General features: G+C 73.6%; 71 protein-coding genes, 1 tRNA gene and 1 pseudogene. 23 read left to right on the top strand and 50 right to left on the bottom strand.

Features of this window, described 5'->3' with window-relative positions:
• Together AC1DQC_RS11875 and AC1DQC_RS11880 are read left to right on the top strand one after the other, a co-directional pair.
• A partial coding sequence (locus AC1DQC_RS11875; RefSeq protein WP_477051441.1) for a sigma-70 family RNA polymerase sigma factor family protein occupies nucleotides 1-405 on the top strand: 405 nt, incomplete at its 5' end.
• Nucleotides 406-448: 43 nt separating this feature from the next.
• On the top strand, nucleotides 449-1,765 hold the full coding sequence (locus tag AC1DQC_RS11880) for an NAD(P)/FAD-dependent oxidoreductase (protein ID WP_477051442.1): 1,317 nt from the start codon (nucleotides 449-451) through the stop codon (nucleotides 1,763-1,765).
• Here AC1DQC_RS11880 and AC1DQC_RS11885 read toward each other — a convergent pair.
• Genes AC1DQC_RS11885 through AC1DQC_RS11910 form a run of 6 tightly spaced genes read right to left on the bottom strand, consistent with a single transcriptional unit; the run spans nucleotide 1,762 to nucleotide 6,999 of the window.
• Entirely contained in the window at nucleotides 1,762-2,514 is a 753-nt protein-coding gene (locus tag AC1DQC_RS11885; protein WP_477051443.1) for an SDR family NAD(P)-dependent oxidoreductase, read from the bottom strand. The genes AC1DQC_RS11880 and AC1DQC_RS11885 overlap by 4 nt on opposite strands.
• Nucleotides 2,511-3,509: a zinc-dependent alcohol dehydrogenase gene (locus tag AC1DQC_RS11890; RefSeq protein ID WP_477051444.1), complete on the bottom strand. Its 999-nt coding sequence runs from the start codon at nucleotides 3,507-3,509 to the stop codon at nucleotides 2,511-2,513. Before AC1DQC_RS11890 ends, AC1DQC_RS11885 begins: the two co-directional genes overlap by 4 nt.
• Before the next feature lie 3 nt (nucleotides 3,510-3,512).
• Nucleotides 3,513-4,517, bottom strand: a complete 1,005-nt coding sequence (locus AC1DQC_RS11895) for a zinc-dependent alcohol dehydrogenase (RefSeq protein ID WP_477051445.1) — start codon at nucleotides 4,515-4,517, stop codon at nucleotides 3,513-3,515.
• Complete coding sequence (locus tag AC1DQC_RS11900; protein ID WP_477051446.1) at nucleotides 4,517-5,374, bottom strand: fumarylacetoacetate hydrolase family protein; 858 nt, start codon at nucleotides 5,372-5,374, stop codon at nucleotides 4,517-4,519. Before AC1DQC_RS11900 ends, AC1DQC_RS11895 begins: the two co-directional genes overlap by 1 nt.
• 12 nt (nucleotides 5,375-5,386) lie before the next feature.
• The gene (locus tag AC1DQC_RS11905; RefSeq protein ID WP_477051447.1) at nucleotides 5,387-6,241 is read right to left on the bottom strand and encodes an SMP-30/gluconolactonase/LRE family protein; all 855 of its coding nucleotides are present in this window, start codon (nucleotides 6,239-6,241) and stop codon (nucleotides 5,387-5,389) included.
• Nucleotides 6,238-6,999 carry an IclR family transcriptional regulator gene (locus AC1DQC_RS11910; protein ID WP_477051448.1) on the bottom strand — a complete coding sequence of 254 codons (762 nt, stop codon included), beginning with the start codon at nucleotides 6,997-6,999 and terminating at the stop codon, nucleotides 6,238-6,240. The genes AC1DQC_RS11905 and AC1DQC_RS11910 overlap by 4 nt, the downstream gene beginning before the upstream one ends.
• 58 nt (nucleotides 7,000-7,057) lie before the next feature.
• Between AC1DQC_RS11910 and AC1DQC_RS11915 the strand changes: the two genes are divergently transcribed.
• The gene (locus AC1DQC_RS11915; RefSeq protein ID WP_477051449.1) at nucleotides 7,058-8,764 is read left to right on the top strand and encodes an IlvD/Edd family dehydratase; all 1,707 of its coding nucleotides are present in this window, start codon (nucleotides 7,058-7,060) and stop codon (nucleotides 8,762-8,764) included.
• A 31-nt stretch (nucleotides 8,765-8,795) separates the two neighbouring features.
• Nucleotides 8,796-9,473, top strand: a complete 678-nt coding sequence (locus tag AC1DQC_RS11920; protein ID WP_477051450.1) for a hypothetical protein — start codon at nucleotides 8,796-8,798, stop codon at nucleotides 9,471-9,473.
• Between the two features lie 40 nt (nucleotides 9,474-9,513).
• On the opposite strand, the gene AC1DQC_RS11925 is transcribed toward AC1DQC_RS11920, so the two are convergent.
• A complete protein-coding gene (locus AC1DQC_RS11925) occupies nucleotides 9,514-9,810 on the bottom strand; it encodes a helix-turn-helix domain-containing protein (RefSeq protein ID WP_477051451.1) in 297 nt (98 codons plus the stop codon).
• Between the two features lie 63 nt (nucleotides 9,811-9,873).
• Between AC1DQC_RS11925 and map the strand changes: the two genes are divergently transcribed.
• Entirely contained in the window at nucleotides 9,874-10,644 is a 771-nt protein-coding gene (map, locus tag AC1DQC_RS11930) for a type I methionyl aminopeptidase (RefSeq protein WP_477051452.1), read from the top strand.
• Here map and AC1DQC_RS11935 read toward each other — a convergent pair.
• On the bottom strand, nucleotides 10,639-11,211 hold the full coding sequence (locus AC1DQC_RS11935) for a DinB family protein (protein WP_477051453.1): 573 nt from the start codon (nucleotides 11,209-11,211) through the stop codon (nucleotides 10,639-10,641). The two genes, map and AC1DQC_RS11935, sit on opposite strands and share 6 nt — an antisense overlap.
• Nucleotides 11,212-11,259: 48 nt before the next feature.
• Between AC1DQC_RS11935 and AC1DQC_RS11940 the strand changes: the two genes are divergently transcribed.
• Nucleotides 11,260-12,006: an alpha/beta fold hydrolase gene (locus AC1DQC_RS11940; RefSeq protein WP_477051454.1), complete on the top strand. Its 747-nt coding sequence runs from the start codon at nucleotides 11,260-11,262 to the stop codon at nucleotides 12,004-12,006.
• A gap of 46 nt (nucleotides 12,007-12,052) precedes the next feature.
• On the opposite strand, the gene AC1DQC_RS11945 is transcribed toward AC1DQC_RS11940, so the two are convergent.
• The gene (locus AC1DQC_RS11945; RefSeq protein WP_477051455.1) at nucleotides 12,053-15,421 is read right to left on the bottom strand and encodes a S8 family serine peptidase; all 3,369 of its coding nucleotides are present in this window, start codon (nucleotides 15,419-15,421) and stop codon (nucleotides 12,053-12,055) included.
• A gap of 236 nt (nucleotides 15,422-15,657) precedes the next feature.
• On the opposite strand from AC1DQC_RS11945, the gene AC1DQC_RS11950 reads away from it, so the two are divergent.
• Nucleotides 15,658-16,779, top strand: a complete 1,122-nt coding sequence (locus AC1DQC_RS11950) for a class I SAM-dependent methyltransferase (RefSeq protein ID WP_477051456.1) — start codon at nucleotides 15,658-15,660, stop codon at nucleotides 16,777-16,779.
• Here AC1DQC_RS11950 and AC1DQC_RS11955 read toward each other — a convergent pair.
• Nucleotides 16,776-18,392: an MFS transporter gene (locus tag AC1DQC_RS11955; RefSeq protein ID WP_477051457.1), complete on the bottom strand. Its 1,617-nt coding sequence runs from the start codon at nucleotides 18,390-18,392 to the stop codon at nucleotides 16,776-16,778. The genes AC1DQC_RS11950 and AC1DQC_RS11955 overlap by 4 nt on opposite strands.
• 138 nt (nucleotides 18,393-18,530) lie before the next feature.
• Between AC1DQC_RS11955 and AC1DQC_RS11960 the strand changes: the two genes are divergently transcribed.
• Complete coding sequence (locus tag AC1DQC_RS11960) at nucleotides 18,531-19,202, top strand: AIM24 family protein (protein WP_477051458.1); 672 nt, start codon at nucleotides 18,531-18,533, stop codon at nucleotides 19,200-19,202.
• Between the two features lie 61 nt (nucleotides 19,203-19,263).
• On the opposite strand, the gene pyk is transcribed toward AC1DQC_RS11960, so the two are convergent.
• The 15 genes from pyk to AC1DQC_RS12035 all read right to left on the bottom strand — a co-directional run bounded on the left by pyk (nucleotide 19,264) and on the right by AC1DQC_RS12035 (nucleotide 38,650).
• Nucleotides 19,264-20,700: a pyruvate kinase gene (gene pyk / locus AC1DQC_RS11965; RefSeq protein WP_477051459.1), complete on the bottom strand. Its 1,437-nt coding sequence runs from the start codon at nucleotides 20,698-20,700 to the stop codon at nucleotides 19,264-19,266.
• Between the two features lie 95 nt (nucleotides 20,701-20,795).
• Entirely contained in the window at nucleotides 20,796-22,262 is a 1,467-nt protein-coding gene (locus AC1DQC_RS11970; protein ID WP_477051460.1) for a glutamate synthase subunit beta, read from the bottom strand.
• Nucleotides 22,255-26,820 (bottom strand): glutamate synthase large subunit, encoded by a 4,566-nt coding sequence (gene gltB, locus AC1DQC_RS11975; protein WP_477051461.1) that lies wholly within the window; start codon nucleotides 26,818-26,820, stop codon nucleotides 22,255-22,257. Before gltB ends, AC1DQC_RS11970 begins: the two co-directional genes overlap by 8 nt.
• 152 nt (nucleotides 26,821-26,972) lie before the next feature.
• The gene (gene lgt / locus AC1DQC_RS11980) at nucleotides 26,973-27,854 is read right to left on the bottom strand and encodes a prolipoprotein diacylglyceryl transferase (protein ID WP_477051462.1); all 882 of its coding nucleotides are present in this window, start codon (nucleotides 27,852-27,854) and stop codon (nucleotides 26,973-26,975) included.
• The gene (gene trpA, locus AC1DQC_RS11985) at nucleotides 27,851-28,672 is read right to left on the bottom strand and encodes a tryptophan synthase subunit alpha (protein WP_477051463.1); all 822 of its coding nucleotides are present in this window, start codon (nucleotides 28,670-28,672) and stop codon (nucleotides 27,851-27,853) included. Before trpA ends, lgt begins: the two co-directional genes overlap by 4 nt.
• Nucleotides 28,669-29,985, bottom strand: a complete 1,317-nt coding sequence (gene trpB / locus AC1DQC_RS11990) for a tryptophan synthase subunit beta (RefSeq protein WP_477051464.1) — start codon at nucleotides 29,983-29,985, stop codon at nucleotides 28,669-28,671. Before trpB ends, trpA begins: the two co-directional genes overlap by 4 nt.
• On the bottom strand, nucleotides 29,982-30,794 hold the full coding sequence (gene trpC, locus AC1DQC_RS11995; RefSeq protein WP_477051465.1) for an indole-3-glycerol phosphate synthase TrpC: 813 nt from the start codon (nucleotides 30,792-30,794) through the stop codon (nucleotides 29,982-29,984). Before trpC ends, trpB begins: the two co-directional genes overlap by 4 nt.
• A gap of 130 nt (nucleotides 30,795-30,924) precedes the next feature.
• Nucleotides 30,925-31,350, bottom strand: coding sequence for a DUF2752 domain-containing protein (locus AC1DQC_RS12000; protein ID WP_477051466.1), 426 nt, complete (start codon nucleotides 31,348-31,350; stop codon nucleotides 30,925-30,927).
• A 19-nt stretch (nucleotides 31,351-31,369) separates the two neighbouring features.
• Nucleotides 31,370-31,930 (bottom strand): DUF4190 domain-containing protein, encoded by a 561-nt coding sequence (locus AC1DQC_RS12005; RefSeq protein ID WP_477051467.1) that lies wholly within the window; start codon nucleotides 31,928-31,930, stop codon nucleotides 31,370-31,372.
• Nucleotides 31,931-31,990: 60 nt separating this feature from the next.
• Entirely contained in the window at nucleotides 31,991-32,329 is a 339-nt protein-coding gene (locus AC1DQC_RS12010; RefSeq protein ID WP_477051468.1) for an HGxxPAAW family protein, read from the bottom strand.
• A gap of 43 nt (nucleotides 32,330-32,372) precedes the next feature.
• Nucleotides 32,373-32,903, bottom strand: a complete 531-nt coding sequence (locus tag AC1DQC_RS12015; RefSeq protein WP_477051469.1) for a Trp biosynthesis-associated membrane protein — start codon at nucleotides 32,901-32,903, stop codon at nucleotides 32,373-32,375.
• Nucleotides 32,904-32,950: 47 nt separating this feature from the next.
• Entirely contained in the window at nucleotides 32,951-34,516 is a 1,566-nt protein-coding gene (locus AC1DQC_RS12020) for an anthranilate synthase component I (protein ID WP_477051470.1), read from the bottom strand.
• Entirely contained in the window at nucleotides 34,513-34,911 is a 399-nt protein-coding gene (gene hisI / locus AC1DQC_RS12025; RefSeq protein WP_477051471.1) for a phosphoribosyl-AMP cyclohydrolase, read from the bottom strand. Before hisI ends, AC1DQC_RS12020 begins: the two co-directional genes overlap by 4 nt.
• Before the next feature lie 53 nt (nucleotides 34,912-34,964).
• Nucleotides 34,965-36,773: an ABC transporter ATP-binding protein gene (locus tag AC1DQC_RS12030; protein ID WP_477051472.1), complete on the bottom strand. Its 1,809-nt coding sequence runs from the start codon at nucleotides 36,771-36,773 to the stop codon at nucleotides 34,965-34,967.
• Complete coding sequence (locus AC1DQC_RS12035; RefSeq protein ID WP_477051473.1) at nucleotides 36,770-38,650, bottom strand: ABC transporter ATP-binding protein; 1,881 nt, start codon at nucleotides 38,648-38,650, stop codon at nucleotides 36,770-36,772. The genes AC1DQC_RS12030 and AC1DQC_RS12035 overlap by 4 nt, the downstream gene beginning before the upstream one ends.
• A gap of 103 nt (nucleotides 38,651-38,753) precedes the next feature.
• Between AC1DQC_RS12035 and AC1DQC_RS12040 the strand changes: the two genes are divergently transcribed.
• Complete coding sequence (locus tag AC1DQC_RS12040; protein ID WP_477051474.1) at nucleotides 38,754-39,404, top strand: TIGR03085 family metal-binding protein; 651 nt, start codon at nucleotides 38,754-38,756, stop codon at nucleotides 39,402-39,404.
• Here the strand turns inward: AC1DQC_RS12040 and AC1DQC_RS12045 are convergent.
• The 9 genes from AC1DQC_RS12045 to AC1DQC_RS12085 all read right to left on the bottom strand — a co-directional run bounded on the left by AC1DQC_RS12045 (nucleotide 39,401) and on the right by AC1DQC_RS12085 (nucleotide 49,279).
• Nucleotides 39,401-40,285 (bottom strand): FKBP-type peptidyl-prolyl cis-trans isomerase, encoded by an 885-nt coding sequence (locus AC1DQC_RS12045; protein ID WP_477051475.1) that lies wholly within the window; start codon nucleotides 40,283-40,285, stop codon nucleotides 39,401-39,403. The genes AC1DQC_RS12040 and AC1DQC_RS12045 overlap by 4 nt on opposite strands.
• A 123-nt stretch (nucleotides 40,286-40,408) precedes the next feature.
• Nucleotides 40,409-41,770 carry a Pup--protein ligase gene (gene pafA, locus AC1DQC_RS12050; protein WP_477051476.1) on the bottom strand — a complete coding sequence of 454 codons (1,362 nt, stop codon included), beginning with the start codon at nucleotides 41,768-41,770 and terminating at the stop codon, nucleotides 40,409-40,411.
• Between the two features lie 30 nt (nucleotides 41,771-41,800).
• On the bottom strand, nucleotides 41,801-42,502 hold the full coding sequence (gene prcA / locus AC1DQC_RS12055) for a proteasome subunit alpha (RefSeq protein WP_477051477.1): 702 nt from the start codon (nucleotides 42,500-42,502) through the stop codon (nucleotides 41,801-41,803).
• Nucleotides 42,499-43,332: a proteasome subunit beta gene (prcB, locus tag AC1DQC_RS12060; protein ID WP_477051478.1), complete on the bottom strand. Its 834-nt coding sequence runs from the start codon at nucleotides 43,330-43,332 to the stop codon at nucleotides 42,499-42,501. The genes prcA and prcB overlap by 4 nt, the downstream gene beginning before the upstream one ends.
• Nucleotides 43,333-43,338: 6 nt before the next feature.
• Complete coding sequence (locus tag AC1DQC_RS12065; RefSeq protein WP_477051479.1) at nucleotides 43,339-43,536, bottom strand: ubiquitin-like protein Pup; 198 nt, start codon at nucleotides 43,534-43,536, stop codon at nucleotides 43,339-43,341.
• Nucleotides 43,537-43,633: 97 nt separating this feature from the next.
• The gene (gene dop, locus AC1DQC_RS12070) at nucleotides 43,634-45,256 is read right to left on the bottom strand and encodes a depupylase/deamidase Dop (RefSeq protein ID WP_477051480.1); all 1,623 of its coding nucleotides are present in this window, start codon (nucleotides 45,254-45,256) and stop codon (nucleotides 43,634-43,636) included.
• A gap of 43 nt (nucleotides 45,257-45,299) precedes the next feature.
• Entirely contained in the window at nucleotides 45,300-46,934 is a 1,635-nt protein-coding gene (gene arc, locus AC1DQC_RS12075) for a proteasome ATPase (protein WP_477051481.1), read from the bottom strand.
• A 162-nt stretch (nucleotides 46,935-47,096) separates the two neighbouring features.
• On the bottom strand, nucleotides 47,097-48,134 hold the full coding sequence (locus AC1DQC_RS12080; RefSeq protein WP_477051482.1) for a tRNA (adenine-N1)-methyltransferase: 1,038 nt from the start codon (nucleotides 48,132-48,134) through the stop codon (nucleotides 47,097-47,099).
• Nucleotides 48,135-48,145: 11 nt separating this feature from the next.
• Entirely contained in the window at nucleotides 48,146-49,279 is a 1,134-nt protein-coding gene (locus AC1DQC_RS12085) for a site-2 protease family protein (RefSeq protein WP_477051483.1), read from the bottom strand.
• Between the two features lie 77 nt (nucleotides 49,280-49,356).
• Between AC1DQC_RS12085 and AC1DQC_RS12090 the strand changes: the two genes are divergently transcribed.
• The gene (locus AC1DQC_RS12090) at nucleotides 49,357-50,292 is read left to right on the top strand and encodes a RecB family exonuclease (protein ID WP_477051508.1); all 936 of its coding nucleotides are present in this window, start codon (nucleotides 49,357-49,359) and stop codon (nucleotides 50,290-50,292) included.
• Nucleotides 50,293-50,380: 88 nt separating this feature from the next.
• On the opposite strand, the gene AC1DQC_RS12095 is transcribed toward AC1DQC_RS12090, so the two are convergent.
• Entirely contained in the window at nucleotides 50,381-51,073 is a 693-nt protein-coding gene (locus AC1DQC_RS12095) for an HAD family hydrolase (protein WP_477051484.1), read from the bottom strand.
• A 94-nt stretch (nucleotides 51,074-51,167) separates the two neighbouring features.
• Between AC1DQC_RS12095 and AC1DQC_RS12100 the strand changes: the two genes are divergently transcribed.
• Nucleotides 51,168-52,025 carry a PAC2 family protein gene (locus tag AC1DQC_RS12100; protein ID WP_477051485.1) on the top strand — a complete coding sequence of 286 codons (858 nt, stop codon included), beginning with the start codon at nucleotides 51,168-51,170 and terminating at the stop codon, nucleotides 52,023-52,025.
• Between the two features lie 192 nt (nucleotides 52,026-52,217).
• Here the strand turns inward: AC1DQC_RS12100 and mshC are convergent, their stop codons facing one another.
• Nucleotides 52,218-53,480: a cysteine--1-D-myo-inosityl 2-amino-2-deoxy-alpha-D-glucopyranoside ligase gene (gene mshC / locus AC1DQC_RS12105; protein WP_477051486.1), complete on the bottom strand. Its 1,263-nt coding sequence runs from the start codon at nucleotides 53,478-53,480 to the stop codon at nucleotides 52,218-52,220.
• A gap of 56 nt (nucleotides 53,481-53,536) precedes the next feature.
• Between mshC and AC1DQC_RS12110 the strand changes: the two genes are divergently transcribed.
• A complete protein-coding gene (locus AC1DQC_RS12110; protein WP_477051487.1) occupies nucleotides 53,537-54,544 on the top strand; it encodes a CorA family divalent cation transporter in 1,008 nt (335 codons plus the stop codon).
• Nucleotides 54,545-54,547: 3 nt separating this feature from the next.
• Here the strand turns inward: AC1DQC_RS12110 and AC1DQC_RS12115 are convergent, their stop codons facing one another.
• On the bottom strand, nucleotides 54,548-55,435 hold the full coding sequence (locus AC1DQC_RS12115; protein ID WP_477051509.1) for an undecaprenyl-diphosphate phosphatase: 888 nt from the start codon (nucleotides 55,433-55,435) through the stop codon (nucleotides 54,548-54,550).
• Between the two features lie 78 nt (nucleotides 55,436-55,513).
• Here AC1DQC_RS12115 and AC1DQC_RS12120 point away from each other — a divergent pair, with 78 nt between their 5' ends.
• Nucleotides 55,514-56,473, top strand: a complete 960-nt coding sequence (locus tag AC1DQC_RS12120) for an aldo/keto reductase (RefSeq protein WP_477051488.1) — start codon at nucleotides 55,514-55,516, stop codon at nucleotides 56,471-56,473.
• On the opposite strand, the gene AC1DQC_RS12125 is transcribed toward AC1DQC_RS12120, so the two are convergent.
• Nucleotides 56,470-56,763, bottom strand: a complete 294-nt coding sequence (locus AC1DQC_RS12125; RefSeq protein WP_477051489.1) for a primosomal protein — start codon at nucleotides 56,761-56,763, stop codon at nucleotides 56,470-56,472. The genes AC1DQC_RS12120 and AC1DQC_RS12125 overlap by 4 nt on opposite strands.
• Before the next feature lie 112 nt (nucleotides 56,764-56,875).
• On the opposite strand from AC1DQC_RS12125, the gene AC1DQC_RS12130 reads away from it, so the two are divergent.
• On the top strand, nucleotides 56,876-57,118 hold the full coding sequence (locus AC1DQC_RS12130) for a DUF5703 family protein (protein WP_370504783.1): 243 nt from the start codon (nucleotides 56,876-56,878) through the stop codon (nucleotides 57,116-57,118).
• A gap of 3 nt (nucleotides 57,119-57,121) precedes the next feature.
• Here the strand turns inward: AC1DQC_RS12130 and AC1DQC_RS12135 are convergent, their stop codons facing one another.
• Genes AC1DQC_RS12135 through ald form a run of 4 tightly spaced genes read right to left on the bottom strand, consistent with a single transcriptional unit; the run spans nucleotide 57,122 to nucleotide 62,769 of the window.
• Nucleotides 57,122-58,474, bottom strand: coding sequence for a M20/M25/M40 family metallo-hydrolase (locus AC1DQC_RS12135; RefSeq protein WP_477051490.1), 1,353 nt, complete (start codon nucleotides 58,472-58,474; stop codon nucleotides 57,122-57,124).
• Between the two features lie 32 nt (nucleotides 58,475-58,506).
• Nucleotides 58,507-60,597 carry a M3 family metallopeptidase gene (locus tag AC1DQC_RS12140; protein ID WP_477051491.1) on the bottom strand — a complete coding sequence of 697 codons (2,091 nt, stop codon included), beginning with the start codon at nucleotides 60,595-60,597 and terminating at the stop codon, nucleotides 58,507-58,509.
• Between the two features lie 37 nt (nucleotides 60,598-60,634).
• Complete coding sequence (locus AC1DQC_RS12145; RefSeq protein WP_477051492.1) at nucleotides 60,635-61,639, bottom strand: NAD-dependent epimerase/dehydratase family protein; 1,005 nt, start codon at nucleotides 61,637-61,639, stop codon at nucleotides 60,635-60,637.
• Between the two features lie 11 nt (nucleotides 61,640-61,650).
• Nucleotides 61,651-62,769 (bottom strand): alanine dehydrogenase, encoded by a 1,119-nt coding sequence (gene ald, locus AC1DQC_RS12150; protein ID WP_477051493.1) that lies wholly within the window; start codon nucleotides 62,767-62,769, stop codon nucleotides 61,651-61,653.
• A gap of 98 nt (nucleotides 62,770-62,867) precedes the next feature.
• On the opposite strand from ald, the gene AC1DQC_RS12155 reads away from it, so the two are divergent.
• The gene (locus tag AC1DQC_RS12155) at nucleotides 62,868-63,389 is read left to right on the top strand and encodes an Lrp/AsnC family transcriptional regulator (RefSeq protein ID WP_477051494.1); all 522 of its coding nucleotides are present in this window, start codon (nucleotides 62,868-62,870) and stop codon (nucleotides 63,387-63,389) included.
• Here the strand turns inward: AC1DQC_RS12155 and AC1DQC_RS12160 are convergent, their stop codons facing one another.
• Nucleotides 63,390-64,292: an aminoglycoside phosphotransferase family protein gene (locus tag AC1DQC_RS12160; RefSeq protein WP_477051495.1), complete on the bottom strand. Its 903-nt coding sequence runs from the start codon at nucleotides 64,290-64,292 to the stop codon at nucleotides 63,390-63,392. It abuts the gene before it with no gap.
• A 15-nt stretch (nucleotides 64,293-64,307) separates the two neighbouring features.
• Here AC1DQC_RS12160 and AC1DQC_RS12165 point away from each other — a divergent pair, with 15 nt between their 5' ends.
• The 5 genes from AC1DQC_RS12165 (at nucleotide 64,308) to AC1DQC_RS12185 (ending at nucleotide 71,199) form a co-directional block, all read left to right on the top strand.
• Nucleotides 64,308-65,060: a fructosamine kinase family protein gene (locus AC1DQC_RS12165; RefSeq protein WP_477051496.1), complete on the top strand. Its 753-nt coding sequence runs from the start codon at nucleotides 64,308-64,310 to the stop codon at nucleotides 65,058-65,060.
• An 81-nt stretch (nucleotides 65,061-65,141) separates the two neighbouring features.
• Nucleotides 65,142-66,047, top strand: coding sequence for a matrixin family metalloprotease (locus AC1DQC_RS12170; RefSeq protein ID WP_477051497.1), 906 nt, complete (start codon nucleotides 65,142-65,144; stop codon nucleotides 66,045-66,047).
• Between the two features lie 98 nt (nucleotides 66,048-66,145).
• On the top strand, nucleotides 66,146-66,811 hold the full coding sequence (locus AC1DQC_RS12175; protein WP_477051510.1) for an alpha/beta fold hydrolase: 666 nt from the start codon (nucleotides 66,146-66,148) through the stop codon (nucleotides 66,809-66,811).
• A 143-nt stretch (nucleotides 66,812-66,954) separates the two neighbouring features.
• Entirely contained in the window at nucleotides 66,955-69,774 is a 2,820-nt protein-coding gene (locus AC1DQC_RS12180; RefSeq protein ID WP_477051498.1) for a galactose-binding domain-containing protein, read from the top strand.
• Between the two features lie 72 nt (nucleotides 69,775-69,846).
• Complete coding sequence (locus AC1DQC_RS12185) at nucleotides 69,847-71,199, top strand: DNA polymerase IV (protein ID WP_477051499.1); 1,353 nt, start codon at nucleotides 69,847-69,849, stop codon at nucleotides 71,197-71,199.
• 6 nt (nucleotides 71,200-71,205) lie between these two features.
• On the opposite strand, the gene AC1DQC_RS12190 is transcribed toward AC1DQC_RS12185, so the two are convergent.
• From AC1DQC_RS12190 to AC1DQC_RS12205, 4 genes are read right to left on the bottom strand one after another with little or no spacing between them, the layout of a single operon-like run.
• Nucleotides 71,206-71,511, bottom strand: a complete 306-nt coding sequence (locus tag AC1DQC_RS12190; protein WP_477051500.1) for a YciI family protein — start codon at nucleotides 71,509-71,511, stop codon at nucleotides 71,206-71,208.
• 25 nt (nucleotides 71,512-71,536) lie between these two features.
• Nucleotides 71,537-72,364, bottom strand: a complete 828-nt coding sequence (locus AC1DQC_RS12195; protein ID WP_477051501.1) for an alpha/beta fold hydrolase — start codon at nucleotides 72,362-72,364, stop codon at nucleotides 71,537-71,539.
• Complete coding sequence (locus tag AC1DQC_RS12200) at nucleotides 72,361-72,783, bottom strand: ChaB family protein (RefSeq protein ID WP_477051502.1); 423 nt, start codon at nucleotides 72,781-72,783, stop codon at nucleotides 72,361-72,363. The genes AC1DQC_RS12195 and AC1DQC_RS12200 overlap by 4 nt, the downstream gene beginning before the upstream one ends.
• 41 nt (nucleotides 72,784-72,824) lie before the next feature.
• Nucleotides 72,825-73,376, bottom strand: a complete 552-nt coding sequence (locus tag AC1DQC_RS12205; protein ID WP_477051503.1) for a DUF1269 domain-containing protein — start codon at nucleotides 73,374-73,376, stop codon at nucleotides 72,825-72,827.
• A gap of 175 nt (nucleotides 73,377-73,551) precedes the next feature.
• On the opposite strand from AC1DQC_RS12205, the gene AC1DQC_RS12210 reads away from it, so the two are divergent.
• Together AC1DQC_RS12210 and AC1DQC_RS12215 are read left to right on the top strand one after the other, a co-directional pair.
• Nucleotides 73,552-74,172: a dihydrofolate reductase family protein gene (locus AC1DQC_RS12210; RefSeq protein WP_477051504.1), complete on the top strand. Its 621-nt coding sequence runs from the start codon at nucleotides 73,552-73,554 to the stop codon at nucleotides 74,170-74,172.
• Nucleotides 74,173-74,176: 4 nt separating this feature from the next.
• Nucleotides 74,177-75,265, top strand: a complete 1,089-nt coding sequence (locus tag AC1DQC_RS12215; RefSeq protein WP_477051505.1) for a winged helix DNA-binding domain-containing protein — start codon at nucleotides 74,177-74,179, stop codon at nucleotides 75,263-75,265.
• Between the two features lie 133 nt (nucleotides 75,266-75,398).
• Here AC1DQC_RS12215 and AC1DQC_RS12220 read toward each other — a convergent pair.
• Nucleotides 75,399-75,481, bottom strand: a tRNA-Leu gene (locus AC1DQC_RS12220).
• Nucleotides 75,482-75,627: 146 nt separating this feature from the next.
• Between AC1DQC_RS12220 and AC1DQC_RS12225 the strand changes: the two genes are divergently transcribed.
• Nucleotides 75,628-76,854, top strand: a complete 1,227-nt coding sequence (locus AC1DQC_RS12225) for an AI-2E family transporter (RefSeq protein ID WP_477051506.1) — start codon at nucleotides 75,628-75,630, stop codon at nucleotides 76,852-76,854.
• Nucleotides 76,855-76,857: 3 nt separating this feature from the next.
• Here the strand turns inward: AC1DQC_RS12225 and AC1DQC_RS12230 are convergent, their stop codons facing one another.
• Nucleotides 76,858-80,439 (bottom strand): error-prone DNA polymerase, encoded by a 3,582-nt coding sequence (locus tag AC1DQC_RS12230; RefSeq protein WP_477051507.1) that lies wholly within the window; start codon nucleotides 80,437-80,439, stop codon nucleotides 76,858-76,860.
• Nucleotides 80,432-81,192: pseudogene (locus AC1DQC_RS12235) on the bottom strand (DNA polymerase Y family protein); the annotation flags it as partial. The gene AC1DQC_RS12230 and the pseudogene AC1DQC_RS12235, both read right to left, overlap by 8 nt.

Genomic DNA, 81,192 nt, shown 5'->3' on the forward strand with positions numbered 1-81,192 from the left:
CGGCTCGAKCAGGACCGCGCCGCGCCCGCGCCGCCCGCCGAGCGGCGGCGGCTGCTCGAGTCGTTCGTCGCGGCCGCCCGCGGCGGCGACCTCGCCGAGCTCGAGCGGTTGCTGGCCGACGACGTCGTCGTCCGTCCCGATGGCGGCGGCGAGGTGCACGCCGCGCGCGTGGAGCTGCACGGCCGCGCCCGGACGGTGACGCTGCTGGACAACATCCTGCGCAAGTACTGGAACGAGTCGACCCTGCGGATCGTGGACGCCAACGGCGGGTCGGCGCTGCTGGTCACGTCCGCGGACGGTCAGGCGGAGGCGCTGCTGGCGGTCGACGCGTCCGACCGCGGCATCGACCGCGTGTTCATCGTGACCAGCCCGACCAAGCTGCGGCAGTTCGCGCCGGCGGCCTGAGGTGTCACGTTCCGGAGCCCGGCCCGGTCGAGAGGGTGTGAGCGTGAAGAGGATCGTTGTCGTCGGCGGTGGCTACTCGGGCTTCTATGCCGCATGGAACCTGGAGAAGACGCTGCGTCCCGACGAGGCGCGGATCACCGTGATCGACCCGCGCCCGTACATGACCTACCAGCCGTTCCTGCCCGAGGTGATGGCCGGCTCGATCGAGGCGCGCCACGCGGCCGTCTCGCTGCGCCGGCACCTCAAGCGCACGCGCGTCATCGCCGGGCAGGTGGTCAGGGTCGAGCACGCGCGCAGGACCGTCGTGATCCGACCGCCCGACGGTGACGACCTCGAGCTCGCCTACGACCTGGTCGTCGTCACCGCGGGCGCCGTCACGCGCACCTTCCCCATCCCGGGCGTCGCCGAGAACGCGATCGGCATGAAGCACGTCGAGGAGGCGGTCGCCATCCGCGACGCGCTGCTGACGGCGTTCGACCGCGCGTCGGTGCTCCCTGCCGGGCCGGAGCGTCGGCGGCTCCTCACGGTGACGTTCGTGGGGGGCGGGTTCTCCGGCGTCGAGGGGTTCGGCGAGCTGCTGTCGCTGGCCACCGTGCTGCTGCGCTCCTACCCGGAGCTGAGTGCCACGGAGCTCGCCTTCCACCTGGTCGAGGCCGCGGGCCGGATCCTGCCCGAGGTGACCGACGGTCCCGGGCGGTGGGTGGTCCGCAACCTCGAGTCCCGCGGCGCCCGGGTGCACCTGAGCACGCAGCTGGTGTCCGCCGTGGACGGGCACGTCGTGCTCTCGACCGGCGAGGAGTTCGACTCCGAGCTGATCGTGTGGGCCGCCGGCAACGCCGCCAACCCGGTGGTCGCCCGCAACACCGACCTCCCGGTCGACGAGCGCGGGTACCTGCTGGTCGGGGCGGACCTGCGGGTCGGCCCGCGCGGCGCGCCGGTGCCGGACGCCTGGGCAGCCGGCGACGACGCCGCCGTCCCGGACCTCGCCGCGGACCTCCCGGGCCGGCGCACCGTGCCGAACGCCCAGCACGCGGTCCGCCAGGGCCGGCACCTCGCCAGGAACATCGCGGCCGTCCTGCGCGGGCAGCAGACGAAGGACTACGTGCACCCGACCCTCGGGGTGGTCGCGACGCTCGGGGTCGGGCACGGCATCTTCCAGTACCACCGCATCGTGGTGAAGGGCTTGCCGGCCTGGCTCATGCACCGGGGCTACCACGTGCTGGCCGTGCCCACCTGGGAGCGCAAGATCCGGGTGCTGGCCGGGTGGTTGTCGATGGGCGTCTTCGGGCGCGACATCGTGTCGCTGGCCAACGTCCAGCACCCCCGCGACGCGTTCGTCCGCGGCGGCGCTCCCGACTAGCTCCGGGGCGGTACCCGCACCCCGACCGCGCCCCCGTCGACGCCCAGCAGCGTGCCCGTGGTGGACCCGGCGAGCGGGCTGGCCAGGTAGGCGATGGCGTACGCGACCTCCTCGGCGGACACCAGGCGCCCGATCGGCTGGCGCGCGCGCAGCGCGGCGGCCGCCGCCGGCGGGTCGTCCGCGGCCGCGAGGAGCCGCTCGACCCAGGGGGTCTGCGTCGTGCTGGGGAGCACCGCGTTGACGCGGATCCCCTCGTGCACGTGGTCGGCGGCCATCGCCAGCGTGAGCGCAGCGATGGCGCCCTTGCTCGCCGAGTAGAGGGCGCGCTGCGGGTAGCCGGCAGCGGCCACCATCGAGCACGTGTGCACGATCGCGGCGCTGCCCGACGCGCGCAGGTGCGGCAGCGCCGCACGGGACACCCGGGCGGTGCCCACCACGTTGACGTCGAGCACGTGCGTCCACTCGGCGTCGTCGTTCGCGGTGACGTCCCCCACCGCGCCGATCCCGGCATTGTTCACCAGCACGTCGAGGCCGCCGAACGCGTCGACCACCCGCGCGACGGCCGCGTCGACCGACGCGCGGTCGGAGATGTCGCAGACCACGCCCAGGTCGCTCGCGGAGTGCGGGCCAGCGGTCGGGTCGAGGCTGGCCACCCGCGCGCCGCGCGCCCGGAGCAGGGCGACGGTCGCGGCGCCGATGCCGCTCTCCCCGCCGGTCACGATGGCGGTCAGTCCGGCGAAGTCGGTCATGGTCTCTCCTGCGGGTGGACCAGCACCTTGCTGGCGGTGAGCTCGCCCCGGGCCAGGGCGCGGAAGGTGTCGGGCGCGTGGTCGAGGTCGACGTGGGCCTCCACCAGCGGCTCGAGCGAGTCAGCGTGGGCGCCCACCCACGCGGCGGTGTCGACGAACGCGGCGTCGTCGTAGGAGAACGTGCCGACGATCGAGCGCTCGCCGGTGCTGACCGCGTACGCCGCCAGCTCCACGGTCGGCGCCGCCATGCCGACCAGGACGATCCGCGCGCCCGGCGCCGACACCTCGAGGGCCGTGCMGAGCGTGCGGCTGGACCCGACGGCGTCGACGACGAGCGTCGGGTGGCGGCCACCGAGGGCGTCGGGGTGGACGGCGGTGAACCCCAGACGCGTCAGCAGGTCGCGGCGGTGCGCGTCGAGCTCGGCGACGACGACGTCCGTGGCGCCGAGCCGCCGCGCGGCCAGCGCGACCGCCTGGCCGATGGGTCCGCCACCGATGACGAGAAGCTCGTCGTCCGCGCCCAAGCCCCCGCGCTGCACCGCGTGGAACCCGACGGCGAGCGGCTCCACGAGCGCGCCGAGGTGGGGCGGGGTGCCGTCGGGCAGCCGGACGACGTTGCGCGTGGGCGCGACCATGCGCTCGGCGAACGCCGCGCTGAGCTCGGGCTGGACGCCGATCACGCGCCGCTGCGGGCAGCGCTGTGCCTGGCCAGCCGTGCACGCCGCGCACCGGCCGCACCCGAGCACCGGGTTGACCGTCACCACCGAGCCGGGCGCGTAGGTGCTGGTCCGGTCCTCGAGCACGCGGCCGACGGTCTCGTGGCCCATGACCTGCCCGGGGTGCCGACGTCCGGTGTCGCCGGTGTATCCGTGCAGGTCGGAGCCGCAGATCCCGGTGGCCAGGATCTCCAKCAGCGTGTCGGCCGGCCCGGGTGACGGCTCCGGCCGGTCCTCGACCGCCAGGTCCCACGGTCCGCGGAAGACGAGTGCGCGCACGGTTCAGCCCCTCGGGTCGACGTGGATCTTCGGTGCCGCGCCCCAGGAGCGCCCGCCCAGGACGTCGGCGACGTCGTCGAGCCCCACGGTCGCGGCGACGAGCGGCCGGGGGTCGACCGCGCCCGAGGCGTAGAGGTCGACGATCCCCGCGAGGCCGCCGGACGCGCTGAGCACGCCGACGGCGGTGACGTCCTTGAGCGCCAGCAGCCGGGTGTCGACCAGGCTCGGCTCGGTGGACAGCCCGATGTAGACGACGCGCCGCGCGGGCTCGACGAGCTCGGCCGCGAGCGCGGGCATCGCCGCACCGTTCGTCGCGTCGAGGACGGCGTCCCAGGGCAGGTCCGGCAGGGTCGCGCGGGTCCACACCTGGTCGAAACCGATCGACCGGGCGAAGTCCATCGAGGTGGCGCTACGACCCAGCAGGTGCACGTCGAGGCCCTGGGCCAGGGCGATCTGCGCCGCGAGCAGGCCGATGGCGCCGGGCCCGAGGACGAGCAGCCGCTCGCCGGCCTCGAGGGCGGCACCGCGGACGGCGCGCAAGGCGTTGCCGCCGGGCTCCACCAGCGCGCCGAGCGTCGCGTCGACCGAGTCGGGGAGCGGCTGCAGCGCGGTGACGGGCACCGGCAGCTGCTCGGCGAGGGCGCCGGGCCAGCCCCCGCTGATCCCGATCTCGAAGCGGTCCGCGCACACGTGCTGGCGACCGGCGCGGCACCGTGCGCACCGCCCGCACCCGAGCATGGTGTCGCCAGTGACCCGCCGTCCCACCCAGGCGGGATCCACGTCCGGTCCGACGGCGGACACGGTCCCGCACCACTCGTGCCCAAGTCGCAGCGGGTACTCGGCGAGGCCGGTGCCCAGGTACTGCATCTCGCCGGTGAAGAACTCGACGTCCGTGCCGCAGACGCCCACCCGCTCGACGTCGACCACCACCTGTCCGGCCGCGGCCACGGGCGCCTCGACCTCCTGCACCTCCCCGGCGCGCGGACCGGTCAGCACGAACGCCCGCATCAGCGCGGCGCCACCACGACCTGGCGCTGGGCGCCGAGGCCGTCGATGCCCAGCTCGACGACGTCACCGGGCTGGAGGTAGACCGGCGGCCGCAGCCCCATGCCGACGCCGGGCGGCGTCCCGGTGTTGATGAGGTCGCCGGGCTCCAGCACCATGAACTGGCTCAGGTACCGGACGATCTCGTACGGGTCGAACACCATGGTCGACGTGCTGCCGTCCTGCCGCCGGACGCCGTTGACGTCGAGCCACATGCGCAGGTCGAGGACGTCCTCGATCTCGTCGGGAGTCGCCGGCCAGGGTCCCGCGGGGTTGAAGGTCTCCGCCGACTTCCCCTTCGACCACTGCCCGCCGCGCTCGATCTGGAACGCCCGCTCGCTCACGTCGTTGCAGACCACGTACCCCGCGATCACGCCGCGCGCCGCGTCCCGGTCCTCGAGGTAGCTCGCGCGCCGCCCGATCACGACGCCGAGCTCGACCTCCCAGTCCAGCTTGGTCGAGCCGCGGGGCTGCCGCAGGTCGTCGTGCGGCCCGACCAGCGTGTTCGGCGACTTGGTGAACAGGATCGGCTCGTCGGGCACGGCCTGCCCCGTCTCGGCGGCGTGGTCGCGGTAGTTGAGGCCGATGCACAGGATCTGGTGGGGCCGGGCGATCGGCGCACCGATCCGCAGCCCCCGCAGCGGCTCGACCCGGCCGGCGGCGACGCGGTCGGCGACGACGTCACGCAGCGGGTCGAGCCCGGTCGCCAGGAGGGCGCCGTCGACGTCGTGCACGACGTCCGACACGTCGACGTAGCTCTCGTCGTCGACGCGGACGGCAGGCMGCTCGGCTCCGTGCGGTCCGAGGCGCATCAGGTGCATGAGGGTCTCCAGTCAGGGGCCGGACCAGGGCGTCACCGGGTGCCCGGCGACGCCGACGTGCGCGAGGAACAGCCGGCCCGAGTCGGGGTGTGCCGCGCGGTCGGCCGGCGAGAGCTCGGCGGTCGCCGACGTGACGAGCAGGCGGTCCAGCCGGTCGCCGACGAACGCGACGCTCGTGGTGTGGGGCGCCGGCACGTCGAGGATCCCGACCAGCTCGCCGGCGGGCGTGTAGCGGCGGACCTGGCTGCCGCCCCACATCGCGATCCAGAGGTGGTCCTCGGCGTCGACGCACAGCCCGTCGGGCGACTCGTCGTCGAACCGGAGCCAGTCCCGCCGGCGGCCGACGGCACCCGTCGACGCGTCGTAGGTGCGGACGTGGATCACCCGGCCGGTGGTGTCGGTGGAGTAGAAGAGACCGCCGTCGACGCTCCACGCGAGCCCGTTGGACAGGCCGAGGTCGTCGTCCAGCACGGTGGTGGACCCGCCGGGCTCGATCCGGACCAGCTGCTGGCCCCGGTCCTCGCCGTCGAGCGCCAGGGTGCCCACCAGGAACCTGCCGGCGGGGTCGCACGCGCCGTCGTTGAGCCGGCGGGGCCCCTCGGTCACGGCACCGCCGGGGAAGGTGCGCTGCGCGCCGGCGACCAGCAGCTGTCCGTCGGCCGAGGCGACGACGGCCCCGACGGTGCGGTCCACGTGGGTGCTGCGCACCGGGACGACGCGGTCGCCGTCGAGCCGGCCCTCGTGCACGGTGCCCGCGTCGATGTCGACCCAGAGGACGCGCCGGCGCGGCCCGTCCCACAGCGGGCCCTCCCCCAGGCCGTAGACCTCGTCGGACGCAACCGCGGCGGTCCAGCGGGCGGGGCTCACCGGTGCGCCTCGAGCGTGGCCCGGATGGCCGGCAGTGCAGCCACGAGGTCGGCGAGCGGCGTGCGGTACTGCGGCGCCGAGAGGCTCACGGCCCCGCTGGGGCGCGTCGGCGACGTGAGGAACGCGGGCACGGCCACGCAGACGATGCCCGGCTCGTTCTCCTGGTCGTCGACCGCATAGCCCTGCGCCCGGATCGCGCGCAGCTCCGCGGTCAGGGCGTCGGCCGTGGTCAGGGTGCGGTCGGTGCGTCGCTCCAGCGTGCGGTCCCCCACCCATCGCGCGACGGCGTCGTCGTCGGGCAGCTCCCAGGCGAGCAGAAGCTTGCCCACGCCCGTGCTGTGGGCCGGGTTGCGGCCGCCGACGGTCGACGTCAGCCGGACAGCCCCGGACGGCGGGTCGACCTTGGAGCGGTAGACCACGGTGTCGCCGTCGAGGACCGCGTAGTGCGCCGTCTCGCCGTAGTGCTCGGCCAGCTCGGCGAGCACCGGGGTGATGCGCACGTGGTCGGGTCGGGCCTCGTGGTGCGCGAACGCCAGGCGCAGGAACTCGTCGCCCAGCACGTACCGCCCTCGGCCGTCGCGCGCCGCGAACCCGAAGCGGCCCAGCGACGCGAGCGCACGGTGCACGGTGGGCTTGGGGCTCGCGGCGGCGCGGGCCATGTCGTCCAGCGTGATGCCGTCGGGGTGCCGCGCCAGCTCGGCGAGGATCCCGAGCACGCGATCCGACCCCACGAGGGTGCCTGCGCCGTCGGCCGCCATGGGGGTACCGTACCCATGTTCCACATGTCCATCCAGCGTTCCGATAGATGGAAGACAGATGCCGGAGCTCCGCAGCGCGCAGTGGTACGAGGGACGCGACCGCAACGCCTACATCCACCGGGCCTGGATGCGGCGCGGCCTGCCCGAGTCGGCGTTCTCCGGCCGGCCGCACATCGCCATCGCGAACACCGCGTCCGACCTCACGCCCTGCAACCGGCACCTGACCGAGGTGTCCGAGCACGTGCAGCGCGGCATCTGGGAGGCAGGCGGGATCCCGCTGGACCTGCCCGTGGTGTCGCTGGGCGAGACGCAGGTCCGGCCGACCGCCATGCTCTGGCGGAACATGGCCGCGATGGCCACCGAGGAGATGCTGCGGGCCAACCCGATCGACGGTGTCGTCCTGCTGGGCGGCTGCGACAAGACCATCCCGTCGCTGCTCATGGCGGCCGCGTCGGTCGACCTCCCCGCGGTCGTCGTCCCGGGTGGGCCGATGCTCACCGGCACCTTCCGCGGCGTGCCGCTCGGCTGCGGCACCGACGTGTGGCGGCTCAGCGAGGAGGTGCGGGCGGGGACCTTGAGCGAGGCGGCGTTCCTCGACTCCGAGTCGTCCATGATCCGCAGCCGCGGGCACTGCAACACCATGGGCACGGCGTCGACGATGGGGCTGCTCGCGGAGGCGCTCGGCACGGTGCTCCCGGGGACCGCGGGCATCCCGGCGCCCGACAGCCGCCTGCTCGGCCGCGCGCACGAGACCGGGCGCCTGGTGGTCGAGATGGTCGCCGCCGATCGCCGCCCGAGCCGGGTCCTGTCGGCGGGCTCGTTCCGCAACGCCATCGTCGCGCTGGCCGCGCTCGGCGGGTCCACCAACGCCGTGGTCCACCTGCTCGCGATCGCCGGGCGGCTCGGCGTGCCGCTCACGCTCGACGACTTCGACCGCATCGGCGCGGACGTGCCGCTGCTGGTCAACCTCCAGCCGTCGGGCACGTACCTGATGGAGGACCTCTACCGTGCGGGCGGCCTGGCGGCGGTGCTGCGCGAGGTGGTCGACCTGCTCGACCCGACGGCCGTCGACGTGACCGGCGCCCCGTTCGTCGACTCCTTGGCCGGAGCGCAGATCTGGGACCCCGACGTGATCCGCGTGCGCGCCGAGCCGCTGCAGCCGCACGCCGGCATCGCGGTCCTGCGCGGCAACCTCGCGCCCGCCGGCGCCATCATCAAGCCCGCCGCCGCGTCACCGCACCTGCTCCAGCACCGGGGGCGCGCCGTCGTCTTCGACTCGGTGGAGGACCTCCACGCCCGCATCGACGACCCCGACCTCGAGGTCGACGCCGACAGCGTGCTCGTGCTGCGCGGCTGCGGGCCACGCGGCTATCCCGGGATGCCGGAGGTGGCCAACCTGCCGCTCCCGACCAGGCTGCTGCAGCAGGGAGTGCGCGACATGGTCCGGGTGTGCGACGGCCGCATGAGCGGGACGGCGTACGGCACGGTCGTGCTGCACGTGGCGCCCGAGGCCGCGGCGGGCGGGCCGCTCGCCCTGGTGCGCACCGGCGACCTCATCACGCTCGACGTCGCCGGCCGCAGCCTCTCCGTCGACGCGGACCTCGAGGCCCGGACGCCCGCCGCGGCCCTGGTGGACGCGCTGGCCCGACCGACGCGCGGCTGGGAGAAGCTCTACGTCGAGACCGTGCAGGGCGCGGAGACCGGCGCGGACCTCGACTTCCTCGTCGGCGGCAGCGGCGACCGGGTCTCGCGCGAGTCCCACTGACCGCAGCACCGGCCCCTGCCAGGATGAGCCCGTGACCACACCCGCCGCCGTCCTCACCGCGCGCCGCTGGCGCAGCCGGCGGTCCGCCGCCGTCGCGGGGATCCTGTTCGGCGTCCTGCTCGTCGCCGCCCTGGTGATGCTCCGGGTCGGGGTGGCGGGCGGGAACCTCGAGCAGGCGGAGCTCAGCCACAGCCGGCAGACGCTGGTCCGCCTCTCCCTCAACCTCGTCCCGTTCGCCGGCATCGCGTTCCTCTGGTTCATCGGCGTGGTGCGTGACCAGCTAGGCGACGTCGAGGACCGGCTCTTCTCCACCGTCTTCCTCGGCAGCGGCCTGCTGTTCCTCGCGATGCTGTTCCAGGGCGCCGTGACCGCGACCACGCTGGTGCGGATGGTCCCCGACGCCCAGCTCGACGCCGGCATCTGGGCGTTCGGCCAGGGCACCACCGAGACGCTGGTGTCGGTCTACGCGATGCGGATGGCGGCCGTGTTCACGCTCTCCGTGAGCACCGTCGCGCTCCGCACGGCCACCGTCCACCGCGTCATCGCGTTCTCCGGCTACGCGGTCGCCCTGGTGCTGCTGCTCGCGGCGGGCACGTACAAGTGGGCGCAGCTCGTGTTCCCCGTGTGGGTGCTGGTGCTCAGCGTCGCGATCCTGGTGACGCCGGCGCGCAGCCGCGCGGCGGTCGATCCCGCCGCACCGGTCGGCTGACGCCCGTCAGCCCGGGGTGAGCACCCCTCCCGTTCGGGAGCTACGACGCGACCGCCGTGCTCGCGTCCAGACCCGACGCCGCCGGACCGTGCTCGGGCCGGCTGATCTCCGCCCAGACCTCGTCGAGCGACAGGCCGAGCACCTCGGCGATCGCCGCGACCGTCGGGAAGGCGGGCGTCGCGACCCGGCCCGACTCGATCTTGCGCAGCGTCTCCGGCGAGACGCGAGCCTCCAGCGCGGTCAGGAGCATCGACCGCTCTCCCCGGGCTCGGCGGAGCAGGGCGCCGAGACGCCGGCCCCGCTCGACCTCGGCTGCGGTGTGCGGAAGACGGACCATGCCGCCGATTCTAGTCCCGGGATAGTATGACCGGGATAGTTATTGGTACGAGAGAGGTTCGCCATGATCGAGATCCTGAGCCCGGCGGAGGTCGACCGCGCACGCGTCACGGGCGCCCTCGTCGCCGACATCCTGCAGACCCTCCGGAGCCGCGCCGCGGTCGGCACGAACCTGCTGGACATCGACCGGTGGGCGCAGGCTCTGATCGGCGACGCCGGCGCGCAGTCGTGCTACGTCGACTACGCGCCCTCCTTCGGCCGCGGACCGTTCGGCCACTACATCTGCACCTCCGTCAACGACGCCGTGCTCCACGGGCTGCCGCACGACCACGCGCTCGCCGACGGCGACCTGCTCACCCTCGACCTCGCCGTCACCCTGGGCGGGGTTGCCGCCGACTCCGCCCTCAGCTTCGTCGTGGGCGGACCGGGCGCCCCGGAGAGCGTCGCGTTGATCGACACGACCGAGCGCGCGCTGCGCGCAGGGATCGCCGCAGCCGGGCCCGGAGCGCGCGTCGGCGACCTCTCCCACGCGATCGGCACCGTCCTGACCGCGGCCGGGTACCCCGTCAACACCGACTTCGGCGGTCACGGCATCGGGTCGACRATGCACCAGGACCCGCACGTGCCCAACACCGGCCGGCCGGGTCGCGGGTACGTGCTGCGCCCGGGGCTGCTGCTCKCCCTGGAGCCGTGGGCCATGGTGGACACCGCCGAGCTGGTCACCGACCCCGACGGGTGGACGCTCCGCAGCGCGACGGGCTGCCGCACGGCCCATCGCGAGCACACCATCGCGATCACCGACGACGGGGCCGAGATCCTGACCCTGCCGTCATGAGCCCCCGCCGGCCTCCCGGGCCGCGGACTCCAGACGCGCGCGGTAGGCCGGCCAGTCGATCGCCGGGATGTTCGGGTCGTCCGGCCGCCGGCCGACCGCGCCGTCGATGAGCTCGCGCACGATGTCGGCGTGGCCGGCGTGCCGGGCGGTCTCCACGCACAGGTGCACGAGGATCTGGTGCAGCGTCACGTGCCGCCGCTCCCCCCACCACGGCACGTCCCCCGGCGCGTCGAGCGGCAGCGCCTCGATGGTCGCGTCGCTGTGCGCGGCGGAGTAACGGTGCAGCTCGACGATCTCCTCGCGGGTCTGGTCGGCGGGCGCCCACATGTCGGCGTTGATCTCGGCGTCGTCGGCGAACCACGGCACCTCGCGGTCGGCGGGCCGGCCGAACACCTCGCCGAGGTAGCCGAGCTCGACGCTGGCAACGTGCTTCACCAGGCCGAGCAGGTTGGTGCCCGTCGAGGTCATGGGCCGCCGGACGTCGTACTCGCCGAGGCCGTCGAGCTTGCTGAGCAGGCTGGCGCGCTGGGCGCGCAGGTAGCGGTGCAGGGTCTCCTTCTCGTCCATCCGGCCACTATGCCGTGCCCGACGCCGGGCCGTCGGTAGTCTCCACCGGTGCAGAGCCTCCGCTACGGGGAGCATCCCGACCAGGTGATCGACCTGTCCTTCCCGACGACATCGGGGCGACCGGCGCTCGTCGTCCTGCTGCACGGCGGCTTCTGGCGGGTCGCCTACGACCGCCAGCACGTGCGCGTCGTCGCCGACGCGCTGACCGCCGAGGGCTACGCCGTGGCCAACGTCGAGTACCGCCGCGTCGGCGGTGGCGGGGGCTGGCCCACCACCTTCTCGGATGTCGCCCGGGCCGTGGACGCCCTCGAGGAGGCCCTGGCCGACCGGGTCGACCTCGACTCGGTCGCGTACGTCGGCCACTCGGCGGGCGGCCACCTTGCCCTGTGGGCCGCGCTGCGCGACCGGCTCCCGTCCGGGGCGCCCGGACGGGCGGAGGCCCCACCGCGCGTGCGCGGCGTCRTCGCGCTCGCGCCCGYGGCGGACCTGGCGGCCGTCGACCGGCTCGGCCTGAGCCGTGGCGCCGCCGCCGAGCTCCTCGGCGGCCACGCAGAGGAGGTCCCCGAACGGTTCGCGGCGGCCGACCCCGCGGTGCTCGGTGCCCCGGCGGCGGCGGCCGTGGTCGTGCACGGCGAGGTCGACGACACCGTGCCCGTCGGCGTGTCCCGCGGCTACTGCGCGGGTACGGGCGTCCGGCTGGTCGAGGTCCCGGCCACCGGCCACTTCGAGCTCATCGACCCCGCCTCGGCCGCCTGGCCGGTGGTCGTGCAGGCGCTCCGCGACGTCCTGCGCTGAGCACGCCGACGGGCCCGGCGCGTACGCCGGGCCCGTCGGTCGTCCGCTATCGGGTGACCGTGACCGCGACGGGCGCGATCGAGGTGGTCCGCAGCAGGGGCGACGTCAGCTGCGCCGCCAGGGTGTAGGTCCCCTTGGTGACGCCGGTGGCCGTGTAGCCGAACGTGACCGAGCCGCCGGGCGTCGGGCCCGCCGTCGTGACGACGAACTGGCCGTTGGCGACGGGCGTCAGGTTCTGCCCGCTGGTGCCGTCCCGGTTCTCGGCTCCCGCGGCGAGCGCGCTGGCGACCGTGCTCAGGGCGCCGTAGGCGTACGAGACGCTCTCCGTCGACCCGGTCTGGATCCACACCTGGAACGAGTTCGGCGCGGTCGTCCCGTACTCGGGCACCGAGTCGTAGTCCACGACGAGCCAGCTGTTCACGCCGTCCGTCAGGCTGCCGACCCGCACTGCGGTGGGACGGCCGGCGGCGGGCGTCGGGTTGAGGTCGGTCCAGAACGGCGCCAGCACGTTGTTCGGCCGCGCCGGGTTGGGGAACGTCTGCACGTCGCAGCAGTTGTTGTCCTCGGAGGTCCCGCCGCCGACGACCACGTACCCGTTGGAGTCGACGCCGATCCGCGTGTAGACCTCGGAACCGTACTTGAACTCGGGGACGGTGAAGTTGGTGATCGTCTCGTCACCGACCCCGGCCACCGGCGCGATGCCGAAGAGCGACAGCGGCAGGTACCCGCCCCCGGGCGTCTCACCCGGGGTGATCGACGTGATCGTGGGGGCCAGCGACGGGCTCAGGGTCCCGTTCCACACGGCACCGAGCGCGGTCTTGCGGGCCGGTGCCGTCACCGAGGTGATCGGCAGACCGGACAGCGAGGAGACGACGACCTTGGCCTTCGCCTCGACCGGGAGCGTGTTCGTCGCCGTGACCGTGCAGCTGGTCTGGGCGCCGCGCGCGATGGTGGTCGGCGCGCACGACTGCGCGAGCGTGATCCCCGCGTCACCCGTGTTCACCGCGACGGGCAGCACCGCCGCGTTGCCGCGCGTGGGCTTGATCGTGATCTGCCCCGTGTGCCAGCCCGCCGTCGTCGCCGTCCCGTCGACGAGGACGGTCAGCTTCTGCTTGGCGTTCTGGCCCAGCGTGAACGTCGACGGAGACACCGTGATCTGCAGACCGTCCGCACCCGTGGCCGTGACCTTGAACGTCTGGGTGGCGCCCGAGACGTTCTTGGCCGTGCGGGTCGTGGTCACCGCGCCGGGCAGCGGGTTGACCGCGATGCTCGGCAGGTTGAGGTCGACCCGGTGCAGCGCGTCGGTCAGCGTGTCGTTGATCGCCTGCTTGCTGTACCCGAAGGTCACCGTCGGCGCGACCGCGCGGTCGGCGCGGATCGATCCGGCGCCGCGGTCGAACACGCCGGCCGGGCTCCCGTCCACGTTGGTGACGGCCTGCAGCGACGACGTCATGAGGGCCGACTTCACCTGGGCCGGGCTCCAGCTCGGGTGCGCCGCGCGGACGAGCACCGAGACGCCGGCTGCGTGCGGGCTCGACATCGAGGTGCCCGCGATGGCCTGGAACAGCTGGCCGGGCGGGCCGGACGCGACGTCGACCGGGGTCGGCGTGTTGCCGGCGAGCACCTGCACGCCCGGCGCGGTGATGTCCGGCTTGACGAAGTCGCCGAGCGGGCCGCGCGAGCTGAACCCGGCCATGACGTCGCCCTGGCTGGCCACGACCTGGCCCGTGGCCCACGTCGCCGTGACGCCCGGGTGCGCCGCGAGGAACGCCAGGAGCTCGTCGTTCGGACCCTCCAGGTGGATGGCGGGCAGGAAGTGGTTGTCCGTCTCCGTGTCGCTCGCCGTGGGGTTGTACAGGATCATCCCGGCGGCGCCGCCCTGGGCCGCGTTGAAGCCCTTCTCGACGCGGCCGTTGACGCCGCGCTGGCAGACGACGACCTGTCCCGTGAGGGATCCCGCCGCGAACGGCGCCTGGCAGAGCGCGCCGCCCGTGTACCCCGGCACGGCCGTGGCCAGGACGACCGGCACCGCGGTGACGCCCGTCGTGATCGTCGAGCCCACCTTGCTGTAGGTCGCGCCGTCCGACGAGGTCAGCGTCAGGGTCGAGGAGAACGCGCGGTCCGACGTCGACGCGCCGACCGTGGTGACCCACGGCCCCGCGTGGTTCGCCGTGCCGGCGCCGGGTCCGTCGTTGCCGGCGGAGGCGTTGACGCTGATGCCCGCTGCGGTGGCGTCGAGGAACGCGAGCTCCACCGGGTCGGAGTAGGCGTTGTTGCCGCCGCTGATCGAGAAGTTGATGACGTCGACGCCGTCGAGGATCGCCTGCTGGATCGCCGCCACCGAGTCGGACTGGTAGCAGCCGGCGCCGGACGAGCACACGCGGTAGGCGATGACCGAGGCCCCCGGTGCGATCCCGCTGACGGGCCCGCGGTCGGTGCCGAGCATCGGCGCGCTGGCGACGTAGCTGCCCGCCGCGGTGGTGGCGGTGTGGGTGCCGTGCCCCTCGGCGTCGCGCGCCGAGCAGCGGGCGGCCGAGACGCAGTACTCGCCGGCGCCGAGGCCTCCGGCCGAGAGGTTCGTGGCGAGGAACGTGTACGCGCCGATCAGCTTGTTGTTGCAGGTGAACGCGGCACCGAGGTCGGCGCTGCCGTCCCCGAACTGGCAGGCCCACGGGCCGCCCGCGGGCTTGGGCAGCCCGACGTCCTTGAGCATGGGGTGCTCGGGCCAGATGCCGGTGTCGATGACGCCGACGATCTGCCCCTGGCCCGCGTGGTCACGCCCGCCCAGCGACGGCCACACCTTCTCCGCGCCGATGAAGCCCGACGTGCCGTTCTGCAGCGCGGGAGCGGCGCTGGTCAGCGAGCCGGCACTKGAGGCGGCCACGTCGACCTGCACGTGCTCGATCGCGTCCACCTGCACCGCCGCGACCTCGGGGATCGCGAGCAGGTCCTTGGCGCTGCTCTCCGGCAGGGTCACCGCCAGCCCGCCGTACGCCACGTTGAACGTGCCGGTCACCTCGGCCGACGGGACGGCGGCGACGATCGCCGCCTCCGCCTCGGCCGCCTGCCCGTCGACGTGGTCGAGGTAGCTCGCCACGGCCGGGTCGCTGGTGTCCAGCTGCTGGCCCGTGACCTCGGGGCTCGTCGCGGCCAACCCGTCGACGCCGCCCTCGTACGCCGCCGCGGAGTCGTAGTCGAGCTTGACCATGATGGTCGTGCGTGCGGGGTCCGTGCTCGTCAGCAGGGCCGGGTCGCTCTGGGCGATCTTCGCGCTGGGCGCCTTCGCGGTCGCGATGGTGGGCCCGTCCGGCGCGAGCGCCGTGGCGGTGTAGCGGGCCGGGTCCGGCGGTGACGCCCCGAACGACGGGGACACGGCGGCGGCGGTCACCAGGACCGTCGTCGCGCAGATGGTCATGACCCGAAGTTGCCCGCGACGGCCCATCGAGATCTCCTCGCTGTGTGCTACCGGTGAGTACGCTCTGCGCACGTGAGGGGCAAACTACCCTTTTCCTCGTCCCTTGGACATACCTTGAAATACCGGTCTGTGACAGACCACGATGGACCTCTCACAGAACCGGCCGGGGTCGACGACGACCCATCGCGCGGTCGCTCCCGCCTCCCCGGGGAAGCGACGAGGGAGCCACAGGAGCCATGAGCACCGTCGGGACGAGCGACCTGTTCGAGACTCCCGCCCCCGACGCCGGCAGCGACGTGTTCGCCCAGCGGGTGGCCGCGGCCACGCTCGGCGCGCTGGACACGTTCGCCCTCCACCTCGGCCGCACGCTCGGCTGGTACCAGGCTCTCGTCGACGACGGCCCGCTGACCTCCGTCGAGCTCGCCCGCCGCACCTCCACGCACGAGCGCTACGCCCGCGAGTGGCTCGAGCAGCAGGCGGCGGGCGGCTGGCTGTTGGCCGACGGCCCCGCGGACGTCGCCGGGACGGAGCGCCTGTTCCGCGTCGCGCCCGGCGCCGTCGAGGTGCTCACCGACCCCGACAGCCTCGCGCACACCGCGCCGCTGGCCGGCTTCGCGGTGGCGATCGGTCGGCGGTTCGACGACTTCGTCGAGGCGTACCGCACGGGCGGCGGCGTCAGCTGGGCGCAGCTCGGCCCCGACGCGCGGGCCGCCCAGTCGGCCGTCAACCGCCCGCTGTTCCTGCACCAGCTCGCCCAGGAGATCGTGCCGACGCTCCCCGAGCTCCACGCGATCCTGACCGGACCCGCCCGCGTCGCGGACATCGGGAGCGGCGAGGGCTGGTCGTCCATCGGGCTGGCCACGGCGTTCCCCGGGGCCGTCTTCGAGGGATTCGACGTCGATCAGCCGTCGGTGGACGCCGCGCGGCGGCACGCCGTCGAGCACGGGGTCGAGGATCGCGTGACGTACTCGTGCGTCGACGCCGTCGCCCTGAGCGAGTCCCGGGCCGGGTCGTTCGACGTCGTGATGGCCTACGAGTGCGTGCACGACCTGCCCGACCCGGTCGGGGTGCTCACGGCGATGCGCACGATCGCGCGGGACGGGGCCTACGTGCTGGTCATGGACGAGCGGACGGCCGAGACGTTCACGGCTCCCGCCGACCCGACGGAGCGCCTGCTCTACGGGTACTCGATCCTGTGCTGCCTACCGGACGCCCTGTCCACGCCCGGCGCGGTGGGCACCGGGACGGTGATGCGCCCCGGCGTGCTGGCCGGGTACGCCGAGGCGGCGGGGTTCTCCCGCCTCGAGGTGCTGCCGGTGGAGCACCCCGACTTCCGGTTCTACCGCCTGCACCTCTAGGAGCCGCGCGCGGGCGCAGGCTCGGMGCCCGCCGAGACCACGGGCAGCAGCCGGGAGAAGAACAGCGCCAGCGCCGCGACCAGCGCGAGCGCGGCGAGGCTGCCCCGGAGGGCGCCGATCCGGGCGGACTCGTTCTCGTCGACGATCGCCGTGACCTCGTCGGTCGGCAGCCCGGCCTCCTCGAGCGCCGTCTCGAGCTGGGCGTCGGACACGAACGGGACGCCGCCCGCCAGCTGGACCTGGGCGTTCGCGGAGACCTCGGCGCTGACCGCCGGGTTGTCGCCGAGGCCGGCCAGCAGGGTCGACGTCAGCGTCGCGATGAGGATCGACCCGGCCACGGCGGTGCCCAGCGAGGCGCCGAGGTTCGTCATCGTGTTCTGCACCCCGCCGACGTCGCCGGCCTGCTCGTCGGGCACGGCCGAGACCGTGACCGCGCCCAGCTGGGAGGCCAGCGCACCCACCCCGAAGCCGGCGAGCAGCAGCGGCACGGCCACGATCTCGGCGCCGGCACCGACCTCGAGCGCGCCGATGAGGACGACGATCCCCAGCAGCATGGCCACCAGGCCCCAGCGCACCACCTCGCGCGGGGAGGCGCGGGGGAAGAACCGCGGGATCCCGACCGCGGCAACGAGCAGCGACACCGAGAGCGGCAGCAGCCGCACCCCCGTCTGCAGCGCGGTCAGCCCGAGCGCGATCGACAGGAACAGCGGGACGACGAAGAACAGGCCGGCCTGGATCATGAACTGGAAGAAGAACATGGTCAGGCCGCCGGCGAGCCGGGCGTTGCGCAGCATCTCGAGACGCAGGAGCGGCTCGCGGCCCGCGGCGGTGACGTGCTGCTCCCACGCGACGAACAGCCGCAGCACCACCAGTCCGGCCAGGACCAGCCAGACGGTCGGCGACAGGCCCAGCCACGACGGGCCGCCGGGTCGGGTGAACACCCAGCCCCACTCGCCGGAGCGGAGCACGCCGTACACGGCCAGCCCCAGTCCGAGGGCCGAGAGTGCGGAGCCGACCAGGTCGAGTCGGAACCGCTCCTCGGGCGGGGCGTCGGCGATCTTGCGGGTGAGCGCCAGGATCCCGATGACGAGCACGACCTCGGCGGCGAAGACGTAGCGCCAGGTCCAGTACGTGGTGACGAAGCCGCCGATGAGCGGTCCCGCGGCCACGGCGATCGCGCCGGCCGAGGCCACCAGCCCGTAGGCGCGGGGGCGCTCCGCCATCACGAAGTTGGAGGCCACCAGGGCGACGATCGCGGGCATGATGAGCGCCGCGCCGAGGCCCTCGAGCACGGACCAGCCGACGATGAGCACCGTCAGGTTCTGCGCGATCGACGTGACGAACGAGCCGCACGCGTAGATCACGCACCCGATCGCGAAGGCGCGTCGCCGCCCGATCAGGCTCCCGATCTTGCCGCCCGTGATCATCATCGTCGCCATGACGAGCGTGTAGAGCGTGATCGCCGTCTGGATGCCCGTGACCGTGGTCCCGACGTCCGCGGCCACCTGGGCGATGGACACGTTCATCACGGAGCTGTCCAGCGTCATGAGGAACTGCGCGGTGGCGAGCGTGAACAGCACCAACCCCGCCGCTCCGCCGGTCCTGCGCGCCATGGGGCTCCCCGTCCTGCCCGGCACGCTGCCGGGGGTTCATGGGTACCACCCGGCGGGTCGCGCCGCCACGTCGTCGCAGGTCGGGGGCGGCGGGCTCGCACCACGGGCGGTCCGGACCACCGTCGATAGGGTCGATGCATGCGCAGCTCACTGATGCAGAACGCCGAACGGTCCACCGAGCCCGGCAGCTTCGTGCTCCAGAACTCCCGGATGCTCAAGGTCGATCTCGCCGGCACGGGCGGGTTCTTCTACGCCAAGCAGGGGTCGATGGTCGCGTACCAGGGCGACGTCGACTTCGCCTACGAGGGCAGCGGCGGCATGACCAAGATGTTCAAGAAGGCGTTCACCGGCGAGGGCATGAAGCTCATGAAGGTGTCCGGCAGCGGCGACGTGTTCCTCGCCCAGGACGCCGACGAGATCTTCGTCCTGGAGCTCGAGGACGAGAGCGTCACGGTCAGCGGGTCGAACATCCTCGCCTTCGAGAGCACGCTGACCTGGGACATCAAGCGCGTCGAGGGCGCCTCGATGCTCAGCGGCGGCCTGTTCAACACGACGTTCTCCGGGTCCGGCGCCCTCGCGGTCACCGCGTACGGCACGCCCGTCGTGCTGCAGGTCGACGTCCCGACCTTCGTCGACATCCAGTCCGCCGTGCTCTGGTCGACCTCGCTGACCTCGACGGTGCGCAAGACCGCCAAGCTGTCGGCGGCGATCGGCCGGGGCTCGGGCGAGGCCTACCAGCTCGGCCTGTCGGGCAACGGCTTCGTCGTCGTGCAGGCGTCCGAGGGCCACCCGCTCCCGACGCAGAACTGACCCGGGACGCCGAACGGCCCCGGCGCGCGGTGCGCCGGGGCCGTTCGAGACGTGCGCAGCGTCAGGCCACGCGGCCGGACGCGTTCTCCTCGTCGCCGATCTTGTGCACGACGATCGAGTTGGTGGAACCCACCACGCCGACCGGTGCGCCTGCGACGACGACGACGTAGTCGCCGATCTCCGCCAGGCCCTGGGCGCGCAGCGTCGAGTCCACCTGGTTGACCATGGCGTCCGTGCTCTCGACCGAGGGCACGCGGTACGTCTGCACGCCCCAGCTCAGCGAGAGGACGTTGCGGACGTCGTCGACCGGCGTGAAGGCCAGCAGCGGGATCGCCGAGCGCAGCCGCGACATGCGGCGGGCCGAGTCACCCGACTGCGTGAAGGTGACGAGGTACTTCACGTCCAGCGTCTCGCCGATCTCGGCGGCCGCGCGCGTGATGGCACCACCGCGCGTGTGCGGCGTCGAGCCCAGGGGCGCGATGCGCTCGCGGCCCAGCTCCTCGGTCGCCTCGATGATCCGCGCCATCGTGCGCACGGTCTCGATCGGGTAGTCGCCCACGCTCGTCTCGCCCGAGAGCATGACCGCGTCGGCGCCGTCGAGCACCGCGTTGGCGCAGTCCGAGGTCTCGGCGCGGGTCGGGCGCGGGTTCGTCGTCATGGACTCGAGCACCTGGGTGGCGACGATGACCGGCTTGGCGTTGCGCCGCGCCAGCTCGACCGCGCGCTTCTGCACGAGCGGGACTTGCTCCAGCGGCAGCTCGACGCCCAGGTCACCGCGGGCGACCATGATGCCGTCGAACGCCGCGATGATCTCGGCGAGGTTCTCGACCGCCTGCGGCTTCTCGATCTTGGCGATGACCGGGACGACCCGGTTCTCCTCCTCCATGATCCGGCGGACGTCGGTGTAGTCCTCCGCCGAGCGCACGAACGACAGCGCGATGATGTCGGCGCCGATGGTGAGGGCCCAGCGCAGGTCCTCCTCGTCCTTGTCGCTCATCGCAGGGACGGACACGGCAACACCGGGCAGGTTGAGGCCCTTGTTGTTCGAGACGGGGCCGGGGACCTCGACGCGGGTGACCACGCGGGGACCCTCGACCGCGGTCACGCGGACCAGGACCTTGCCGTCGTCGATGAGGATCGGGTCGCCCACGCGCGCGTCGTTCGGCAGGCCCTTGTGGGTCGTCGAGACGAGCTCTTTGGTGCCCTCGACGTCCTCCGTCGTGATGGTGAACGTGTCGCCGACCGCGAGGTCGTGCTTGCCGTCCTTGAACCGGCCGAGCCGGATCTTCGGGCCCTGCAGGTCCACCAGGACGGCGACCGAGCGGCCGGACGCCTGCGCGGCCGCGCGGACGTTGTCGTAGACCTTCTTGTGGACCTCGGTGTCGCCGTGGCTGCGGTTGAGCCGCGCCACGTCCATCCCGGCATCGACGAGGGCCTGGATCTGCTCAGCGGACTCCGTCGCCGGGCCGATGGTGCAGACGATCTTTGCTCTACGCATGAAGCGAGCCTATGCCTTTCGTGTTTTCACGGTCGGACCGAAAGTCCCGTCCGACCACCATGGCCGGCCGGTAGAGGACCTCGGTCTGGAGGGGTTCAGGGGCGCAGCGCCACGGTGCTGGCGGTGACCGGGGACGGCAGCTCCGTGCTGCCCGAGAGGTAGGTGTCGACGGCGGCCGCGGCGGCGCGGCCCTCGGCGATCGCCCAGACGATCAGGGACTGCCCGCGGCCCGCGTCGCMCGCGACGAACACACCGGGGACGGTGGTCGCGTAGTCGTCGGAGCGCGCGACCAGACCCCTGGGTGTGAGCTCGATGCCGATCTGCTCGGTGAGCGGGTCGACCTCGGGACCGGTGAAGCCCATCGCGACGAGCACCAGGTCCGCGGGGATCTCCCGCTCGGTTCCCGGCGTCGGCACGCGGCGACCGTCGGACAGGTACTGGGTGGTCGCCAGCTTCAGCGCGCGCACGTCCCCGGACTCGTCGCCGACGAACTCGACGGTCGACGCGAGGTAGTCGCGGTCGCCGCCCTCGGCGTGCGACGACGAGACCTCGAACAGGATCGGGTCGGTCGGCCACGGCTGGTGCGCCGGGCGCTCCTCGGGCGGCCGCTTGCCGATGGCCAGCGTCGTCACCGACGCGGCGCCCTGGCGGAGCGCGGTGCCGAGGCAGTCCGAGCCCGTGTCGCCGCCGCCGATGATGATGACGTGCTTGCCCTCGGCGGAGATCTGGTCGGCGACGGGCTTGCCGGCGGCCACCGCGTTCGCCTGGTGCAGGAACTCCATGGCGACGTGCACGCCGCCGAGCTCCTTGCCGGGCACCTGCAGCTCGCGGGGCACGGTGGCCCCCGTCGCGATGACGATCGCGTCGTAGCGCGCCTGCAGCTGCGGCCAGGTGACGTCCCGGCCCACCTCGACACCCGGGCGGAAGCGCGTGCCCTCGGCCTCCATCTGGGCCAGGCGGCGGTCGATGTGGATCTTCTCGAGCTTGAAGTCGGGCACGCCGTACCGCATGAGCCCGCCGATGGCGTCGTCGCGCTCGTACACCGCGACCGTGTGGCCGGCGCGCGTCAGCTGCTGGGCGGCGGCCATGCCGGCCGGGCCCGAGCCGACGACCGCGACCGTGTGGCCCGTGAGGCGCTGCGGCACCTGCGGCGTCACGTACCCGCGCTCGAACGCCTCGTCGATGATCGAGACCTCGACGTTCTTGATGGTCACCGGCGGCTGGTTGATGCCCAGCACGCAGCTCGACTCGCACGGCGCCGGGCAGATGCGGCCGGTGAACTCCGGGAAGTTGTTCGTCGCGTGCAGGCGGTCGATGGCGTCCGACCACTGCCCGCGCCACACCAGGTCGTTCCACTCGGGGATGAGGTTCCCGAGCGGGCAGCCGTTGTGGCAGAACGGGATGCCGCAGTCCATGCAGCGCCCGGCCTGCTCCTTGAGGTACGGCTGGCCGTCCTGCAGGTGCTCGTGGACGTCCTTCCAGTCGCGGAGGCGGACCTCGACGGGGCGGTTGGGCGGCAGCTCGCGCTCCCGCACCTTCAGGAAGCCGCGGGGGTCAGCCACGGGCCACCTCCAGGATCTGGTCCCACACGCCGGGCGCGGCCGGGTCGAGGCCCTCGGCCTCGGCCTGGGCGAGCGCGCGGCGGACGCGGGCGTACTCGGTGGGCAGCAGGCGCGTGAACCGCGCCCGGGTGGTCGAGAAGTCCTCGAGCAGCTGGGCGGCGACCGGCGAGCCGGTCTCCTCGAGGTGGGCGCGCAGCAGCTGCTGCACGAGCGCGGCGTCCTCGTCGTCGAGCGGGTCCAGCGACAGCTCGTGGGTGCGCAGGGCGTCGACGTTGACCAGTGCGGGCTCGAGGTCGAGCACGTAGGCCGTGCCGCCCGACATGCCGGCGCCGAAGTTGCGGCCGGTCCGGCCGAGCACCAGGACGGTGCCCCCGGTCATGTACTCGCAGCCGTGGTCGCCCACGCCTTCGACCACCAGCGTGGCGCCCGAGTTCCGCACGCCGAAGCGCTCGCCGACCAGCCCGCGCAGGAAGATCTGCCCGGTGGTGGCGCCGTAGCCGATCACGTTGCCGGCGACCACGTTGTGCTCGCTGGACAGCGCCGCGTTGCGGTCGGGCCGCACGACGATGCGGCCGCCCGACAGGCCCTTGCCGACGTAGTCGTTGGCGTCACCGAACAGCCGCAGCGTGATGCCGCGGGGCAGGAACGCCCCGAACGACTGGCCGGCCGAGCCCGTGAGCGTGACGTCGATGGTGTCGTCCGCGAGCCCGCCACCGCCGAAGCGCTTGGTCACCTCGTGGCCGAGCATGGTGCCGACCGTCCGGTTGACGTTGCGGACCGGCAGGTCGATGCGGACCGGCTCGCGACGCTCGAGAGCGTCCGCCGCCAGCGCGATCAGCCGGTTGTCCAGCGCCCGGTCCAGGCCGTGGTCCTGCAGCTTCGTCTGGTGCAGCTGTGTCCCGGCGACGGGCGTCGGGACCGCGAGGACGGGGCTCAGGTCGAGGCCCTCGGCCTTCCAGTGGTCGACGGCGGCGCGGGTGTCGAGGAGCTCGACGTGCCCGACCGCCTCCAGCAGCGTGCGGAAGCCGAGCTGCGCGAGCAGGGCGCGGACCTCCTCCGCGATGAACTCCATGAACGTCACGACGAACTCGGGCTTGCCGGTGAACCGGGCGCGCAGCTCGGGGTTCTGCGTCGCGACGCCCACCGGGCAGGTGTCGAGGTGGCAGACGCGCATCATCACGCAGCCGGACACCACCAGCGGAGCCGTGGCGAACCCGAACTCCTCGGCGCCCAGCAGCGCGCCGATGACGACGTCGCGACCGGTCTTGAGCTGTCCGTCGACCTGCACCACGACGCGGTCGCGCAGGTTGTTCAGCACGAGCGTCTGCTGCGTCTCGGCCAGGCCGATCTCCCACGGCGTGCCGGCGTGCTTGAGCGACGTCAGTGGGCTCGCCCCGGTGCCGCCGTCGTGACCCGAGATGAGCACCACGTCGGAGTGCGCCTTGGCCACGCCGGCCGCGATGGTGCCGACGCCGAACTCGCTCACCAGCTTGGTGTGGATCCGCGCCCGCGGGTTCGCGTTCTTGGCGTCGTGGATCAGCTGCGCCAGGTCCTCGATCGAGTAGATGTCGTGGTGCGGCGGCGGCGAGATCAGGCCGACGCCGGGCGTCGAGTGCCGCGTGCGCCCGATCCACGGGTACACCTTGTTGCCGGGCAGCTGGCCGCCCTCGCCGGGCTTGGCGCCCTGGGCGAGCTTGATCTGGATGTCGTCGGCGTTGGTCAGGTACTCGCTGGTGACGCCGAACCGCCCGGACGCGATCTGCTTGATCGCCGAGCGCCGGACGGGGTCGTTGAGGCGCTCGGGGTCCTCGCCGCCCTCGCCGGTGTTCGACTTGGCGCCGATGCTGTTCATGGCGATCGCCAGGGTCTCGTGCGCCTCCATCGAGATCGAGCCGTACGACATCGCGCCGGTGTTGAACCGCTTGACGATCTCGCTGACGGGCTCGACCTCGTCGAGCGGCACGGGCTCGCGCTCGCCGTCCTTGAACGCCAGCAGGCCGCGCAGCGTCATCAGCCGCGTCGACTGCTCGTCCACCCTCTTGGTGTACTGCTGGAACACGTCGAACTGCCGCGTGCGCGTCGAGTGCTGCAGGCGGAACACGGTCTCGGGGTCGAACAGGTGGTCCTCGCCGTCGCGCCGCCACTGGTACTCGCCGCCGACCGCGAGCCGCAGGTGCGCCTGACGGTTCCCGCTGGCCGGGTACGCGTCGGCGTGCCGCGCCGCGACCTCCGCCGCGATGACGTCGAGCCCGATGCCGCCGAGCCGGCTGGTGGTGCCGGTGAAGTACTTGTCCACCAGCGGCTGCGAGAGCCCGATGGCCTCGAACACCTGCGCGCCGCGGTAGGACGCGATCGTCGAGATGCCCATCTTGGACATCACCTTGAGCACGCCCTTGCCGAGCGCCTTGATGAGGTTGGCGACGGCCTTCTCGGGCCCGACGCCGGGCAGGTAGCCCGAGCGCGCCAGGTCCTCGACGGTCTCCATCGCCAGGTACGGGTTGACCGCCGCGGCGCCGTAGCCGATGAGCAGCGCGACGTGGTGCACCTCGCGCACGTCGCCCGCCTCGACCACCAGCGAAATCTGCGTGCGGGTGTGCCGCCGCAGCGTGTGGTGGTGCACSGCCGACRGCAGCAGCAGCGACGGGATCGGCGCCAGGTCGGCGTCGGAGTTGCGGTCCGACAGCACGAGGAAGCTCACGCCGTCGGCCACCGCGGCGTCCACCTCGGCGAAGATCTCCTCGAGGCGCGCCTCGAGCGCCTCTCCCCCGCCGCCGACCTTGTAGAGGCCGCGGATGATGACCGAGCGGAAGCCGAGCGAGGGCTCCTTGGCCACGTGCACGATCTTGGCCAGCTGGTCGTTGTCGATCACGGGGAACGGCAGGATCAGCTTGCGGGCGTGGCCCGGGCCGTCCTCGAGCAGGTTGGGCTCCGGCCCGATGGCGCCGCCGATCGCGGTGACCAGCTCCTCGCGGATGGCGTCCAGCGGCGGGTTGGTCACCTGCGCGAACATCTGCGTGAAGTAGTCGAAGAGCATGCGCGGCCGGTCGGACAGCACCGCGACCGGGGTGTCGGACCCCATCGCACCCAACGGCTCCGCGCCCGCGGCGGCCATCGGGCTGAGCAGGATCTTCAGCTCCTCCTCGGTGTAGCCGAACGCGCGCTGACGACGACGGACCGAGGCGGCCGAGTGCGCGACGTGCTCCCGCTCGGGCAGCTGCTGCAGGTACACGGAGTTGTCCCGGACCCAGTCGGCGTACGGCCGCTGTGCCGCGAGCGACGACTTGATCTCCTGGTCGTCGATGATGCGGCCCTTGCCGGTGTCCACCAGGAACATGCGACCGGGCTCGAGACGACCCTTCGCGACGACGGTCGCGGGGTCGATGTCGAGCACGCCGGCCTCGGACGCGCACACGACGAGCCCGTCCTCGGTGACCCAGTACCGGCCGGGACGCAGGCCGTTGCGGTCCTGCACCGACCCGATGAGCGTGCCGTCGGTGAAGGTGATCGCCGCCGGGCCGTCCCACGGCTCCATGAGCGTCGAGTGGTACTCGTAGAACGCGCGCCGCGCCGGGTCCATCTGGGCGTGGTTCTCCCACGCCTCCGGGATCATCATCATCACCGCGTGCGGCAGCGGGCGGCCGGCCAGGTGGAGCAGCTCGAGCACCTCGTCGAAGCTGCCCGAGTCCGAGCCGCCCGGCGTGCAGACCGGCATGAGCGGCGTCAGGTCGCCCAGCTCCTCGCTGGCCAGCGTGCCCTCGCGCGCGGCCATCCAGTTGCGGTTGCCGCGCACCGTGTTGATCTCGCCGTTGTGCGCGATCATCCGGAACGGCTGCGCGAGCGGCCAGGACGGGAACGTGTTCGTCGAGAAGCGCGAGTGCACCAGCGCGATCTCGGAGGCGTAGCGCGGGTCCGACAGGTCGGCGAAGAAGGGCTCGAGCTGCCCGGTGGTCAGCATGCCCTTGTAGGCCAGGGTGCGCGCCGACAGCGACGCGAAGTAGAGGCCGTGCTCGCGCTCGGCGCGCTTGCGCAGCCGGTACGCGCGGCGGTCGAGGTCGATGCCCGCGAGCTCTCGCGACGGGTCCGCGACCACCAGCTGGCGGAAGACGGGCATGGACGCGCGTGCGGTGGGCCCGACGAGGTCCGCCGTGACGACGACCTCGCGCCAGGCCAGCACGTCGAGCTTCTCCTCGGCCGCGATCGCCTCGAGGGCCGCGACGGCAGAGCGCTGCTCGGCCTCGTCGACGGGCAGGAACGCCATCCCGATGGCGTAGTAGCCGGCGGGCGGGAGCTCGGCGTCGACGACGTCGCGCAGGAAGGCGTCGGGGATCTGGGTGAGGATGCCCGCGCCGTCGCCGCTGTCCTCCTCGGCGCCCACGGCGCCGCGGTGGTCGAGGTTGAGCAGGGCGGTCAGGCCCGCGTCGACGATGTCCCGACCGGGTGTGCCGCGCAGCGTGGCGACGAACGCGAATCCGCACGCGTCGTGCTCGGCCGCGGGGTCGTAGAGACCCTGCGGCAGTGGCGCACTGAGAGCGCCAGGGCTCGCGGGCGACGTCGACATCAGCACCGTCCTCACGGTCCCCGAGGGGTCGGGGCGTAGCACGAACAAGGGGGGAACGCGGGACGTCGTCGGCCCAGTGTGGCGACGATACAGGGCGGTCCGCGGACCACCCGCATCGTCGGCGATGAGGTGAGCTACCGGCCTTCCGCGGGTCAGCGGGCGGGGTCGGTCGCGTTCTCCTCGTCGTCCTGCACGGTCGGGGGTGCCAGCAGGAGGGTCGTGTCACGTCCTGGGTGCCGGCGCCCGACCACCACGAACGCTACCAGCGCTCCCAGGCCGACGATGATGGACGTCCAGACGTTGAGTCGCAGGCCCAGGAAGTGGTGCGCGGGATCGATCCGCAGCAGCTCGATCCAGAGGCGGCCCGTCGTGTAGATGACGACGTAGAGCCAGAACACGCGGCCGTAGCCGAGCCGGAACCGGCGGTCGAGCCAGATCAGCAGCGCGGCGCCGCCCAGGTTCCAGAGCATCTCGTACAGGAACGTCGGGTGGTAGAGCGTGCCCGCGGGGTCGCCGACGGGCATGTGCTCGGGGTCGATGCGCAGGCCCCACGGCAGCGTGGTGGGACCGCCGTACAGCTCCTGGTTGAACCAGTTGCCCAGCCGGCCGATCGCCTGCGCCACCAGCAGGCCGGGCGCGAGCGCGTCGGCCCACGGTGCGAGGCGGACGCCCTGGCGACGGCAGCCGATCCAGGCGCCGATCCCGCCGAACGCCACGGCGCCCCAGATGCCGAGCCCGCCCTCCCAGATGTACAGCGCGCGGACGGGGTCTCCGCCCACGCCGAAGTACGCGTCCGGCGAGGTGATCACGTGGTAGATCCGGCCGCCGACGATGCCGAACGGCACCGCCCAGAACGCGATCTCCAGGGTGGTGTCGGGTTCGCCGCCGCGCTCGATCCACCGCCGACGCGTCAGCCAGAGCGCCGCGACGATGCCCAGCAGGATCGCGAACGCGTAGGCGCGCACCGGAAAGGGCCCGAGGTGCCAGACGCCCTGCGCCGGGCTGGGGATCGCGGTCGGCAGCAGCGCGCTCACCGCGCGCGCCCCGGCGCCGAGCGCACGCCCTCGGCCAGGTCGGCCGTCAGCCCGGCGAGCGCGCGCCKACCGGCGGCGTCGTCGTCGGCGTCGAGCAGCGTCCGCACGAGCGCGGAGCCCACGATCACGCCGTCGGCGTACCGGGCGACCTCCGCGGCCTGCTCGGGACGCGAGATCCCGAGGCCGACGCAGACGTGCTCGGCTCCGGCGGCCCGGGTGTGCGCGACCAGCTCCTCCGCGCGGCTGCCGACGCTCGCCCGCTCCCCCGTGACCCCCATGGTCGAGGCGGCGTAGACGAAGCCCCTCGAGGCCGCGCTGGTGGACGCGAGCCGCTCGGGCGTCGAGCTGGGGGCCACCAGGAACACGCGGTCGAGGCCGTGCGCGTCGGAGGCGGCGATCCAGTCGGCGGCCTCGTCGGGGATGAGGTCGGGCGTGATCAGCCCGGCCCCGCCCGCGGCGGCCAGGTCGCGCGCGAACGCGTCGACGCCGTACCGCAGCACGAGGTTCCAGTAGGTCATGACCAGCACCGGCGCACCGCGCCCGGCGACCTGCTCGACCGCACGGATGGTGTCGCCGACCCGGGTGCCGCGCGCGAGCGCCGCGTCGACCGCCCGCTGGACGGTCGGCCCGTCCATGACGGGGTCGCTGTACGGCACACCCAGCTCGACCACGTCCACGCCGGCGTCGATCATGGTGCGCACGGCCTCGACCGAGCCGTCCACCGACGGGTACCCGACGGGCAGGTAGCCGACGAACGCGGGGCGCCCGAGGGCGTCGAGGTGCTCGGCGACCTGCGAACGGACGGCGACGGTGCTCACAGCTGTTCTCCCTGGTCGGCCAGCACGACGGGCTCGTCCTCGATCAGGTCGAACCACGCCGCGGCGGTGGCCACGTCCTTGTCCCCGCGCCCCGACAGGTTGATCAGCAGCACCGGCTCGTGGCCGTCGTGGCCGGTCCACGTCGAGAGCTCCGCGCCCAGCTGGATCGCGCCCGCCAGCGCGTGGGCCGACTCGATCGCCGGGATGATCCCCTCGGTCCGGCACAGGATCCGGAAGGCCTCCATGGCCTCGACGTCGGTGACCGGCCGGTAGTCGGCGCGACCGATGTCGTGCAGCCACGCGTGCTCGGGCCCGACGCTCGGGTAGTCCAGCCCCGCCGACACCGAGTGGCTGGGCAGCGTCTGGCCGTCGTCGTCCTGCAGCAGGTACGACTTCGCGCCGTGCAGCACGCCCGGCTCCCCGCCGGAGAACCGCGCCGCGTGCCGACCGGACGAGATGCCCTCGCCGCCGGCCTCGAAGCCGAACAGCCGCACCTCGGGGTCGTCGAGGAACGCGTTGAAGATGCCCATCGCGTTGGACCCGCCGCCGACGCATGCCGCCACGGCGTCGGGCAGCCGGCCGATCTCCTCGAGGAGCTGGGCCTTGGCCTCCTCGCCGATGATCTTGTGGAAGTCGCGGACCATCTCGGGGAACGGGTGCGGACCGGTCACCGTGCCGAGCAGGTAGTGCGTGGTCTCGACGTTGGCCACCCAGTCGCGCAGCGCCTCGTTGATCGCGTCCTTGAGGGTCCGCGTGCCGATGGTCACGGGGATCACCTCGGCGCCGAGCAGCCGCATGCGGGCGACGTTGAGCGCCTGGCGACGCGTGTCCTCCTCGCCCATGTACACGGTGCACTCGAGGTCGAGCAGCGCGGCCGCGGTCGCGGTGGCGACACCGTGCTGGCCGGCGCCCGTCTCCGCGATCACGCGCGTCTTGCCCATGCGCTTGACGAGCAGGGCCTGCCCGAGCACGTTGTTGATCTTGTGCGAGCCGGTGTGGTTGAGGTCCTCGCGCTTGAGGAACACGCGGACGCCGGGCGCGACGTGCGCGGCGAACCGCGGCACCTCGGTCAGCGGGCTCGGGCGGCCGGTGTACGTCTTGTGCAGCCGGGCGAGCTCGCGCCCGAACGCCGGGTCGGTGAGCGCCTTGTGGTACGCCGTGTCGAGCTCGTCGAGCGCCGCGATCAGCGCCTCGGGCACGTACCGGCCGCCGAACTCGCCGAAGTACGGGCCGGCGTGCGTGGACAGCGGGCCGCCGGCAACGGCCTCGAGCAGCTTGTCCGACAGCGGTCCGACGGTGGGCCGACCGCTCACTGGCGCACCGCCCGCAGGGACGGGTGGGCACCCGCCGCCACGAGGTCGGCGACGGACTCGCGCGGGGCGTCGTCCGTGACCAGGGCCTCGCCCACGAGCACGGCGTCGGCGCCGGCCCGCGCGTAGTCCATGACGTCGTGCGGGCCGCGCACGCCGGACTCGGCGATCTTCACGATGTGCGACGGGATCGAAGGGGCGACCCGGGCGAACGTGGTCCGGTCCACCTCGAGCGAGCGCAGGTCACGGGCGTTGACGCCGATCACGCGGGCGCCGGCGTCGGCGGCCCGGGCGACCTCCTCGGTGTCGTGCACCTCGACCAGGGCGGTCATGCCCAGGGAGTGCACCCGCTCGACCAGCGACTCCAGCACGGTCTGCTCGAGGGCGGCGACGATGAGGAGCACGAGGTCGGCCCCGTGGGCCCGCGCCTCCCACACCTGGTACGGCGTGACCACGAAGTCCTTGCGCAGGACGGGGATGTCGACGCGGGCGCGGACGGCGTCGAGGTCGGCGAGCGAGCCGTGGAAGCGACGCTCCTCGGTGAGCACCGAGATGACGGCGGCGCCGCCCTTCTCGTACTCGGCCGCCAGCGCGGCCGGGTCCTTGATGGTGGCGAGCGCGCCCTTGCTGGGGCTCGAGCGCTTGACCTCGGCGATGACGCGGACCGCGTCCTCGGCGCGCAGGCGGCCCACGCACTCGATGGCGGACTCGCGGCGGTGGGCGCGCTCCTTGACCTCGGCGAGCGGCGTGGCCTGCTCCCGGACGGCGAGGTCCAGTCGGACTCCCGCGACGATGTCGTCCAGCACGGTCATCGACAGCTCACCTTCTCCCCCGGTCGGTTCCGGACCTCGTCCTCGCCGTCGATCGTGGCGGTGGCCCGGTGAGACATCGTAGAGCGGTCCCGGAGTGACCCGGACCACAGGCCGGTGGGTGGGACGGGACTCAGGGCGCCAGCCAGGGCGCCAGCGCCGGGACGTTGCGCAGCACCCCGAACGCAACGATCACCGCGAGCACCACCCACGCGAGCCACGCCGGTGCGGGACGGACCGGCCGACCCTGCGCCCGGCGGACGACGAGGCGGACCCAGAGGGCGACCACCACGGGGACGGCGAGAACCCAGAGCGGGTTCATCGACCACGCCGCCGCGAGGTCGCCGTGGGCGAGGTCGTGCGTCGCGCGCAGCCCGCCGCACGCGGGGCACCAGAGGCCGGTCAGCGCGTACAGCGGGCAGACGCCGTAGCTGCCGGCCGTGTGCGGGTCGCGCAGCGCGAGCACGACGGTCGCCGCGGCCGTGACGCCCGCGGCGACCAGCGGACCGCGCACGGACGCGCGACGGCCCGCCCCGCCGGACGCCGGGGCGTCGGGCATGAGCGGGCCGTCGGGCAGCTCAGTAGTTGGAGCCGTTGTAGCCCTCATTGAAGGCGTCCCGGAAGTCGGCGTTGGAGAAGAGCACGGCGAACAGGATGATCCCGAGGATCGACAGCACGATGGCGACCCAGCCGAGGATGATGCCCGCGGTGGCCATGCCGCCGTTGTTCGCCTCGCCGCGCGCGACCGCCTTCTTCGCGTTGCTGCCGACGATGACCGCGGGGATGCCCGTGAGCAGGCCGCACGACAGCACGAACGAGACGATCCCGAGCACCAGCGACCAGACGGCGAGGCTGTTCTTCGGGTACGAGACCGCGTAGCCGGCCGGCGGGTAGCCGCCGGTCGCCGAGCCGTACGGCGCGGCGGCGGGGTACGGGGTGGCGGGCGGCGCGCCGTACTGCGGAGCCGACGGGTACTGCGGCGCCGACGGGTACTGCGGCGCGGCGTCAGGGGCGGGGGCCGCGCCCGGGTACTGGGGTGCGCCCGGGTACTGCGGGGCAGCCGGGGGCTGCGGCGTGGCGTCCGGGTCCTTGGGCGGCTCGGCGCCGTACGGGTTCTGCGGCTCGTTGGGGGTCGACATCGGTCCTCCTGGGTCGCGTGCGCGCACCCGGCTCCCGGGCGGCGGTGGAACAGCTGTGCGTCAGTGGCCGCCGGTGCGGGCCGCCCGGGCGCGCGTCTTGGCGCCGCCCTGGCCGTGGCCCGACGCCTGGAGCACCTTGCCGGCCACCAGGCCGAGCACCACGAGGGCCATGCCCACCCAGAACAGCCAGACCAGCGCGAACGCGACGCCGAGGCCCGCGATGGTGAAGGCGATGACCACGCTGTAGGTGGTGACCCACGCGGCGAGCGTCTTGCCGTGGTTCGTCGGGGCCGCCGTGGGCGGCAGGTGCATCGCCTCCGTCGTGGTGGCGTGCTGCGCGCGGTGCGCGAGGGTGTTGTCGGCCATGAGGGTGCCCTTCGTGCTCGGTTCTGCGCTCACCCTATCGGACCTCCGGGCCTCGTCCCTGTACCGCCCGCGCAGGTCAGGACGGGTCGTCGCCACGGCTCAGGGCGTCCCAGTCGGACCGCTCGTCCGGCTCCGCCGGCGCGGCCGGTGCGGCCGCGGTCTCGTGCCGGCGGGAGGGTCCCGCCCATGCGCGCGATGCCAGCACCAGCCAGACGCCGGCGAGCACGTCGAGCACCCCGACGGCGACCGCCAGCGCGGGCCAGGCGCTCGTGGTGACCGGCCCCGCGAGCAGGCCCACGCCGGTCTGCGCGGCAACCACGGGCGTCACGGCGGCGACCGGGTCAGCCAGCACGGCCAGCGTCGTGCCGACGACGAGCACGCCGCACGCGACGACCACGAGGGCGACGACCCAGCGCCCCGCGCGTCCCACGAGCGCGACCGCGGCCACCGCGGCCAGGACGGCGACCGCCGCCGCGAGGATCGCGGGGGCGACCTGCGAGCCGGAGACGTGCACCGTGACCGTGCCCTCGAGCGCCGTCGTGCCGGTGGTGGTGAACCAGGTAGGCACCGCGACGATCGCCGTCAGCCCGGCCAGGACCAGCAGCACGGCCGCCGCTCGACCCCGTCCCGCCCGGCGGCGCGGCGCCGCTCCCGTCACGCGCCCGCCCGACGCAGCCGGGACGCGATCTGCACGGCCCGCACGGCCGCGGCGGCCTTGTTGCGGGACTCCTCGTACTCGAGCGCGGGCACCGAGTCGGCGACGATCCCGCCGCCCGCCTGGACGCTCGCGCGCCCGTCCCGGATGAGGGCCGTCCGGATGGCGATGGCCATGTCCATGTCGCCCGCGAAGTCGAAGTAGCCGACCGTGCCGCCGTAGATGCCGCGGCGCGCGGGCTCGATCTCGTCGATCAGGGCGATCGCCCGCGGCTTGGGCGCGCCCGACAGGGTGCCCGCGGGGAACGTGGCGACCAGCGTCTGCAGGGCGGTCGCGCCCTCGCGCAGGCGGCCCACCACGGTCGAGCAGATGTGCATGATGTGGGAGTAGCGCTTCACGGCCATGAACTCGACGACCTCGACGCTGGTCGGCTCGCACACCTTGACCAGGTCGTTGCGGGACAGGTCGACCAGCATGATGTGCTCGGCGCGCTCCTTCGGGTCGGCGAGCACCTCGTCCTGCAGGCGGCGGTCCTCGTCGGGCGTCGCGCCGCGCGGCCGGGACCCGGCGATGGGGAACGTCACGACGCGCCCCGAGGTGACCTTCACCAGCGTCTCCGGGCTCGACCCGACGACCGCGAAGTCGCGCCCGTCCGCGTCCTGCAGCTGCAGGTAGTACATGTACGGGCTCGGGTTGATGGTGCGCAGCACCCGGTAGACGTCGAGCGGCTCCGCGGGGCAGTCGAGGTCGAGCCGCTGCGACAGGACCACCTGGAACACGTCGCCGTCGCGGATCGCCTCCTGACCCGTCCGCACGGCGTCCTCGAACTCCTGCCGGGTCGAGCGGAACGCGAGCTCCGGCTCGGCGACGTCGGTCAGCACGGCGACCGCCGACTCGGTCGGCTCCAGCAGCGCCGCCTCCATCGCGTCGAGCCGCGCGACCGCGTCCGCGTGCGCCTCGTCGACCCGCTGGTCGGTGTCGTCGAAGTTGATGGCGTTGGCCACCAGCCAGACCGAGCCGTCGTGGTGGTCGACCACCGCGAGGTCCGTGGCCAGCAGCAGCGTCAGCTCGGGCACGCCGAGCTCGTCGGGCGCGTTGGCGGGCAGCGTCGGCTCCCAGTGCCGCACGATGTCCCACCCGAGCGCGCCGACGAGGCCGCTGGTCAGGGGCGGCAGCCCCGCGACCGCCGGGGTGCGCAGCGCGTCCAGCGTTCGGGCCAGGACGTCGAGCGCGTCCCCCTCCGTCGGCACCCCCACGGGCACGTCGCCCACCCAGACCGCCGAGCCGTCGCGCACCGTGAGCGTGGCCCGCGAGTGCACGCCGACGAACGAGTAGCGGTCCCACGTCCCGTCCGCCTCGGCGGACTCGAGGATGAACGTGCCGGGCCGACCGGCGGCGAGCGTACGGTACAGGCCGACGGGCGTGATGTCGTCGGCCAGCAGCCGGCGCACGACGGGGATGACGCGCCGGTCACGCGCCAGGCCACGGAACGCGTCGACCGACGGCCACGTGCCACCCCAGGGAACCTCGGCCGCGGTGACCGTGGGCAGGGTGGGCGCGGTCATCGGGCGTCTCCTTCGGTCGGGCGGGTGCCGACGGCCGCGGTGAGCGGGCCGCCGGCGTCGAAGCAGGAGTGCGCACCGGTGTGGCACGCCGCGCCCACCTGGTCGACCTCGACCAGCAGGGCGTCGCCGTCGCAGTCCAGGCTCACGGCCTTGACGTACTGCGCGTGGCCCGACGTGTCGCCCTTGCGCCAGTACTCCTGGCGGGAGCGGCTCCAGAACACGACGCGCCCCGTKGTCAGCGTGCGGTGCAGCGCCTCGTCGTCCATCCAGCCGAGCATGAGCACCTCCCGCGACTCGTGCTGCTGCACGATCGCCGCCACCAGGCCGTGCTCGTCACGCTTCAGGCGGTCGGCGACGGCGGGGTCGAGGGTCGGTGCGACGGGGCTGGAAGACACGGACCGATCCTGCCACGCGGTCGCGGGCGGCACGGACCCCGTCCCACCGGCCGTCAGCGGGTCTGCGACACCCAGGCGGCGTGCATCGCGGCGTAGTGACCGTCGCGCGCGACGAGGTCGTCGTGGTGCCCGATCTCGACCACGCGTCCCGCGTCGACGACGACCACGGTGTCGGCAGCCTCGGCGGTCGAGAGCCGGTGCGCGATCGTCAGGGTGCTCCGGCCGCGGGTCAGCGAGTCGAGCGCGCGGGCGATCCGGACCTCGGTCGCGGGATCCACGGCGGAGGTCGCCTCGTCGAGCAGGAGCAGGTCCGCCTCGGCGAGGTAGGCCCGCGCCAGGGCGACCAGCTGCCGCTCCCCCGCCGACAGGGACTCGCCGCGCTGGCCCACAGGCGTCTGCAGACCGTCCGCCAGCTCGTCCACCCAGCCGTCCAGGCCCAGCGCCTCGATGGCCTCCCGGATGCGCGCGTCGTCGTCCGCCGCCGCGGTCGTCCCGTCCTCGTGCCGCAGGCCGTACGCCACGTTCTGGGCGAGCGTGCCGTCGAACAGGAACCCCTCCTGCGGAACCAGCACCACGCGGCGCCGCAGCTCCGCGACGGAGATGTCGCGCACGTCGACGCCGTCGAGCAGCACCGACCCACGGGTCGGGTCCATGAACCGGGCGACCAGCTTGGCGATCGTCGTCTTGCCCGAGCCCGTGGCGCCGACGACGGCGACGGACGTGCCCGGCGGGATGGCGACGTCGACGCCGGTGAGCACGGGCGGGCCGTCGGGGTAGGCGAAGTCGACGTCGCGGAGCTCGACGTGGGCCGGGCCGCGGGGGCTGGGCACGCCGCCGGGACCGGCGTCGACCACCTCGACGGGCGTCTCGAGCACGCCCAGCACGCGGCGCCACCCGGCGACCGCGTTCTGCAGCTCGTTGAGGATCTCGGTCGCCATCTGCACGGGACCGGTGAACAGCTGCACCAGGAAGAGGAACGCGAGCAGCCGGCCCACGGTCATCTCGCCGGCGATGCCCAGGTAGGTCCCGGCGACGACCACGACGGCCAGCACCAGGTTGGCCACGAGCACGCCGCTGGAGAACACGAGGGCGACCAGGTTCTGCGCGCGCACCATGGCGGCGCGGGTCGCCGCGACGGCCGCGTCGATCTTGCGCTGGGTGCGCTCGGCCACGCCGTACGCCCGGATGGTCTCGGCGCCGACCACGGCCTCGGAGACCGCGCCGAGCATCCCGCCGACCCGTTCGCGCACCGCGGTGTAGCGGGCGTTGACGCGCTTCTGCAGGGGCTGCAGGAGCACGAAGAGCGGCACGAAGCCGGCCCACACGATGAGCGTGAGCTGCCAGGAGTAGACGGCCATGAGCACCGTCGCCACGCCGATCTGCAGCACCGAGACGAGCAGCATGATCCCGCCCCACTGCACGAACAGGGAGATCGTGTCGACGTCCGACGTCACGCGGGAGACCAGCGAGCCGCGGCGCTCCGTGTTCTGCGTGAGCACCGAGAGGTCGTGCACGTGCCGGAACGCCTGGGTGCGCAGCGCGAGCAGGCCGCTCTCGCTCGACCGGAACAGCCGGATGTTGACGTACGCCGAGCACACGGCCCCCACCAGCAGGCCCAGCGCGGCCAGCCCGGCGAGCGCCACGACGCGCGGCACGTCCGGGCCGCCCGCGGCGAGGATGCCCGTGTCGACGGTCTGCTGGACGGCGATCGGCACGAGCACGCGGCCGATCGACGCCACGACCGCGAGCAGGACGGTGAGCTGCCAGCCGACCAGCAGCTGGGGCGAGACCTGGAGCCCGCGGCGCAGCGTCGCCAGCACACCCAGGGTGCTGGCGGGCGCGACCCGGTGGCTGTGGCTCATGCCGACTCCTCGACGACCTCGAGCGCGGCCTCGTCGGCGGCCTCGGCGGCGCGGCGGGCGGTCTCCTGCTCGTACGCGGTGGCCAGCTCGCGGTACCCCGCGTCGCGCGCCAGCAGCTCGTCGTGCGTGCCCCGGTCCACCACGCGACCCGACTCGATGTGCACGACCTCGTCGGCGAGCAGGACGGAGGACATCCGGTACGCGACCAGCAGCACGGTCGGGCTGCCGGCACCACCCTCGTCGCGCAGGCCCCGCAGGATCGCCTGCTCGATCCGCGGGTCCACCGCGGACGTCGCGTCGTCGAGCACGAGGACCGCCGGTCGCCGGACCAGGGCGCGCGCCAGCGCGAGCCGCTGACGCTGACCGCCCGAGAGGTTCGCGCCGCGCTCGCCGAGGGGCGCGTCGAGGCCCCCGGGCAGCGCGCGGACCACGTCGTCGACGCGGGCGAGGCGCAGCGCCGCCCAGACCGCCTCGTCGTCGGGCGCCCCGGCCTCCCCCTCGTCCGCGAGCGTGACGTTCGAGCGCACCGTGTCCTCGAAGATGAACGTCGACTGGGCGACGAGGGCCACGTGCCGGCTCAGGTCGGCCGGGCGCACGTCCCGCAGGTCGAGCCCGTCGACGCGCACCGACCCGCGCGACGGGTCGGCGAGCCGGCTGACCAGGGAGACGAGGGTCGTCTTGCCCGCGCCGGTGGGTCCGACGAGCGCGACCGTGCGTCCCGCGGCCACGTCGAGGTCGACGTCGTGCAGCAGCTCGAGCTCCCCGCCGCCGGGCAGCGCCACGGACCGTCCGACGTCCCGCAGCTCGACGCGAGCGCCGGCCGCCGGCGACCACGGCGTGCTGCCGACGCTCAGCGCGCCGTGCGCGTCGATGACCCGGGCGATCCGGTCGTAGCCGACGAGCGCGCGGGGCACCTCGCCGAGCACCCAGCCGAACGCCCGCACGGGCACGGCGAGCAGGGTGAGCAGATAGGCGGCGGCGACGACGTCGCCGGTCCCCACCCGGCCGGCGCTGACCTGCATGGTGCCGACGACGAGCACGAGCAGCGTGCCCAGGCTCGGCAGCAGGTCGATGACCGGGTCGAACATCGCGCGGACGGTCCCCACGCGCACGTTGGCGTCCCGCAGCTGCGCGGCCCGTGCCGCGAAGCGAGCCTCCTCGCGCGCCGCCGTGCCCAGCGAGGTGACCAGCACGGCCGCCTCGAAGCTCTCGTGGGCGATGTCGGCGACCTCGGCCCGCAGCTGCTGCGCGTGGATCGCGGCCGGCGACATGCGGCGCTGGAACACGAGGTTCGCGACGACCGCGAGCGGCAGCACCACCAGCGCGGCGAGCGCGAGCCACACGTCCGTCCGGAACAGCTCGACCGCGGCGACGACGAGCATGACGACGACGCCCAGCGCGAACGGCAGCGGGTTGAAGATCGACGTCGCCGCCTCGACGTCCGCGCTCGCGTTCGACAGCAGCTGACCCGTCGGGTGCCGCCGGTGCCAGGACATCGGCAGGCGCAGGTACTGGCGGGTGACGGCGGTGCGGTGGTCCTCCTGGATCAGGGCGAAGCCCTTGCCGGCGAACATCCGGCGACCCGCGACGGCGACCGCCAGCGACACCGCGACCAGCGCGATCACCAGCCCGGCGAGCCAGATCCGCCCGCGGGCCTCCGTCGACCCGCCGAGCGCCGGGACGACCACCTGGTCCGTCACGGCGCCGAGCACGCGGCTGACGGTGACCGTCAGCACGCCGAAGACCGCCGAGGTGCCGATGGCCAGGACGTAGGTGCCCGGGTGCGCGCGGATGCCGCGGACGATCAGCTGGACCGCCCGACGCGGCACGGAGCCGGTGAGGGCCACCGACGCCGGTGACTCGTCTCGCGTGCGCACGACAGGACCTTCCGTGGAGCTCAGGGGGTGCAGCCATCCTCTCACGGCACTGCGAGCGCTTACCCGTCACGCGGGCCCGCCGCCCGCATGCGATCCTGCGCTCATGACCTGGCACGAGATCGAGCGCGCGCAGCTGGCGCAGGCCCTCCTGGACGTCTCGCCCGACGCGCCGACCCTCTGCGAGGGCTGGCAGGCGCGGCACCTGGCCGCGCACGTCGTGCTGCGCGAGCGCTCACCGCTGGTCGGCGCCGGGATCGCCGTGCCCGCCCTGTCCGCGCGTGCCGAGGCGGCCATCGCGAGGCTCGCCGACACCGCGGCGACCGAGGGCGCCTACCGCGACCTCGTGGCCCGGGTGGCGGCCGACCGCCCGGCGTTCTGGCACCCCGGCAGCTTCGCCGGGGAGTCGACCAACGTCATCGAGTTCTTCGTGCACACCGAGGACGTCCGCCGCGGCGCCGGACCGGTGCCGCCCCGAGAGCTCGACCCGGACCTCGTCGAGACCCTGTGGACGCAGCTGCGCCGGTCGGGCGGTGCGCGCCTCCGGAAGGTGCCCGTCGGCGTCGTGCTGGTACGTGACGACGGCGTCCGGCACCGGCTGCGCAGCCCCAAGGTCGATCACGGCACCGTCGTCGTCCGGGGGGCGGTCGGCGAGCTCGTGCTCTACCTGCTCGGCCGCGGCGCCGCCGCCGACGTGCGGGTCGAGGGTGACCCGGACGACGTCGCCGAGATCGAGCGGGTCCTGCCCTCGCGCTAGCCGGCCGCCTGGTCCGGGTGGCCCGTGGCCAGGATGTCGACGACGAAGACCACGGTCTGTCCCGCGAGCTCCTCGCTGTCGGTGACCCCGAGCGCGTACGTGGGCGGCACGACGAGCATGACCTGGCTGCCGACCGGCTGGTCGACCAGCCCTTCGGCCCACGCCTGCACGTCCTGCAGCGAGAACGAGACCGGCAGGCCGTGGGTCCACGTCGAGTCGAACGGCTCACCGGTGGTCCAGGCGAAGCCGGTGTACTGCACGGTCACCACGTCGTTCGCACCGACCTGCTCCCCGGCCCCGCGGATGAGGGGCGCCGCGACGAGCGCCGACGGCGGGTCGGTGCCCGTGGGGGTGATCGACGGAGCGCCCGACGCGTCCAGCGCGACCGCAGGCAGGTCGGACCGCGCGGGCACGGGTTGGCCGTCGGCGCGGGTCGGCAGCACGTCGACCACCGTGACCGTCGGGTAGTTCGTGGCGCCCGACCCGCTGCCCGGGCTGACCTGCAGCAGGCGCGCACCGACCTTCTGGCCGCGCAGCGTGTTGTACAGGTCCGAGCCGAGGTCCTCCTCGGTCAGCAGCATCGCGGTCGGGTTGGTGGAGTAGCTCTCCTTCACCAGCGAGGCGTCGGTGGCGTCCTCGAGCCAGAAGTCGATGAGCACGGGACCGCCCTCGACCAGGTCCGCGCCCGTGCCCTCCCAGATCTGCTCGGTGCGCGTCTTGTCCACCTGCAGCGGTGTCACGTAGGTGATGGTCGGCGCCTCGCCCGGCTCGCCGGACACCGTCACCGCGTCCGGCTCCGTCTCCGGAGTGCTGCACCCCGCGAGGGTCAGCAACGCGATCGCCAGACCGGCCACCAGGGCTCGGCCCTGCAGTCGTCGCACGTCGTTCCTTCCGCTGCTGGGGGTCCCGGCACGCGCCGGACCACGGCCCTCGCGCATGCGCGCTCACGGTCCCGAGGGACTCAGGACCGCCACACTGTACGGCCCGACGCTGGATGGTCCCTGCTACATCGACTCGATGAGCCGGTCCACCCGCTCGTCGACGCTGCGGAACGGGTCCTTGCACAGCACCGTGCGCTGGGCCTGGTCGTTGAGCTTGAGGTGCACCCAGTCGACCGTGTAGTCGCGCCGGGCGTCCTGGGCGGCGCGGACGAAGTCGCCGCGCAGCTTGGCCCGGGTGCTCTGCGGCGGGACGGCGGTGGCCTCGAAGATCTCCAGGTCCGTGGTCACCCGCTCGACCATGCCCTTGGCGGCGAGCAGGTTGTACAGACCCTCGGTGCGGGAGATGTCGTGGTACGCCAGGTCGAGGCGCTGTACCCGCACGTCGGACAGCTCGAGGTCGTGCTTGGCGCGGTACCGCTCGATGAGCTTGTACTTGATGACCCAGTCCAGCTCCCGGTCCACCAGCGACAGGTCGCCGGTGCGCAACGCCCGCAGCCCGCGCTCCCAGAGGTCGAGCACCTGCTTGTTCTCCGGGCTCGGGCCACCCTCCGACGCCAGGAAGTCCGTCACCCGCGTGAGGTACTCCTCCTGCAGGTCCACCGCGGTGACCGTCCGGCCGTTCGCCATGGTGACCGGGTGCATGCCCGTGATGTCGTGGCTGATCTCGCGGATCGCCCGGATCGGGTTCTCCAGCGCCATCTCCCGCATGGGCACGCCGGCCTCGATCATGCGCAGCAGCAGGTCCGTCGTGCCGACCTTGAGCATGGTCGTCGTCTCGGACATCGACGAGTCGCCCACGATGACGTGCAGGCGGCGGTAGTGCTCGGCGTCGGCGTGCGGCTCGTCGCGCGTGTTGATGATGGGCCGGGAGCGCGTGGTCGCGCTGGAGACCGCCTCCCAGATGTGGTCGGCGCGCTGGGACAGGCAGTACACGGCCCCGCGCGGCGTGGTGAGGACCTTGCCGGCACCGGTGAGGATCTGCCGGGTGATGAGGAACGGCACCAGCACGTCGGACAGCCGGGAGAAGTCGCCCTGGCGGCGCACGAGGTAGTTCTCGTGGCAGCCGTAGGAGTTCCCCGCCGAGTCGGTGTTGTTCTTGAACAGGTGGATCTTGCCCGGCAGCCCCTCGTGCTCGAGGCGCTGCTGCGCGTCCGCCACCAGGCCCTCGAGGATCCGCTCGCCCGCGCGGTCGTGGGTGACCAGCTGGCGCACGTCGTCGCACTCCGCGGTCGCGTACTCGGGGTGCGAGCCGACGTCCAGGTAGAGCCGCGACCCGTTGCGCAGGAACACGTTGGACGAGCGGCCCCAGGCCACCACCTTGCGGAACAGGTAGCGCGCGACCTCGTCGGCCGACAGCCCGCGGCCGTCCTGCGCGGCGCAGGTCACGCCGTACTCCGTCTCGAGGCCGAAGATCCGTCTGTCCACCGCCGTGCTCCTTCCGTGGCTCGTGCCGACTCAGTCTGCGTCGAGCAGGTCCTCCAGCAACGCCCCGGCCAGGCGGCGGAACGTCCGGCGCGGGCGCGTCCGGTCGAGCACCGCGACCTCGAGCTGCGCCGCCGGGATCGCGCGCACCTCGCCGCCGTCCTCCGCCGGGGCGCCCAGCGTGCGCACCGCGAGCGCCAGCACCTCGGGCAGCGTCAGCCCGGCGCGCCAGTCGGTCGCCAGCAGGCCGCCGAGGCGCTCCGCCTGGCCGCCCATGACGACGTAGCCGTGCTCGTCGGTGACCGAGCCGTCGTACGCCAGGCGGTAGATCTGGTCGCCCGCGGCGGCGCGACCCACCTCGGCGACGACGATCTCCACCTCGAGCGGCTTGGACTCCGTGGTGAACGAGGTGCCGAGCGTCTGGGCGTAGGCGTTGGCCAGCCCGCGCGCCGTGACGTCCTCGCGGTCGTACGAGTAGCCGCGCAGGTCGGCGTAGCGCACGCCGGCCACCCGGAGGTTCTCGAACTCGTTGTACTTGCCGACCGCCGCGAAGCCGATCCGGTCGTAGATCTCGGAGATCTTGTGCAGCGCGCGCGACGCGTTCTCCGTGGCGAAGGCGATGCCGTCGTCGTACTGCAGCACGACGACCGACCGGCCGCGGGCGATGCCCTTGCGCGCGTAGTCCGCCCGGTCCTTCATCAGCTGCTCGGGCGAGACGTAGAACGGCATGCTCATCGCGCACCCCCGCGTCCCTCGTGCGTGCGCCGACGCTCCTGCTCCACCGACTCCGCTACCGCGCCCAGGTCGGCGTCGGCCACCCGCAGATACCCCGACTCCGTGACGGTCGCGACCACGGGCCAGATGCCCCGGGTGTGGTCCGGCCCACCGGTCGCCGAGTCGTCGTCGGCCGCGTCGACGAGCGCCTCCACCGCCACCCGCACCGCGCCCGCGGCGTCGAGGCCGGGCCGCCACAGCTTCTTGAGCGAGCCGCGCGCGAAGACCGACCCCGAGCCGACGGCGTGGTGGTCGTGCTCCTCGTACCGGCCGCCCGTCACGTCGTAGGAGAAGATCCGGCCGACGCGCCGGTCGAGGTCGAACCCGCCGAACAGCGGCACGACCGCGAGCCCCTGCATGGCCAGCCCGAGGTTGCCCCGGATCATGGTCGCCAGCCGGTTGGCCTTGCCGTCGAGCGAGAGCAGGCTGCCCTCGATCTTCTCGTAGTGCTCGAGCTCCAGCTGGAACAGCCGGACCAGCTCGACCGCGAGGCCCGCGGTCCCGGCGATGCCCACCGCGGAGTACTCGTCGGCCGGGAAGACCTTCTCGATCTCGCGGCTCGCGATCATCGAGCCCATGGTCGCCCGGCGGTCCCCGGCCATGACGATCCCGCCCTCGAAGGCGAGCGCGAGGATGGTGGTGCCGTGCGGCGCCTGCACGTCGACCGCGGGGCGGTTACCCGGCAGCAGCTGCGGCGCGTGGCTGGACAGGAACTCCACGAACGACGACGAGCCCGGCGTCGTGAACGCGTGCGGCAGCCGCCCGGAAGCGGACGTGTCGGATGAGCTCATCGGCGTTCACTGACCGCCCTTCTGCACGAACCCGCGCACGAACTGCTCGGCGTTGGACTCGAGGACGTCGTCGATCTCGTCCAGGAGGGCGTCGACCTCCGCGTCCCGGGCCTGCGCGCTCGGTGCGGCCGGGGCCGGGGCGTCCGGGGCGTCGTCCGGCTCCGCGTCCTCGCGGCGCGGGCGAACGTGTTCCTGACCAGCCATGGTGACCTCCCCGGAGTGCCGACGACGTGCTGAAGCCCACCCTAGGCCCATCTTCCGACGCACCCGGTCCCCGCGCCCACGGAGCGGACCGACGACGTCAGGCGCCGAGCGCGTCGAGCAGGGCGGTGGCGTCCGGGCTGCGGTCCAGGAGGGCACCGACGTGCGCCTGCGTCCCCCGCAGCGGGTCACGCATCGGCACCCGCTGGAGCGTGGCGGCGCCCGGCACGTCGAACACGACCGAGTCCCAGCTCGCCGCCGAGATCTCGCCGCCGTACCGCGCGACGGCCTCGCCCCGGAAGTAGGCCCGGGTGTCCAGCGGCGGGTGCACGACGGCGTCCGCCACCTGCTCGGGCGTCACCAGCAGCTCGACCGCGTCCGCCTGGACCAGCCGGTGGTACAGGCCGCGCTCCGGTCGGACGTCGGACCACTGCAGGTCCATCGCGGCGAGCCGGGGGTGGTCCCACGCCAGGCGGTCGCGCCGGCGCATGCCCTCCAGCAGCCGCAGCTTGGCCAGCCACTCCACCTCGCGCGCGCAGGACGCCGGGTCCGTCGCCAGCCGGTCCAGCACCGACGCCCAGCGGTCGAGCACGTCGGCCGTCTGCGCGTCCGGCGCGTCGCCCACGTGGGCCACCGCGGCGCGCACGGCGTCGAGGTACTCGCGCTGGATCTCCAGCGCCGTCAGCCGGCGGCCGTCGGCCAGCTCGAGACGCGTGGTCAGGGTCAGGTCGTGGCTCACCAGGTGGACCGCGTGCACCGGGTCGCGCAGCGCGAGCCGGTCGACCGCCGCCAGCGCGCCCCCGGAACCGCCCTCGGCGACCGCCCGCTCGATCAGCCAGAGCACCAGCGACGTGGTGCCGAGCCGGAGGTAGGTGGCCACCTCGAGCATCGTCGCGTCGCCGATGATCACGTGCAGCCGGCGCCAGCGGTCCGGGTCGGCGTGGGGCTCGTCGCGCGTGTTGATGATGGGCCGGCGCAGCGTCGTCTCCAGCCCCACCTCGGCCTCCATGTAGTCCGCCCGCTGGGACAGCTGGAACCCGGGCTCCTCGCCGCGCTGCCCGAGCCCCACGCGGCCGGCCCCGGTGAACACCTGACGCGTCACGAAGAAGGGGATCAGCCGGGCCGCGAGGTCGTTGAAGGGAACCGCCCGGTCCACCAGGTAGTTCTCGTGCATGCCGTAGGTGGCGCCCTTGCCGTCCACGTTGTTCTTGTAGAGCGCGACGTCCGGCAGCGCCGCCGTCGACGCCAGGGCCCGCACCGAGGCGAGCATCACGCGCTCCCCCGCACGGTCCCAGCGCACGGCGTCGAGCGGGTTGGTGACCTCCGGCGACGAGTACTCCGGGTGCGCGTGGTCGACGTACAGGCGCGCGCCGTTGGTGAGGATGACGTTCGCGGCGCCCGGGTCCTCGTACTCCTCGGTGGCGGCGCGCGGCAGCGCCTGGGGTCCGTCGGACCCGGGCCCGTCGCCGGACGGCGCCGGCCGGTCCGGGTCGTCGGTCAGCAACGAGGGGTGGGCCGACGCGCGCTGCAGGTGGAAGCCGCGCGCGTCGTGCAGCGGGTCCTCGTCGTCGTAGTCCCAGCGCGCCTTGGCGCGCGCACCCTCGCGGGCCGCGGCGTGCACGGCGACCACGTGGCTCGACAGCAGCATCGGGTTGGCCAGCGGACGTCCGGGCTGGAGGATCCCGTACTCGGTCTCGATCCCCATCACGCGGCGCACGGTCACGAGACCACCCTAGGGTCCCGCGACCGTGCGACCGGGCGCGTGCTCAGAGGTACTGGCCGGTGCTCGTCACGTTCTCGATGGTGCGCGAGCCCTCGGCGCCCTTCTTGCCCTGCACGATCGTCCGGATGAAGACGATGCGCTCGCCCTTCTTGCCGGAGATGCGCGCCCAGTCGTCCGGGTTGGTGGTGTTGGGCAGGTCCTCGTTCTCGCGGAACTCGTCGACGCACGCCGTGAGCAGGTGGTCCACGCGGATGCCGCGCTGGCCCGTGCTCAGGAAGTCCTTGATCGCCGACTTCTTCGCCCGGTCGACGACGTTCTGGATCATGGCGCCCGAGTTGAAGTCCTTGAAGTACAGGACCTCCTTGTCACCGCTGGCGTACGTCACCTCGAGGAACCGGTTCTCGTCGCTCTCGGTGTACATGCGCTCGACGACCCGCGTGATCATCGCCTCGACGGCCGCGCTCGCCGACCCGCCGTGCTCAGCGATGTCGTCGGGGTGGATGGGCAGCGTCGGCACCAGGTACTTGCCGAAGATCTCGCGCGCGCCCTCGGCGTCGGGACGCTCGATCTTGATCTTCACGTCGAGGCGGCCGGGCCGCAGGATCGCGGGGTCGATCATGTCCTCACGGTTGGAGGCGCCGATGACGATGACGTTCTCCAGGCGCTCGACGCCGTCGATCTCGCTCAGCAGCTGCGGCACGATCGTCGTCTCGACGTCGCTGGAGACGCCGGTCCCGCGGGTCCGGAACAGCGACTCCATCTCGTCGAAGAACACGACGACCGGGTGCCCCTGGGACGCCTTCTCGCGTGCCCGGGCGAAGATCAGGCGGATGTGCCGCTCCGTCTCGCCCACGTACTTGTTGAGCAGCTCGGGGCCCTTGACGTTGAGGAAGAAGCTCTTGGTGTCCGCCGTGTCCTCGCCGCGCGCCGCGGCGGCCGTGGCGGCCAGAGAGTGCGCGACGGCCTTCGCGATGAGCGTCTTGCCGCACCCGGGAGGGCCGTACAGCAGGACGCCCTTGGGCGGCTTGAGCCCGTGCTCCAGGAACAGCTCGGGGTGCAGGAAGGGCAGCTCGACCGCGTCGCGGATGGCCTCGATCTGCGGGCCGAGCCCACCGATGTCCTCGTAGTCGATGTCCGGGACCTCTTCGAGCACCAGCTCCTCGACCTCGGCGCGCGGGATCACCTCGAACACGAACCCGCTGCGGGAGTCGATGGTCAGGGCGTCGCCGATGCGCACGTGCGCGTCCTTGACCTGGCCGGCGAAGCGCACGACGCGCTCCTCGTCGCCGCGTCCGACGACGAGCGCGCGGTCGGAGCCGAGCAGCTCCTTGACCGTGACCAGCTCGCCGACCTCTTCGTACCCGCCGGCCTCGACGACCGTGAGGGCCTCGTTGAGCATGACCTCCTGGCCGGGGCGGAGGGTCGACACGTCCAGCGACGGGCTCGACCCGACGTGCATCTTGCGGCCCGACGACACGATGTCCACGGTGCCGTCCGGACGCGCACCGAGGAACGTGGCGTACGTGCCCGGCGGCTTGGCGAGGTCGTCCACCTGACGCTTGAGGTCGATGATCTGCTCGCGCGCCGCGACGAGCGCGTCGCTGAGACGCTCGTTCTTCGCCGCCAGCACGCTCAGCTCTCGGTGCAGGTCCCGCCCAGGGGCAGCCGGTTCGCTCATCTCGGCCTCCGTTCCGCGTCGCGCGTGGTCGTCACTCCGTTCCCACCGTGCACCGCACTGTGCCTGCTGGTCCGACGACCCTAACCACCAGTGTCAACCGGCCGTGGACGACGCGCGCGAGCCTGCCCGAATAGTGACCACGCCGTCGCGTCGGCCTTCGGCTCAGTCCTCGACGGGCGCGGTCGAGCCCGGGGTCGCCGGCGCCTGGCCTACGTCGCGGCGCGCGCGGCGCAGCTTCTTGTCGGAGACCAGCCGCTCCCCCATCGCCTCGGGCGACCAGAGCTCGGCGTCGTCCACGGCCGGCGCGCCGTCGGGCGCCACCGGGTACGCGCCCTTCGCGGGCCGGCGCCGGCGCTGGGGGGCGTCCACCCCGTCCGCGAGCCGGCGCGTGGTCAGCAGGAAGCCGGTGTGCCCGATCATCCGGTGCTGCGGACGCACCGCGAGCCCTTCGAGGTGCCAGCCGCGCACCATCGACTCCCACGCGTCCGGCTCGGTGTACCGACCGTCGGACCGGATGTCCTCGGCCAGCCGCGACAGCTGCGTCGTCGTGGCGACGTAGGAGATGAAGACGCCACCGGGGGCCAGGGCCTCGGCCACCGCGTCGAGGTTCTCCCACGGCGCCAGCATGTCGAGCACGACGCGGTCGACGCTGCCCGGCTCGGCCACCGTCGGCAGGACGTCCGACAGGTCCCCGACCGACAGCTGCCACGCCGGGTGCGGACCGCCGAAGAAGCCCTCGACGTTGCCCCGCGCGATCGCCGCGAAGTCCTCGCGCCGCTCGATCGAGTGCAGGGAGCCGCCGTCGCCCACGGCGCGCAGCAGCGACATGGTGAGCGCGCCGGAGCCCACGCCGGCCTCGATCACCCGGGCGCCCGGGTAGATGTCCGCCATCGCGACGATCTGGCCCGAGTCCTTGGGGTACACCACGGCCGCGCCGCGCGGCATCGACAGCACGTAGTCGGCCAGCAGCGGGCGCACCGCGAGGTACTCGATGCCGGACGTGTTGCGCACCACCGAGCCCTCGGGCGCGCCGAGCAGCAGGTCGTGGCTCAGGTAGCCGCGGTGCGTGTGGAACGAGGCTCCCTCGGCCAGCGTGATCGTGTGCAGCCGGCCGCGCGGGTCGGTCAGCTGCACGCGGTCGCCCGCGCGGAAGAGGCCGCGACGCTGCGCGGCCCCGGTGGACGTCTGGTCGGGGTTCACGGTCCCCGAGTCTAGGAGCGGATGGCGGCGACGACGTCCATCGCGCGGACCAGGCCGACCACCCGGCCGTCCACCATCGCCGCGACGACCGGCGAGTGCTCGCTGCCCCGGCCGACGGCGGCGACGAGCGCCTGCCCCACGAGGCTGCCGTCCACCACGGCTCCGACCGGCAGCGGGACCGCCACCGCGGTGACCGGGGTCGTGCCGGCGACGTCGGCGGGGACGGACGCCGCCGCCGCACGGTCGACGTAGGCGGCCGGTCGGCCGTCGGGCGAGAGGATCACGACCTCGTCGGCACCGGCGGCCGCGGCGAGCGCGCCGGCGTGCGCGATCGACTCGGTGTGGCCGACGCCCACGGCCCGGCGGCCCACGGACGCGAGCGTGAGCTGCCCGACGGCCTTCTGCGTGCGGCCGCCCCGCACGGCGGCCGATGCGCCCGACCACAGGAACGCGCCGATGAGGGCGGCCCACACCACGTCGACGATGTCCGGCTGGGTGCCCTGCATCAGCGGGAGCAGCAGGGCCCACGCGAACACCACGACCGCGACCAGGCGCCCCACCCAGCCCGCCGCGACCGTGCCCGTGTGCCGGTTCTTGGTCACGGCCCACACGGCCGCCTCGAGCAGGTACCCACCGTCGAGCGGCAGGCCGGGGACGAGGTTGAAGAGGCCGACGAAGGCGTTGGTCAGGCAGCCGGACCACAGCAGCAGCCCGATCAGGCTGACCGCGTCCACGGGCCGGGCGAGCGCGAAGAAGCCGGCCGCGAGCAGGAGGTTCGCGATCGGGCCGACCACGGCGATGAGCGCGCTGCTGGCCGGCGTCGGCGTCGCTCCCCCGAACGCCGTGTGGCCGCCCCAGAGCGTCAGGACGAACTCGCGGGGCTGCTGCCCCCGCGCCCGGGCCATCAGGCCGTGCGCGAGCTCGTGCACCAGGACGGACGCGAACAGCAGGACGACGAAGCCGAGCGCGACCAGGTAGACCAGCGCGCCGAGGTTCTCGGCCCGCGCGCGGACGCTCGGCGCGAAGATCAGCGTCAGCACCACCGCGGCGATGAGCCAGCTCGGCGCGAGGATGATGGGCGCACCGACCGCCCGGCCGATCACCCAGCCGGAGGAACGCCGGGCCGGGGGTCGGGAGTCGCTCACCGGTCCAGCGTAGGTGCCCGTCCGTGGGTCGCTGACCGGCCGTGTGGGTGGGGGCGCCTAGGCTCGATCACGTGACGGTGCAGCATCTCGACCAGGACGTCCCCGCCAACCCCGGGGCGGGCGCCGACGACGCCGTCGAGGAGCTCGTCGAGGTCGCCGTCGAGCAGGCCGCCGCCGAGCGACCGCCGTCGCGGCCCGGGCTGTCGCCGTCGCGGGCCAACGACTTCCTGCAGTGCCCGCAGCTGTTCCGCTTCCGCGTGATCGACCGCCTGCCCGAGCCACCGAGCTCGGCCGCGGCGCGCGGCACCCTCGTGCACGCCGTGCTGGAGCACCTGTTCGACCTGCCGGCCGCGGAGCGCACGATCGCCGCCGCCCACGCCCTGCTCCCCGACCAGTGGGCCGCGCTCCTGGAGCGCAACCCGGACGTCGCCGAGCTGTTCGCGGAGCCGGCGGACCTCGCCGAGTGGCTGACCAGCGCGGAGGCCCTGCTCGCCACGTACTTCACGCTCGAGGACCCCACCCGCATCGAGCCGAGGGAGCGCGAGCTCCTGGTGTCGACGGAGCTCGAGGAGGGCGGTCCCCTGCTGCGGGGCATCGTCGACCGGGTCGACGTCGCCGCCAACGGCTGGGTGCGGGTGGTCGACTACAAGACCGGCCGCTCGCCGCGCGCCGGCTTCGAGAGCTCGGCGCTGTTCCAGATGCGGTTCTACGCCTACGTCATCTGGCGCACGCGCGGAGTGCTGCCCAAGCGACTGCAGCTCGAGTACCTGGGCGACGGCGTCGTGCTCACGCACGAGCCCACCGAGCCGGAGATGGCGACCATCGAGGCCCGCGTCCGGTCCATCTGGGCGGGCATCGAGGACGCGGCCCGGTCCGGCGACTGGCGTCCGCGCCCCTCCCGGCTGTGCGACTGGTGCTCGTTCAAGGCACTCTGCCCGGCGTTCGGCGGGACGCCTCCCGAGGTCCCCGCCGGCGCGGTCGAGCGCTCGATCGGCGTCGTCCCCGCCGCCTGAGGGCGGTCGGCCCGCGCGGCGCAGGTCCACGCGCCGCCCGCGGGCGGTCGGCCCGCGCGGGCGCAGGTCCACGCGCCGTCTGAGGGCGTCAGCTGGCGCGGCGCAGGTCCAGCACGTCGCCGCCGCCGATGCGGGCGAGGTCGGCCAGCGTGAGGTCCGCCAGCGACGCGACGCGGCTCAGCCCGGGCCGAGCCGTCAGCGCCTGCATGACCTCGACCGCGACGACGCGGGCGCCCGACGCGACCGCCGACGCGATCCCGGAGTGCGAGTCCTCGACGGCCACGCAGTCGGCGATGTCGACGCCGAGGCGCTGGGCCGCCACGAGGTACGGCTCGGGGTCCGGCTTCGGGTGGGTCACCTCGTCGCCGGTGACCACGACGTCGAAGAGGCCCACGGCGGCGGCGAACGGCTCGGCCAGCGTGCGGAACGACGACGTGACCAGGGCCATCGGCACCCCTGCCTCGTGCAGCGCCGCGAGGATCTCCTGGGCGCCCTCCTGCCACGGGATGCCGGCGGCGACCCCCGCCGCGACGCGCGTGTTGAGGAAGTCCGCGATCTCGTCGTCCGGCAGGTCGACGCCGCGTCCGCGCAGGGCCACGGCGGCCACGGGCATCGCGCTGCCCACCATGGCCAGGCCGTCCTGCCGCGTCCATACCCCGCCGTGCGCCTCGACCAGCTCGGTCTCGGCAGCCATCCAGTAGGGCTCGGTGTCGATCAGGGTGCCGTCCATGTCCCACAGGACGGCGGTCGGCGCCACTCGGTCGATGAAGGTGCGGGGCATCGGTCCATCGTACGAGCCGGTGGTCGACCCCTCCGACGCGCGCGGCGCGGCCCCCGTGCGGGGACAGCGCTGCCCGGCGGAATACGCTGAGCCGATGAGCGAGACCCCACCGGCCGACCTCCCCCTGCGCGAGACCGTCCTGCTCGCGGCGTTCGAGGGGTGGAACGACGCCGGGTCGGCCGCCACCCAGGCGCTGGAGCACCTGCACGAGGTGTGGGACGCCGAGCAGGTGGACGAGCTCGACCCCGAGGAGTACCACGACTTCCAGGTCAACCGCCCCGTCGTCGGTCTCGGGCCGGACGGTCGCCGCGAGATCACGTGGCCGACGACAGCCGTCGCCGTCGCGACCGCGCCGGTCAGCGGCCGCCGCGTCGTCCTGGTGCACGGCATCGAGCCGTCCATGCGCTGGCGCCGGTACTGCACGGAGCTGCTCGACATCGCCGCGGGCCTGGGCGTCGACGCGGTGATCACGGTCGGCGCGCTCCTGGCCGACGTGCCGCACACGCGGCCGATCCCCGTGAACGCGACCAGCGAGGACCCCGACGTGCGCGACGTCTTCGGGCTCGAGCCGAACACCTACGAAGGCCCGACGGGCATCGTCGGCGTCCTGCAGCACGAGGCCGCCGCGCGCGGGATGCGCGCGATGTCGCTCTGGGCGGCCGTGCCGCACTACGTCGCCCACCCGCCGTCGCCCAAGGCGACGCTCGCCATCCTGCACCGCATCGAGCAGCTGCTGGGCGAGCCGGTCCCGCTGGGCGAGCTGCCCGACGACTCCGCCGCGTGGCAGCACGGCGTCGACGAGCTCGCGGCCGAGGACTCCGAGATCGGCGAGTACGTGCACCAGCTCGAGGAGGCCAAGGACACCGCCGACCTGCCCGAGGCCAGTGGTGAGGCGATCGCGCAGGAGTTCGAGCGCTACCTGCGCCGCCGCGACAAGGGCACCGGCGGCTGACGGAGCGGCTGCAGCACGGACGTCCGCACCTCAGGTGGTCCCGACGACCGAATGTGCGGACGCACGGTGAGGATCGGCACAAGGTCCGCGCATCCGGCCGTTCCGGCGACCGAGTGCGCGGACTTAGCGCGTGAGGCGGTGCCACGTGCGCCGGGGGTCGGGCCGATCACCTGAGGTGCGGACGTCCTCGGGTCAGAGGCGGATGCCCAGGAGCGCGTCGAGCAGGCGGCCGATGATGCCCGGGGCGCCCTCGACGGGTGCGGCGGTGCCGGCCAGGGCCAGGTCGGCCCACGCGTCGATCGCGGCGAGCGCCGCGGGGGTGTCCAGGTCGCTGGCGAGCGCGGCGCGCACCGCGGCCAGCGTGCCGTCGGCGTCGGGACCGCCGTTGCCGGAGACGGCCCGGCGCCAGTGCTCGAGCCGATGCTGAGCCGCGACCAGCGCCTCGTCGGTCCAGTCCCAGTCGTCGCGGTAGCGGTGCGCCAGGATGGMCAGCCGGATCGCCATGGGGTCGATGCCCTGCTCCCGCAGCCGCGAGACCAGCACGAGGTTGCCGCGCGACTTGCTCATCTTGTGGCCGTCGAGGCCGACCATGCCGGTGTGCAGGTGGACGCGCGCGCCGTGCCCGGCGTCGAGCAGGCGGGCGTGCGACGTGCTCATCTCGTGGTGCGGGAACAGCAGGTCGGAGCCGCCGCCCTCGACGTCGAACGGGAGGCCGAGCGCGTCGCGGGCGATGACGGCGCACTCGATGTGCCAGCCGGGCCGGCCGCGGCCCAGCGAGCCGCCGTCCCAGGCCGGCTCCCCGGCGCGCTCCCGCCGCCACAGGAGCGGGTCGAGCGGCGCCCGCTTGCCGGGGCGCTCGGGGTCGCCGCCGCGCTCGCTGGACAGGGCACGCATGGTGTCGTCGTCGAGCCCGGCGACGGCGCCGAAGTCGATGTCGGCCGCGAGGTCGGCGTAGACGTCCCCCGCGTCGGCGGCCGCGTCGAGCGCGTCCGGTGACGGCACCCGGTACGCGGCGCCGGCCGCCAGCAGGGCCTCGACGGCCTGCACGACCGCCGGGATGACCTCGACGACGCCGAAGTACGCGTCCGGCGGGACGACCGCCAGCGCGGTCATGTCCTCGGCGTACAGCGCGGTCTGCTCGGCGGCCAGGTCGCGCCAGTCCACCCCCGTCGCGGCGGCGCGCTCGAGGAGCGGGTCGTCGACGTCGGTCACGTTGGAGGCGTACCGCACGCGGTGCCCGGCGTCCCGCCACGCGCGTCCGAGCACGTCGAACGCGACGTAGGTGGCGGCGTGACCGAGGTGGGTCGCGTCGTACGGGGTGATGCCGCAGACGTACAGCGTGGCGTCCGGTCCGGCCGCCGCGAGGACCAGGCGATCGGTCGAGGAGTCGCGCACCTGGACCGGGAGGCCACGTCCGGGGAGCTGCGGGATGTACGGGGTGGGCCAGGTGAGCACGCCGGAAGCCTAACGGCGTCCCCGCACCTGACCGCGCCGAGGTCCACAATGCCGGGGTGAGCACCCAGCCCCTGACCCATCCGGACGAGCGAGTGTGCGTGGAGACGTCGCACGGGGGCTGGGAGCGCGCCGAGCCAGGTGCCCGCACTCGCGGGGCCCGCTGGGTGATCGTCTCGATGGACGACCTGTCGGACGCGGCGCGCAGGTACGGCATCAGCGAGCACGCGATCGCGCTGCTCGAGCACCGCATCCCGGGTGCCCACCCGCCGGCCCCGAACCACGCCCAGCGAGCCCGGCTCGACCGCTCGCCGGACGGGGAGCTCATCCTCACCACGCCGACGCTGTCCTACGTCGAGGCCACCCACGACGTGCACACGGGCGCGCTGACGAGCGTCGTCGGCAAGGACGTCGTGATCATGGCCGAGCTCGGAGACGCGGGCGTCCTCGACCGTGCGGTCGCCAAGCTGACGGGCGGCTTCCCCGTGCCGGACGAGGGCGTCCACCAGGTCGTCGCAGCCGTCGTCCTCACGCTCGTCGCGGAGGCCTCGGACGTCGAGATCGGCCTGGGCGACGCCGTCGCGGACGCCGAGCGCCTCGTGTTCTCCACCGCCCGGCACGACAACCCGCTCGAGATGATCTACGACCTCAAGCGCGAGATCGCCGAGGCACGTCGCGCGCTCAGCCCGGTCACCTCGGTGCTGCCGGAGCTGATCGCCGAGGCCGAGGAGGCGCCCGGCCAGCGCCAGTCCCAGCCGTGGCTGCGCCGCGCGGAGGCGTGGGTCGACCGGGTCGACAAGCACCTCGACGGGTACGACGACCTGCTCAGCGACATGCTCTCGGTGCACCTGTCGCAGGTGTCGGTGCGGCAGAACGAGGACGTCCGCAAGATCTCGTCGTGGGCGGCCATCGCGGCTGCGCCGACCCTCGTCGCAAGCATCTACGGCATGAACTTCACGCACATGCCCGAGCTCGACTGGACCTACGGGTACCCGCTCGCGATCGTCGCGATGGGCGCCGTGTGCTTCACGCTCTACCGGCTGTTCCGGCGCTCGGGCTGGCTCTGACGGCTAGGTGGTCGGCGCGCTGTTCGCGTCGAGCACGCCCGTGAGCAGCAGGATCACGACGAGCGCGGCGAGCCCGAGCCGGTAGTACACGAACGGCTTGTAGCTGAAGGTCGAGACGATCTTCAGGAACACGATGATGACCAGGTAGCCGACGACGAACGCCACGAGCGTCGCGACGAGGGTGGCGCCGAAGCCGGGCGTGCCGCCCTTCCCGAAGTCGTCGACGCTCTTGGCCAGCTGGAACAGGCCGGACCCGAACACGGCCGGGATGGCCAGCAGGAACGAGTACCGCGCCGCAGCCTCCCGCGTGTAGCCCATGAGGAGCCCCCCGGTGATCGTGCCGCCGGACCGGGACACGCCGGGGACCAGCGCGAGCGCCTGCCAGAAGCCGAACTGGACCGCGTGCCGACCGGTCAGCTCGGTGAGCTCGCGCTGCTTGGCGCCGCGCTTGTCGGCCCAGCCGAGCACCAGGCCGAACCCCGCGAGCGTGAGGGCGATGAGCCACAGGTTGCGGAACGTCTGCTCGATCGCGTCCTGGAACGCGAGCCCGAGGATGACGATCGGCAGCGAGCCGAGCACGATGAACCACGCCATGAGCGCGTCGTGGTCGGACGGCTGTCCGGGCGGCATGCCCGCACGCGACCGCCAGTCGGTGCCGTGGTCCCCACGCAGGGCGCGCCACCAGGCCGCGGCGATCCGCGCGATGTCCCGCCGGAAGTACAGGATCACCGCGGTCTCGGTGCCGAGCTGCGTGATCGCGGTGAACGCCGCCCCCGGGTCGCTCGACCCGATGAGCTCGCCGACGATGCGCAGGTGCGCGCTCGACGAGACCGGGAGGAACTCGGTCAACCCCTGCACGAGCCCCAAGAGGATCGCTTCGCCCAGTCCCATCGCGTCCGTCACGAGCGGAACGATAGCCGGGGTGCGTTGCCGCAGATGACAGGCGGCTGCCGATTAGTGTTGCGCCTCATGGAACAGCGCCACCTGGGCCGCACCGGTCTGCGGGTCTCCCGGCTCGGGCTCGGCACCATGACCTGGAGCCGCGACACCGACGAGCACGACGCGACCGAGCAGCTGCGGGACTTCACCGACGCCGGCGGCACGCTGATCGACACGTCCGCCTCCTACGCGGACGGCGGCGCCGAGGAGCTGCTCGGCCAGCTCCTGGACGACGTGGTCCCCCGCGACGAGGTCGTGCTCTGCACGAAGGCCGGCATCCGGCGCACCAGCAACGGCGGCGTGGTCGACGCCTCCCGCGGCGGCCTGCTCGCCTCGCTCGACGGCTCGCTGCGACGGCTGCGCACCGATCACGTGGACCTGTGGCTGGTCCAGACGCCCGACCCGCGGACCCCGCTGGACGAGACGGTCTCGGCGCTGCGGCTCGCGGTGACCAGCGGGCGTGCGCGCTACGTCGGCCTGTCCAACCACGCCGGCTGGCAGGTGGCGCGCGCCGCGAGCCTGCTCGAGGGAGAGGTCGGCCTCACCGCGGTCGAGGCGGAGTACTCGCTGCTCCAGCGCGGGATCGAGCGCGAGGTCGTGCCGGCCGCGGTCGCGCTGGGTGTGGGCGTCCTCGCGTGGTCCCCCCTGGGTCGTGGCGTCCTCACCGGCAAGTACCGGCGCACCATCCCCGCCGACTCGCGGGCGGCATCGCCGCACCTCGCCGGATTCGTCGAGCCGTACCTGGCGCGGGCGTCAGCGACGATCGTCGAGGCGGTGGCCACCGCGGCGGACGGCCTGGAGCGCACCCCGCTGGAGGTCGCCCTCGCATGGGTGCAGAGCCGGGGCGTCGCGTCGGCGGTGGTCGGCGCCCGGACGGCCGCGCAGCTGCGGGCGTCGCTCGCGGCTCAGGACCTCGTGCTCCCGGAGGAGCTCCGCAAGGCGCTCGACGAGGTCAGTGCACCGGACCTCGGGTACCCCGAACGGTTCTAGCGGGTGGCCTCGTCCGCGAGGTCGTCGACGTCCGCGTCGTCGTAGTCCTCGTCGTCGCCGTCCTCGTCCTCGTCGTCCTCGTCGTCGTCCTCCTCGGCGAGGTAGAACGGCGTGGCCTCGCCGTGCACGGTGCCCAGGGCGTCGTCGTACACCTCGAACGCGTCGGCCAGGATGTCGTAGGCGTCGTCGACCGCAGGGTCGTCCTCGCCGTGCGGTGCGGCGACGGCGGTGTAGTGGGCCTCGAGGGCTGCGATCAGGCGGTCCAGCGCGGCACGCGGGTCGACGGTCATGCGACGACCGTAGCCTCCTGCGAGGCACAATGGCAGCGCGTAAGGTTCTTCGGCACCAGCTTCTGGACAGGCATCGGGACGTAGGCGCGAAGCGCGCCGGACGGGGTGGTCGATGGCAGACGGACAGACGAGGACGAAGCGACCCGACTGGGTCGCGCAGGGCGGTCAGTACGAGTACCGCGTGCTCCGGATCCCGGCGACGACCTCCCGGAACGACGCCCGCCGGATGCTGACCGAGCAGGCCGAGCTCGGCCGCTGGGAGCTCTCCCGCACGCTGCTGTTCGCGGGCGGCGAGCGCAAGGTCTGGCTGCGGCGCAAGGTCATCCGCGTGCGCAGCACCCTCGGCAGCGACTGAGCGTCAGCAGGTGCGCAGGAGCCGGTCGAGCACGCGGGTGCCGAAGCGCAGCGCGTCGGTGGGCACCCGCTCGTCGACGCCGTGGAACATCCCGGCGAAGTCCAGGTCGGCGGGCAGCCGCAGCGGGGCGAAGCCGTAGCCGCGGATGCCGAGGCGCGACAGCGACTTGTTGTCCGTGCCGCCGGACAGCGTGTACGGCAGCACCGTCGCGTCGGGGTCCTCGGCCACGAGCGCCTCGACCATGCGGTCGACCAGGTCGCCCGAGAACGGCACCTCGAGGGCGGTGTCGTGGTGCAGCCGCTCGATCCGCACGTGCTCGCCGGCGAGGTCGGCCACGGTGCGGGCGAACTCGCCCTCGAGGCCCGGCAGGAACCGGCCGTCGACGGTCGCCTCGGCCGCGCCGGGGATGACGTTCGCCTTGTAGCCGGCCGCGAGCTGGGTCGGGTTGGTGGTGTGGCGCAGGGTGGCGCCGACAAACTTCGACGCCGGTCCGAGCGCGGCGACCAGCCGGTCGACGCCCTCGGGATCCTCGGGGTCGAAGGGCAGGCCGGTGAGCTGGGCGACGCCCTCGAGCAGCGCGCGCACGGTGGGGGTCAGCTGCAGTGGCCACGCGTGCCGGCCGAGCCGGGCCACGGCGTCCGCCAGGTGCGTCACGGCGTTGTCGGTGTTCACCTGGCTGCCGTGACCGGCACGACCGTCCGCGACGAGCCGCATCCAGGAGAGGCCCTTCTCGGCGGTCTGCAGCAGGTAGGCGCGCCGGCCGTCCACGTCGACGGAGAACCCGCCGACCTCGCTGATCGCCTCGGTGGCACCCTCGAAGAGCTCGGGCCGGTGGTCGACCGCCCAGCGCGCACCGAGCGACCCGCCGGCCTCCTCGTCGGCGAACATGGCGACCACCACGTCCCGCGCCGGCTTGCGCCCCTCGCGGGCCATCTGCCGGACGACGGACAGGATCATCGCGTCCATGTCCTTCATGTCGACCGCCCCGCGGCCCCAGACCAGGCCGTCGCGCTCCTCGGCGCCGAACGGGTCCACCGACCAGTCGTCGGCGCGCGCGGGGACCACGTCGAGGTGCCCGTGCAGCACGAGCGCCGGACGCGTCCGGTCCTCGCCCTCCAGGCGCACGACCACGCTGGCCCGGCCCGGCGCGCTCTCGAACAGCTCCGGGTCGAGGCCCACCTCGGTGAGCAGGCCCATGACGTGCTCGGCCGCCGCCCGCTCCCCCGGTCCCGAGTCGTCGCCGTAGTTCGACGTGTCGATCCGGATCAGGTCGCGACAGATCTGCACGACCTCGTCCTGCGCGGTCACGTGGTCGGAGTGCGCGGGCGTGCCGGAGGCCGGGTGGGTGACGGGCATGCCGTCCACCGTACCGGCCCCCGGCCACGCACTCAGGCGCGGTTCGCGCCCGCTCCCAGCAGACCGCGCCGGGCCAGCAGCGGGTCGATCAGGGGGTCGCGGCCGCGCAGGTCGCGGAACGCGTCCATGGGGTCGAGCGAGCCCCCGCGGGAGAGCAGCCGCGCGCGGAACGTGTCCCCGTTGGCGCGCAGGAGGCCGCCGTTCTCCCGGAACCACTCGACCGTGTCCGCGTCGAGGACCTCCGACCAGATGTACGAGTAGTAGCCGGCCGAGTAGCCGCCGCCGAACACGTGGTTGAAGTACGTCGTGCGGTAGCGCGGGGGCACCGGCGCATAAGCCACGCCCGCGCGCTCGAGCGCCACCGCCTCGAAGGGCTCGACGTCCTCGACGTCCGTCGGGACCTCGTCGGGCGTGAGCCGGTACCAGGCCTGGTCCAGCAGGGCCGCGGCCAGGTACTCGGTCGTCGCGAAGCCCTCGCCGTCCTGCCGGGCAGCCAGCAGCGTGTCCACCCACTCGACGGGCATCGGGTCGCCCGTCTCGTGGTGGCGTGCGAACGCGCGGACGATCGACGGCTCCCACGCCCACATCTCGTTCACCTGCGAGGGGTACTCGACGAAGTCGCGCGGCACCTCGGTGCCGGACTGCGACGGCCAGCGCACGGCGGAGAACAACCCGTGCAGGGCATGGCCGAACTCGTGGAACAGCGTGATGACCTCGTCCCAGGTCAGCAGCGTCGGCTCGCCCTCGGGCGGCTTCGGGATGTTGAGGTTGTTGACGACGACGGGCCGCTCGTCGAGCAGCGTCGACTGGTCCACGAGGTTGTTCATCCAGGCGCCGCCCCGCTTGGACTCGCGGGTCCACCAGTCGCCGAGGAAGAGGCCGAGGCCGGTGCCGTCCTCGTCGAACACCTCGAAGACGCGCACGTCGGGGTGGTAGCCCACCAGGTCGTGGCGCTCGGCGAAGGTGAGGCCGTACAGCGCGTTGGCCGCGCGGAAGACGCCGTCCGCGAGCACGCGCTCGAGCTCGAGGTAGGGGCGCAGGAGGGCGTCGTCGAGCGCACGCCGCTCCTTCTTGACCTGCTCGGCGTAGAACGCCCAGTCCCACGGCTCGAGGGTTGCCCCCGGGTGGTCGCGCTCGAGCGCCTCGGCGAGGTCCGCACCCTCCGTCCGGGCGTTGGCGACCGCCACGGGCGCGAGCCGCTCGAGGATGTCGGCCACCGCCTCGGCCGTCTTCGCGGTGGCGTCCGCCGCGACGTAGGCGGCGTGGTGCGGATACCCCAGGAGCTGGGCGCGCTCGGCGCGCTTGCGGGCCAGGCCCAGCAGCGACGGACGCGTGTCGTGCGGGCCGCCCGCGCCGCGGCCGACCGACGCCCGGAACACCCGCTCGCGCACGCCGCGGTCACGCAGCACGGCGAGCGGCGGCTGCTGCGTGGGCAGTACCAGCTCGAGGAACCAGCCCTGCTCGTGCCCGCGGTCGCGGGCCGCCTTCGCCGCGGCGGCACGGGCGTCCTCGGCCAGGCCGTCGAGCTCGTCCTCGTCCGTGATCAGGACGCCGGCCGCGTTGGTCGCCGCCAGGAGGTCGCGCCCGAACGCCGTCTCGAGGCTCATGATCTCGGCGTTGAGCGTGCGCAGGCGGTCCTGCGCCGCCTCGTCGAGACCCACGCCCGCACGCACGAACTGCGTGTGCGTCCGGTGCAGCAGCCACGCGGTGTCGGGCTCGAGCTCGAGCGCGCCCGAGTCGACGTCGGCCTGCAGCGCCGCGATGCGCCCGAACAGCCGGCCGTCCAGGTAGATCGCGTCGTGGTGCGCCGCGAAGAGGGGCGCGATCTCCTCCTCCACCGCCTCGAGGCCGGGCGTGGAGTCCGCGCTGGACTGGTTGTAGAAGCTCGTGGCCGCGCGGTGCAGCAGCCGGCCGGAGCGCTCGAGCGCCTCCAGCGTGTTCTCGACCGTGGGCGCGCCCGGGTCGGTCGCGATGGCCTCGATCTCCGCGCGCTGCTCGGCCATGCCGGCGAGCAGGGCCGGGCGGTAGTGCTCCTCGCGGATCCGGCGGTGATCGGGGAGCCCGTACGGGAGGGTGGACGGCGCACCGAAGGGGTTGTCGGCGGCGAGGTCGCTCGGATTCATGGCGGACATCATCCCCGACGGGGGTGCCGTCCGCCCGTCACGACCTGCGGGCGAGGAACGCGTCCTCGGCGGCGTAGTCGAAGAAGGTGTCCCCCGGGTCCATGCGCGCGAAGCCGGGGAACGCCTCCCGCCAGTCGGTCCGCGAAGCGGCGTCGACCAGCCACTCGACGCAGGAGCGCACCGTGTCCTCGTACCGGCCGGGCGCGACGTAGCCGAGCTCGGCTCGGGCCCGGGTCATGCCGAGCACCACCGGGTGGGGAACCGTCCACGGCGTGCTCCCGAGGTCGCCGGCGGGCGCGCCGGGCAGCATGACGTAGGCGGGGCTGACGCCCATCGCGGCGTCGATGGCCGCGGAGATCTCCGCGACCGTCAGCGCCCGCGGGTCGGCCGCGTTGAGCACCCGGTCACCCGGCTGCCCGACCGCCAGACGCACCAGCTCAGCGAGGACGGCGGTGGCCGTGGTGTGGAAGCGGCTCTCCCCGTCGTACGCGAGCACGCGCACGTCGCGCCCGTCGAGCGCGCGCTTGACGAACAGCCACTCCCGCGGCTGCCGGCACCCCGCGCCGTGGATCGCCCCGGGCCGCAGGATCGTCGTCGGGACCGGCGACGACGCCCACGCCTGCTCGAGGGCGACCTTGCCGGTCGCATAGGTCTCGCGACCCGGCGCCACCGTGGGCTGGTCCTCGTCGACCGGGACCGGGAAGTGCGCGAACTCGTCGGTCTCGAACCCGTTCCCCGCGTCGTCGACGTACACCGCGGCGCTCGAGACGACGACCGCCGACCCGATCCGGTCGGCCCGCGCGAGCAGCGGCTCGGCCTGCCGGTCGTCGAAGGCGACGACGTCCACGAGCACGTCGACACCTCGCCCGAGCGCCCGGTCCAGCGCGTCCGGGTCGCTGCGGTCGCCGACCACCACGTCGGCGCCGTCGACGTCGGCCGCGTGGCGCGCGAGCACGCGCACGTCCCAGCCGTCCCCGAGCAGCGCGGGCACCACGGCCCGACCGATCTGCCCCGTGCCCCCGATGACCAGCGCCGTCGCCATGGGAGCCGACGCTACGCCCGCGCTGGCGTGAGGTCCGTGTTCGTCGGGTAGCCGTGGGCGCGTCCGACGGCGGCGTTGTACAGCCGCCCGGCGTGCGTGGTCAGCCCGGCACCCAGCGCCGGGTCGGCGTCGATCGCGCCGTGCCAGCCGAGGTCCGCGAGCGCGCCCAGGTACGGCAGCGTGACGTTGGTCAACGCGCGCGTCGACGTCACGGGGACGGCGCCGGGCATGTTGGCGACGCAGTAGAAGACGGACCCGTGCACCGCGTAGGTGGGGTCGTCGTGGGTGGTGGCACGCGTGTCCTCGAAGCAGCCGCCCTGGTCGACGGCGACGTCCACCAGGACCGAGCCCGGCTTCATCCGAAACACGAGCTCGTTGGTGACCAGCCGCGGCGCGCGGGCGCCGGGGACCAGCACGGCCCCGATGACGAGGTCGGCGTCGAGGAGCTCGCGCTCGATCGCGTAGGCGCTGGATGCGACGGTACGGACGCGGCCGCCGAACGCGGAGTCGGTGTCGCGCAGCCGCGCCATGGACAGGTCGAGCACGGCCACGTCGGCGCGCATGCCCACGGCGATCTCGGCCGCGTGCCGACCGACCACGCCGCCGCCGAGGACCACGACCTTGGCGGCGTCGACGCCGGGCACCCCGCCGAGGAGCACGCCCGCCCCACMCTCGTTCTTCATCAGGTGGTACGCGCCCACCTGCGTGGCCAGGCGCCCGGCGACCTCGCTCATCGGCGCCAGCAGCGGCAGCGACCCGTCGGGCAGCTGCACGGTCTCGTACGCGATCGACGTCGTGCCGGACGCGAGGAGCGCGTCGGTGGCCGGGCGGTCGGCGGCCAGGTGCAGGTACGTGAACAGGACCAGGTCCTCGCGCAGGTAGCCGTACTCGGAGGCGACCGGCTCCTTGACCTTGCAGACGAGGTCGGCGCTCCCCCACACCTCGTCCGCGCCTGCCACGATGACGGCGCCGGCGGCCGTGTACTGCTCGTCGGTGATCGCGGAGCCGTCGCCGGCGCCGGCCTGCACCAGCACCTGGTGGCCCGCCGACACCAGGTGGTGCACGCCCGCGGGGGTGAGGGCGACGCGGTACTCGCGGTTCTTGACCTCGCTGGGGATGCCGACCTTCATGGTGCTCCGTCCGTGGTGCGCGTCAGCAGTTCCCTGCAGTCTGAACTTCCTGTGCCGCGAGCGCAGGAGAATCGGCGAAGATTCGCTACATTCGCGTCATGTCCGCTCACGATTCGGCACAGACGCCTCTCGCCGGTTCGCGTCGAACGTCCTTCGGCGCGGTGGAGCTCGACGACATCGATCGTCGGCTGCTCAGCGAGCTGGAGCGCGACGGCCGCATCTCGAACAAGGAGCTGGCCGCCGCGGCCGGCATCGCTCCGTCCACCTGCCACGCCCGCGTCCGGGCGCTCCGCGAGTCGGGCGTGCTGCGCGGCTTCCACGCCCAGGTCGATCCCGAGGCGGTCGGGCGCGGGCTCCAGGCGATGATCGCCGTGCGTCTGCAGGCCGCCGCCCGCGCCCGGCTGGCGGAGGTGGCCCACCGACTGGCGCAGCGTCCGGAGGTGCGGGACGTCTACCTGCTCGCGGGCGTCGACGACGTCCTCGTGCACGTGGCGGTGCGCGACTCGCCCGAGCTGCGGGCGTTCGTGCTCGAGCACCTCAGCACCCGGCCGGAGGTCGCCCACACGCAGACGAGCCTCGTGTTCGAGCACGTGCACGCCCCGGGGACCGCCGCCCTCTGATCAGCCGGCGAGGCGTGCCCAGTGCTCCGCCTGCCCGAGGATGCGCCGCGCCACGGGCTCGTCGCCCAGGACGTCCCAGACCCAGAGCGCCGACTCGGTACAGCGGGCGAAACCCCACGCCGCGATGCGGTCGGGATCGAGGTCCCCGGCGACGATGCGGACCCGGCGGCGAAGGACGGCGACGGGGTCGGCGTGGGCGAACGGGTCGTCCACCTGCTCGAGCAGCGGCCAGAGGTCGAACGCCGGGTCGCCGCGCACCGGCTTCGGGTCGATCGCGAGCCACCGGCCCTCGCCGGCGTCGAGCAGGTTGCCCGGGTTGAGGTCGCCGTGGACCAGGGAGCCGCCCGCCCCCGGCAAGGTCCGCAGGAGCCCCGCCGCGTGCCGCACCAGCGCACGGTCGGCGTCGTAGCGTCCGGCACGCTCCTCGAGGACGTCGGCCCAGCGCGCGCACACGTCGGCCATCCCCGGGACCTCGGGGACCTCAGGCACGGCCCACAGCGTCCTGGCCACGGCGGCGGCGCTCTCGAGCCGGTCGTGCGCGCTCCCCCGAGACACCGCCAGCGTCGTGCCGGGCGCGACGCGTTCGAGCAGCAGCGCCCAGTCGTCGGCGTGCGCGTCGAGCAGGGCGGGGGCGCCGCGACCGTGCCAGACGCGCAGGGCGGCCGCCTCGTCCCGCGCCTCGGGGTGCGGGAAGGAGATCTTCACGACGGCGGGCGACCCGTCCGCGCGGAGCACGGGCGCGCACCACGACGACGCGCCACTGGTGTAGGGCGCGCCGAGAGTCAGGTCCCAGCGCGCGACGGCGCGGTCGACGAGCGCGGGCAGGCGCGAGATCCAGGCCCGGCCGGCAGGCGTGCGCCCGGGGCCGTCGTGCAAGATCGCAGGGATGACGAGACCGACCACGGAGCGAGGGTAGCGATGGAGGTCTTCCGCAAAGGGCGGACCGGCGCCCCGACCGGGTACTTCGCGTGCGAGGCGGCCGGGCTCGACTGGCTGCGGGCGGCTCGGGGCGTCGCGGTGGTCGACGTCGTTGGCGTCGGCGACGACCACCTGGACCTGCGCCGGCTGGTGCCGGTGCCGCCCACCCGCGAGGCAGCCACCGCGTTCGGGCGGGACCTGGCTCGCACGCACGACACCGGCGCCCCCGCGTTCGGCAGCCCGCCCGCGGGGTGGACGGGCGACGGGTTCTTCGGACCCCTCGACCAGCCGCTGCCGATGCGCGCCGGATCGTACGCCGGCTGGGGACAGTTCCTGGCCGACTGCCGGCTCGACCCGCTCGCCGACGCGCTGGACGACCCGGAGTGCGCGGACGCGCTGAGACGGGTCGGCGACCGCCTGCGGTCCGGAGTCCTCGACGACGACGAGCCGCCGGCGCGGCTGCACGGCGACCTCTGGTCGGGCAACGTGGTCTGGACGGCCGACGGCGCGACGCTCATCGACCCGGCCGCGCACGGCGGTCACCGGGAGACCGACCTCGCCATGCTCGCGCTGTTCGGCCTGCCGTTCCTGGCCGAGGTCCTGGCGGGCTACCGCGCAGTGCACCCGCTGCGGACCGGCTGGGAGAGGCGGACGGGCCTGCACCAGCTGTACCCGGTCGGTGTGCACGCCCTCCTGTTCGGCGGGGGCTACCGCGCACAGCTGCTGCGCCTCGCGGGTGAATGGCGTGCGTGAGGGCCTCCGCCGGGCTGCGTGCCCGAAGCGCCCGTGTGCGATCCTGCCCGCACCGACGCGCAGAGGGCTGGAGGGCACCGGGTGAGCGCTGGAGACCCGCAGGGCCTCAATCCCTGGGTCGGCGCGCGCGGCGTCGAGCCCTACCCGCCGCTGCTCCCGCACCCGCACGGGCCCGTGGAGGACCGCAGGGTCCGCTTCCTCGGGCCGGCCGTGCGCGCCCGCCGGGGTCCCCGCCTGGGCTTCCTGGTCGTCATGGCCGCCGTCGTGGCCGCCCTGGTGCTGGGCGGCCGCTGGTGGCTGTCGACGGCGGCGGTCTTCGGGCCTCCGTCCGGCCTGGAGGAGTCGACTCTCCCCCTGGGCGCTCCGCCTGCCGTCCCCGCGGCGTCGGGCTCGTTCGCGTTCACCTCGATGCAGCCCGACGGCAGCGGACCCGTCGCGTACAGCCCGTGCCGCCCGATCCACTACGTCGTCCGGCCCGACGGCGCACCGCAAGGTGGCGCCGAGTTCCTCACCGCCGCGATCGCGACCGTGTCGGCCGCCACCGGTCTGCAGTTCGTCGACGACGGCGCGACACGCGAGGCCCCGGACGAGAAGCGCAGCGCCTACCAGCCCGACGAGTACGGGCGACGCTGGGCTCCCGTCCTCGTCGCCTGGTCCACTCCCGAGGAGACGCCCGGGCTGGCCGGTGACGTCGCGGGGATCGGCGGGTCGGCCGCGGTGACCCGCGACGGCCTGTCGGTCTACGTCACGGGGTCGGTCACGCTCGACACCGGCGACCTGGGCGAGCTCATGGCCGCACCGGCCACGCGCGCGACCGCCCTCGGGATCGTGACGCACGAGTTCGGGCACCTCGTCGGGCTCGACCACGTGGACGACCCCACGCAGCTGATGTACCCGAGCACCACGTCGTCCGTCTCGACCTTCGCCGCCGGCGACCTCGCCGGGCTCGCCGCGCTGGGCAGCGGCGCGTGCGCGCCCAACGTCTGACCGAAGCCTTCACGCGGGCTCTCACAGAACTCCCAGGTCGGCTGGGTACGCTCGCCGCGCTGCGCGCAGAGGCGCCCCGCTGACCCGAGGAGAACGCCATCCCCCGTCGACCCATCGTGCTCGTGCACGGCACCCGGACGTCGTCCGCCATCTGGCGGCGACAGGTCGACGCGCTCGAGCGTTCCGGTCACCCGACCGTCACCCTCGACCTGCCGGGGCACGGTCGACGTGCGGGCGAGCGGTTCAGCCTCGCGGGCGCCCTGGACGCGATCGACCAGGCCGTCGACTCCTGCACCGAGCCGCCGCTGCTGGTCGGGCTCTCCCTCGGCGGGTACACGAGCCTCGCGTACGCGCGCCGGCACGAGGACAAGGTGGCCGGCGTGGTGCTGGCCGGCTGCTCGACCGAGATCAAGGGCAAGCCGCTGGGGGCCTACCGGCGCGCCGCCGACATGGTGACGCGCGCGCTGCGCCTCGGCGGCGCCGACTGGCACGTGGTGACCGACATGCTCGCCGCGATGACGGGCTACTCGCCGCTCGCGGACCTGCGACGGACCGCCCTGCCCGTGTGGCTGGTCAACGGCAGCCGCGACCCGCTGCGGATCGACGAGCGCCGGTACCGCGACGCACGTCCGGGCACCCGGCTCACGGTGGTGCCCGGCGCCGGCCACGACGTGAACGCCCATGCCCCGGTCGCGTTCAACCGCGTGCTCCTCGACGCGCTGCACGAGCTGCGCCACCGCAGCGGCGGGCTCGCACTCGCCTGATTTCGCACGTCGCTCTGTCGACGTCTTGCGGGGATCTGTCGGAAACCGTACGGTCTGACGGGTCACCCCAGGCACCGCACGCCTGACACGTCACTCCTCCGCGACCTCGCGTCCCGGGGGCCCACGGACAGAGAGGTCCGCGCGTGATCAGCACCGGTATGCCTTCCTCCAGCCTGCCCCGCACCCGACGGCTCCGAGCGGTCGCCGCCGGCGTCGCGCTCGCCGGCCTCGTCGCCTACGGCGTCGTCGCCGTGCCCAACCTCACGGGGACCCCGGCCTCGGCCGCCCCGCTGTCGCTCTCCCCGGTCGGCGTCCCCGGCCGCGGCGCCACCGTGCCGTTCGTCGAGCAGGAGGCGGAGGACGCGGCCACCAACGGCACGCTCATCGGGCCCAACCGGCTCTACGGGACGCTGCCGTCCGAGGCCTCCGGCAGGCGCGCGGTGACGCTGGACGCGGTCGGCGAGTACGTCGAGTTCACGCTCACCAAGCCGGCCAACTCGGTCGTCTTCCGGTACAGCCTCCCCGACGGCCCCGGTGGGGCCGCACGCAACGCCACCGCGGACGTGCTGGTCGACGGCACCAAGGTCAAGGACCTCCCGGTCACCTCGCGGTACGGCTGGTACTACGGCGGCTACCCGTTCAACAACAACCCCGGCGACACCAACCCGCACCACTTCTACGACGAGGTGCGCACCAAGCTCGCGACCACCTACCCCGCCGGTGCCAAGGTCCGCTTCCGGGTGTCGTCGCTCGCGCAGTCGCCGACGTTCACCGTCGACCTGGCCGACTTCGAGCTGGTGGGCGCCGCGATCGGTCAGCCCGCCGGTGCGATCAACGTGGTGACGGACTTCGGTGCCGACCCCACCGGCGCGGCCGACGCCACGCAGGCGATCCAGAACGCCGTCAACGCCGGCTCGGCCCAGGGCAGGACGGTGTACGTCCCGCAGGGCCGCTTCAAGGTCACCGGCCACGTGATCGTCGACAAGGTCACGCTCACCGGCGCCGGCCAGTGGTACACCGAGCTGACCGGCGCCGGTGTCGGCATCTACGGCAAGTACGTCGGGCAGGGCGGACCCAGCACCAACGTCACCGTGAGCAACCTGGCCGTCCTCGGCGAGGTGATGGAGCGCAACGACAACGACCAGGTCAACGCGTTCGGCGGGGCCATGAGCGCCAGCACCATCGACTCCGTCTGGATGCAGCACACCAAGGTCGGGGCGTGGATGGACGGCCCCATGGACCACCTGACCATCAAGAACAGCCGGATCCTCGACCAGACCGCCGACGGCATCAACTTCCACCTGGGCGTGACCAGCTCGGTCGCGACGAACAACTTCATCCGCAACACGGGCGACGACGGCATCGCCGAGTGGGCCGAGACGCCCGAGCGGAACAACTCGTTCACGTTCAACACCGTCGTCCTGCCGATCCTCGCCAACAACATCGCGATCTACGGCGGCACCGACATCACCGTGAGCGACAACGTCGTCGCCGACACCATCAGCAACGGCGGCGGGATCCACATCGCCAACCGATACCCGGGCGTGCAGGGCGCCGCGGCGATCGGCGGCACCATCACGGTCGCGCGCGACACGTTCATCCGGGCCGGGAACTCCGACTACAACTGGCAGTTCGGCGTCGGTGCCCTGTGGTTCTCGGCGCTCAACGAGCCGATGAACGCGACCATCAACGTCACCGACGCCAACATCCTCGACAGCTCCTACGCCGCGATCCACTTCATCGAGGGCTCCATCAAGACGGTCAACTTCACCAACGTCCTCATCGACGGGGCCGGGACGTTCGCGATCCAGGCGCAGTCGGCCTTCGTCGCGAACTTCCAGAACGTCGTCGCCAAGAACATCGGCAACGGCAACCCCATCTACAGCTGCCAGGGGTCCGTGAACACCGGCATCACCCTCGTCGGCAGCCAGAACTCGGGCTGGTACACCGCCAACCCGTACTGCGGCCCGTGGCCGACCCCGGTCTACGGCGGTGGTGCGACGAACCCGCCGACCACCCCGACCACGCCGCCGGTCACCCCGACGACTCCCCCGGTCACGCCCCCCGCCTGCACTGTCGGCACCGGCGACCTGGCCCGCGGCAAGACGACCACGGAGACCAGCCACAACCAGTCGTACGGCTCCGCCAACACCGTCGACGGCAACCCGGCCACCTACTGGGAGAGCGCCAACAACGCGTTCCCGCAGTCGGTCACCACGGACCTGTGCGCCACGGCATCGGTGCAACGGGTGGTGCTCGGCCTGCCCAGCGGCTGGGGTCAGCGCAACCAGACGCTGTCCGTCCAGGGGTCGACCGACGGCACCTCGTGGAGCACGCTCGCCGCGTCGAGGTCGTACAGCTTCGACCCGGGCGCCGGGAACACGGTGAGCATCCCGTTCACCGCAGCGAACGCGCGGTACGTCCGCGTCACGGTCACCGCCAACACCGGGTGGCCGGCCGCGCAGCTGTCCACGCTCGAGGTCTACGGCACCGCGGGGACGACCCCGACCCCGACGCCGACCCCCACCGCGACGACCCCGCCCGCGAGCACCAACCTGGCGGCGGGGCGCCCGGCCACGGGCGCGTACGCCGACGTCTACGGGCCGGGCAACGCGGTCGACGGCAACGCGAGCAGCTACTGGGAGAGCCCGAACAACGCGTTCCCGCAGCCGCTCACCATCGACCTGGGCGCATCCAAGAGCCTGTCGCGGCTGGTCCTCAAGCTGCCTCCGGCCGCCGCCTGGGCCACCCGGACCGAGACGCTGACGGTGCTGGGCAGCGCGGACAACAGCACCTGGACGACGCTCAAGTCGTCCGCCGGGTACACGTTCGACCCGAGCAGCGGCAACACCGTGACGGTGACGTTCCCCGCGTCGTCCGCCCGCTGGCTGCGGCTGAGCGTCACCGGCAACACCGGCTGGCCCGCCGGTCAGCTGTCGGAGGTGGAGGCGTACACCAGCTGAGCACCGGGTCCGGGACGGGCGCCGCTCGCGCGCCCGTCCCGCACCTCGCTCTCGGGCAGGCACAGTAGGGGCGTGGACCCCGCGCAGCTCGCCGACGCCTCGCGGCTGCGCACCCGGGCGACCGTGCTGCACGCGGACGCCGACTCGTTCTTCGCCGCGGTCGAGCAGCGCGACAAGCCGTCCCTGCGGGGCAAGCCCGTGCTCGTCGGCGGCACCGGACCACGGGGAGTCGTCTCCACGGCGTCCTACGAGGCGCGCCGGGCGGGTGCGCGCTCGGCGATGCCGATGAGTCGCGCGCGCCGGCTCGCCCCGGCGGCCGCCGTGCTGTTCCCCCGGTTCGAGGCGTACTCGGCGTACTCGCGGATCATCATGGCGACGTTGGGGACGCTCTCGGAGCTGGTCGAGCCGCTGAGCATCGACGAGGCGTTCGTGGACCTCGAGGCCGGTCCGTTCGCCGACGACCCCGCGGCCGCGGCCGCCGACGTCCGCGCCCGGATCCGCGAGCTCACCGGGCTCGCCGTGTCCATCGGCATCGGCCGCACCAAGCTGGTCGCCAAGCTGGCGTCCGACGCCGGCAAGCCGGACGGGCTGCTCGTCGTCGAGCCCGCCGCGGAGGACGACTTCCTGCTGCCGCTGCCCGTCCGGGCCGTGCCCGGCATCGGCCCCGCGACCGCCGCCGCGCTGGAGCGACTGGACGTCCGCACGGTCGCCGACCTGCGCCGCCAGGAGCTCGACGTCCTCACCATGACCGTCGGCGAGTCGTCGGGGGTCAACCTGTTCCGGCTGGCTCGCGGGATCGATCCGCGGCCCGTCGCCCCCGGCGGCGAGCGCAAGTCCGTCGGCGCCGAGCGCACGTTCGCGGAGGACATCTTCGGCGCCGAGCTGGTCGCCGCGGCGATCGACCGCGTCACCGACGAGGCCCTGCGCCGGCTCACGGCGCACGGCGGCGGGGCCCGGACCGTCGTCGCCAAGGTGCGGTTCGCCGACTTCACCACCCTGACCCGCTCGGTGACGCTCCCCCAGCCGTCCGCCGAGCCCGCCGAGCTGCGCGCGGCCGCGCACCAGGCGGCGCGGGCGGCGGGCATCAGCGACTCCGTGCGGCTGCTGGGCGTCTCGTTCCACAACCTGTCGGCGCACGCGCAGCTCACCCTCCCGTGGGGCGACGACGAGCCCGCGGCGGCCGTGGTCGAGCTCGCCCAGGTGGTGGCGCCCACGTCGGCGGTCCTCACCGAGGAGAACGCGCGGCCCGGCCTGGACGTCGAGCACGCGACCCTCGGCCGCGGCTGGGTGGTGCACGTCCGCGGGCGCGAGGCCACGGTGCGGTTCGAGACGGTCGACTCCCCGCCCGCCCGGTCGCAGGTGCTGGACCTCGACACCGACCCGCTCGTGCTGGTGCCGCCGCTCGTTCCGACGCTCGACGCGTGACCTCGGTCAGTCGGCGGCGCGCTCTCGGCCGTCGAGCCGGATCTTCCACGGCGTCACCGTCTCCACGACGAGGTGCGACCCGCTCCAGGGATCGCGCGCGAGCGTCGCCCGCACCTCGTCGACCGACGCGGCGTGCACGGCGTGGACCACCCGGAGCTCGTCGACCAGCGGACCGCCGAGCACCAGGAAGCCGGACGCCACGAGACGGTCCATGAACGCCGCGTGCTCGGGCCAGCCCTGCTGCTGCTCGAGCGGCTTGGAGGCGTCCCACGCGGGACCGGACCGGGTGAGCACGACCAGGAACATCGCCATCCCCCTGTTGTACCGCGCGGCGCCGTCAGGAGGGCGCGGTCAGCGCCTCGACCCTGGTCACCAGCTGGGGCCACGAGCGCCGCGGCGGCACGCCATGGCCGGCGCCGGGAAGCACCAGCAGCTCGGCGCCGGGGATCTCGCGGGCCAGCGCCTCGCCGTGCGCGAGCGGGAAGAGCGGGTCGTCGTCGCCGTGGACGACGAGCGTCGGCGCCGCGATCCGACCGAGCCGGTCCCGCCAGGGCGGACCGGGGTCGACGAGGTACGGGTTGGCCGTGCTGGCCCGCACGTCCCGCGACCGGTCCACGGTCCGCTGCGCGATCACGCGCGCCAGCTCCTCGTCGTAGCCGCCGCGCTGGAACGGGCGCTCGAGCTCGGTGAGGTAGTCGACGACGGCGGCGCGGTCGGTCCAGTCGGGCTCCCGTGGGCTCTCGTCGGCGAGCTCCGGCGCCATGCCCGGCAGGCCACCGGAGCCCGGCGTGCTGCTCACCAGCGTGAGCGCCGCGACCCGGTCCGGCCGGCTAAGTGCGAGCAGCTGGGCGACGACGCCGCCGCCCGAGACACCCAGCAGGTGGGCGCGGGCGAACCCTTCGTCGTCCATGAGCGCGGGCACGTCCGCCACGGTGTCGGCCGTCGTGTAGCCCGGCTCTCCCACGGGCCACGTGGTGGACCGGCCCTGGTCCCGCGCGTCGTAACGCAGCACCCGGTGCCGACGCGCGAGCAGCTCGACCAGCCCGTCGGGCCAGTGCACGAGGCTGCAGCCGGCCCCGTGCACGAGGACCAAGGGCTCGCCGGCGCCCTGCACGTCCACGCACAGGCGCACCCCGTCGGCGACGTCGACGAAGCGCTCCGTCACTCGAGCGCTCGCCGGCTGCGACGGTCGTTCTCCTTCTCGATCGCCGACACCAGCTCGTCCTTGCTCATCCGCGAGCGTCCGGCGATCTCGAGCTCCTTCGCCACGTCGTACAGGTGCGCCTTGCTCGCGTTGGCGTCCACGCCGCCCGCCGTCGGGGCCGTCGAGCCGAACCCCTCCTCGGCGTGCCGGTCGGACGGGCCGTACTCCTGCTTCGGCCGCCAGCTGTCGCCGACCTTCTCGTGCGTGTGCTTCAGCGCGGCGAACGCGACACGGTGCGCGCGCTCCTCGTCGCCGTCGTACTGCTCGATCGCCGCGTCGTACGCGTTCGCGTACGTCCGCTGCGCCTTCTCGTCGGAACGCTGCAGGGTGCTCGGCAGCTCGCTCTGCTTGGCGGCGCCGGAACGGGTCGTCTTGGGCACACCACGATCGTGGCCCCGCCGCCCCGGCGCCGCCAGCGCAGCTACTTCGCCTCGGCCTGCGCCTCGTCCGCCGCCGCCTTGATCTCGTCGGCCTCGGCCTTGTCGATGGCCTTCTCGACGATGGCGTCGGCCTTGTCCAGCGCCTTGCGGATGGCGACCGCGCCCGGGTCCGAGACGAGGGCGACGATGCCCGAGTGCCCCGGAGCGATCGCGTCCTGCAGCTCCTCCGCCAGCCCCTTCCGGTTGTGCAGCTCGCGCGCCTTGCCGGTCGCCGCACCCACAGCGCCCAGCACCGCCGCGCTGCCGATGATGGACGGCGGGAAGATCAGGCCCAGCGCGACGCCACCGACGACGCCCCACGACAGGCCGCGCCGCGTGCTGTGGTCCGTGGCCTTCTGGATGTCGAGCTTGCCCTCGGCGTCGCGCTTGACGACGATGACGCCCTCGATGTCGAGCGTCTTGCCGTCCTCCACCGACTTCAGGGTCTCGTAGGCCGCCCACGCCGTGTCGGTGTCCGTGAAGTCGGCCACGAAGAGGGTGTAGGCGCCGTCACTGAGTGCGGCGACGACGTCGGTGGGCTGGTCGTCCGACATGAAGTACTCCTTGGTCCGTCCGGAAGTCGCCAGGATTGCGACGGATCGACCGTATCCCCCAGAACGCCCGGAACACACGGCCCCGACGCCCGAGTTCGCTGTACGGATGTGGGTGGCATGCGGTCTGATCGTGTCGAGCGGCCCCGCCCTGCGGTCGCTCCGACTGGAGGACCCGATGGCGACGATCGTCTCCACCCTGTTCATCTCCCTCGACGGCGTCGTCGAGATCGACCCCGCCTGGCACTTCCCCTACTTCGACGAGCACATGGGTGCCGCGGTGGCCGAGGACTACGAGGGCGTCGACCTGCTGCTGCTCGGGCGCGTCACGTACGACAGCTTCGCGGGCGCCTGGCCCGGCCGGGAGGCCGCCGGCGGCGAGGACGCGACGTTCGCGGCGCAGCTGGGGGACGTGCGCAAGGTCGTCGCCACGCGCGGGTCGCAGGACCTCGGCTGGCGCAACGTCGAGACCGTGCGCGGCGAGCTCGTCGAGGCGGTCACGGCGCTCAAGTCCGAGCCCGGCATCGGCAAGATCCTCGTGGCAGGGTCGATCTCCGTGGTCCGCCAGCTGCTCGCCGCCGGGCTGCTCGACGAGCTGCGCCTGCTGGTGCACCCGGTGGCCGCCCGGCGCGGCGAGCGCCTCTTCGACGAGGGCGAGCCGATCTACCCGCTGCGGCTGCTGCGGTCGGACATCTTCCCCACCGGCGTGGTCCGCCTCGTCTACGCACCCAGCGAGGCGCCGGGTACCGCGTCGTACGACGACGTCACCGACAAGGTCCCCGGCGCCGGTAGGGACTGAGGTGGTGTCGACCACCTGGCCCCAGGCGCTCGCCTGGCGGATGGGCCGCCAGCTGCTCGACCCGGTGAGCAGCGGGTCCGCCGCAGACGTCGTGCGGGCCCTCGGAGCGGTCCCGGGCCAGCACGACGACTCCTCCGAGCTCGCCCTGCGCCTGCGTCGCACGACGTCCGGGCCGGACGATCTCGCCCGCGCGCTCGCCGAGGGGGAGCTGGTCTCGACGTTCGCCTTCCGTGGTGCCGTCCACCTCATGACCCCGCACGACGCCGCGGCGTACCTCGCCCTGCGCGCCTCGAGCCGGATGTGGGAGCTGCCCAGCTGGCAGAGCTACTACGGACTGGCCCCCGCCGACTGGCCCGGGCTTCGTGCGGCGGTCCGGGAGGCCCTCGCCGACGGCCCGCTCACGTTCATCGAGCTGGGTGCGGCCCTCACCGCGCACGCCGAGTTCCGCACGGTGCCGATAACCTGGACGCTGCTCAAGCCGCTCGCCTGGCAGGGCGACCTGAGCTTCGGCCCGCGGCGGGACGGGCAGGCGACGTTCCAGCTCCTCGACACCAACCCTCGGTGGAGCGGCCTGGCCGAGGTCGACCAGGCCGGGCGCCGCGCCGTCGAGTCGTACGTCCGGGCGTACGGCCCCACGACGGCGGACCAGGTCCAGCAGTGGCTCGGCGGGGGGCTCGGCGCCGGCCGCAAGCACATCCGCGGCTGGCTGGCCGACCTCGGCGACCGCCTCACGGAGGTCGACGTGGACGGTGCGCCCAGGCTCCTCCTGCGGGACGACGTCGACGCGCTCCTCGCGACGCCGCCCAGCACGGCCGTCCGGCTCCTGCCCCGGTACGACCAGTGGGTGCTCGGACCCGGCACCGCCGACAGCCAGGTGGTGCCCCCGGCGCACCGCGACCCGGTCAGTCGAGGCGCGAACGTCGTCCTCGTCGGCGGCCTGGTGAGCGGCACCTGGGCACGGACCGACACCGAGGTCGTCGTCACCTGGTTCCCCGACACGCCGCCGGGCCCGCGGGACGCGCTGGACGCCGAGGTGGCGCGGCTGGCCACGATCGTGGACCGCCCGCTGCAGCTGGTCGTCGGCGAGGCGTGATCCCACCGGTGTTGACGGGCTCGCCGTCGTCGTGGTGATCGCGCAGGACCAGGAGCGCGGTTCACCCAGGGACACGAAAGCCCCGACGCGCGTTTCCGCAGGTCAGGGCCTTGGTGTTCGCTGTCTCAACGAGTGTCCGGAGGGGGACTTGAACCCCCACGCCCTTTCGGGCACTAGCACCTCAAGCTAGCGCGTCTGCCATTCCGCCACCCGGACAGGTGGACCGCAAGGCACCCGGAGGCGCCCTCAGGTGCGGCAGAAAAGATAGCACGGCGCGGCGGCCAGGCACGCATCGCGCCCGCGGGGCAGACTTGCCGCAGACGCCGGGACCGGACGTCACCGGCCGTGATGCAGGGAGCCCCATGACCGACGCCAGCAGCTCGACCGGACGCAGCACGCCCGGCCCTACGGCACGCAAGGTGGCCGGTGCCCGGCGCAACCCCAGTGCGTACGGCGTCGAGCACACTGCGCCGCGGTGGCTGCGCAACGCGGCCGGCACCTCGTGGCGGCTGCTGGTCGTCATCGCGATGGTCGCGCTGATCTTCTACGTGACCGGTCGGGTGCAGCTGCTGTTCGTCGCCGTCTTCCTGGCGTTCGTGTTCACGGCGGTGCTGCGGCCGGTCGTCGACTTCCTCGCCCGCTCGATGCCGCGGGGGCTGGCGACGGCCCTCGCGATCCTCGGCGGCATCGTGTTCTTCCTCGGGCTGCTCACGTACGTCGGGTACTCGATCGCCAACCAGTGGACGGACCTGACCAAGCAGTTCGGCGACGGCATCGGCCAGATCACGGACTTCCTGGAGAACGGGAACCTGCCGTTCACCATCACCAACGAGCAGATCGCCGAGTGGATCAACAACGGTCAGAAGTGGGTGCAGGACCACGCCGGTGACCTGGCCGGCCAGGCCGCGGCCGGCGCCGGCTCGGTGGTCGAGGTGTTCACCGCCCTCGCGCTGGCCATCTTCTGCACGGTGTTCTTCCTGGCCCGCGGCCGCGAGATGTGGACGTGGTTCCTCAACCAGCTGCCCGCCCGCGTGCGCGACAGCTGGAAGACCGCGGGCGGCGCCGGCTGGTACACGTTCTCCGGCTACACGCGCGGCACGGTGATCATCGCGCTCACCGACGGCGCCCTCGCCTTCATCCTGCTGACCGTCCTGCGCGTGCCGCTGTCCGCGCCGCTCGCGGTGCTCGTGTTCATCGGCGCGTTCATCCCGCTGATCGGCGCCCCGGCCGCCATGGTCATCGCGATGATCGTGGCGCTCGCCGCCAACGGCCTGGTCTCCGCGGCGATCGTCGGCATCGGCATCGCCCTGATCGGGCAGTTCGAGGGGCACATCCTGCAGCCCCTGGTGATGGGCAAGCAGGTGGCGCTGCACCCGGTGATCATCGCGCTCGCCGTCACGGCCGGAACCCTCACGGCGGGGATCCTCGGCGCCGTCATCGCCGTCCCGCTGGTGGCGGTCTGCTGGGCGATCTTCTCGCGGCTGCGCACGCTCGACCCCCCGATGGACGAGGAGCAGGCGTCCGACGACGTGGAGCCGGTCGAGGACGCGCAGCAGCTCGACGACGACGAGGCCGTCAAGCAGCCCTGAGCGTCACCGGAAGTCCCGCGACGCCGTCCGGACCTTCAACGACATCGCGCTCAGGTGCTCGGCCACCAGGTTGGTCGCCCCGTCCGACCGCTCCAGCCTGCCCCGGACCACGAGGGCGCGTGACGTGCGGGCGACCTTGCGAAACTTCTGCCACAGCCCCGCCGAGCAGATGACGTTGAGCAGCCCGGTCTCGTCCTCGAGCGACAGGAACGTGATCCCGCCCGCCGTGCCCGGCCGCTGCCGGTGGGTCACGACGCCCGCGACCGCGACCCGGCGCCCGATCTCGTGGGTGTATGCCTGCTCCACCCGGAGCACCCCGGCCGCGTCGAGCCCGTCGCGGACGAACTGGGTCGGGTAGGAGTCGACGGAGACCCCCGTCGCCCAGACGTCCGCGGTCGCGATCTCGACGTCGCTCAGCCCCGGCAGCATCGGAGCGCTCACCCCCACCGAGACGCCCGGCAGCGTGTCCGGTCCCTCCTGCGCGAGCGCGCCCGCCGCCCACAGGGCCTCCCGGCGCGTGACGCCGAGGCTGTCGAGCGCGCCGGCGGTGGCGAGGGCCTCGAGCTGGCCGGTCGAGAGCTGCACCCGCCGGACCAGCTGCCGCAGGTCCGCGAACGGGCCGCGCGCGCGGCGCTCGTCGACCACCCGCTGCGCGACCTCCTCCCCCACCGACCGCACGGACGAGAGCCCGAGCCGGACGGCGAGCGACCGTGCACCGTCGCCGGTCCGCACCCCCGGTGCGGTCACGGGTCCGGTCCCGCTCGGTGTCGGCACCAGCTGCGGCTCGCCGCCCTCGGGGGGCGGACCCAGCCGCTCGACGACCGCCAGCACGTCGGAYGCCTGCACGTCCGGTCGCAGCACCTCCAGGCCGTGCCGACGGGCGTCGGCGGCCAGACTCTGCGGCGAGTAGAAGCCCATCGGCTGCGCGGCGAGCAGCCCCGCGTAGAACGCCGCGGGGTGGTACACCTTCAGCCACGCGCTGGCGTAGACCAGGAACGCGAACGAGTACGCGTGGGACTCGGGGAACCCGAAGTCGGCGAACGCCTTGAGCTTGTCGAAGATCTCCTGCCCGGTCTTCTCGTCGATCCCGTGCCCGGCCATGCCGGACATCAGCCGCCCACGCATCGCCTCCATCCGCTCGGTCGACCGCTTCGAGCCCATCGCGCGCCGCAGCTGGTCCGCCTCCGCCGGCGTGAAGTCGGCGACGTCGATGGCCATCTGCATGAGCTGCTCCTGGAACAGCGGCACCCCCTTCGTCTTGGCCAGCGACTTCTCCAGCAGCGGGTGCAGGTACGTCACCGGTTGGCGGCCGTGCGCGCGCTCGATGTACGGGTGCACCGACCCACCCTGGATGGGCCCGGGGCGGATGAGCGCGACCTCGATGACGATGTCGTAGAACGTCCGCGGCTGCAGGCGCGGCAGGGTGCCCATCTGCGCGCGGGACTCCACCTGGAACACCCCGACCGTGTCGGCGGCGCTGAGCAGGTCGTACACCTGCGGGTCCTCGGCCGGCAGGCCGTGCAGGTCCAGCGCCCTGCCCTCGTGCTCCTGCACGAACCCGAAGCCGATGCGCAGCGCGGTGAGCATGCCGAGGCCGAGCAGGTCGAACTTCACCAGCCCCGCGTCCGCGCAGTCCTCCTTGTCCCACTGCAGCACCGTGCGGCCCGGCATCCGCGCCCACTCCACCGGGCACACCTCGATGACCGGCCGGTCGCACATCACCATGCCGCCCGAGTGGATGCCCAGGTGCCGCGGCAGCCGCAGGAACCGGTCGGCCAGGTCGATGACCTGCTCGGGGATCTCGTCGAGGTCGCTGGCCGCAGGCGGCCGGATCGCCGGGACGACGTCGTGCCCGTCCGCCGTCGCCAGGCCGGGAGTGTCCACGCCCTTCGGGGCGCGCAGCATCGAGGGCGGCTCCCACGTGTTGCCCCACATCGACGCCTGCGTGCGTCGACGGTCCTCGCGCGCGGTGGTGGGCACGGGACCGACATGGTCCACGTGCGGGCGCTCCCGTCGACCGGGTCCGGCGGACGGCTTCTCGGGCGGCGGGGTCGGCGCGGTCGACCGTAGGCTCCCCCACCGTTCGATCGACTGCGCCCACGCGTCCTGCTGCCCCGCGTCGTAGCCGAGCGCCCGCGCGGCGTCCCGCACAGCCGACCGCGGCCGGTAGGAGATGACGTTGGCCACCTGCGCGGCGTGCGTGCGCCCGTGCTTCTCGTAGACGTACTGGATGACCTCCTCGCGCCGGGCCGACTCGATGTCCACGTCGATGTCCGGCGGCCCGTCGCGCTCGGGGGCGAGGAACCGCTCGAACAGCAGCCCGTGCCGGACGGCGTCGACCGCGGTGACCCGCAGCGCGTAGCAGACCGCCGAGTTGGCAGCCGAGCCGCGGCCCTGCGCCATGATCCCGTTCCGCCGGCAGAAGTCGACCAGGTCGTAGACCACGAGGAAGTACCCCGGGAACCCGAGGTCCTCGATGACCCGCAGCTCGTGCGCCAGCTGTGCGTACGCGCCGGGGACCTTCTCCTTCTCCGGCGGCCCGTACAGCTCGAGGGCGCCGCGGCGGACCAGCTCGCGCAGCCAGGTGGCCTCGGTGTGACCGTCGGGCACCGGGTAGGGCGGCAGCTGGGGCGCGACGAGCGACAGGTCGAACGCGCACTCGTCGGCGAGGTCGGCCGCGGTCACCACGGCCGAGGGGTGCCGGCGGTGCAGCGCGAGCATCTCGGTGGCCGACCGCAGGTGCGCCATCGGGCCGCCCGGCAGCCAGCCGTCCAGGTCCTCCAGCGACGACCGGGCGCGCACGGCCGCGAGCGCGGCGGCGAGATCGGCGTCGCGGGGGGTGGCGTAGTGCACGTTGCCGGTGGCGACGAGCGGGAGCCCGGCGTCGGCGGCGAGGTGCGCGAGCGCGTCGGCGCGGTCGGAGTCGTACGGGTCGCCCGCCGCGGTGACCTCGACGGCCACGTTGTCCCGCCCGAACAGCGTGACGAGCCGGTCGAGCTCGGTCCGCGCCGCCTCGACCCCGCCCGGGCTGACCCCGGCGACGCCCGACAGGTCGCCGCCCGCGAGCGCGCGCCGGACCGACCCCTTGCGGCAGCCCGTGAGCACCAGCCACTGACCGGCGGCGGTCTCGGCGAGCTGCTCGAGCCGGTAGTCCGCGGCACCCTTCTGGCCCGTCCGCAGGTGCGCCTCCGCGATCGCGCGGGACAGGGCGCGGTAGCCGTCCGGGCCACGGGCGAGGACGAGCAGGTGCGACGCCCGCGGGTCCGGGATGCCGGTGGGGAGGTCGAGCACCGGCGGTCCCGGCGTGACCCGGGCCTTCTCCCGGTGGTGCCGCCGCCCGTCCGGCGCGGGCAGGTGCAGCTCCGCGCCGAACACCGTGGGCAGCCCGACCGCCTTGGCCGCCTGCGCGAACCGCACCACGCCGTAGAGCCCGTCGTGGTCGGTGAGCCCGAGCGCGCCCAGGCCGAGCCGGGCCGCCTCGGCCGCGAGCTCCTCGGGCTGGCTGGCGCCGTCGAGGAAGCTGAACGCGGAGTGGGCGTGCAGCTCGGCGTAGCGGGGCGGGAAGTGCGCGGCTCTCTCAGTCATAGGTCGCCTCGCACGTCCACCCGCTCGCCGTGCAGGCCAGGAGCACCGCGCGGCCGTCGTCGAACGTCACCTGCAGGTGCGCCCGCAGCCCCGGCCGGTCGTCGGCCACCACCCACCAGCGCTCGCTCAGCAGCCACGGTCCCGCCCACCCGACCACCGCCCGCGGGGCGGTGTCTGCGGACCACGCCTCGACCCGACGCGGACCGTCCGCCCGTCGCGCCCTCGAGCCCCGGGCACCTGACGGCCGGGCAACGACCGGGGCGTCGTCCGGCTCCCGCGGCAGCCACCGCACCCACGCCGGCTCGCCCCGCATCCCGCTGCGCACGTCGAGCACCACGGGCGCGCCCACGGCGTCGCGCACGTCGACCCGCTCGGGCGGGTCGAGCACCGTGGCCGGCGCGGGGTCGGGCAGCCGCCCCGGCCACGGTCGGTCCACCGGGCGCGCCGGTTCGGTCTGCTCGCCCCACGGCCGCAGGTGCACCTGGTCGCGCACGTCGCGGCCGCCCTGCAGGGTGGCGACGAGGATCCCCGCCCCGCCGACGATCCCCTGCACCCGGTCGAGCGCCCGGTGCGCGCGCAGGTCACCGCCGGACGGCCCGCCCCAGAGCCGGCCCTGCTCGGCGCCGGCCGGGGCGACGTCGAGGGCGGTGACCGCGAGGTGGACCAGCGTCACCGGCCGCGTCTCGTCGTCCGGCCACGGGGTGGTCGGCAGGTCGTCGTGCGCCCMCGGGTCCCGACCCGACGCGACGGCGT

Source organism: Cellulomonas sp. P4_H12 (assembly GCF_056400905.1).

Bases quoted from the DNA above. Each gene is read 5' to 3' on its own strand.
- AC1DQC_RS12115 (WP_477051509.1), bottom strand. From the start codon at position 55,435: ATGGGACTGGGCGAAGCGATCCTCTTGGGGCTCGTGCAGGGGTTGACC.
- AC1DQC_RS11925 (WP_477051451.1), bottom strand. From the start codon at position 9,810: ATGGTCCGTCTTCCGCACACCGCAGCCGAGGTCGAGCGGGGCCGGCGT.
- prcB (WP_477051478.1), bottom strand. From the start codon at position 43,332: ATGAGCTCATCCGACACGTCCGCTTCCGGGCGGCTGCCGCACGCGTTC.
- AC1DQC_RS12140 (WP_477051491.1), bottom strand. From the start codon at position 60,597: ATGAATCCGAGCGACCTCGCCGCCGACAACCCCTTCGGTGCGCCGTCC.
- AC1DQC_RS11915 (WP_477051449.1), top strand. From the start codon at position 7,058: ATGCCGGAGCTCCGCAGCGCGCAGTGGTACGAGGGACGCGACCGCAAC.
- AC1DQC_RS12145 (WP_477051492.1), bottom strand. From the start codon at position 61,639: ATGGCGACGGCGCTGGTCATCGGGGGCACGGGGCAGATCGGTCGGGCC.
- arc (WP_477051481.1), bottom strand. From the start codon at position 46,934: ATGAGCGAACCGGCTGCCCCTGGGCGGGACCTGCACCGAGAGCTGAGC.
- AC1DQC_RS12210 (WP_477051504.1), top strand. From the start codon at position 73,552: ATGGCGACGATCGTCTCCACCCTGTTCATCTCCCTCGACGGCGTCGTC.
- AC1DQC_RS12040 (WP_477051474.1), top strand. From the start codon at position 38,754: ATGACCTGGCACGAGATCGAGCGCGCGCAGCTGGCGCAGGCCCTCCTG.
- AC1DQC_RS12125 (WP_477051489.1), bottom strand. From the start codon at position 56,763: ATGACCGTCGACCCGCGTGCCGCGCTGGACCGCCTGATCGCAGCCCTC.
- pyk (WP_477051459.1), bottom strand. From the start codon at position 20,700: ATGCGTAGAGCAAAGATCGTCTGCACCATCGGCCCGGCGACGGAGTCC.
- AC1DQC_RS11960 (WP_477051458.1), top strand. From the start codon at position 18,531: ATGCGCAGCTCACTGATGCAGAACGCCGAACGGTCCACCGAGCCCGGC.
- AC1DQC_RS12135 (WP_477051490.1), bottom strand. From the start codon at position 58,474: ATGCCCGTCACCCACCCGGCCTCCGGCACGCCCGCGCACTCCGACCAC.
- AC1DQC_RS12095 (WP_477051484.1), bottom strand. From the start codon at position 51,073: ATGCCCCGCACCTTCATCGACCGAGTGGCGCCGACCGCCGTCCTGTGG.
- AC1DQC_RS12030 (WP_477051472.1), bottom strand. From the start codon at position 36,773: ATGAGCCACAGCCACCGGGTCGCGCCCGCCAGCACCCTGGGTGTGCTG.
- AC1DQC_RS12020 (WP_477051470.1), bottom strand. From the start codon at position 34,516: ATGACCGCGCCCACCCTGCCCACGGTCACCGCGGCCGAGGTTCCCTGG.
- prcA (WP_477051477.1), bottom strand. From the start codon at position 42,502: ATGAGCATGCCGTTCTACGTCTCGCCCGAGCAGCTGATGAAGGACCGG.
- AC1DQC_RS11885 (WP_477051443.1), bottom strand. From the start codon at position 2,514: ATGACCGACTTCGCCGGACTGACCGCCATCGTGACCGGCGGGGAGAGC.
- AC1DQC_RS12000 (WP_477051466.1), bottom strand. From the start codon at position 31,350: ATGCCCGACGCCCCGGCGTCCGGCGGGGCGGGCCGTCGCGCGTCCGTG.
- AC1DQC_RS11910 (WP_477051448.1), bottom strand. From the start codon at position 6,999: ATGGCGGCCGACGGCGCAGGCACCCTCGTGGGGTCGGATCGCGTGCTC.
- AC1DQC_RS12120 (WP_477051488.1), top strand. From the start codon at position 55,514: ATGGAACAGCGCCACCTGGGCCGCACCGGTCTGCGGGTCTCCCGGCTC.
- AC1DQC_RS11950 (WP_477051456.1), top strand. From the start codon at position 15,658: ATGAGCACCGTCGGGACGAGCGACCTGTTCGAGACTCCCGCCCCCGAC.
- AC1DQC_RS12155 (WP_477051494.1), top strand. From the start codon at position 62,868: ATGTCCGCTCACGATTCGGCACAGACGCCTCTCGCCGGTTCGCGTCGA.
- AC1DQC_RS12165 (WP_477051496.1), top strand. From the start codon at position 64,308: ATGGAGGTCTTCCGCAAAGGGCGGACCGGCGCCCCGACCGGGTACTTC.
- trpC (WP_477051465.1), bottom strand. From the start codon at position 30,794: ATGACCGTGCTGGACGACATCGTCGCGGGAGTCCGACTGGACCTCGCC.
- AC1DQC_RS11935 (WP_477051453.1), bottom strand. From the start codon at position 11,211: ATGGACGAGAAGGAGACCCTGCACCGCTACCTGCGCGCCCAGCGCGCC.
- AC1DQC_RS12065 (WP_477051479.1), bottom strand. From the start codon at position 43,536: ATGGCTGGTCAGGAACACGTTCGCCCGCGCCGCGAGGACGCGGAGCCG.
- AC1DQC_RS12005 (WP_477051467.1), bottom strand. From the start codon at position 31,930: ATGTCGACCCCCAACGAGCCGCAGAACCCGTACGGCGCCGAGCCGCCC.
- AC1DQC_RS12190 (WP_477051500.1), bottom strand. From the start codon at position 71,511: ATGGCGATGTTCCTGGTCGTGCTCACCCGGTCCGGTCCCGCGTGGGAC.
- AC1DQC_RS11895 (WP_477051445.1), bottom strand. From the start codon at position 4,517: ATGCGGGCGTTCGTGCTGACCGGTCCGCGCGCCGGGGAGGTGCAGGAG.
- AC1DQC_RS12205 (WP_477051503.1), bottom strand. From the start codon at position 73,376: ATGTCGGACGACCAGCCCACCGACGTCGTCGCCGCACTCAGTGACGGC.
- AC1DQC_RS12225 (WP_477051506.1), top strand. From the start codon at position 75,628: ATGACCGACGCCAGCAGCTCGACCGGACGCAGCACGCCCGGCCCTACG.
- AC1DQC_RS12130 (WP_370504783.1), top strand. From the start codon at position 56,876: ATGGCAGACGGACAGACGAGGACGAAGCGACCCGACTGGGTCGCGCAG.
- AC1DQC_RS12100 (WP_477051485.1), top strand. From the start codon at position 51,168: ATGAGCGAGACCCCACCGGCCGACCTCCCCCTGCGCGAGACCGTCCTG.